Genomic DNA, 113368 nt, shown 5'->3' with positions numbered 1-113368 from the left:
GCGCGGCTCGGCATGCTCGTGATGATCATCGCCGGCATCGGCCTCATCTACACCGGTGACGTCCAGGGCAAGCTCATGTTCCAGCAGCAGCCGATGAAGATGGCGTCCGCGGAGTCCTTGTGCCACACGGAGACCGACCCCGACTTCTCGGTTCTCACGGTCGGCACCCACAACAACTGCGACAGCGTCAACCACGTGATCAAGGTCCCGTACGTGCTGCCGTGGCTCGCCGAGGGCAAGTTCAGCGGGGTGACGCTGCAGGGTGTCGAGGACCTGCAGGCGCAGTACGTCGACAAGTTCGGCCCCGGCAACTACCGCCCCAACCTCTTCGTCACGTACTGGTCCTTCCGCGCGATGATCGGCCTGGCGGCCGGTTCGCTGGCGCTGGCACTGGCCGGACTGTGGGTCACTCGCGGTGGTCGTGTCCCGGACCAGAAATGGTTCAAGTGGCTGTGCCTCATCGCGATTCCGACACCGTTCCTGGCCAACAGTGCGGGCTGGATCTTCACCGAGATGGGCCGCCAGCCGTGGGTGGTCGCACCGAACCCGACCGGCGTCGACATGATCCGGCTCACCGTCGACCAGGGTGTCTCGGATCATTCGGCCGGACTCGTCCTGACGTCGCTGATCGTGTTCACACTGCTGTACGGCGCTCTGGGTGTCGTGTGGTTCTACCTGATTCGCCGGTACGCGATCGAGGGGCCGTCGCCACACGATCTGCATCCGCCGGTCGCGGGCCCGAAACCGGGGGCTGGTGGTCCGGGCGAGCCGGGCGAACCGGAGCCCGAAGAGCAACTGTCGTTCGCGTACTAGGAGACCGTCATGGGACTGCAGGAATTCTGGTTCATCCTCATCGCGGTGCTCTTCACGGGCTACTTCGTGTTGGAGGGCTTCGACTTCGGCGTCGGAATGCTGATGCCGGTACTCGGTAAGACGGACAACCGACGTCGTGTCCTCCTCAACACGATCGGGCCGGTCTGGGATGGGAACGAGGTGTGGCTGATCACCGGTGGCGGTGCGTTGTTCGCGGCGTTCCCCGACTGGTACGCAACGCTGTTCTCCGGGTTCTACCTGCCGTTGCTGCTCATTCTGGTGGCGCTGATCCTGCGGATCGTCGCGATCGAATGGCGCGGCAAGATCGACGACGACAAGTGGCGCTGGCGGGCCGACCTGGGCATCATGATCGGCTCCTGGGTGCCGGCGGTGCTGTGGGGTGTCGCGTTCGCGAACATCGTCCGCGGCGTCGCGATCAACGCAGACAAGCAGGTGACGTCCAACTTCTTCGAGCTGCTCAACCCGTACGCGCTGCTCGGTGGCATCACGACCGCGCTCGTGTTCGCCCTGCACGGTGCGGTGTTCATCGCCCTCAAGACCGCCGACGACGTGCGGATCGACGCCGCGGACATCGCGAAGAAGCTCGCCATCCCGACCGTGCCCATCGCGGGCGGGTTCGTGCTGTGGACCCAGCTGGCCTACGGCAAGGGCTGGACGTGGATCCTGGTGGCGCTCGCGGCGATCGCGGTCATCGCGGTGGTGGTGCTCACCCGGGCCGAGCGTGAGGGCTGGGCGTTCGCGTTCACCACGCTCGCGGTCATGGCGACCACCGTGTTGCTGTTCGCCTCGCTGTACCCGAACGTGATGCCGTCGACGACCGATCCGGCGTTCAACCTCACGATCCAGAACGCGTCGTCGAGCCACTACACGCTGACGGTGATGAGTTGGGCGGCAGTGATACTCACACCGATCGTGCTGATCTACCAGGGCTGGACGTACTGGGTGTTCCGGAAGCGGATCTCCACGAAGCAGATCCCGCCGTCGATCGGCCTGCCTCGCAAGGCCGGATCCTCGAAGGTCGGATGAGTACAGCGACCGAACGCCCCGCCCGGGCTCGACGACGGGCGGGGCGCGCAGGACGATCCGGGGGCCCCGTCGACCCCCGTCTGTGGAAGTACTCGGCTTCGGCGCGGGGCTACCTGATCCTCACGGTGGTGCTGTCGGCGGTCAACGTCGCGATGGTGATCGCGTCGGCCGTCCTGATCGGCACGATCCTGGCCGGCGTCATCACCTCGGATCGGCGCAGCGTCGCGGACTGGCGGACCGAGCTGACGTGGCTCGCGGTCGCCGTGGCGGTGCGGGTGCTGGCGGTGTGGCTGCACGCGCGCTACGCGCACCGCTCGGCCAACCGCGTCGTCTCCGAACTCGAGGTCGAGGTCCTGCAGGCCGCGGTGCGGATGCCGCCCCGCACGCTGGATCCGCGCCGCGACGAGATCGCGACCGTGCTCACCCGGGGGGTGCGGGCGATCGCGCCCTACCTCACCGGTTACCTGCCGGCGCTGATCCTGGCGGCCACGCTCACGCCGGCGACGTTCCTGGTGATCGCCTTCCAGGACCTGACCGCGGCGATGATCGTCGTCGTCACGCTGCCGCTCATCCCGGTGTTCATGATCCTGATCGGGATGCTCACCAAGGGGAAGTCCGAGCAGACGCTCGCCGCCCTCACCCGGCTGTCGGGGCAGCTGCTGGACCTGATCGCCGGCCTGCCGACCCTGCGGGCCCTGGGCCGCGAACACGGCCCGGCCACGCGGGTCCGCGAACTCGGTGACGCACACCGCAAGACCACGATGTCGTCGCTGCGCGTGGCGTTCCTGTCGTCGATGGTGCTCGAGCTGCTCGCGACGCTGTCGGTGGCGCTCATCGCCGTCAGCATCGGCCTGCGCCTGGTGTTCGGCAACATGGAACTCGAGCCCGGCATCATCGCGCTCATCCTCGCGCCCGAGGTGTATCTGCCGCTGCGCATGGTCGGCACCCAGTTCCACGCGGCCGAGGACGGGCTCGCCGCCGCGAGCAAGGCCTTCGGAGTGCTCGACCAGGCGCCACGCCGTGACGCGTCCGGCACCGCAGAGGTCGTGGCGGACGGCGCCGTCGTCGAACTCGCCGGTGTGAGTGTGCGATCCCGGTCGGGGACGGCCCCTCACCGACTCGACGCGCGCTGTGTCCCCGGCGAGGTGACGGTGCTGACCGGTGCCAACGGATCGGGGAAGTCGACTGCGCTGCAGACAGTTCTGGGGCTGACCGCCCCCGACGACGGTTCGGTTTCCGTGGCCGGGGTCGACGTCGAGGACCTAGACCCGTCCGGTTGGTGGGCGCAGATCGCGTGGCTCCCGCAGCATCCGGTCATCGTTCCCGGGACGCTGGTGGAGAACCTCGCGCTCGCCGGCGACATCGACGTCGACTCCGACGAGGTCCGGCAGGCCTGCCGGGCAACCGGATTCGACGCCGTGCTGCAGGAGTTGCCGCACGGCTGGGGCAGCGTGGTCGGCGCCGGGGGACTGGGACTGTCGCTCGGCCAGCGCCAGCGGCTCGCTCTCACCCGCCTGCTCGTGTCGCCGCGGCCGGTGTTGCTGCTCGACGAACCGACCGCGCACCTCGACGACGACACCGAGCGGACGGTGTTGACGTCGTTGCGGGCACTCGCCCGCACCGGACGCACGGTCGTGGTGGTGGGGCACCGGCCGAGCGTGCTCGCCGTCGGTGACCGGGTGATCGAGGTCGAGGCCCGTCAGGAAGTCGGTGCGTCCCATGAATCGTGATCTGCTGCGGGCGCTTCGCCTCCTGGATCTGCAGCCGCGGCGGGTGCTGGCCGCGATCGCCGCGGGTGTGGCGACGCTCGGGAGCGCACTCGCGCTGGCGGCGCTTTCGGCGTGGCTGATCACCCGCGCGTGGCAGATGCCGCCGGTGCTGGACCTGTCGGTCGCGGTGGTCGCCGTGCGCGCCCTCGGTATCTCCCGCGGCATCTTCCGCTACCTCGAGCGCCTGGCGACGCACGACGCCGCGCTGCGCGGCACCACGTCGGCTCGGACGATGCTCTACCGCCGCCTCGCCGACGGCGATCCCGCGGCCGCGGCCGGTCTTCGTCGCGGAGACCTGTTGGCGCGCACCGGCGCCGACGTCGACGCGCTCGGCGACGTGGTGGTCCGGGCGATCATCCCGATCGCCGTCTCGGTGATCCTGGCCCTGTCCGCAGTGGTTCTGCTCGGGCTGATCTCGCCGGCCGCCGCGGCGGTGCTGGCAGTGGCGCTCGCCGTGTCGGGGGTGCTGGCGCCGTGGCTGTCGGCCCGGGCCGCGAGTCTGGCGGAGTCGGACAGTGCCGCGGCGACGGCACTGTTCAGCGAGACCGCGGTGACCGCGCTCGACCACGCCGCCGAGTTGCGGGTGGCCGGACGGTTGGACGACGTCCTCGCCGGTGCCGAGAACGCGAACCGGGACGCCGTGCGCGCCACCGACCGGGCGGCGATGCCGGCCGCGTTCGCGGCGGCCGCCACGCCGCTCGCGATCGGGGCGAGCGTGCTGGGGTCCCTGTTGATCGGCATCGCGCTCTATGGGCCGGACGGCGGGGCTCCCGGGGGCATGACGCCGATGTCGCTGGCGATCGTCGTCCTCGTTCCGCTCGCGGCGTTCGAGGCGACGGGAGCGCTGCCTGCGGCGGCGATCGCACTGACCCGGGCCCGGATCGCGTCGGGGCGGATTCTCGCCCTCGTCGACCGGGCCGGGGAACCGCAGCCCGCGGGGACCGAGGTGCCGGTCGGGCCCGGTCACATTCGGGCCCGGGATCTGCGATGCGGCTGGCCGGGCAGCGAACGCGTGACGGCGGCGCTCGATCTGGACATCGCGCCGGGCAGCCGCATCGCGATTGTCGGTGCGAGCGGCGCCGGGAAGACGACGCTGCTGATGACCCTGGCCGGCCTGCTGCCGCCGGTCGACGGGACGGTGTCGGCCGACGGCGTGCCGATCGAGCAGTATCGGCCGGACGATCTGCGCCACCGGATCGGCTTCTTCGCCGAGGACGCCCACGTGTTCGACACGTCGGTGCTCGAGAACCTGCGCGTCGCCCGCGGAGACCTCACCGAGGAGCAGGCCCTCGAAGCGCTGGCGACAGTGGGGCTGGGGGAGTGGGTGTCCCAGCTCCCGCGCGGGGTGCACACGCCGCTGGGCGGTGGTGCCCGGGCGATCTCGGGCGGGCAGCGTCGACGGCTGCTGTTGGCCCGCGCGCTGGTCTCGCCGGCGCAGGTGCTCCTGCTCGACGAGCCGACCGAACACCTCGACGCGACCGACGGAGCGGCGATGCTGTGCGCGCTACTCGACCGGGATTCCGTGCTCGTCGACGCGGACCGCACCGTGGTCCTCGTCACTCACCAGTTGCCACCGACGACGCACGCGGACCGGGTCGTGACGGTGGGCAACGGTCGGGGCGTCCCGGTGGATCGTGTCAGTGAACGTGCCGGGTTCGACTCGGCGCGCCACTCCTGACCACGGCTAACGGCTCAGCCCTCACGGATCCGTCATACTGTAACGCGTTCTACTTTCGGCCGATAATCGTAAAGGCCATGTCGACTGTTACATGTTTCGGTCCGTAAAATGTGCCGCTACCTGCTGTCCTGCATCTTTGGACGAACGTCCGGATTGGTGGCATCATGTGATCGCATTCACCGAAATGTGCACGGTATGCGCAGTTTGGCGAGTCGATATTGGAACGTGTTCTACACCATCCTGATTTCCCCCTCGTCAGGACGAACGAAGGAGATTGGTACATGTCTCGACCTCTGTCTCGCCGCGTCGCGGCCTCCGTTGCCGCCGCGGCCGTGCTCGCGGGAGGAATCGGACTCGGAGCGGGTACGGCCTTCGCCGCACCGGCAACCGGTTCGCTCGGATCGCTCGGTTCCTCCGGCAGCGCTGGTGAGAACGCGGGTGAATACCCCAGTTCGGCCACGAAGACGACTGACAACATCAAGGTCACCAAGGAGGTCGTCGGCGGCTCCGTCGCACCCGGTCAGAAGGTGACCTATCGGACGACGTTCTCGCTCACCGGCCACCCCGACCGGTACCTGGCCAAGGTCATCGACCACCATCCCGCCGGATTCACTTACGTCCAGGGCAGTGCCAAGGTCAATGCGTGGCACCTGATCGGCGGCCAGAAGACGGAGCCCGTCAGTGCGGTCGTCGACGCGGCCAACGGGACGGTCAGCGTCGAGAACGGCGCCGGCTGGGCGCTGTCGACGACGGGTAGCAAGACCGTGACCGTCGAACTCCAGTACCTCGTGCCGCAGGACGCCAAGGTCGGGGCCCACCTCGACAGCGGCGTCAGCTTCAACGTCAACCTCTTCGGCTCGACCCAGAAGTTCAACCCGATCGGCGCCTACACCACGATCCGCCCGCAGAACCCCGGCGAGACCGTGACCACCGGATCGGCGAACCTGGGCTTCGGATCTTCCGACGGTGCAGGCGGCACCACCGGGTCGGCCGGCTCGGCGATCATCGAGAACCCGGCCGGCTTCATCGGCGACATCATCAGCAACGTTCTCAAGAGCGCCAGCTAGTACCGCCGAACGGGAATTCACGACACGGTCCGACCGTGAAAACGTGCCGTGAACTCCCGTTCAGGGCATTGCAGCAAGGAATCGAGCCCCGTCCTGGAAGCGTCCAGGACGGGGCTCGTTCGTTTCGTGGGTCACTTCCACCGAAAAACCCGTTGCCGAGTGTTCGGGCCGGGCGTAGCTTCGGGCGTACACGAGGAAGGAGGTGGTCTGAAGTTGAATGACAAACGGACACGTGAGGTGGCTGTCAGCTAGCCACGATGCTCTCGGAATTCGCGCGAGCGGAGCCTGCGGAGCGAGCCATCGGCTCGCCTGCACCGCGGCTGGCGAATCCCAGGCAGCTACCCGACCCCCGAGTCGTCCGGTCGTGTCCAGACCGGAACTCCACGCACGACGCCCCGAGCGTCGCCAGTGGACGGCTCGGGGGTCGCTGCTGTTCGTGAGGCTAGTTCAGCCGATGTAGCGCGAGAGGCGCGCAGAGAACCGGGGCTCGAGGGGGCCGTCCGCGACGACACGCTCCTCGACGTAGGCCAGGTCGCCGCCCTCGACGATGCCGTAGAGGCGCTTGGCGCCACCGATCAGCTCGCCGGACTCGCTGCGGATCACGACGTCGGTCGCGAGTTCCCACGACGACTGCGTGAGTGCCTGGCCGTAGAACAGCTCGACGACGCCCGACGCATGCGTGAGGAGGAGTTCGATGACCTCTTCGTTGGTGCTGCCGGGGATGCCGTCGCCGGCGACACGCCAGTAGCCGCTCTCACGCTGATCGGGACCCACGTACGCGCCGTCGGCGTCGAGACGCCAGGAGCGGGACTCCCAGGTCAGATAGTTGCCGCCGTCGTGTGACACGACGATCTGCTGGCCGAACGGGTAGTCGCCGGTTTCCGGATCGTGGCCCTCGCCCTCGCCGCGCCACACGCCGACCAGCGGCAGTAGTGCGAGCATGCCGGGGTGCAGATCGGGCCCGAACCGCAGATTCGCGGTGTCGTCGGGCAGCGGCAGATCCGGCAGGTTCGCGATGTTGCGCCCCGCCGTCTCCTTGGCTCGCTCCTCGGCATTGGCAACCGCCCGGTCGCCGCTGCCTCGGACAACGTGCGACTGGGTGTCGTCAGGCTGCGCGGGCGTCGAATCGTTGCCCGCGTCGGGATCCTGGCTCACGGCTTGTCGGTGACCAACCGGTACACGACATACAGCGAGAACCAGGTGATCAGGATGGCGGCAAGGACAAGCATAACCTCGAAGAAAATGACCACGAGGGTCATCTTAGACCGGACCCCTGGATCGTCCGAAATCGGTGGTTCGCCCTGCCATCTCGGTCAATTCCGATCGATGCGCCCACCGCGGTAGTACGGTGCTTCGGAAACTGAACGAATCGCGAACTGTCACGCCTGCGGGGGTGAACACGTCGGAGGTGTCGATGGGTCGTCGGGGGATGGTGGCCGCGCTGGCCGGTGCGGTCGTGTCGTCGCTGTTCGTTTCGGCGGCGCCTTCCGCCGCCGAGAGCGCCGGTTCGTCCGGGTCCGGGTCGGGGTCGGGGTCGCAGAACGGTCCGGTGAAGAACGCCGACAACTACGGCGACGGCTGCCCCGACATCCTGGTGCTCGCGGTGTCCGGGGCCACGGACTCGACCGTCGACCGCGACCCCTTCGACGACAAGGAACGCGTGCCGTGGGCCAACTGGCTCTCGAACGTCACCGTTCCGCTGGGCGAGGCCAACCGGGACCAGCCGGGCACCGTCGGCTGGATGTACGTGCCGTATCCGTCGACGTACGGCGTGGGTGTCCTCGAGGACGTGCCCACCTATCAGGATTCGGTGGCGGCGGGCGTGGCATCGACCAACCGCATCCTCGACGAGAAGAAGGCGCAGTGCGGCGACGCCACCCGGTTCGTCCTGCTCGGGTACAGCGTCGGCGGCGAGGTCACCGAGCGGGTCGCCCGCGAACTCGGCCACCGCGACGCCTCGGCGACGGTGACCGCGGACGACATCGCGGGCGTAGCCCTCGTCGGCGATCCGTACCGGCCCGCGGGCACCCCGTCGCTGGGGGAGCCCGGGCCCGGCGGTGGCGGGTTCATGTCGTCGGAGCCGGCGGACTACGGCGCCCTCGAGGGCAAGATCCTCTACGACTGCCGCCCATACGACATCGCGTGTGATGCTCCGCCGGACATCGCCGTCCTCGAACTCGCCCTCGGGGTCCTCGGGCAGATGCGGTTCACCCTGCTGAACCCGGTGCAGACGTTCGCCGACTTCGGTCGGGTGGTCTCGCAGATGTCGGCCCGCGCGATCGCGCACATCGTCACGCGCGAGAACTGGTTCACGTCCGACGAGTCGCTGCTCGACGTGCTGCGGATGGTCGCCGACCAGACGTATCGGGACGACGCGGCGACGGCAGCGGCCACGCCGGAACGGATTGCGGCACTGGAGGCCTGGGCGCGCGGCCCGGGCGCCGACGTCGTTCGGGCCAAGCTGGCCGCCGAGGGCGCCGGGTTCGTCGAGGACAACCGCGGCATCGTCGACCTGATCCTCGGGCCGTATATCTTCCTGGGCGCGATCCAGCACCTGCTGTACTGGCTCCCTGGCCCCGCCCCCTTGTTCGGCGACAGCGAGAAGCTCGTCGACTGGATCAGCGGTCTGGCGCGTAACGACGTCTCGCAGACGCCGACCGGTTCGGCCGGCTCGGAAGCTTCGGCAGCCTCGACAGGTTCAGCGGGGTCGTCCGGCTGACGAAACGACGTGAGGCCCACTCCGTATCGGAGTGGGCCCCACGCAGATTCGGGTGTCGGCCTACTTGGCGACGGTCACGTCGACGTTGTGGACGCCGGCGCTCGACGGGTTGATCCGCACGTCGCCGTTGCCGGAGCTGGACAGTGCACGCACCTTCCAGTCGCCGGGGGCGGCGAAGAAGCGGAAGTCGCCCGTCGCGGACGCGACGACCTCGGCCGTGAACTCGTCGGTGCCGTCGAGCAGGCGCACGAACGCGCCGCCCACCGGCTGGCCGTCAGCGGCCAGGACGCGGCCGGTGATGACGGTTTCCTTCTCGACGTCGACGCCCGCGGGCAGGGTCTGGGTCTGAACAGGTGCTCCGCACATATCTCTTATGCTCCCAACTCGATCGGTGCGCCGACCAGCGAGCCGTACTCGACCCAGCTGCCGTCGTAGTTCTTCACGTTCTGCTTGCCGAGGATCTCCTGCAGCACGAACCAGGTGTGGCTCGAGCGCTCGCCGATGCGGCAGTAGGCGATGGTGTCCTTGGATTCGTCGAATCCCTTGTCCGCGTACAGCTTCGCGAGGTCCGCGTCGGACTTGAAGGTACCGTCCTCGTTCGCGGTGGTGCTCCACGGGATGTTGATGGCGCCCGGGACGTGACCGCGCTGCTGCGCCTGCTCCTGCGGCAGGTGCGCCGGCGCGAGGATCTTGCCGGAGTACTCGTCGGGGGAGCGCACGTCGACCAGGTTCGCGGAGCCGATCGCGGCGATCACGTCGTCGCGGAAGGCGCGGATCGAGGTGTCGGCCGCGGCGGCCTGGTACTCGGTGGCCGGGCGGGTGACGGTCTCCTTCGACAGCGGACGGCCGTCGAGCTCCCACTTCTTGCGCCCACCGTCGATCAGCTTGATGTCCTGGTGGCCGTACAGCTTGAAGTACCAGTAGGCGTAGGCCGCGAACCAGTTGTTGTTGCCGCCGTAGAGCACCACGGTGTCGTCGTTGGCGACGCCCTTCGCGGACAGCAGGGCGGAGAACTGCTCCTGGTTCAGGAAGTCGCGGCGGACGCCGTCCTGCAGATCCTTGCGCCAGTCGAGCTTGATCGCGCCCTCGATGTGGCCGCCGTCGTACGCGGCGGTGTCCTCGTCGACCTCGATGAAGACGGTCTTGGGGGCGTTGAGGTTCTGCTCTGCCCAGTCTGCGGAGACCAGGACGTCGGAGCGAGCCATGGGTTGTCCTTTCGGGTTCGGTACGGCGTGGAGACAAGCGTGGGAACGCTGCGCGGGTGCGAGACCCGTGCGGGTGGAAAAGCTGTGGTGCTGGTCAGGCCGGATGCGGCGTCGCGCCGCGGAGTCGCGAGACCAGCGGATAGAGCTGGCAGCCGAGGCAGATGCCGAACGCGGCGTTGAGCAGTGCCGCGAACAGTGCGAAACCGGTGGCGATTCCGCCGACCAGGCCCGCGCCCAGAAGGAACGCGGCGGTGCCGATTACCGCGAAGACCAGGCCCACCAGCTGCGCGAACCGCAGCGGCGGGACGGGCTCGCGTTCGACGGTCGGACCTAGCCGCGGCGCGACCAGGTGCGCGAACAGCTGCCCGTACGGGCTGCGCCGCGGTCCGGCGACGGCGCCGACGGCGAACACGACGGCCTGGACGGCCAGCAACAGCCCGGCCGCGAGGGTCGAGACCGTGGACAGGGCCAGCACGACGACCAGGACCGCGGTGGTGATCCACGCGGCGAACCGCGGGCCGCGCACGTCGACCTGCTGAGTCGAGAGAGTAGGTGTGGACATCGGAAGTGCTCCTGCGGGTTACCGAGTGCTGTGACATGCCGGCGTGACGGCGCGGCAAGAACCGGATTTCGGGATTTCACCGATCACGGGCGGGGACCGTCAGCGAGAACGCTGGAACAGAGAGGAGTCGACCGTCTGCGTGATCAACAGCAGGGACAGCAACAACCACCGAGGCGGCACAGGTCGACTGCGCGGCGACGGGTGAGCATCAGCTCGTGGTTGGCGTACACGTGGTGGAGCGTACCTGGTTTTTCAGGATTTGGGTTGTCCCGGTTCGAGAAGAGGCACGAGGGCCGACTCGAGGTCCGCGGCCGACGGCACTCCGGAGATTCGGAAGCGTTCGGTCAGCTCGCCGTCGAGGATGAACGTGGTCGGCAGCGACAGGACGCCGAGACTCTTTGCCAGGGACGGATTCTCGTCGATGTCGAGCTCGATCTCGGTGGCCGCCGGGTCGTCGGGGGTACCCGCCTCGAGCTTGCTGAGGACCTGTCCGATCACGCGCCGGACCGCGGCGCACGGGCCGCACCAGTCCGCGGAGAAATGGAGCACGATCGGTCGCCCGGTCGCGCCGACGCCGGCCTCCGCGAGACGCACGAGGCGCTCGTCGTCGACGGCCGCGGTCGGGACGGGGCCGGAGGCCCGGACCTTGCCCGAGCGGCTGCGCAACGCGAGCCCGACCGCGAGGGTGGCGACGACCGCGACAGCCAGGATCAGGAGGGCGGTCACAGCTTCGCCTGCAATTCGTCCAGATTGACGATCACATTGTCGCCGGTTCCCTCGATCACGATCTGCGAGCCTTCGGCGTACACGTCGGTGGGCCTGACACCGAACGGCAGTGCCTGCGGGTCGATCGTCTTGGTGAACAGGTCGAGCACGCCCTGTCGCAGCGGCGTCGGCACGGTGAATTTGGCCTCGCCCTCGGGACCGAAGTAGAAGTCGGTCGCGACGATCACCAACTGCTCACCGCGCAGCACCAGGTCGGCCTGGACGCTGACCGACTTCTGCAGCGGACCCACCGGCACGGTGCCGGTGAACACGATGCCCCCGGTGGTCGGGGAACCGGACCCGCCGGACCCGCCGGTGCCGTCGGACTTGTCCGCAGGCGGCGCGGAAACCTGCAGGTCGGGGATGCCGAGGAACTTGCCCAGGTCGGTTGCGTCGATCATCATCCGGCCCTCGAGGTGGTCCACCGGGACCTCGCGGACGGATCCGTCGAGCAGCGATGACGCCGGAACCGACACCCCGTTCAGTGTCGCCTCGATCGTCACGTCGCCGATCATCTCCTGCGGCACCTGGCGGGCGCGGACCTCGACGTTGTCGTACTTGCCGTTCCAGGCCTGGGTGAGGAACGGGAAGCCGTGGATGGTGACCTCGGGATCGGCGGGCAGGGAGCCGCCCTCGCGCAGGGCACGCGAGACGCGGTACTCGGAGTAGGCGGCGGCGCCGAAGTCGACGACGACGGCGAGTCCGACGAGGCACACCAGTCCGATGATCAGTTTCCGCACCACACCATTCTTACCGGCCCTGCCAGGTACCGGTGCGGCGGTAAGGTGCGATCTCGCGCTAATCTGTGCGCGAACGAGAACGTCGGTCCACTCGGTGTCGGCCCTTCGCCGGCATTCGCGGCGCAAGAGAGTGAGGTTGAGTGGAGCTGCTGCTTCTGACCTCCGACCCCAACCCGGAGACGGTGTTGCCGTCGTTGGCATTGCTGGCGCATTCCGTGCGCCCCGCGCCGACGGAAGTCTCATCCCTGCTCGAGGCCGGGTCCGCGGATGTGGCGCTGGTCGACGCGCGCACCGATCTCGCGGCCGCCCGCGGTCTCTGCAGGCTCCTCGGCAGCACCGGGTCCGCGGTGCCGGTCGTGGCGGTACTCACCGAGGGCGGACTGGTCGCGGTCAACTCCGACTGGGGCCTCGACGACATCCTGCTCCCGACGACGGGTCCAGCCGAACTCGATGCGCGACTGCGGTTGCTGGTCGGACGCAACGGGGGTGTTGCCAGTCCCGAAGCGGCAGGCAAGATCACGCTCGGTGAGCTGGTGATCGACGAGGGGACGTACACCGCACGACTGCGGGGTCGTCCCCTCGATCTGACTTACAAGGAGTTCGAGCTCCTCAAGTACCTGGCGCAGCACGCCGGACGGGTGTTCACTCGCGCGCAGCTGCTGCAGGAGGTGTGGGGCTACGACTTCTTCGGCGGCACCCGCACCGTCGACGTCCACGTCCGACGGCTGCGAGCGAAGCTCGGCTCGGAGTACGAGTCCCTCATCGGGACGGTCCGTAACGTCGGATACAAGGCGGTGCGCCCGGCCCGCTCGGCCGGCCGCGGCGGCGGCCCGTCCGAGCCCGACGAGACGGATTCAGACGACCCTGACCTGACCCCCACCAACGGATCGGCTTATTAGATGGACACGCAGCAGCTCGACTGGATCGATTCACCGCCGGTCGAGGCCGTGCGCGGCGTCATCGACCGCGCCGCGACGGCCGACGGGACGGCTCCGATCTCCGAGCAGGCCGTGCACGCGGTCGCCGGCACGGGCGCCGCACGCCACCTCGTGTGCACTGCAGACGGTTCCGTCGTCGGCTACGCCCAGCTCGAGCCCGGTCACGGCGACCACCCGGCGATGGCGGAGGTCGTCGTGGACCCGGCGGCGCGCGGGGCCGGGATCGGCACCCGGCTCGTGGCGGAGGCACTGCGGGCCGGCGGTCCGGGAACCCGGGTGTGGGCGCACGGCAATCTGCCGGCGGCGGTCGCCGTCGCCCACCGGCTGGGTCTCGCCGGGGCGCGTGAACTGCTGCAGCTGCGGCGATCACTGACGACCCCCGAACTGCCCGACGTCGTGGTGCCCGACGGGGTCACGTTGCGGACGTACCGGGGACCCGAGGACGACGCGGAACTGTTGCGTGTCAACGCCGCCGCGTTCGCGTGGCATCCGGAGCAGGGCTCGTGGACGCAGCACGAGATCGACGAGCGCCGCGCCGAGCCGTGGTTCGACGCGGAGGGGCTGTTCCTCGCGTTCCCGTCGGAGGGCGCGGCCGGCGACCCGGGTCACCTCCTCGGCTTCCACTGGACCAAGGTGCACGCGCCGGAGAACGGCAACCCCGCACTGGGGGAGGTGTACGTCGTCGGGATCGATCCCGACGCTCAGGGCCGCGGTCTCGGTCGCGTGCTGACCCTCGCGGGGCTGCACCATCTGCGCGACCGCGGTCTGGGGACCGTGCTGCTGTACGTCGAGGGCGACAACGTCGCGGCGCTGCACACCTACGAACGGCTCGGGTTCGAGCGGTTCCACGTCGACGTCGCGTACACCGCGGGGGCCTGAGCGGTCCCGGTTCCGCCGGTGTGAGTCATACCTCCGAAGATTTCTGCTGGGAGTTCATCTTCCGTTCACCGAACGGGGTCCAGATGGCTACCGGGTGCCCCTACCTTTCTGGCCTGGGTGGCAGAGCCACTCGGCGCAATCCACACGGAGCCGCGCCTCCCATGCCGCCCGACCACGGGCGAGACGCTAGAACAGCGGAGGACCCAGGGTGAACCTCAAGCGAAACGGCGCACTGCTCGGAGTGGTGGCCGTCGGTGCCGTCACGGCGATGTCTCTGACCGCCTGCGGCAGCGACAACAACGCCGCATCGGCCACCGTCGACACGTCGGCGTCGACGGCGTCGTGCGAGGGCAAGGACAAGCTCTCGGGCGCAGGTTCGTCCGCCCAGAAGAACGCGATGGACGAGTTCACCTCGGCCTACATCGCGGCCTGCCAGCAGAAGGGCAAGTCCGTCAACGTCGCGTACAACCCCAGCGGCTCGGGCGACGGGCGGACGCAGTTCATCGCGAACCAGATCGACTTCGCCGGCTCCGACTCGGCCATCAAGGGTGACCAGGCCGAGCAGGCCAAGCAGCGCTGCGCCGGCAGCGACGCGTGGAACCTGCCGCTCGTGTTCGGTCCGGTCGCGATCGCGTACAACCTGAACGGCGTCGACAACCTGGTTCTGAACGGCGAGACCATCGCGAAGATCTTCAACGGTGGCATCACCAAGTGGAACGACCCGGCCATCGCGGCGCTGAACTCCGGCGCCAAGCTGCCCGACGAGAAGATCAACCCGATCGTGCGTTCGGACTCGTCCGGCACCAGCGACAACTTCCAGCAGTACCTTCAGGCGTCGTCCAACGGTGCGTGGACTCAGGGTGCAGGTTCGGACTTCAAGGGTGGCGTCGGCGAGGGCGCGAAGGGCTCGGCCGGTGTCGCGCAGGCCGTCGCGACCGCGCCCAACTCCATCACGTACGTCGAGAAGTCGTTCGCCGATCAGCAGAAGCTGTCGGTCGCGCAGATCGACAACGGCTCCGGCCCGGTGAAGCTGTCGCAGGACTCGGCGTCCAAGGCCATCTCCAACGCGACGTTCAAGGGTGCCGGCACTGGTGACCTCACGCTCGACCTGCAGTCGATCTACGGCACCAAGGAGCCCGGCGCCTACCCGCTGGTCCTGGCCACCTACGAGATCGTGTGCTCCAAGGGCTACGACGCGGCCACCTCGGCTGCCGTGAAGTCGTTCCTGACCAGCGCCGCGAACGAGGGCCAGCAGTCGCTCGCCGCCCAGGGCTACGTGCCGCTGCCGGAGTCGTTCCGCGCCAAGATCAACGAGTCGATCGCGGCGATCGCCTGATCTGATCGATAGCCATCGGACCGCCCATCTATATTCAGACAGAGAATGTGAGCGCAGATGACTGACGCGAGCACACGGTCAACACCTCGCGCCTCCGGCTCCGCGGAAGGCGGGGCCGGGGTGGGCGGTCCGAACGGCATTCCGGAGGCCCCGATCACTTCCCCACAGGCAACGAAGAGCAAGACGGTCACTCGTCCCGCGGACCGGATCTTCGGGTCGCTGGCGTCGGGGTCCGCGGTCTTCATCACGCTGCTCGTCGCGGCGGTCGGCATCTTCCTCATCTGGCGCGCGGTCCCCGCGCTGCAGCGCAACGAGGCCAACTTCCTCACCAGTCGGGTGTGGAACACCACCGACATCAACGCGATGGCGTTCGGTGTGCTGGACCTGTTCATCACGACGGTGAAGGTCTCGGTGTTCGCGCTGATCCTCGCGATGCCGGTGGCTCTGGGCATCGCGATCTTCCTCACCGAGTACGCCCCCAAGAAGCTGGCCCGCCCGCTCGCGTACGTCATCGACCTGCTGGCGGCCGTGCCGTCGATCGTCTACGGCCTGTGGGGTCTGCTGGTGTTCGCGCCGGCCATCGCGCCGGTCGCGATGTGGCTCAACGAGCACCTCGGGTGGATCCCGTTCTTCGCGGACGGCACCGGCTCGATCCGGGGCGGCGGCACAGTCTTCACAGCCGGCATCGTGCTGGGCGTCATGATCCTGCCGGTCATCACCGCGGTCACCCGCGAGGTCTTCGCGCAGACCCCGAAGGCGCACATCGAGGCGGCCCTCGCGCTGGGCGCCACGCGCTGGGAAGTGGTTCGCACCACGGTCATTCCGTTCGGCAAGTCCGGCTACATCAGCGGTTCGATGCTGGGTCTCGGCCGCGCACTCGGCGAGACGATGGCGCTGTACATGATCCTGCGCACCACGTCGGCGTCCGCGTCGTGGCTCTCGCTCAACGACTCCGGTTCGACGATCGCGTCGAAGATCGCCCTCGGGTACGCGGAGTTCAACAACAACATTCAGGCGGGTGCCTACATCGCGGCCGGCCTGGTCCTGTTCGTTCTGACCTTCGTGGTCAACGCGGCCGCTCGTGCCGCGATCGCAGGAAAGCGGGCCTGACCGATGACCAGCGTTCTCGACAAGCCGATCAAGGCCCCCGCGTTCCAGGGCGTCGGGCTCCGTCGCCGAATCACCGACGTCACCGCGACGGTGCTGGTGACGCTGGCCGTTCTCGTCGCGCTCGTGCCGTTGGTGTGGGTGCTGTGGACCGTGATCGCGAAGGGTCTGCCGGCGATCACGTCGCAGACGTGGTTCACGCACTCGCTCAGCGGACTGTCCGCCTCGGCGGAGGGCGGTGGCGTCTACCACGCCCTCATCGGCACCCTCTTGCAGGGCGTGGTGTGCGCGCTTCTGGCGGTTCCGCTCGGCCTGTTCGTCGCCGTCTACCTCGTCGAGTACGCGGGCAGCTCGCGGCTCGGCAAGCTCACGACGTTCATGGTCGACATCCTCTCCGGCATCCCGTCGATCGTGGCGGCCCTGTTCATCTACGCGCTGTGGATCGCGACGTTCGGATTCCCCAAGTCGGCCTTCGCGGTGTCGCTCTCCCTGGTGCTGCTGATGGTCCCGGTCGTGGTCCGGAGCACCGAGGAGATGCTGCGGATCGTGCCGAACGATCTGCGTGAGGCGTCGTACGCGCTGGGCGTGCCGAAGTGGAAGACCATCGCGCGCATCGTCGTTCCCACCGCGCTGCCCGGCATCATCACCGGCGTCATGCTCGCCCTGGCTCGCGTGCTCGGTGAGACCGCACCGCTGCTGATCCTGGTGGGCTACGCGCCGTTCATCAACTTCAACCTCTTCGGTGGAGAGATGGGCACGCTGCCGGGCGTGATGGTCGCGGAGATGAACAACCCGACCGCGGCCGGCACCGATCGGGTCTGGGGCGCGGCTCTGACGCTCATCCTGTTGATCGCGATCCTCAACGTCCTCGCGAAGTTGATCGGTCACTTCACCTCGGTCCGCAACAAGTGAGCACCGAAAGCGCGGCGATCGACGCAATCACCGCACCCCACGAACCTCGTCAGCCGATACTCGAGCACACGCTCACACCAGTAGGGAGCCGTTGAATGGCCAAGCGTCTGGATCTCAAGGACGTCAACATCTACTACGGCAAGTTCCACGCCGTCGCCGATGTCGGGCTGTCGGTGCCCCCGCGCAGCGTCACCGCTTTCATCGGCCCCTCGGGCTGCGGTAAGTCGACGGTGCTGCGGTCGCTCAACCGCATGCACGAAGTGACGCCGGGTGCCCGCGTCGAGGGCTCGGTGCTGCTCGACGGCGAGGACATCTACGGCTCCAACGTCGACCCGGTCGGTGTCCGCAAGACCATCGGCATGGTGTTCCAGCGGCCCAACCCGTTCCCCACGATGTCGATCCGCGACAACGTCGTGGCCGGGCTCAAGCTGCAGGGCGTGCGTGACAGGAAGAAGCTCGACCAGATCGCCGAGCAGTCGCTGCAGGGCGCGAACCTGTGGAACGAGGTCAAGGATCGCCTCGACAAGCCCGGTGGTGGCCTGTCGGGTGGCCAGCAGCAGCGTCTGTGCATCGCCCGTGCGATCGCCGTCTCGCCCGACGTGCTGCTGATGGATGAGCCGTGCTCGGCGCTGGACCCCATCTCGACGCTCGCGATCGAGGACCTCATCACCGAGCTCAAGCAGGACTTCACGATCGTCATCGTCACGCACAACATGCAGCAGGCGGCGCGGGTGAGCGATCAGACCGCGTTCTTCAACCTCGAGGCCACCGGCAAGCCGGGCCGGCTCATCGAGATCGACGACACCGAGAAGATCTTCTCCAACCCCACGAAGAAGGCCACGGAGGACTACATCTCCGGCCGCTTCGGCTGATCCCGTCCCGGAACTCTCCGGCTACGCTGGCGGGACCAGCAAGGGGAGGGGTTGGACGGTGTCGTCGAGGAGCGGGGTCGGACAGGTCGCGGCACTCGTCTGCGCCGTCGTGATCGTGGGTGTCGTGGGTTTGGTCTGGTGGGCGCCGTGGCGCGGGGGTGCCATGGTCGGCACCGAACTACGGTCCTTCCCGACCGTGGACGGCTCCACCCTCGACCCCACGCAGGCGAGGATCGTCGACGTCGTGCGAACCGAGTTCGACGCGCAGCCGTCCGGCACGAAGTACTCCGAGGGCGCCGAGGAATCGTGGTGTGCCGACTTCGTCAGTTGGACGCTCCGCGAGGTCGGGGAGCCGTTGTCGAACCCGAATTCGGGGTCGTGGCGAATCCCCGGGGTCTACACGCTGCAGGAGTACTACGAATCGGTCGGTCGCTTCCGGCCCGTCGATTCCGGCTACGTCCCGAAGACCGGCGACGTCGCGCTGTACGCGCCGTCGAGCCCTTTCGGGCAGCACACCAACTTCGTGATCGACTACGACGCGGGCACCTTGACCACTGTCGGCGGTAACGAGGCCGACGCGATCAAGGCGCACCGCTTTGCAGTGGGGGACGTACCGGAGCTCCTCGGCTATGGGGTGCTCTGAGCAGCAACAGGATTCGTCAGACGGACGTCGACCACCAGACCGTGGTGGTCTGACCCGACGATGTCGATGCGCTCGAGGCTGGTCGCGACCGCTCCCTTGGTGATCATCCGGTCGATGCCGATCAACGGGGGGATCCGCCGATCGGCCGGCATCGTGGGCACCAGTCCGGCGCCCAACTGGTCCGCGACGTCGGCGTACCCGTCGGTGAGCAGCGCGCGGTACTGACGCTGGGTGTAGGTCGCGTTGAAGTCCCCGCTCACGACGACGTTGTCGCGCAGCGCATTCGACTCGAGTTCGGAGTGCAGCTCGCGTAGCTCCTTCGCCCACAGGGGCGCGGGGAACAGGTAGGCGGGCGCCGGATGGACGGCGAACAGGGCCAAGGGTTCTCGCAACCCGACGTCGAGGTCCGCGAATAGGTTGGCTGACAGGAAGCCGGCGAGATTGCGGGTGTTCGACAGCGGGTAGCGACTGTAGATCCCGCCGCCCTCCCCGCCTGGCCCGTGCGACACGACGAATCGGTGCGGCAGTAGGTCGTCGAGCCCGGCGGCGTGCAGTCCCGCGATCGACTCGTCGGTGAGTTCCTGGACGGTGAGGACGTCGACGTCCCGCTCGCGAACGGTACGCACCAGAGCAGACGGATCGGCTTGTCCCACTTTGATGTTGGCCTGCATGATGCGCACCGTCGGGCCCGTCGCGTTGCTGGGTAAGGCGCCAGGCGCGCCCGGAATGTAGAGCGGGCTCAGCATCCAGACGCCCAGTGCGCAGACGACGAGGCACGCGGCTTCGACGGTCCACCGCTCGGCGAACGCGGCGACGACCGCACCGAGCAACGCGATCACGAGCAGCAGCGGCGTCTGCGACGCCAGGAGCACGACGACGCGGTTCTCCACGTTCGCGATCGAGGCGACGAGGCCCACGGCGCCCAACCCGCCGCAGGTCGCGGCGAATACTCCGGCAGTCGTTCGGGCCGTCCGACGATCGATCACCACTCGATCATGCCGCTTCCGGACCGTGGAGCGTGGTCTCGTCGAGTAGCGAATTGACAGGCATCCAGGCGGATGTCAACCAGCTAATTGACAGATAGCCAGGCGGGTGTCAATCAGCGATTTCTTGCCCGGTCGGGCCGGTTTACCGGGAGTTTTGCCTGATTGTCGGAATCGCCCAAACATTGCTCAAAGTTTGATTACGCTCCATCTGCAAGTCGGACGGGAAGCCGGGCGATGCCGAGGGGGCATGTCTGTTGGGGGCGACCTGTCCGGAATGTGCAGGGCCTACCGAGAAGGACGTCACGTGAAACTGAAGAAACTTGCTCCGGCCATCGCCGCCCTCGCCGCTGTCGGCCTCGTGGCCTCGGGATGCAGTGACGACAGTTCCGCCGATCCGGCCAAGAACCCCGCCACCGGCGAACCGATCAAGGTCGGTCAGATCCTGTCGATCCAGGCCGGCGGCCTGTCGGTGGCGAATATGGGTGCCGGCATGACCGCGTCGATCGAGGCGTTCAACAACCGCGGTGGCGTCTCGGGGCGCCCGCTCGAGCTGATCCAGTGCGACACGATGGGCGACCCCAACAAGGAGGTCGACTGCGCCAACAAGATGGTCAGCGAGGGCGTGACCGCCACGCTCGCGGACTTCACCGTCGCCTCACCGGAGTCGGTGTCGCAGATCCTCGCGACGGCCGGCATCCCGCGAGTCGGCATGAACCCGATGAACATGGCCGACTTCACCTCACCCAACGTGTTCACCCCGTTCGCGGGCTCGCTGCTCACGCTGTTCGCCAACATCGACGCGCTGGTCGCCGAGGGCAAGACCAAGCTGTCGGTGATGCGTCCGGACTCCCCGGTCACCGCGATGCTGACCCAGATGCTCACCCCGGCCGTGCAGGCGAAGGGTGCCGAGATCGTCAACGAGGTGGCGGTGGGCCCCGGTGCCACCGACTACACCCAGTTCGTCGCCGCGGCCGAACGCAACGGTGCGCAGGGCGTGCTCATGGCGTTGACGGCCACCGAGTCCAACCAGATCGCGGACGCATTCGAACAGCTCGGCTCGAAGCTGGCCTTCGCCATGCCCGCCACCAATTTCACGCAGGCCGACCTGCAGAACCTGGGCACCTTCGCGACCTCGTCGATCTACACCAGCCCGGTCCCGGCGCCGTCGTCGAGCACCGACAAGTTCCCGGGTCTGGTTCCGTTCCTCGACGACATGTCCGCGTCGGGTAAGGACGATCTGGAACGCGAGAACCTCAACGGCACGGAGCTGTTCTCCTGGCTGTCGGTTCGCGCGTTCGGCGAGGTCGCCAAGACCCTCAGTGGCACCATCGACGCAGCATCGGTCATGCAGGGCTTCCAGAATGCCAAGGACATCGACATGGCCGGCCTGGTGCCCGCATGGACGCCGAACGCCGTGCAGCCGGTTGGCATGTTCCAGCGCGTGTCGAACTCGATGATGTACAAGATGACGTTCGACGGCGACGTCGTCGTGACCGATCCGAACATGTTCGATCTGCGCACCCAGTAGTAGTCCCGTCGGTGCGGGGTCCGGCTCCGTCAGCCGGACCCCGCTTCCGTCTCCCCGGAGGTTCGTATGACGGAACTACTACAGTTCGCCATCCTCGGTCTCGGCGCCGGATCGGCGTACGCGCTGCTCGCGCAGGGCGTCGTCCTCGTCTACCGAGGATCGGGCGTGGTCAACTTCGCACAGGGTGCGATCGCGATGGTCGCGGCCTACGTCTGCCTGGAAACCCTCCAGCACAAGCAGCATTGGTCGCTGTGGCCGGCGTTCGTGGTGGCGGTTCTGGTGGCCGCGGCGATCGGATTCTTGTTCCAGCAGCTCGTGTTGCGCTGGCTGGCGACGGCAGCGCCGATCGTCCGGCTCGCGGCCACGCTCGGTCTGCTGGTGATCCTGCAGGCCGGAGTCCAGCAGTACTACGGATCGAAATCGATTCGGGTGCGCGCCTTCCTGCCGAACAGCGCCTACCACTGGGGTGACATCGTGGTGCAGCAGGACCGGCTGATCCTGCTCGGCATCGCGGTGGCGACGACGGTGGCGCTGTGGGTGGCCACCCGGTTCACGCGGGTCGGCCTGGCGATCACCGCCACTGCCGAGAACGAACGCGCCACAGCGGCACTGGGCTGGTCGCCGCAGCGACTGGCGTCGCTGACGTGGACGGTCGGTGGCGGCCTCGCGGGCGCCGCGGGCGTGCTCGTCGCGCCGCTCACGGGCCTCACGCCCAACGCGTTCGTCGTCATCGTCACCGTCTCGTCGCTCGCGGCGGCGCTGCTCGGCGGCTTCCGCTCCTTCCCGCTCACCCTGCTCGGTGGACTTGTCCTGGGCGTGGGGGAGAGCGTGGTGGCGCTCTACCAGGACGACATCCGAGACCTGCTGGGGATGGAGACGCTCACCGGTGTCAACCGAGCGGTGCCCTTCCTGGTGATCCTGGTGGTGCTCGTCGTGCGCGGCAAGGGCTTGCCGCTGCGGAGCCACGTCGCCGACCGGCTTCCGCGGCTGGGCACCGGCCGCATCGACTGGCCGCTGGTGGTTGTCGCGGTGGTCGTGGTGAGCGTCGTCGTCATGGTCTCGAGCGGAGACTGGTTGCGGTCCCTGACATCGACGCTCGCGGCGGCCGTTTTCCTGCTCTCGATCGTGGTCCTGACCGGATTCGCGGGTCAGCTGTCGTTGGCGCAGTACACCGTCGGCGGACTCGGCGCGCTGGTCTCCGCCCGACTCATCGGGCAGGCCGGCTGGCCGTTGATCCCCGCCGCGCTCGTGAGCATCGTCGGCGTGACCCTGGTGGGTGTGCTGTTCGCGCTACCCGCGCTGCGCACCCGGGGCGTGAACCTGGCGGTCGTCACACTCGGTCTCGGATTCACCGTGCAGGAGATGGTGTTCAACAACCCCACCTTCACCGGCGACAAGGTGCAGGGCGCGGTGCGGATCGACGAGGTGAGCCTGCTCGGTTTCGATGTCTCGGCCACCAGCCACCCCGAACGCTGGGCCCTGGTGTGCCTCGTGGTGCTCGTCGTCTCCGCGTTGATGGTGGCCAACCTACGGCGGTCGCGTACCGGCCGGCGCCTGATCGCGGTGCGGACCAACGAGCGGGCGGCCGCATCGCTGGGCATCAGCGTGTTCGCGGTCAAGCTGTACGCCTTCGCTATCGCCGCCGGACTCGCGGCGGTTGCGGGAATCCTGTTGGGCCTGCGCAATATTGCGGTCACCTACTTCGAGTTCAACGTCTTCTCTTCGATCAACGCCGTCGTCCAGGCCGTCACGGGCGGTCTGGGATTCGTCATCGGCGCGGTGGTCGGTGCCCTGCTGGCACCCGGCGCACTGCTCAGCCGACTCGTGGAGAGCGGTGCGGCGACCGGGGTGATCTCGACGCTGATCGGCGGCGTCGTGCTGATCGTGATCCTGCTGACGAACCAGAACGGCCTCGCGGACATGCTGTCCCGGCTCCGTGGCGCGCTGGGGCGTCGCCTACGTCCGAACCGGCCGCACCGTCACCGCCGCGTGCACGAACTGTCCGAGGTCCGGGACTTCGACCTCGAACCGGTGCCCGCGCTCGCGCTGTCGGTGCGCGACCTGACCGTGCGGTTCGGCGGCGTGACGGCGGTGGACGGCGTGAGCCTGGACGTGGAACCCGGTCAGGTGGTGGGGCTCATCGGCCCCAACGGCGCCGGTAAGACAACCGTGATCGACGCCGTGACCGGGTTCGTCACCCCGGCGAGTGGTCAGGTGCTGCTGGGCGACGACGACGTCGTCGGATGGAGTGCAGCGCGACGGTCTCGGGCGGGCCTGCGGCGGTCGTTCCAGTCGCTCGAACTGTTCGAGGACATCACGGTCGCCGAGAACATCCACGCCGGCGCCGACGACGCGGGTTGGCGGACGTGGGTGACCGACCTGATCCGTCCGGGACGGCACCCGTTCTCGCCGACGGCGTCCGCCGCGGTGACCGACTTCGAGCTCGCCGCGGACCTCGATGCGTTCCCGAGCGAACTGTCCTACGGCAGAAGACGACTCGTCGGAATCGCCAGGACCGTCGCGTCGGGACCGTCGGTGGTGTTGCTGGACGAGCCCGCCGCGGGGCTGGACGAGGCGGAGAGTCGCGAGCTGGCGGACGGGATCCGGATGCTCGCGGACCGGCGTCGCGCGGCGGTCCTGCTGATCGAGCACGACATGGATCTGGTGATGTCCGCGTGCGATCGGGTCGTGGTCCTCGAGGCCGGCCGGGTCATCGCGGACGGGACGCCGCAGGAGGTGGCCGCCGACGAGCGCGTGCGCGCGGCCTATCTGGGAACGCACGCCGACAGTGCGAGGACGGAGGCGACGACGTGACGACGACCGCACAGACGGCGACCGAGAACCGGACGGCAGTCCTCGAATACGAAGGCGTGAGCGCCGGATACGGCGAGGTCGCGGTGTGCCGGGACCTGAACCTGACGGTGCGCGCGGGCGAGGTGGTGGCACTGATCGGCGCCAACGGTGCCGGGAAGTCCACGACGATGCTCACCGCGGCGGGTGAGCTGACCCCGATTGCGGGGAGTGTCCGCGTCCTCGATCAGCCGAAGCGGATGTCGTTGGCGCAGTTGTCGAAACGCGGTCTGAGCTACGTCACCGAGGAGCGTTCGGTGATCATGGGGCTCACGGCCGCGGAGAATCTGCGTCTGGCGGGGGTTTCCGCGGACGACGCGTGCGCAATCTTCCCGGAACTGCGGGCCCTGCTGCGCCGGCAGGCAGGTCTGCTCTCGGGTGGGGAGCAGCAGATGCTCACGCTGGCCCGTGCGTTGGCCCGGAAACCGAAACTGCTCCTGGCCGACGAGTTGTCGCTGGGTCTGGCGCCACAGATCGTCGCCCGGCTGCTCGCGGTCGTGCGGGACGCCGCGACCACCGACGGTGTCGGAGTGTTGTTGGTCGAGCAGCACGTTCGTCAGGTGCTCGAGGTGGCCGACCGGGTCTACGTCATGCGGCGTGGGCGCGTCATCCTCGAAGGTCCCGCGTCCGAGATCGCGGCCGACCTGGACGCCGTGCAGCGCGCGTACCTGTCCGGCGAGGAAGCCTGACACCCCACGAAGCGGGGCCTCGCCGGGGGCGCGTACGCCCCCGGCGAGCCGCTACAGCTCGGGGTAGGACGTCAGGTCGTCGGCGTCGTTGCGCGGGTCCTCGGGCATCTTGCCGGTGACGAGGAAGATGACCCGGCGCGCGACCTCGACGGTGTGGTCGGCGAATCGCTCGTAGAAGCGGCCCAGCAGGGTCACGTCGACGGCCGCGGCCACACCGTGCTGCCACTCCCGGTCCATGAGGACGCTGAACAGGTGCCGGTGCAGGTCGTCCATCGCGTCGTCTTCTTCGCGGAGCTTGGCGGCGCGCTCGGGGTCGCGGGTCTCGAGGACCTCCTTGGCGCCCGCGCCCAGCGAGACGGCGATGCGGCCCATCTCGGCGAAGTAGCCGTTGACCTCCTCGGGGAGGACATGGTTCGGGTGACGGCGGCGGGTGATCTTGGCGACGTGCAGCGCGAGCGCACCCATGCGGTCGATGTCGGAGACGATCTGGATGCCGCTGACGACGGAGCGCAGGTCGCCCGCGACCGGGGCCTGCAGCGCGAGCAACGCGAACGCCCGCTCCTCCGCCACGACGCTGAGCTCGGTGATCTTCTCGTGCTCCCCGATCACCTGCTCGGCCAGCTCGAGATCGGCATGCAGGAGGGACTGGGTGGCCTTCTCCATGGCCGCCCCGGCCAAGCCCGCCATCTCGCCGAGGAGATCCGCAAGCTCGGTCATCTGTTCGTTGTAAGCGACGCGCATGAGGTCACAGCCTACGGCGTGGCGGAAACCAAGTCACCACGGTCAGGTGAACGCCGGGTGAATGCCCGGCGCAGTTCAGGGCTTCGCGCAGGGATTGTCGGTCGCGTTCGTCACCGCGAGGTCCGCGGGCAGCTCGACCTCCTCGGGCGCACCGATCCGAGCGGAGCTGACGTCGAGCGACGAACCGGCCGCGGCGGGGGCCGTCAGAGTGCGGTCGAATGCGCTGCCGAGGACCACCTCGACGATGTTGCCGAGCCCCGAGGCCTGCTCGAGCACCGCCCCGGGAATCGACGACGCCACGGTCGCGGCCTCTGCCTCGAGGCCGGGGGAGAACCGTACGACGGTCTGGCTGCTGGTGCCGCTGTAGTTGCCGACGCTGTAGATCTGGAACCCGTACGCGGCCAATCGGTCGGCCGTGGTGGCGGCCAGCCCGGAGACGCCCGAGCCGTTGGACATCTGCACGCTCACCGACTCCGGGCTCACCGCGAGCTGGCTCGGTGCCGGGGGCGGGGCCGTCGTCGACGTGTCCTTCTTGTCGTCGGTCCGCTTCTCGCCCGGCAGGGGCTCGTCGTCGATGATCGCCCGGAAGATGTCCTTGATGTCGTCGAGGCGGGGGATCTCGTTGCCCCAGTCGTTGGTGCCGGCGGTGGGGACGGTGATGAACGTGACGGCGCCGGCGTCGACGTTGCGAAGCGACTGACCGAGGGTGATCAGCGACTTGGTGTCGATGTTCTCGACGAACGTGGACTTGGTGAACGCGTTGATGAAGCTGTTGAGCTTGCCCGGATCGAACAGCACCTTGCTCGACATCGCCTCGCGCAGCAGCGCCGACAGGAACAACTGCTGCCGTTTGATCCGGCCGTAGTCGCCGTTGCCCTCCGCCTCCACGTGGCGGGCGCGCACGTAGTCGAGTGCCTTCTTGCCGTCGAGGGTCTGGGTGCCGGCGGTCGGCAGGATCGTGCCGAGTTCGCCGTCGACCAGGGGCTGCGGGACGCACACTTCGACGCCACCCACGCCGTTGACCATGCTCTCGAAGCCGGCGAAGTCCATGCCGACGAAGTGGCGGATCTTCAGGCCCGACATCTTCTGGATGACCTTCACCAGACACTTCGGTCCGCCCAGCGCATAGGTGGCGTTGAGCTTGTCGCCCTCGGCCGCCGGATACGTCTCGTCGGTGTAGGTGCCGGTCTGGTTGTCCCAGCCCTGGCACTCGGGGCGCTCCACATCGAGGTCGCGCGGGAAGGAGACCGCGACGACGCGGCTGCGGTCGGCCGGGATGTGCACCAGCATGACGGTGTCCGAACGGGCGCCCTCGGCGTCATCGACGGTGCCCGCCCCGACCGCGCCGGACGCACCTGCACGCGTGTCGGTGCCCACGATCAGATACGTCTCGTCACCGGTCTGGCCGCCGGGATCGATGATGTCGCTGGAGTCGGTGTCGAGCGCGGCGATCTGCGCGAAGCGGCCCTCGGTCGTACGCAGGTAGCCCCACAGGCCGCCGGTCACGACCATCGCCATCACCGCGACGAACGCGACCGCCGACCGCCCGAACGCCAGCAGCTTGCGGCGCTTGCGGTCCTTGCTCGCGGCCAGTCGGGTCTGGCCGGGGGTGCCGACAGCCTGCGGTGACGCGGTGGTCGCCGCCTCTTCCACCCAGTTCGGGGTGTCGGGTTCGGAGTCGTAGTCGTCGTCGAAACGGTCGTCGGTGACGACCGGAATGATCTCGGTGGCGTCGTCCGGGCCGGTCGGGGGCGCGTGGAACGACTCGAACTCGTCGAACTCGTCGAACTCGGGCTCGTCCGAGCGGCCGCCCCGGCCGACGGCGGGTGGCACCGGCCGACCCATCTTCTGCATCAATTCGGCGACGGACAGGCGTTCGCTGGTGTCGAGGGGTTCGTGTTCGGATTCGTGGCGGCCCCGTCGGGCCTGCTCCTCGCGATAACGACGGTCGGCTAGCGGACGCTCCCAGGGGGCTCGGCCTTCCGGCGCGGCGTGACTGGGATTGTGCTCGTCACCCACCGATTCGCCCTGACCTCTCCGCCTCCAAATAAGTACCGTCGCTCGACGACGACGCCATGATACTTATCGACGCCCCTCAGCGGCATAAGTCTGCGTGTCGCAGAAGCGTTGTCCCACCTCACGCCGTGACGTGTCGCGGGTCACCGTGCGGCGTGCCACCGCTGTGGATCGCATTCCAGCGCGCCACGGTCCCAGTTCGCGTTGTCGGCCTCGGCCTCGTAGGTGGACTGCAGGAATCGCTGCAGGGTCGCGTCGGGATCGGCCGCGGTACGGACCGCCTCGTAGGGGAGCAGGAACTGCTTGAACTCGGCGCTGTAGAACGCCTGCTCGGGCTCGACCGGGTGGGTGGAGAAGCCGTCCGGCTCGGGATAGGCGTACGCGTAGAACGCGCCCTCCTCCCCGCCGCCGGGCCAGAACCCGCAGCTCGACAGCTCGTGCGAGTAGCCCTCGACCATCACCCAGCGGCCGCAGTGGGGGGCGCCGCCCGGGTGCTCGGGGGCCGGCCGTCCCGAGAAACGGGTGCAGGCCAGGTCGAACGACCCCCAGAAGAAGTGGACGGGGCTGACCTTGCCGAGGAATCGGGACCGGAACTCGTGCAGGCCACGGTCGGCCTGGACGAGTTGCTTCCAGAACAGGTTCGCGGCGGACGGGTCGTACGACGCGTGCACGGTGTCTTCGGCGAACGGGATCGCGGTGGGCACCTCGTTCGGCGTCGGCTGAACAAGCGTCTCGATGCCCAGTTCGTCGAGCGACTTCATGACCCGCTCGTAGAAGTCGGCGACCGGCATCGGCTCGAGCGGGAACTCACGATGGGCGCCGTTGCTGTCGCGGATCACCAGTTGGTGGCCGGAGAAGTCGAACTCGATGTCGAAGACGCGGGTGCGATACGGGATCGCCGACGTTGTCAGCCCGCGCGCGCTCACATAGAACGGCACCTGCCACCAGTGGTTGACCAGCGGCGCGTGGGCCAACCGCACCTTCCCGACGACCTGCGACCACATGTGCAGCGTGTCGCGGGTGGGTTCCCAATCGGCAACCCGCAGTGCGGGCCAGGCGTCCGAATCTGCTGGTGAAGCGGCCACGGCGTCTCCGTCCGGAAGCATCCTCGAGGAACTGCAGGCTCTTCGGAGTCTAGGCGTGGGTCGCTGCCGGTCGGGGCTATCCGCCGGAATGCATGATGTCGGCGCCCGCCGGGACGAGAGTGTCCTCGGGGTCGTCGAGCCAGCCGTCCGGCAACGCGACGGTGCCGGGCGAGCCCTGGCGACCGCGCGGGCCCTCCGCGTCCTTGGGGAACGGCACCGTCGGGTCGAGCTGGCCGAGGAAGCCCTCGAGTTCGGCGAGCGACGACACCCGGGCCATGCCGTTGCGCAGTTCGGAACCCGCCGGGAAGCCGCGCATGTACCACGCGATGTGCTTGCGCATCTCCCGCATGCCCTTGTCCTCGCCGTGGTGGTCGGCGAGCAGGCGTCCGTGCCGCATCATGATCGCGGCGACCTCGCCGAGGTTCGGCGGGACCGGCATCTCGGTGCCGTTGAGGGCGGCGCTGAGTTCGGCGAACAGCCACGGCCGGCCCAGGCAGCCGCGTCCGACGACGACGCCGTCGCAGCCGGTCTCGGACATCATCTTCTCGGCGTCCTCGGCGGCGAAGATGTCGCCGTTGCCGAGCACCGGGATGTCGGTGACGTGCTCCTTGAGGCGCGCGATCTCGGACCAGTCGGCCGTGCCCGAGTAGCGCTGGGAGGCCGTGCGACCGTGCAGCGCTACGGCAGCGGCGCCCTCGGCGGCGGCGATGCGTCCGGCGTCGAGGTGGGTGTGGTGGTCGGCGTCGATGCCGATGCGCATCTTCACGGTGACCGGGATGTTCGTGCCCTCGGTCGCCTTCACCGCGGCGGCGACGATCTGCCCGAACAGGCGGCGCTTGTACGGCAGCGCCGATCCGCCGCCCTTGCGGGTGACCTTGGGGACCGGGCAGCCGAAGTTCATGTCGATGTGGTCGGCGAGGTCCTCGTCGACGATCATCTTCGCCGCGGCGTACGTGACCTCGGGGTCGACGGTGTACAGCTGCAGCGAGCGCGGCGTCTCGGTTGGCCCGAAGGTGGTCATGTGCATCGTCACCGGATGCCGCTCGACCAGCGCGCGGGCCGTCACCATCTCGCACACGTACAGGCCCGCGGTGCTGCCGGCACGCTCGAGTTCGAGTTCGCGGCAGAGCGTGCGGAAGGCGACGTTCGTGATGCCTGCCATGGGGGCCAGCACGACGGGGCTGCCCAGCTCGAGCGAACCGATGCGAAGGGGTGACATGAAGACCTCGGGATAATTCTTCGGGAGAAAAGACTGTGCCCGGTACCGGATCCGGTACCGGGCACAGGATAGCTGCAACGGGGCAGGTGGCGACCCGTCAGGAGGCCTTCTCGGCGCGCGCGGCCTCGCGCGCGAGGGCGCGGTCGCGCATCTCCTCGAACTTGGTGGCCTGCTGCTCGAGGTTCTCGAGGAACGCCGCGAGCTCCTCGCGGGTGTCCTCGCCGCGGGCCGTGAAGTCCGTGCGGTCGAACACATTCCACTTGCGGAGCACCGGCTGCACGACCTCCTCGAGATGCTGGCGCAGGTCGTAGATGCCGTGCTTGGCCATCAGGACGCCGTTGCGTCGGAAGTTCGGCATGCCGGCGCCGGGCATCTCGAAGTTCTTGATGATGTCGGTCACGGCCTTGAGCGTCTGGTCGGGTGCGATGTCCATCGCGGCGCCGCAGATGTTCCGGTAGAAGATCATGTGCAGGTTCTCGTCGGCCGCGATGCGCTGCAGCATCCGGTCGGCGATCGGGTCCTGGCACGCCTTGCCGGTGTTGCGGTGCGAGACGCGGGTCGCGAGTTCCTGGAACGTCACGTACGACACGGAGTGCAGCAGTCCGACGCTGTCGCCGGCCGGCGAGCTGTAGCCGTTCGTCATGTGGATCATGCGGGCATTCTCGAGCTCGACCGGGTCGACGCCGCGGGTGACGACGAGGTAGTCGCGCATCACGATGCCGTGGCGGTTCTCCTCGGCCGTCCAGCGGCCCACCCAGGTGCCCCACGCGCCGTCACGGGAGAAGTTCTCGGCGATCTCGCGGTGGTACGACGGCAGGTTGTCCTCCGTGAGGAGGTTGGTGATCATCGCGGCCTTCGCGACCTCGCCGAGCTGGGACTGCTCGGGATCCCAGTCCTCGCCGCCCATCGCGGCGAAGTTGCGACCCTCGTCCCACGGGACGTAATCGTGCGGATGCCAATCCTTGGCCATGGAGAGATGCCGATTCACGTTCTCTTCCGCAACAGGCTGCAACTCCTGCAGCAGCTCGAGCTGAGTGAGATCCCTCGACATCGGTTTCTGCCTCCATGAAAGTCGGTGACGCTGAATGACGTTGACGTGCGCTTCAGACCTTGCTGCAAACCTACGCTACCGTAGGTTTGCAGATCGAGGGGAGGCTTCGACTGGCGATGCCGCCACAGCTCCCCCCAGTCCCCGCAGTCCGCGGGCTCGGCGGTTCGTGATGCGCATACCGCGCCGAGTGTGGCGGACGTTACACGTCGGTGACCTCAGTCGGAGCTGTTTCTCCAGGTTCGACTTCCTGTGAATCGGTTGTGAATCTCAGGAAGCGCTCCGCGGCGGCCGGCAACGCCCGGCCTCGCGCCCAGACCACACCGATGTCGCGCCCGGCGCCGTTCAGCGGGACGAGCGTGACGCCCTCGGGCCAGCTGTGCGGTTCCTGCCACGGCATCACCGCGACGCCCAGCGACGCGGACACCAGGCCGCCGATCGTGGCCAGTTCGCTGGACTCGAAGACGACGTTGGGCGCGAAGCCCGCCTCGGCGCACAGTTCGTCGAAGATCCGGCGCATCCCGTAGTCCTCGTGCATGACGATGAACGACTCGTTCGCGGCCGCGGCGAGATCGAGCGCCGCCACGTCGCCGAGGCGATGTCCGGCCGGCAGGGCCAGCGCGAGCCGCTGGTGCGTGATCGGCGCCCACCGCACCAGCGTGCTGCGGGGTCGCGGGGAGACGAACGCGAGGTCGTCGCGGCCGTCGACGACGCGATCGACGAGGGCCTGCGCGGCGTCCTGGTACAGCGTGAACGACACTCGGGGCCGCTGCTCGCGGTAGGCGCGCAGGACCCGCGGAATCAGCCAGGTCCCGAACGAGTGCAGGAAGCTCAGCCGCACCGTGCCGCGGTCGGGGCTGTCGAACGAGGCGATCTCGCGCTGCGCGGCGGACAGCTCCGCCGCCGCACGACGTGCATGTTCGAGGAGTACGCGACCGCGGTCGTTGAGTTCGAGGCGCCGGCCGTGCCGGTCGAACAGTTCGACGCCCAGGTCGCGTTCGAGTCTGGCCAGGCGTCGCGACAGCGTCGGCTGGGAGATGCGCAGCATGTCCGACGCCGCGGTGACCTGCCCGGTCTCCGCGAGCGCGATGAACCACCGCAGGCCGTCGATCAATTCCACGAGTACAGCTTATGCACAACATGCATCAACAGCTGTGCACAAATGCATTTCCTTTCCGTCGAGCGGCTCGCCAGGATGGCTCACGGACGCAGTGGAGGCAATGGCATGAATCGCACAGTCGCGGACCGCGGGAGTGACGCGCTCGACGGACGGACCACCCGGGGTTCGCGCGAGTACCGCGCCATCACCGTCGCGCTGTTCGCGGCGGGGCTCACGACGTTCGTCTCGATGTACTCGGCGCAGGCCCTGCTGCCGGCGCTGACGGAGACATTCGGGGTGGCGCCGGCGGTGGCGGCGCTCGCGGTGTCGGTGACGACCGGGATGGTGGCGATCGCGATCGTCCCGGCGAGCGTGCTGTCCGAACGGTTCGGCCGCACCCGCGTGATGGTGACCTCGGCGGCGGTGTCCAGCGTGCTCGGAATCTTGCTGCCGCTGAGTCCGAACATCGGCGTGCTGCTGGTGGGGCGGGCGCTGCAGGGGGTCGCGCTCGCGGGCATCCCGGCGGTCGCGATGGCCTACCTCGCCGAGGAGATCCACTCCCGCGACCTGGGATCCGCGATGGGCCGCTACGTCGCCGGCACGACGATCGGGGGACTGGTCGGCAGGCTCGTGCCGTCGGTGGTCCTCGACGTCGCCTCGTGGCGCTGGGCGATGGAGGCCGCGTCGGTGCTGGCGCTCGTCCTCGCGGTGCTCATGACCCGCACGCTGCCGCCGTCGCGCAACTTCCGCCCGCAGCGGGTGCACCCGCGCATCGTCGTCACGAATCTCCTCGGCCACCTGCGCAACCCGGCCCTCGCCACGCTGTTCGCGTTGGGGTTCCTGTTGATGGGCGGATTCGTCTCGGCCTACAACTTCCTCGGCTTCCGCCTCCTCGACGCCCCGTTCTCATTGCCCGAGGGGCTGGTGGGGCTGGTGTTCCTGATGTATCTCGCCGGGACGTACACCTCGGCGGCGGCGGGCGCGGCGGCGGACCGCTTCGGCCGGCCCGCGGTGCTCCTCGGTGCCGTCGTGACGATGGTGCTCGGGTTGGCGATCACGCTGGCCCAGCTGCTGCCACTCGTGCTACTCGGCATGCTGCTCTTCACCGGTGGGTTCTTCGCCGCTCACTCGGTCGCCAGCGGCTGGGTGGGTCGGCTCGCGACCGAGCACCGGGCCGAAGCGTCGTCGATGTACCTGTTCGCGTACTACCTCGGGTCGAGTGTCGCGGGCGCGTGCGCCGGTGTCGCCTACGCCACCGGTGGGTGGCCGGCGACGGTCGCGTTCATCGCCGTGCTGCTGTGCGTTGCGCTCATGTCGGCGTCATGGCTGTTCGGCAAGTCGCGCCGCCCGGATCGGATTCCGGCTCCGGCGCAGTAGAGACGCGACCGCGGCCACGAGCAGACATGACCCCGCTCCGGCACCGGTGACGGTGCTCGGCGCCACGTCTGTGGTGAGCCCGGCTATCAGTGCCACACCGGCGACGGCCGTGACACCCGCGGCGAGCGGAACGAGCCACAGGTCGGTGAAGAGGCCTGCGAGCGGCAGGAAGTGCACTCCGACGCCGGCGCACCCCAGGTTCGGCCATCGGCGTTCGTTCACCCCGGCTACGGATCGCGGTGACGATTCCCGCCGCGACGACGAGTGCCGCCGCGGCCTGTCCGAGATGCAGGATCCGGGCGAGCCACTGCGGCGCGTCGGCCGTGCCCCAACCGAACCATACGAGCGCGAAGAAACCCTCGATGACCGCGGTGATCCCCCGAGTTCGATTGTCGGTGGGGACCGGAGACCGGGTCATCGCGCAATTCGATCATCGAAGTTCACCATCGTCTCGCCGAAAGTCTTGCGGCGGTGGACGGCGGATGCACACAATCGCGCCATGGTCGCCAACATGAGTCGGTTGGAGCGGATCGTCGACGAACTGCCGGAAGCGCAGCGAGTCGACATCGAGGAATGGGGTGGGCACCCCAGTTTTCGAGTGCGCGGCAAGAACTTCGTGTTCTCGGATGCCGACGCGACCAGTCTGTCGTTCAAACTCACCAAGGACGAGGCGGCCGCCGTCATCGCAACCGAATCCGGCGCCGAGCCGGTCGGCTACGGGCTCGGCCGGCACGGTTGGGTATCGGTGAGGGTGCCACGCGACGGGACGGACGAATGGTGGGCGCAACTGCGTGAATGGGTGCGGACCTCGTACACCTTGATCGCGCCGAAAACCTTGGCACGTGTCGTCCTTGCAGAGGACGCAGTGTCGACGACGGGAGGACCAGCATGAGTAATGCTTCCACGCCGGCAGCCGGGAGCGCGCCCGCGTCACAGAAAGCGGGAATGCCGGTCTGGGCGAAGAAGGCGATCTGGGTCGCCGTGATCGTCGTGGTTCTCGTCGTCGTGTACTTCGTGCTCGCGGCGTTCCTGCCACGGTGGTGGTCGCAACGGGTGGGTTCGTTGTCGTCCGGCAGCTTCTCGCTCGGCATCACCTGGGGTCTGCTCTACGGCATCGTGGGCACGACGATTCCGTTGCTGCTGTTCTACTTTGCGTGGCGGTCGCGTCGGCGCGAGCACGCCAGGATCTGGGTGATCGGCAGTCTGGTCCTCGGTGTCATCGTCGCGATCCCGAATCTGCTGACGCTCACCGTGGTGCTCGGAGGCAACAGCGCTGCGCACGCGGGGGAGCGCACGATGGACGTCGACGCGCCCGGCTTCCGCGGCGCCTCGCTGTGGGGCGCGATCATCGGTGTGCTGTTGTTCGCCGCCGCGGTCTTCCTGCAGCGGCGGTACCGCAAGCGCGGCGAGGAAGTGACCAGGCTGCGCAACAACCTGCACCAGCGGGAGCCGCAGTCGCCGGGAGAGTCGCCGGCCCCCGAGATGTGACGTCGAGTCCGACGAGAGCGGAGCGAGGGGACCTTCGTCCCTCCTTTGCGGGTCCTTGCTCCTGACATCTCGTCAGACTCTTTCGCGCGCAGACGCGTTGTGGTGATCTGTTGGTGCCTCCTTGCGCGGGGGTGGGTCGTCGGTTCCGGGTGCTGCCGACGGTTCCGCTGGACGCCCCGTCAGTCTGGAGGCGGGGCGTCCGCCATATCGTCCGACCTTTCGTCGGTCCCTTCGGGGGAGGGCGACTGTCGGCGCACCGGTTTCACACCTCACCCCTCACCGGTGCGCCGACGGCCGGACATTCCCGCGGATCCTCGTCCGCGACCAGCGTTGTCGGGGGCGAGGTTTCCACGATCGTCTCGATCCCATTAGACTGCTGCCCGCACGCCCCTATAGCTCAGTTGGTAGAGCTACGGACTTTTAATCCGCAGGTCGTAGGTTCGAGCCCTACTGGGGGCACGCACACCCCCGTCGGGACCATTCGGTCCGGCGGGGGTTTCTTGTATGCCTGAGATCCGGCCGGCGGGAATGCGAGTGGGATCGACAGGCTTCGCGACAGCCACGACGTCCCGCGGCTTCGTGCGGTCGGCCTCCCACCTCGCGATCGATCCGGCCTTCACCCCGCGGCGTCAGCGAACTCGCGCTGATCCATTCCGGCCGTATGTTGCGCCTTTCGGACCTTGTCACCGAACGACCACACCGGGTAAACCATGCCGTCCTCGCGAACCTGAACTGTCATGGGGTCACTGCGCATGTGTCAAACCCATGCAATCCCCAGTAATGCATGCTCACGATGAATGGCATCCTGGGCATTCCCAAACGCAGCATTCTCGACTCCGCCACCCGGCGGGACACCCTCGATCTGCGTGCGGTGACGTCCTCGCATTGCTCGCGTCCTGATCCCCACGAAAAAGCCCGCCAGGTCTCGCACACCTGACGGGACTACCACGACCACACGAAATGCAGGTTCGACATGACAGATCAGGTAGGAGAGCGGTTCCAGCGGCAGAAGGACACCAATTGACCACCTCGAACGGGTGTCAACCCGCCGCCGTTCGCTGGCTAGCCTCAAGTGCGGCGACGCGGGCTTCGAGGTCGCCGATGATCAGCATGCTCCCGATGATCGCTGTTTGCATTGCCGCACTGAGATGGCCATCACCCCCGACATCAAGGGCGTCGAGGATTGTGGCCTGGAGTTCGCGGGTGCGGGCCGCCCCGCCGGGAAGGGTGATTCGGTCGAACCCGAACTGCTGATTGATGGCCATGAGGTGCTTCCTTCGTCGGCCGCTGATGCCTCCAGCGTAGGCGTGAAACCGGCTGTTGACGACGACGCTGCGTGGCGAGGCCGGACATGCAGCAGCACTCAGCCATCTCATGGGAGTGTCATTTTCCTCCGATCCGGAGGTCCGGGATGCTGCGCTATTTGCTGCCAGTCGGTCGTCGTTTGAAGTCCGCTTCGAACTGACCGAGAGCGCCAAAGATCCCCGCGAGTGCAGTGTGAATGACCTTGGTGTCCGGTTCTCCACGCACGATCATGTTGTTGATGTGCTCGACAAGCTCGCGAGTAATCCGGGCCTCTTCGGGAAGATAGTGCGGAATCTGCTCCACGATGCCTCTCCTTCGATTGATGGTTGTGGTGATTTCACCGTAGGAGATGGGCAGGCTGCCGAGGGCGAGATCTCGCCCTCGGCAGTCGAGCCGCCCGCCGATCTCGTCGAGTGCTTCGTCGGCCGGCACGATGGTGAGAGTGTGCAGCTCACGGTGCTATCCCGCGACACCGGTCCACGCCCTCGACACCACCAACTCCTGGCCCGACGAGTTCGCGACGGCGGAGCTCGCCGCCGCCGCGTGGACCGGTACAACGGAGGCGATCGTCGCGCTGCTCTTCGGGATCGCTGCATGATCGCGCCGACCAGCTCGTGGATGCTGTCGACACCGCGGTCGACGTGGAAGCGATGCAGCCTCAACGAGTTCCGTCAGCACACGCCGGGCGGCCGAGCTGACCGCGAGTGACCTTGTCGGCCGGGCATTCTGGCTCGATCTCGGTGAAGGCTCGTCCGCCCGCGCGGCAACGGATCCCGTCCGCCCGGCCAATACCCACCCGAGCTCGTCTTGCCGGGCGAACGCCGCAAGGCCGGATGGCAGATGCGCATCGGCACCGGGCAGGAGGCGATCCATGCATGAGCAGCGAACGGCCGGAGCCGTCGCCCTCGACGTCCACGGGGGAGTGCTCGACGCCGGCGTCCTCGTCGGCGCCCACCTCGCCGCGGGCCGCCGCTCCACCCGCCCTCTCTATGAACCCCACTGGGTAAACCGCCCCTACGCCAAGGCCTGGAGAAACCGATCAAAGACACCGCGCGACGCCCGTGCGCCGACCTGTTCCCGGGCGTTGCCGCAGGCTGCCGCCCGTTCGGGAGTTCGATCGGACCGGGCGGCTGGTCTTCAGTGCGCTGGCCGAGGCGCGGAGGGAGGTCCCTGACTTCCTCCGAACGGGTGTTTCCAGCTTCGGTCACCAACGGTGGCGTCGGTCGCGGCGGCGTGCCGGCCAGTACTCGGTGGCGTCTCTGTGTTTGCGAGGTCGTCGCGTTGTTGAGTCAAGGCGGCCTCGTTGCGGCGTGATTGTTTGAGCTCGGTTCGTGCTGCGCGTCCCCGCCGCGATGTACGCCTTGCGGCGACGAGGAGGAGGCTGAGTCCGAGTACGCCGACCGCGCCGACGACGATTCCGTAGAGGAACAGCGCGCCGGTGGATCCGGTGACGTGGTATCCGAACACGGTGAAGTCGTCGGTCAAGGCGTGCTCAGCGCCGGCGTTCGTGAGTACTCCCGCGACTCCGACGACGATTGCGGCGACCAAGAGGATTAGGCCTACGAGGATCATGGCTGCTTCCCGATCAGGCCGTGGAATGGATTTCGAGGGGGTTCACAGTTCACTCCGTCTCGCGCGGGTGATCTTCGGCCCGCTGCACACCAGCCTGGTATGCCGGTCCAACCCCTTCGCCGGTCTCGGTCGGTTTGTTTTCCCTGTTCGAGCTGCTCGTGTCACCGGAACTCGCGCTTCCAGCCGACTCGCCAGCCCTGGCCTCCTGCTCCTCGACGGATCTGGTTTTGTGGGTGCGACCCTCGTATGGCGGCACTTCGGCGTCGTCCGGATTTGGCTTCCGCCCGCCAGTCCGACTCCTTCCCGGCTCGCCACTCGAGATGACGCTTCGTCGTCGAACGAGCCGGAAGGCCTGTCGGTATCTCCGCCGCCCGGCTTGTCCGAGCCCGTGCCACGCGACCCACACGCGGACTGCGGTTCTTCGCTCGGTGTGTCGTCGTTGTTCTTCATGGTCAACGTTCATTGCTTCCTGTCGGCTGGGTCCGGCACGGAACCGAATACCCGCTCGAGTACGGAGCTACACCCGAGGGTGCGGTCACGATGGACGGCCATGGGGCGCGACACGGCCGAACGGTACCGCGCCTCTCGCCCTGCGCAGTGCCGTCCGCGCCCACGTTCTCGCAGACCAGCGCATGCGGCTGACCACGGGCATGCGGTCCGCCACCAAGGAGGTCTCATACTTGCGGCGTCCGAGCCCTACTGGGGGCACGCACCCCCCGTCAGGATCATCCTGGCGCGGGTCTCGTGTTTTTCAGCAGTAAGTCAGTGGCCGGAACGTCGAAGATCGCTTATCTCCACGAACCCGATACTCTCCTACCGACTGCGCTCGACAAGGTCGGACTCGCGAATGAATGGAGCGATGGTGGGCATTCAGGGAGGCAGCGAGAGCGGAACCCCCCATGGTGAAGAAGCAGCGCCGGCGAGCATTCCTGCGCCGCTGCTTCGGGATTACCGCCACGTCGGAGGAATCGAATCGATCGAGGTCGACGGCACTCGATACTTTTTCGGTTACGACTTCAGCGAAGATCTGGTCCTTTCCCCGCTGATCGACGACGTCGAACTCATGTCGGTCTTCGCGGAGACACATATGGAGCAACGCGACGGCCTTCACGATCGCGGGTACTGGCGCGATCTCGTTGATGGATCACGCGAATACTCGGAGTTGGCGCAGCCGGAATCTTGCTCCTTCGAGTCCGAACAACTGCGGTTGATCATTACCTCGCTGAGGAACATTGCAGAAACCGGAGTACCGGCGCCTGACTTCGACTACCCCTATCACCTCAGATTCCTGTTGTCCTCCGCCGGGCAATGGAAAGAGCAATTCAACGCGACTGCGGAGGGTGTGCGGGCCATCAAGGGTGCCGAGCGCCCAGCCGACAGGACCACGCTCGAGCAGATCGCTCGCGACATTCTCCGTGAGACTCGGAACGCGATGGATGCGGTTGAGGGAAACTGGGCAGAGGTCTTCGACGCACTGACCCAGTGACACCGCGCGGAGGGGAGTGCGCGACGAACCAGCGAAAGCGCCTTCGCGTCAAGTGGTTTCGGGAAACAGGTGGGCGTCGGTCCGGAGACGCGCACATCTTCCGGTCGGTGCCGGCCGACGGTTCGGCAGGTGCATCCCGCCGGTAGCGGTGGATGTAGGCCATGATCGGAGGCGTGAGTGAGACCGCACGGCAGGAAGGCGAAGGCGTCGATCGGCACGACCGGGAGGTGCAGGTGCACTGCGCGCACCGCAGCCGGCTCTATCGGGGTGGTGTCCTCACCGCGTCCGATCTTCCGCTCGTCGAACTCTCGGCGCATCGCGGCGAGCCCGACGCGCTGATCTGGGTGGACCTGCTGGCGCCGACGTCGGCCGATCTGCGCGCGCTCGCCCCGCTCGTCGGTGGGGAGGTGGAACTTCATCCGCTGGCGATCGAGAACGCCGCCGCGGGGAGCCAGCGACCGCGGCTGGTGCGCTACCGCGACCACAGCCTGCTGCATGCCCGCGCCGTCCACATCGATCCCCGCAGCGGAACGCTCGTGCCGACACGGGTGGCCGCCTTCATTCTCGACCGGGCACTGATCACGATCCGCTCGGACGACGGATTTCCGCTCGAGCCGCTCCTCGCCGAGTGGGACGACATCGGCGCGCTCACCGAACGCGGTGTCGGCTTCCTGGTCCACTCGCTGCTGGACCAACTGGTGGACGGCTACTTCGAGGTGCTCGACGACCTCGACGATCGGATCCAGTCGCTCGAGGACGAACTGCTCGAGGGATCGGGGCCGACCCGGGCCATCCAGCTGCAGAGCTTCGCGGTGCGCAAGGACGTCGTGCAGCTGTCGCGGGTGGTGCTGCCGATGAACGAGGCGCTCAGCGCACTGCTCCGGCCGGGTGTGCACGCGGCGTACGCCGAGATCGTGCCGTATTACCAGGACGTCTACGACCACGCTTTGCGGGCGACCGAGCGGATCGACGGACTGCGGGACACGATCGAGTCGATTCTGTCGACGAGTCTGGCCATGCAGGGCAACTCTCTGAACGAGATCATGAAGAAGCTCACCGCGTGGGCCGCGATCATCGCCATCCCGACCGGGGTGACCGGGTACTTCGGGCAGAACATTCCGTTTCCCGGCTACGCGGAACCGTGGGGTTTCTGGCTCAGTGCGCTGATGCTCGTGGGGCTCGCGACGGGGTTGTGGGTGAGCTTCAAGCGCCGCGGCTGGCTCTGACGGGACCGGAACGGCGGTGGCCCTGGAGGGCTTCAGGAGGGCTTCCGTAGCTCGCTGAAGCTCACCCGAAATGCGAAGGGCTCGGGTGCGCACCCCCTGCAGCACACCCGAGCGACGTAAATATACCACTTGGTGTGTTTTTGTTCAGCGGAGCGTCGAAGGCCGAGGTCGGGGCTTCGATGTTTCGGGTAGTGCGACAAGGGGACTAGTCTGGTTTTCGGGCGGGTGGCAGCTGGCCGAGTTGATCGGCGAGTGTTACGGCTTTCGGAGGCGACTAGCGCAATGGCACGTCAACAGGAGCGTGCGCGTCGGACCCGCGCTGCGATCGTGGAAGCGGCCGCAGTCGAGTTCGGTAAGCGCGGATATGCGGCAGCGTCGGTGAACGCGATCCTCGAGGGGTCGCACGCGACCAAGGGCGCGATGTACTTCCACTTCGAATCGAAGGAGGAGCTCGGGCGCGCGGTGCTCGCCGCGGCGCTCGAGAAGTTCAAAGAGGTGACGGATCGGTGGATGTCCCGGACCGACCTCGATCCGTTCGAAATTTTGCACGGACTCATCGACGACGTCGCCAGGATGTTCCTGTCCGACGCGATCGTCCAGGCCGAGTTCCGTCTGATCATCGAGCCGGAGTTCTACGCGGATGTCCAGAACGGCGGCGCGCGCGTGTGGGGCGGATCCGCGCGTGAGCTGATCCAGCGGGCGAGCCGTGAAGGTCTGGTGCGCGACGGCGTCGACACCGAGAAGTTCACCCGGGTGCTGGCCGCCAGTCTCGCCGGCCAGCGGTACATGTCCGACCTGACGGCTCAGCAGGTCGATCTGCGGGCCCGGTTCGAGGAGTCTCTCGAGGTTGTCCTCGCGGGTATGGCCTCGGACGAGTGGCTCGCGAAGTGGCGGCGCGAGGGATGGCCCGCGCCACCGGCGGTCGTCGAGCCCGAATGAGAGGGCGTTTATGAACTCTGATCAGGCGATTTGTGGTTTGTGAAATCGGTGACCTAAGCTATCCAAGCTCCCAACGGAACGCCGTTGAGGGTACTGGCCGGAGTGATTCGGCGGGCCCCCTTCGTCTAGCGGCCTAGGACGCCGCCCTTTCAAGGCGGTAGCGCGGGTTCGAATCCCGTAGGGGGTACGCTTCACTCGTTGAGGTGGCAGTACAGTTTAATAGCAGTAACAGCAAGGCCCTGTGGCGCAGTTGGTTAGCGCGCCGCCCTGTCACGGCGGAGGTCGCGGGTTCGAGTCCCGTCAGGGTCGCTCTGCTTCACCGGAAACGGTGGAGCGCGATAGGCATTCGGTTCGGGTGCCGCCCGGCCAGGTAGCTCAGTTGGTACGAGCGTCCGCCTGAAAAGCGGAAGGTCGCCGGTTCGATCCCGGCCCTGGCCACCACATGAAGTCGATTCGGCTTCTGTGAAAGCAGTACAGTTTGACATGCAGTAACAGCAAGGCCCTGTGGCGCAGTTGGTTAGCGCGCCGCCCTGTCACGGCGGAGGTCGCGGGTTCGAGTCCCGTCAGGGTCGCTCTATCGAGACGGAAACGTCTCGATGCGATAGGCATTCGGTTCGGGTGCCTTCCGGCCAGGTAGCTCAGTTGGTACGAGCGTCCGCCTGAAAAGCGGAAGGTCGCCGGTTCGATCCCGGCCCTGGCCACCATGGCCTTCGGGTCTTCCCCTCTTTCGCCGCCGCGGGTTCTACCCGTCGGCGGCATTTCTATTCGAGCCGCTCCGACATCATCCGGGTGACGCCCGCCAGCAACGGCAGCACCCTGCGCAACTGATCCGTGGGCACCCGGCCGCGGAGCGAGACGCAGCTCAGCTGAACCTGATCGCCCTCCCCGGAACGAACGGCCGCGGCCGCCGACGAGACGCCCCGCGCGTCCGTCTGCCACGTCCGGCCGCTGCGCGTGCGGATCTGCGCGAGCTGCCCGTGGAGATCGGTCATCGAATCGGCCGACAGGACGTCGCCGAACAGCACGTCGACGTGCTCCGGCGGGAGCAACGCGAGCATCGCCCTGCCCTCCGTCGTCAGGTCCGCGCGGCTGCGTCCGCCCACCCGGGTCGCGATGGTGTCGGCACACCGCCCACCGATCTTGTCCAACCACACGATGTCACGGCCGTCGAGGACGGCCAGGTGCGCGATCAGTCGGGTGCGGAGATGGAGTTGGTGCAGGTGAGGGGCTGCGACCGCGCGCAGTTCGTCGCGATCGGTGCTGCGTCCGAGTGCGATCGCGCGCCATCCGAGCCGGTACCCGAACCTGTTGTGGCGAAGCCAGTTCAGCTGGGTCAGTTGGTCGAGAATCCGGTGGGTGGTGGACCGGGGGATCCGCGTCAGCTGGACCAGGTCTTCCGCCGTGAGCTGGGTGCCGGCGCCGTCGAACTGGTCGAGGATCAGCGTTATCCGCTCGGCCATCGTCGGCGGCACGGCCGCGGCCGTGACGTCCATGTCGTTGTCGATGACGGTCACCGGCCGCTCCAATCCCCGGCGGAGTCGCTGCCGGTCCACTTCGGTTATACCCACCGAACCGCCGCCACAACAACCCCACGGGCGTTCGCGGGAGTTACCAGTCGGTACAAAGTGGCTTCGAAACATGCTTCGAGAAGGCGGCTTTCATCAAGAACGAGAATGCCGTTTCCATTTTACGGGACGACACACCGGAAGTGGGCGCCGGTGGCCCCGGGTATCGTGGGCGCGGTGCGAGCTGGTTGCGACACCCCGAAGGCGATCACGGACATGACCGCGGGTCAGCGGGAACGCCGTGCCGCGCTCACCGACGCGGTGATCGCGATGCTGCACGAGATGGAGCCCGATCGGATCCAGATGCGCGAGGTCTCCGATCGGTCCCGGGTCGCGCTCGGCACCCTGTATCGGTACTTCCCGACCAAGTTGCACCTGCTCGCCGCGTCGATGGTGGCGTGGAACGATCGCCTGTCGCGGAAGCTCGAGGCGGAGCGGTGTCGGGCGAGGGAAACCGGAGCGGTGGACGACCGGAGTGTCCGCGACCGCGTGCAGGCCCTGTACCGCCGGCAACTGAGGGCCTTCCAGCGAGGCCCGAACTTCGCGCGACTCGACCTCGAACTCGCCGCGTCGTCGGATCCCTACGTCCGCGAATCGATGCAATGCCGCGCCGAGGCGAATCATGCCGCGACGGTCGCCTTGATGGACGGTGTACCGGACGACGTCGTGCGCGTCGCGTTGCTGGCGATCGACGGAACGATGCTCGCGGCGCTCACCCAGTGGATCTCCGGGCGCCTCAGCTACGCCGGGGCAGTACGCAACGTCGAGGACGTCGTCGGGCTGGTTCTCGCCGACTACGCGTGAGGGCGAACGCGGACGGGTTGACCAATCTGTTGCGCTGGGCCGAAACGGGTGTCGAGACGCCGATGTACGCCGATCCTGCGCTCGCACGCCGAATCGGTCCGTGGTGTCGCCGACGTGCCGCCCGCGGCCGCCGAGGTGATGCGGCACTTCCGGAACTGCCCGATTGGGGATAACAAATAGAACAGATTCCACTCCGTTCCCGGACGGCGGTCCGGTGTCGGGTGCGGCTTCCGGCCCGACCGATCGATCGGCGGTTTACAGATGTCGGACCGCATATTCCAGGCCCTGGACGACGAGATGTCCCGCGGTGCGGTCGCTGCCGCAACTCCTTGACCATCGACAAAATCTGTACCCTGTTCTAATCTCGGCACGATCGAGATCCGTGTGGGATCGGGTGGGTACGGAATCGGCCGTGAGAGTTGCTCCTGGCTGGGATGGGGGCGTTCGATGGGCGACCGACGAGTGACGGAAGTGCTCGACGACGTCGCGAGCCTGCTGCCGGACGTGCGGAGTCGTGCGCGCGATGTCGAGGGCGCCCGGCAGGTGTCGGTCGAGACGATGCGGGCGCTCACCGAGGCCGGTCACTTCCGGTTGCTGCAGCCCCGGCGCTTCGGCGGATTCGAGGCGGACCCCGCCGACTTCTACTCTTCGGTGCGTCTGCTCGCGAGCGCCTGCGGGTCCACCGGGTGGGTCTCGTCGGTGGTGGGGGTTCACCCCTGGCACCTCGCGCTGTTCGACGTCCGCGCCCAGCAGGACGTCTGGGGCGACAACCCGGACACGTTGATCTCGTCGGCGTACGCGCCGATGGGTCGCGCCATCCCGTCGGACGGCGGCTACTTCTTCTCCGGGCGGTGGGGTTACTCGTCGGGTAGCGCGCACGCGGATTGGGTCTTCGTCGGGGGCTTCGTCCTCGACGACGCGGGTGATCCGATCGACTTCCGGACCTTCCTGGTGCCGGCCCGGGACTACCGCGTCGAGGACGTGTGGGACACGGTCGGCCTCCGCGGCACGGGCAGCAACGACATCGTGATCGAGGACGCGTTCGTCCCGGAGCACCGGACGCTGAGCTTCGCGGCGACGGTGCAGTGCCGGGGGCCGGGGCAGGACGTCAATACCGCTGCGCTGTACCGGCTTCCGTTCTCGGCGGTGTTCTCGACGGCGATCTCCGCACCCCTCGTCGGGATGGCGGACGGCGCGTACGCGGTCTTCACCGCGCACCAGGGCGAACGGCAGGAATCGGTGAGCGCGCTGCGGACGCCGGACGATCCGTTCATGCACGTCGCGATGGCCGAGTCCGCCCGCGACATCGAACTCGCCTGGACCCAGTTGAGCCGCAACCTGGCCGAACTGCTCGACCTCGCGGCGGAGGATCGGCGCATACCGGTGTCGCTGCGCGTCAAGACGCGCCGTGACCAGGTGAGTGCCTCGGGGATGGCGGTCGCGGCCATCGACCGCCTCTTCGATCACAGCGGTGGCGGCGCCTTGCGGAGTCGCGATCCGATCCAGCGCTTCTGGCGCGACGCGCACGCGGGACGCGCGCACGTCATCAACGACCCGCACCAGACTCTCGCCCTGTTCGGGCGCAACGAACTGGGCCACGACATCAGGGACGCCTGGGTGTAGTGCGTCCGCCCGCAATCCGATCGACGAGGAGATGAACACATGAAGTCGCACAACGGATCCGAGCACTGGGATGGTGAGGCCGACGTCGTGGTCGTCGGGTTCGGTGCGGCCGGTGCGAGCGCCGCCATCGAGGCTGCGGACCACGGCGCGCAGGTGCTGGTGGTCGAACGGTTCGACGGTGGTGGAGCCACGGCGATCAGCGGCGGCATCTACTACGCGGGCGGGGGGACGCCGCAGCAGAAGGAGGCCGGCTTCGACTACGACACCCCGTCCGCGATGTTCGACTATCTGAAGCTCGAGACGTCGGGTGTCGTGTCGGACGAACTGCTCGAGGACTTCTGCGATCGCAGTGTCGAGAACCTGCAGTGGCTCGAGGCGCTCGGTGTCCCGTTCGAGGGCAGCATGGCGCCGCGCAAGACGTCGTATCCGACGAACGACTACTACCTGTACTACTCCGGCAACGAACTGGCCGCGCCGTACAAGGACGCGGCGAGGCCGGCCCCGCGGGGGCATCGCACGAAGGGCCGCGGGACCTCGGGGAAGGTGTTCTTCACGGCCCTCGAGAAGGCGGTCCGCAAGCGTCGGATCGACGTCCGCCGGCAGACGATCGTGACGTCCCTGATCACCGACGACAGCGGCGCCGTCATCGGAATCGAGTGCCGTGAGGTGGATCCGCGCGCGACGGTCCGTCGTCGGGTGCACCGGGTGCTCGGGTCCCTGAACCGGAAGTGGAACCTGTACTACCGGCCGGTCGGCCGGCTCATGGACGGGCCGATCCGCCGGATCGAGGCCGGGCACTCGGTGGTGCGCCGGTACCGGGCGCGCAAGGGCGTGATCCTCGCGGCCGGCGGGTTCGTCTTCAACCGGGAGATGCTGCAGCAGCACGCGCCGCGGTACCTCAACGGAACGGGGCTCGGCACGATCGGCGACGACGGCAGCGGCATCCGTCTGGGGCAGTCCGTCGGCGGTGCGACCGACCGGATGGAGCGGGTGTCGGCGTGGCGGTTCTTCAACCCGCCGATCGCGATGACCGAGGGTGTGCTCGTCAACAAGGAGGGCGAGCGCATCTGCAACGAGACGCTGTACGGCGCCAAGATCGGTGAGCACATCGCCGATCAGACGGACGTGTCGGCGTACCTGATCGTCGACTCCCGGATGCTCGCCGACGCGAAGCGGCAGGTGCCCGAACAGACACTGTGGTTCCAGCGTCTGCAGACCACCTATCTGTTCAGCGTCGGCCACAAGAAGGGGGCGACGGCGGAGGAACTCGCGCGACGTACCCGCATCGACCCGGCGGGTCTCGCGCGCACGCTCGAGCGGTACAACGCGGACCGGCGGGCCGGTCTCCCCGACGCTATGGGCAAGGATCCCGCGCACGTGACCCCGCTGGTCGACGGCCCGTTCTATGCGATCGACTGCTCGATCCGCATCCAGGCCGGCTTCCCGTGCCCGGTGCTCACCCTCGGCGGGTTGACGGTCGACGAGCGGACGGGGGCCGTCACCGGCGAGGACGGGTCGCCGATCCCCGGCCTGTACGCGGCCGGCCGCAATGCGGTGGGCATCTGTTCCGAGTCGTACGTCAGCGGTCTGTCGATCTCGGACTGCGTGTACTCGGGGCGTCGAGCCGGGGCCGTCGTTTCACGGGACACGGGAGTCGCGTAGCCTCCGGACATGTGTCTGGCAATTACGAATCGACTCGCCGCCGTCTGACGAGCAAGCAGGCAGAGACCGTGTCTCGGCTCACCCGCTGCGCTGTCGAGGTATTACGTGAGAAGGGTTTCGCCGGGCTGACCGTCCGCTTGGTGGCGGCACAGGCGGGGGTCGCGCCGGCGACCGCGTACACGTACTTCTCGTCGAAGGAGCACCTCGTCGCAGAGGTGTTCTGGCGTCGGCTGTCGGCGATGCCGCACGGGGAGGAGTCGTCCGACGACCGCACCACCCGGGTGGTCGGGGTACTGCGCAGCGTCGCCCTGCTGGTGTCCGACGAGCCTGAACTCGCCGGTGCGGTCACCACGGCCCTGCTGGGCCGGGATCCCGACGTCGAGCATCTGCGGGCGCGGATCGGTCTCGAGATCCGGCGACGCCTCATGGAGGCCCTCGGCTCCGATTCGCCGGACCAGGACCTGCTCGAGTCCCTCGAGATGCTGTACGCGGGCGCGCTCCTGCGCGCCGGCATGGGCTACGACTCGTACGTCCACATCGCGGACCGGCTCGAGGGCGCCGCGCGGATGATCATGGCGTGACCTCGAGCCGGTGACGACTCAGACGGTGTAACCACCGTCGACGTTGAGCTTCTGGCCGGTGACGAAGCCGGCCTTGTCGCTCGCGAGGAAGCACACGGCTTCGGCGATGTCGACCGCGGTACCGAACTTCTGCAACGGAATCCGGCTCATCGTGACGTCGAGTGCACGCTGGTCGAGGTTCTGGGAGTCGATCAGCCGCTCGGCCATCCCGTCGGTGAGCATGCCCGGGCCGACGGCGTTGAAACGGACGCCGTATCGCCCCTCCTCGGCCGCAAACCCGCGCACGAGCGCCTCGACCGCTCCCTTGGTGCCCGCGGACAGGCCGTCGCGCACCGGGTAGCGGTCGGTGGCCGCCGTGGTGACCGCGACGACGGATCCCTTCGCGGCGCGCAGCGCCGGCAGGCACGCATGTACGACGGTGAAGAACGCGGTGGCCTCGTCGTTCAGATGCTGTGCGTACGTGGACGGTTCGACCCGAGAGAGGTGCACCATCGGGATGTGCGGGCCGGCGGCGTGCACCAGGACCGACAGATTGCCGAAATCGCGGGTGGTCGCCTCGACCAGCTCGGCGAGCCGGTCGGCGTCGCACAGGTCGACGGAGTGCGCGGCCGCGCGGACCCCGAGCGCCTCGGCCTCGGCGATCAGTTTCGCGGCGGCCTCGGAGTTCGACCGGTAGGTGAGGACTACGTCGTGGCCCTGCGCGGCGAGCTGGCGGACGATGGCCGCGCCGATGCCGCCGGTCCCGCCGGTGACGAGGGCGGTGGTGCGGGTCGGATTCTCGGGTGTGTCGCTCACGACGTGCTCCCTTGGGGTCGGTCCGGAGGTGGATGTGAGCCAACCTAGCACTTGCTTGGTACGACAAGCTGAGGTTCGGCCCACGCAGCGGGAAGAACGGTCGGATCGTTCAGATGGCGAGCGTGCGACGACTCTCGAATCGGCGCCGCACGCCGGTGAGGGGGTCGTCGAACTCGATGCTGCGCGCGAGGAGTTGCAGCGGCGTCGAATAGTCGTCGGGCGCGACGTCGTAGAACCGCGGATAGAAGTTGTCGCCCAGGATCGGGATGCCCAGCGAACTCATGTGCAGGCGCAGTTGGTGCGTCTTGCCGGTGCGCGGCAGGAGCCGGTACCGCCCGATGCCGTCGCTCACGTCGAGAAGTTCGATGCGGCTCTCCGCGTTCGGGGTCCCCGGAACCTCGCGTGCCTGTAAGACCCCGCGCTCCTTGATGATTCGGCTGCGGACGGTGCGGGGAAGGGCAAGTGCCGGGTCGTGCTGTGCGAGCGCCTCGTACTCCTTGGTGACCCGGCGCTCGTCGAACAGGGACTGGTATGCGCGACGGACCGGCTGCCGGACGGTGAAAACCAGGACGCCGGCGGTGATCCGGTCCAGCCGGTGCGCGGGAGTCAGTTCGGGCAGGTCGAGGTCGCGGCGCAGCCGCACCAGTGCCGACTCCACGACGTAGGCCCCGCGGGGTGTGCTGGCGAGGAAGTGCGGCTTGTCCACCACCAGGAGGTCCTCGTCGCGGTGCAGGACGTCGATCTCGAACGGCACCCGCGGCTCCACCGGCGGGTCGCGGTAGAGGTACAGGAAGCCGTTGGGGCGGTACGGCGTGGTGGCGGTGACCGGGGTGCCGTGTTCGTCGACCACTTCGCCCGTCGCGACCTTCTCGCGCAGGCGGGTGACGTCGGACGGGAAGCGCTCGAGGAGGAAGTCGAGGGCGGTCGGCCACGAACCCGTGTTCGGGAGCCGGAGTCGCGTCGGGTTGAGGCCGTCACGGACGGGCAGTGGAGCAGCGGGCACCTTCCGACGGTACCCGGCGTATTCCGGTCCCGGGTCGACCGCGAGGCGTTGACGTGGGAACACGCTTACCTTACCCTTCGGTAAGTTGCAGCGTCCACCGCCTTCGAGGGGTGGGTGGTGGACGCTGTCATGGTTTCAGGCAAATCGCCCACGCCACGTCAAGCTTCTGCGATCGGGCGTGTCGCCACGGCGGCCCTTCTCGATCGGTGTCCGGGGCCGTTCCGTGCTCCGGTGAGACGCCGTTTCGACGTCGAACACGATTCCCGACTGCTGTTGGTGCTGGTCCCGCCGTTGCCGCACCGACTCTGTCGAACTAGCACGGAAAAGACGCATCGGGTGAGACTCTCAGAGAACGCTCATAATTGATGATTTCGAGATATTTGACACACCTTTCTCTTGTTAACGGTCGGCCGGGATCCCGGGATGACATCGATGATCCATTTGACCGCCGAGTCGACCCGAATTCGATGAAGGAATTCTCCTGCGCTGGTGCGGTGGCTCGTATGAAGAAGGAAGTCTCGATGTATTTCTCTGGAGGGCGCCCGGGGGTTCGCCGGAACCCGGCGGCGACGGTCCTGGTGGCGGTGATCGCAGCGCTGATCGCATTGCTGACAGCTCCCGTCGCGTCCGCCGAGGCGGGGACCGCGGGGACCGCGCGTGCGGTTCCGCGGGGCGGCTACGACGAACTGTGGGTCCCGTCGTCGATGGGAAACATCAAGGTTCAGGTGCAATGGGCCGCGCGGGGCGGGAGTGCATCGCTGTACCTGCTCGACGGTTTGCGCGCTCGCGACGACTACAACGCGTGGAGTTTCGAGACGAATGCGATGGAGCAGTTCGCTCTCGACAACGTCACCCTGGTGATGCCGGTCGGTGGTGAGGCGAGTTTCTATTCGGACTGGTACAACCCCAGTAACTTCAATGCGCAGCCCATCACGTACAAATGGGAGACTTTCCTGACCCGGGAGCTTCCGGACTTTCTCTCGCAATTCGGAGTCGATCGGACGAATACCGGAGTGGTGGGACTGTCGATGGGCGGAACGGCGGCAATGACTCTCGCCGCCTATCATCGGGATCAATTCCGATTCGCGGGCTCCCTTTCCGGATACCTCAACACGACGGCTCCCGGAATGCGTGAGGCGATCCGCCTCGCGATGTACGACGCCGGACGCTACAACGCGGATTCGATGTGGGGCTTCCCGTGGGATCCGGCCTGGCTGCGCAACGATCCATTCGTGTCGGCTCCGCAGCTTCGCGGCCTGTCGCTGTATGTCTCGGCCGGCAACGGAATTCCCGGGGTGTACGACCGCCCGTCCGATCCGGTCGGGTACTGGAATACCGCGATGGGCATGGGACTCGAGTTCGTGTCGATGGTGACCACGCGAGCGTTCCAGGTGCGACTGAACACCCTCGGTGTGCCGGCGAACTTCCAGTTCCATGCCACCGGGACACATTCGTGGCCGTACTGGTCGGCTGAACTGTGGCAGGCGCGACCGCAGATCCTGAACGCGCTCAATGCATGGTGAAATGCGATCGCAGGCCCCACGAGATTCGCCCCGCCTTCCGTACGCTGTGACCATGACCACATGGACGGCAGGGGAAATCGTCGATCAGCAGGGCCGGACGTTCGTCGTGACCGGCGCGAACAGCGGCCTGGGGGCCGAAGCCGCCAAGGCGCTGGTGAACGCGGGCGCGACCGTGATTCTCGCGTGCCGGAACGTCGACAAGGGGCGCGCGGTGGCCGCGCGACTGGGGGAGCGCGCCGAGGTACGCAGACTCGACCTCGCGGACCTCGCGTCGGTGCGCGAGTTCGCCGACTCCGTCGACACGGTCGACGTCCTCGTCAACAACGCGGGAGTGATGGCGGTGCCGCTGAGCCGCACCGCGGACGGCTTCGAGATGCAGATCGGCACCAACCACCTGGGGCACTACGCGCTGACCGGGCAGCTGCTCGACAAGGTCACGGACCGTGTGGTGACGATGTCGAGCACGATGCACCAGCTCGGTTCGATCGATCTGGACGATCTGAACTGGGAGCGCCGGACCTACCGGCGCTGGCTCGCCTACGGTCAGTCGAAGCTGGCCAATCTCCTGTTCACCTACGAGCTGCAGCGCCGGCTCGCGGCATCCGGTTCGAAGGTGAAGGCGCTCGCGTCGCATCCCGGGTACGCGGCCACCAACCTGCAATCGCACACGGAGTCGATCTCGAGTCGGGTCATGGCCCTCGCCGGTCCGGTCATCGCGCAGTCGGCGCAGATGGGCGCCTTGCCGATGCTCTACGCCGCGACCGTGCCCGACGCGGCCAGTGGCAGCTATCTGGGCCCGTCGTCGATGTTCGAGACCCGCGGCTACCCCAAGGTCGTCGGGTCGAACCGGAAGTCGCACGACGAAAACGTTGCGCGACAATTGTGGTCATTGTCGGAACAACTCACCGGCATCAACTACAACTTCGGAGGCTGACCGCGTTGGCGATCGAGCGACTCAACCACGCCGTCCTGTTCGTGTCCGACCTGCAGCGCAGCCTGGCCTTCTACCAGGATGTGCTCGGGTTCAAGGCGCTGCCGGGCGGGTTCCCCGGCGCTGCCTTCCTGCAGGCCCCGGACTCGGTGAACGACCACGACCTGGGCCTGTTCCAGAGCCCGAACCCCAGCAGCGGGGTGACGCCGGGCAATGTCGGGCTGTATCACCTGGCATGGGAGGTCGACACCCTCGCGGGACTGGCCGACATGCGCGATCGCCTGCTCGCCGCCGGTGCGCTGACCGGTGCCAGCAACCACTGCTCCACCAAGGCGCTCTACGGGTCCGACCCCGACGGCATCGAGTTCGAGGTGTGCTGGCTGGTGCCCGACGCACTCGCGATCGACGAGCTGGTTCCTGCCCAGCCGCCGACGCGTCCGCTCGACATCGCCGCGGAGATCGCCCGCTACGGCGCCGACACCCATGGCGGCCCGCGCACCGACCGTCACCTGTGGGATCGGGTGCACGCCGCCCGCGCCCGCGGCTGATCAGCCCGCGATCGCCTCGACGTCGCGACGGGCCGCCCGGTTCGGCGTCCCGCGGTGCGGCCCGCCATGCGGTCCAGCCGCCGACGAGCGCCAGTGCGGCGAAGCTGAGCAGCAGCAGCTGCGCCGAGCGCATCGCGGACTGTCCGCCGAGATTCACCAGCACGCCGGCCAGGGCGGTGCCGAACGCATTGGCGATCAACTGCACGGTGTTGATCGCGGCGGACGCACGGGCCCCCTCGGCCGGTTCGGCCACCGCGCTCATGGCGCCGACCGCAAGATGCGGCCACGCGATGCCGATGCCCGCGCCGGCGATGATCAGTCCGGCCGCCCAGAGCGCGACGCGTCCGCTCCCGGCCTGCTCGGCCAGGACCACCGCCATGATCGCGAGCCCGGCCGCGGTGAGGATCGGTCCGGACAGCACGATCCGGCGGACCACCTGCGGTGCGGCGGCCGATGCGCTCGGAATCTCGCCCACCGTCCAGCCGAGTGCCAGTGCGGCACCGAGGAATCCGGCCACGACGGGGGCCAACCCCGCGAGTTGCTGCCCGAACAGCGGCACGAACGTCTCGACCGTCGACGCCATCGCGAGGACCGCGATGGTCAGGTAGACCCACTTCAGGGGCGACCGGGTGAACGTCGACGGTGGCAGCACCCCGTGCGGGCTGCGCCGGTCCGCCGCGACGAACCACACGACCAGCGCCACCGCGCCGGCGACGGCGACACCGGCGAGCGCGGCATCGGCCGACAGACCGGCGACGCTCACCAGCAAGGTTGCCGCCGTGAGGAGCGCCAGCGGGACGACCGGCACAGGCGCGACGACGCGGTCGCGTTCACCCGTGCGCGGTGGCAGGACTATCGGTACCAGGACGGTGACCGCGACGGTGCATGCGATCAGCGCGCCGAAGGCCCAGCGCCACGCGCCGAACTGCGCGAACACCCCGCCGACAGCGGGACCTACCAGCGTGCCGACACCCCACATGGTGGAGACGAGCGCGGTGGCGCGGGTCCAGAGGTGCCGGGGCAACGCGGAGTTGATCACCGCGTAGCCGAGACCGGCGAGCAGACCGCCGCCGAACCCCTGCACGGCGCGTCCGGCCAGTAGCAGTTCCATCGTCGGGCTCAGCGCACACACCGCGGTTCCTGACGCGAAGAGTGCGAGGCCGAGCAGGTAGGCGCCTCGGGGGCCGCGGGCGGCGAGCGACCGGCTCACGATCATCGAGGAGAACACCGATGCGATGAGGAAGACCGTCGACGTCCAGGCGTAGTAGCGGAGACCGCCGATGTCGGCGACAGCGGTGGGCAGCAGGCTGCTCGTCAGGTAGACGTTGGTCGCGTACAACGCCTCGCCTCCGGCCAAGACGGCGGCGACACCGAGATGTCGTCCGGTCAGCAGCTGACCCCAGGTACCGGAGGCCTCGGTTCGGGTGCTCATGAACCCGAACGTAGAAGCTCAAGCGCACTCGAGGTCAAGGCGAGGGTGCCGCTGCTGTGTCCGGTGTCACAGTGCTCGGCGTCGTGGCCGTCCTCGCTGGTGAATGCCGAGGTCAGGGCGTCGGGCGGGCTGCCAATGGCGGCGTCGGGGCCAGATCACGGCGCTATCTCGGAAAGAATCCTGGACGGTCGGGAATTGAATCTTCCACAGGCATGTTCCATGAGTCGATAAGACTCAACTTTGGAGGAGGCTGCGAATGCCAGCATTCTTCGGGCCCGAGGGGCCCGGGCGCATCGACATCACCCGTCTCATGAGCAGCGACACGCAGTTGCTCATGGCGGAGGCTGCGCAGTTCGCGGCCGGCCGGGGTGACGCGGGCCTCGATGCACTGCACATCCTGCACGTCGCCGCGGTCAAGGATCCGGTGCAAGACATGGTCAAGCGAGTGGGCGGGGACCCGGAGGCGATCTCCAAGGATGCGGAGGCGCACCTGCCCCGCGCCCGGGAAGCCGTCTCGACGTCACCGACAGTCACGGCCGCCGGTCGTCGGGCACTGCTCGACGCCCACCAGATCGCGCGTGCACTCGGTTCGACGTACATCGACCCCGAGCACATCTTCCTGTCGCTGGTCTCGAACGGTGACTCGACGACCGGGCGCATCCTCGCGTCCGCCGGCGTCACCCCCGAGTCGATGCAGTCGGCGGTGAACGCGAGTTCCGCGGAACCGCAGCAGGAGTCGGCCACGCCGACCCTCGACAAGTACGGCACGGACCTGACCGAACGCGCCCGCTCGGGTGGTGTCGACCCGGTCATCGGCCGCGGCGACGAGATCGAGCAGGCCATCGAGATCCTCGCCCGACGGACCAAGAACAACCCGGTCTTGGTCGGCGAGGCCGGTGTGGGCAAGACCGCCGTCGTCGAGGGCCTGGCGCAGCGCATCGTGGACGGCGACGTCCCGGAGGCGTTGGCGGACAAGAGGATCGTCCAGCTGGACCTGGCCGGGATGTTGTCCGGAACCCGGTACCGCGGTGACTTCGAGGAGCGGCTGACCAAGGCGGTCGACGAGATCGTCGCCCAGGACGGTCGCCTGATCGTCTTCATCGACGAGCTGCACACGATCGTCGGTGCGGGCGCCGGTGGCGAGGGTGCGATGGATGCCGGAAACATCCTCAAGCCCAAGCTGGCTCGCGGTGACCTGCGCGTCGTCGGCGCAACCACGCTGGACGAGTACCGCAAGCACATCGAGAAGGATCCGGCGCTCGAGCGGCGGTTCCAGCCGGTGACGGTGAACGAGCCGAGTCAGGACGACGCCAAGGAGATCCTGGCCGGGCTGCGCGAGCGGTACGAGGACCATCACCGTGTCCGGTACACCGACGAGGCGATCGCGGCTGCCGTCGAACTGTCGTCGCGCTACATCGCCGACCGGTACCTGCCGGACAAGGCGATCGACCTGCTCGACCAGGCCGGCGCGCGAAAGCGCCTGCAGCTCGGCGCATCCAACCCGGATGCCAAGGCGCTGCAGCAGCGGATCGCGCGGCTCGAGCAGTCCAAGGAAGATGCAGTAGCTGCGGAAGATTACGAGCGCGCGTCGCAGTTGCGCGACGAGATCTCCGGCGCGGAGCGGCGGCTCGACGAGGCTCGCGACGGTGAACCCTCGGCAGTCGAGACGCCGTCGGTGACCGCCGAGGACATCGCCGAGGTGGTCGCCAGGGCGACCGGTATCCCGGCCAGCCAGATGACGCAGAAGGAGAAGGAACGCCTGCGTCGTCTCGAGGATGAGCTGCACCAGCGGGTCGTCGGCCAGGAGGACGCGGTCAAGGCGATCTCGCGGGCGGTGCGGCGCAGCCGGACCGGCATGGGCGATCCGCGTCGGCCCGTCGGCAGCTTCCTGTTCCTGGGACCGACCGGTGTCGGCAAGACGGAGCTGGCAAAGGCGTTGGCGCAGTCGCTGTTCGGTGACGAGAGCAAGATGCTGCGGCTCGACATGAGCGAGTTCGGCGAGCGGCACACCGCGAGCCGGTTGGTCGGGGCGCCTCCGGGCTACGTCGGCTACGGCGAGGCCGGTCAGCTCACCGAGCAGGTGCGGCGGCACCCGTACTCGGTGATCCTGCTCGACGAGATCGAGAAGGCGCACCCGGACGTGTTCAACGTGCTGCTGCAGGTGCTCGACGACGGACGGCTGACCGACGGTCAGGGTCGGACGGTGGACTTCAAGAACACCGTCCTGATCATGACCAGCAACCTCGGCTCGGACATCATCTCGAGCAAGGGCGGTGCGCTGGGCTTCACGACCGGGGACGCCGCGGCAGTGGAGAAGCCGTTGCGTGACAGGGTGATGGGCCGATTGCGGGAGTCCTTCCGGCCGGAGTTCCTCAACCGGATCGACGAGATCGTGATCTTCCGCAAGCTCGAGGCCGATCAGCTGCACCGGATCACCGATCTGCTGCTGAGCGAGAGCCGTGACCGGCTGCGGGCCAAGGACATCGACATCGAGTTCACCCCCGATGCGGTGGACTGGATCGCCGAGCACGGGCACCAGCCCGAGTTCGGGGCGCGGCCGCTGCGCAGGACCATCGCGCGTGAGGTCGACGACCGGATCGCCGATCTGCTGCTCGACGACGTCCTGGACGCCGGCGGGCGGATCACCGTCAAGGTGACCGACGACGAATTGGATCTCGTCGTCAGCTGATCCGACGAGTACGAGAAGGGCGGGGCAGGCGAATTCGGTTCGCCTGCCCCGCCCTTCGTCGTGTCAGCGGCGTCAGCGCACGCGGAGCCCGTCGATGTAGATCGACGTGATCTCGTGCGCGAAATCGGCGTTGGACTTCTTCGGTGACGCGCGGAACCACCGACTGGTGAGCCACACCGAGTCTCGCATCAGCTGATAGAAGGTGGCGGCGTCGATGTCCGAGCGCAGTTCGCCGTCGGCCTGTGCCTCCGTGAGGCACTGCATCCATAAGCCGGCCGCGAAGTCGCCCTTGTCGCCCAGGCTGGCCTCGAGCATCTTGTCACGCATGTAGTCGGTCTCGACCTGCCAGATCGCGGTGGCATGGCGGTGGTTCTCGGCCGCGTCGATCGCCACGAGGACGAGGGCCTCGAGCCGCTCGATGGGCGGGAGCTGCCGGTCGATTACTTCGGTGCAGCGTTCGTAGAGCTCGTCCACATAGACCCGGATGATCTCGGTGACGATGGCGTCCTTGGACGGGAAGTAGTGGTACAGCGTGCCGGAGTACACCCCGCACGCATCGGCGATCTCGCGCACGGTTGTCGCCGAGATGCCCTTGGTCGCGAATATCTCGCCGGAACGATCGAGGATCTGACGCCGTCGTTCCTGCGGATCCATGTGGATTTCCCCCTGTACCTGGGTCGATTCTGTGGCGCCTCATGCTACCCGTGCCCGTTCGGCGGCCACCGGTCCCTGCGAGGCAATCCTACATTGATTGAGCGTTTGCTCAATCCGGTGTCTTGGATCACAATGGTCCCGTCTTGTGGCCGAGAGAGCGGGAGTCAGGAGCAGCAATGGGTGTACTCGAGGGCGACGTCGCGCTGGTGACGGGTGCCGGCCAGGGGATCGGACGTGGAATCGCCCTGGCGCTGGCGGCCGCGGGGGCGCGCGTCGCTGTGGTCGGGCGGACCTGTCGAAGGTCGTCGACACCGCCGACGAGATCGGCCGCCGGGGAGGCGAGGCCGTCGCACTCCGGTGCGACGTGACCGATCCCGGGCAGATCGACGGGGTGATCGCGGATGTGGTCGAGAAGTACGGAAGTCTGTCGATCCTCGTGAACAACGCGCAGACTCCGGCCCACGGCACTCTGCTGGACGTCAGCGAGGACGACTATCACGGCAGCATGAATTCGGGGCCGTTGGCGACGCTGCGTCTGATGCGCGCGTGCCACCCGCACCTGAAGGGGCGTGGGTCGATCGTCAACCTCGGATCCGCCGCCGGCATGAAGTGGGATCCGACGGGTACGGGTGCCTACGCGGCGGCCAAGGAGGCCGTGCGGGTGCTGACCCGGACGGCGGCGTGCGAGTGGGGCGGCGACGGCATCCGCGTCAATGCGATTCTGCCGCTGGCGTCGTCACCGTTGATGGACGAGTGGGCCGAACTCCATCCGGAGGCATACGACGAGTACCTGCGGAGCGTGCCGCTGGGGCGTCTGGGTGACGCCGAGACCGACATCGGGCCGGCCGTGGTGTTCCTGTGCAGTTCCGCCGCGCGGTACATAACCGGCCATTCACTTCCGGTCGACGGAGGACAGGCCTTCCTGAGGTAGTTGCGGTCGAATACTTTACCGCTCAACGGAAATCGACCAGAGAGAGCGCGCTCACTGCTCGTACGCTGGCCGGACACAGTTCCGAACGGAAGGATCGCGCAATGCAGCCGGTCGAATGCGGATCGTGCGGTAACCGCGTACTCGTCGAGAAGTACAGCTCGACACACACCAGCACCCAGTGGCTCGAGGACGCGGAGACGGCGTGCGCCGAGTTCCGTGAGGCCGCGGCCAACGGAACGCACAGCATGTATGTGCGGACGTGCAGTGCACTGAACAAGAGCATCGACGAAGCCGTCGCCGAGGGGCGCCTCGGCGAGTCGTACCGCACCGTGCCGGTCTCGGGGTCGACCGAGGAAGTCCGTCCCTACTCGTAAGCGACGGAACCAGTTTCTCTGCAGTTCCGGATTTTTCACGCGCTCCTCGCGCAAGGGCGGGAGCGCTCACTTTTTCGAAGGAGGCAAGATGACCGAGATTTCCGACGACGTCGAGGTCCGGGAGATCGTGGCGGGTAGCAACCCCGACCGCTTCGCGCGTGGCTGGCACTGCATCGGCCGTGCCCAGGACTTCCGCGACGGAAAGCCGCACCAGGTCAAGATCTTCGGCACCGACCTGGTCGTGTTCGAGGACAGCAAGGGCGAGCTGCAGGTCCTCGATGCGTTCTGCCGCCACATGGGTGGCAACCTCGCGATGGGCGAGATCAAGGGCGACACCATCGCCTGCCCGTTCCACGACTGGCGCTGGAACGGCAAGGGCAAGTGCACCGAGATCCCTTACGCGCGTCGTGTTCCTCCGGTCGCCAAGACCAAGTCGTGGGTCAAGCTCGAGCGCAACGGCCTGTTCTTCGTCTACAACGACCCGCAGGGCAACCCGCCGCCGGCCGACGTCACGATCCCGCAGATCGAGGGCTACGACGAGGGCGGCTGGAGCGACTGGAGTTGGAACACCTACGTAGTCGAGGGCTCGCACTGCCGCGAGATCGTCGACAACGTGGTGGACATGGCGCACTTCTTCTACGTGCACTTCCAGATCCCGACCTACTTCAAGAACATCTTCGAGGGTCACGTCGCGACCCAGGTGATGCGCTCGGGCGGCCGTGATGATATCCAGACCGGCGTTCAGCTGGGAATGGCTGAGGCCGAGACGATCTCGGACGCGTCGTACTTCGGTCCGTCCTTCATGCTCGACACCGTCTACACGGTTGCGGGCGACATCAAGGTCGAGACCAAGCTGGCCAACTGCCACTACCCGATCACGAACAACTCGTTCATCCTGCAGTGGGGCACCATCGTCAAGCGGACCGAGGGTCTGTCGGACGAGGACGCCAAGGCGATGGCCGAGCAGTTCACCGAGGGTGTCGAGCACCAGTTCAAGCAGGACATCGCGATCTGGAACCACAAGAGCCGCATCGAGAACCCGCTGCTGACCGAGGAAGACGGCCCGGTCTACCAGCTGCGTCGCTGGTACCAGCAGTTCTACGTGGACGTCGAGGACGTCACCGAGGACATGACCAAGCGCTTCGAGTTCGAGGTCGACACGACCCGCGCCCAGCAGAACTGGCGCGACGTGGTCGCGGACAACGTCGCGAACGGCGTCAAGCCCGTCGAGCTGGTCGCGGACGTCTAGGTCCGTCGACTGCAACGCCTGTGCCCCTGCCGACTTGTTCGGCAGGGGCACAGGCGTTTTCGGGTTCGGTGGGGGAGCCGTGACGATCTACGCCGGGGAGGGTGCGGGTCTCGCAGCCCGAGCAGTCTGGTTCACGTCCATCGCCCTCCTCGCCGCCACCGCCGCCACGAGCCGCACCAGGTCGGGTGCGGTCCCGACGTCCAGGCCGGTGAGTGCGGCGACCTTTCGCAGCCTGTAGGCCACCGTGTTCGGGTGCACGTGCAACGCAGCGGCCGCGGCGGCGCGGTCGCATCGGGCATCGAGGTACGACTCCAGGGTTTCGAGCACGACCGGGTGAGACCCCAACGGCGATAGAAGATCCGCCAGCAGCGGTGTCGCTGCGCTCGGCCGGGTGAGTTGATATTCGAGCGCGACGTCCTGGAGTCGCACGGTGCCGTTGCCGCGCCCGCTGCGCCGGGCGACGTCGAGGATCTCCCGAGCATGCTCGTACGCCTGTGGCACTTCCGGCGGCGCGGCCACCGACACTGCGGTCAGGACCGCGGCACCGATCGTCCGTTCCATGTCCCGCAGGTTCCGGCTGAGTAGCGCGTACTGGGGGCTGTCGTGCCAGTCGTCCACCCCAGGGTCGGGCTCGAGAATCGGGATCAGGACACCGCCGCCGCTACTGGTGAGCATGCTCAACGCGTTGTCGCGGCCCACGTTGTCCAACTCGCGCTGCAACCGGCGAACCTTCCGGCGTTCTGCCACCACTGTGTCGATGTCGGCGGACCGCTCGTCCGGGTGGGGTTCGACATGGAGCGACAGCACCCAGTACAAGCGCGGAAGGTCGATACCGAACCGCTCCGCCGTCCCCGTCGTGTTCGAGCCGGACGTCAACTCCAAGAACAAGTCTCGTCGCGCCGAGTCGTCCTGGCCATGAACCGCCGGATCCGAGCCGTAGCCTGCCAACACGGCGGTGGTGGCCGCCAGCAGGTGCTTGTGCAGCAGCGTCCCGGCCCGCGACAGGTCGGTGGTGTCCTCGGGTCCGGCGAGGTCACCGATCACTTTCCACCAGTGATCGACGGCGAGGTGATACGCGTGCAGCACCTCTGCGAGTGGAACCAGTTCCTCGGCCCGCCGCTGCGCCGACTCGCGGATCCGGATCAATCCCGCGTCGTCCGTCGTCCGCAACGACCGCAGGCTCGCGATGAGTACCTCGAAGTTGCACCGGATGATCGCCGTGACGTCGCTGCGGACTGCTTCTTCCGGCAGCGACCGATAGAACGGCACCTGTCTCCATACCAACTCGACCGTGTCCGCCACGATTGTGTGGGTGTGTTGCGCGAGCTGATCGGCCACCGGTCGGCCACCGATGACGATGGTTTTGTCCACAGGAACAACACTCCTCCGATAGTCGGTTCGCCCAGACAACGACGACCTGTCACTTTCCGGTGAGTATGTAATACGCATCACTCCGAAATCGACAAGTCCGACCGCATGGGGCCTGCCCGCCGGCCGAAGGAGGTGTCCGCCGTGCATTCCGTGATCCGAACCGTCTGCGCCGCAACTGTCGCGGCCTGTCTGCAGGTCGTCGCTGCCGGTACCTCCGTGGCTCACCCGGCGGAACCGCCACTCGCGTATGTCGCGCTGGGCGATTCGGCCGCCGCGGGACCGCTCATTCCGGACCAGGACCTCTCCAGTCCCGGCTGCCTCCGGTCGCACAACAACTATCCCGCGGTGGTCGCTGCTTCCCTCGGTGCCGATCTCACCGACGTCACGTGCTCGTCCGCGCGTAGCAGTCACGTCACCGCCACCCCGCAACACACTCTCGCCGGTCCGGTGCCGGTGCAGGTCGAGGCGCTGAGCGCCGACACCGACCTCGTCACCGTCACCATCGGCGCCAACGACATCAATCTGTTCACCACGGCACTCCGCTGCCTCAACCCGCTTCCGGAGCCGTTCGGCAACTCGTGTGCCGAGGCGTTCACCGCCGGTGGTGTAGACCAGCAGCGTGCGCTCATCGACCAGGTCGCCCCGCAATGGGGAATGGCGCTCGACGCGATCCGGGCACACGCGCCGAACGCCGAGATCGTCGTCGTCGGCTACGGCACCTACACGCCCCCGGGCGGATGCCCCGACCGGCAACCGATGTGGCCGCGCGACGCCGACTACCTGCAGGACGTCATCGATTCCGTCGACGACGCCATGGCAGCGCAGGCGCGTTCCCGTGCAATGGCATTCGTCGATATCCGAACGGTGACCTCCGGGCACGACATCTGCGCCGACGTGAGCCGGGCGCACTATGCCGGCGTCGTGCCCGCTGAATCCGCTGTACCACTTCACCCGACCGCATTGGGCATGCAGGCGATCGGCGCCTACGTCGCCGAACAGATCCGCTGATCCGCCCTTTCGGCCTGCACGCCACCCTTCCCCTTCGACACCGAGGACTCCCATGTCGCTGCCTAGAACCGTGACGGGCGCCCCTGCCCCTGACACCGGCCGCACCACAATTCTCAGCGGGGCGCTGGTCGCCCTGTTCCTCGCCAACCTCCTCAACTTCTTCGACCGGTCGATCCCCTCGGTCGTCGCCGAGCCGATCAAGCACGAATTCGCCCTCAGTGACCTGCAGTTGGGCCTGATCACGTCAGCCTTCACCGTTGTGTACGCGATCGCGGGACTGCCACTCGGGCGCCTTGCCGACCGCGGAAACCGCCCGGGGATCATCGGTGTCGGACTGCTTGTGTGGAGTGGCCTGACCGCAGCCACCGGGGCAGCGGGTAACTACATGCTGTTCATCCTCGTCCGGCTCGGCGTCGGTGTCGGAGAGGCCGCCTTCACTCCAGCCGCGAACTCGATGATCGGCGACCTCTACCAGGCCGATCGCCGTTCCCGTGCCGTCGGCATCTTCATGCTGGGACTCCCGATGGGGCTGATGCTCGCCTACTTCACGGTCGGCAGGATCGCCGAGGCCTTCGACTCGTGGCGGGCGCCGTTCTTCGTCGCCGCGGTCCCGGGCGTCATCCTCGCGCTCGTGATGCTGCGGATGCGCGATCCCGAACGCGGTGGTGCTGAGCAGGTTTCGATCGCCGAATCGGGTGCGGTCCGGCGCCCGATCCGCCTCCTGCTGTCGATCCCGACCCTGCGCTGGCTGATCCTCGCCGGCCTGACCTTCAACTTCGCGGCCTATGCGGTCAACTCCTTCACGGTCCCGCTGCTGATGCGGCAGTACGAACTGAAACTGACGTCCGCGGCCGTCGTCACCGGCGTCATCGTCGGGCTCACCGGGTTGTTCGGGCTGTTGCTCGGGGCTCGCTACGCCGACCGGGCCTCGGCAACCTCGCCGCGGTCTCGGCTGATGATCGGCGTCGTCGCCACCGCCGTCGCGGCGCCGCTCACCGCGTTGGCGCTGATGCAGAACGGCGGCAGCGTATTCCTGTTCGCCCTGCTGTTCTCGCTCGGCTGGCTGCTCGCCTACGGTTTCTACGTGAGCGTGTATCCCGCGATTCACGATGTTGTCGTTCCGCAGCTACGTGCCACCGCAACCGCGCTGTTCTTCGCCGCGATGTACCTACTCGGAGGATTTGCCGGACCGGTTGTGGTCGGCGGTATCTCCGACTGGTTCGCAGAACGTGCGGCACGCAGCGCAGGCGTGCAGGGCGTCGCGCAGTTCGCGGGCCAGGGGCTCAACTCCGCGCTCTACCTGGTGCCGTTGATGCTTGCGCTGACCGCAGCTTTCATCTACCTCGCTACCCGTCGGGTGGATGCGGACTCGATTCGTATGCGGTCCAGTCTCGCCGACTGACCGTGCCGATCAATTCGAAAGGTATTCCTTCATGCGAAAATCTCTCAAACTGTTCGCGAATGCTGCAGCGACGGTTGCGCTGTGCGCGACACTCGGGCTGACGGGCCCGGCCGGAACGGCGGCCGCCGAGACGCCCGGCATCCCGAGCGTCGGGCACAACTGGGCGGGCGCAGGGCCGTACACGCCGAACGTCTCGATCGGGCTGGTACATACTCTGTACTACCCGCGTGAGCTCGGCGCACACGGCGAGAAGCATCCCGTTGTGATCTGGGGGAACGGGACCGGCGTGCTCCCCGGTGCGTACACCTCGTTGTTGCGCCACTACGCCAGCCACGGATTCATCGTGGTCGCCGCCAATACCCCGGCGAGCAACTTCGCCGTCACCATGCGGTCGGGAATCGACCTCATCGCGGGCAAGGCGGCCGACCCATCGAGCGTCTTCTTCGGCAAAGTCGACCTGGAACACATCGGCGCGGTGGGGCACTCACAGGGCGGGTCTGCGGCGATCAATGCCGCGATCGACGACCGCGTCGACACCGCCGTCGCGATCCAGCCGGGCCCGCTCAACGATGTCGACCTCATCGACGAGCCCGTTCTCTATCTCGCCGGCGAGGCCGACGCAATCGTCTGGCCGACGATGGTGCGGGCGATGTATGAGGACGCCGACCACGTGCCCGCCGAGTATCTGGAACTGCGAGGCGCCACGCACTTCGGCACATCGATCACCGGCGGCGATATGCGCGGACCGAGCACGGCGTGGCTGCGGTACTGGCTACTCGACGATCCGAACGCCCGCACCGAGTTCTTCGGCGCGAGCTGCGGATACTGCACTGACACCCAGCAGTTCTCGGACTTCGACCGCAACGATCTGGCCCTGCAGATCCCGGGCTGACGGTCGAGTCCCGCGCTGGAGGCACTGTGTGCGCTGCGCATAGCGGATGTCCCCCCGTCGAAGGCCATGCCTTCGACGGGGGGACGAGCGCATCGATCAGGCAGCCATGGTCACCGGATGCCGCTCCACAATTGCCGCTGCGGTGCATGCGGATCCGTCTGCACGGCGGAGACGGTGTCGAAGCGCATAGTTGCTCGGTCACGAACGGTGTATGGCGCCCAGCCGGGATCGCCGTGAGTCGCGAATGCGATCCACGCGGCGTGCATGGTGTCGGCCAAGTCCTGCGGCGGGCGTGCTCCCACCACGTTCTCGAACCCCCCGATGCCGAGGTTGTCGAAGACGAACGGGATCTCGGCAGTATGGCAAGCGCCCAGCCGGCCGTCGAACGTCGGTGGTTGCCACGCGAATTCGTAGGCGTAGGTGCGTCCCCGGCCGTTGTCGGCATGCGCCTCTGCCAACCGGATGGCGGGTATCCGGTAGAACCAGTCGGTGCCGACGGCCGCGAGGAGGTCTCCGGGGCCGGCATTCGGATCGGCTTCTCGGTAGACCGGCAGCGCGACATCGGGGTCGAGCCCGTACGCGGCAACCGCGCCATGCGACAGCTCGGCTGTGACCGCGTCGATCGCGCCGACCGGAACCAGGAAGTAGCGGAATTCCTCTGTGTTGCATCCGATCAGCACGTCGACGTCGCCGCTCGCGCCGTCCGCTATCGCTTCGGGCGGCGCGACCGGGAGCACTTCGCCGTCCACCACGGGCTCGAACGGCATGAGGTTGCGTGTCACCTCACCCCACCGTTGCGGATTCGGGTCGGCCGACACCGCGGCCCGCAACTGTTGCTGGGCGGCCAGTACCCGGTCCGTGGGCACAGTGGCGAGGGCTTCCTGGGTTGGCGAAATCCCCAGCAGGGAGGCCAGTTCTTCCGAGATCCTCTCGGCGGTCTCGGGCCGTATCGTGTGATGGGCCGCGCCACTCTGCAGGATTGCGCGCCGGAACAAGCCCTCGGCTTGTGGGGAGGCGAGTAGCGCTCCGATGCTCATCGCGCCGGCGGATTCGCCGAATACCGTCACAGCCGCAGGGTCACCGCCGAAGGCTGCGATGTTGTCGCGAACCCAGCGCAACGCCGCGATCTGGTCGCGCAGGCCGAGATTCGTGCCCTGCCCGCGTAGATGTCCGAACCCGTCGACGCCGAGCCGGTAGTTGATGGTCACCAGCACGACACCGTCGCGGGCGAATGCGGTGCCGTCGTAGGCGGCGGTCGAACCGGAGCCGTTGGTGAACGCACCACCGTGGATCCATACCATCACCGGCGCCGTGCCGTTCGGGTCCGGTGTCCACACGTTGAGGTTGAGGTAGTCCTCGCCCGGGATGAACACTTCGGAGATCAGCGCATCATAAGGAGGTGCATACGGGGAGGCCGGTGCGGTGGGTCCGTACTCGCTCGCGTCTCGCACTCCGTCCCACCGGGGACATGGCTCGGGTGGAGCGAATCGGCGCGCACCGACCGGTGCAGCAGCGTAAGGAATTCCCTTGAAGGAGACCACACCCGTGGTCGGATCCGTCCGGCCGAGTACCGCTCCGTCGGTGGTGGTGACGACCACACTCTGCTCGGCGCGTGTCATCGCACTGCTCCTTCGTCCGCTCCGACGATACGAAGGGCGTAGTGGACGTAGTTGTCGGCCACCTCGTCCCGGGTGAACGGCTCATCCGGCCCGAACCACTGCGCCACCTGGATGGCCATCCCGCCGATGGCGACGGCGCCCAGGTGGAGATTCTCGACTCGGAAGACGCCATCGCGGACACCGAGTTCGAGTGTGTCGACCAGAAGTCGGCTGCACGACGCCCGCAATTCCAGTGCGGGTGCGGCAAGTTCGTCAGGTAGCGCGTGCAGCTCCGAGTTCGTCACCACGGCCAGAAGAGGGAAATCGGTGTGCAGCAGTACATGCGCGCGAACGAGCGCCGACAGCTGGGCCACCGCAGTGGGCTCGGCGGCGGCGAGTGCGTTCGTCAGCCGTGCATGCAGCTCGCGGTGTCCGGTCAGCACCAGCTCCGCCAGGATATGGTCCTTGGACCGATAGTGTGCGTACAGGCTCGCCGAGGTGATCCCGACTTCGTTCGCGATCTTGCGGATGGACACCGCGCTGTATCCGGATTCGGCGAAGAGCGCCAGTGCGGCTCGGAGTATCGCGCCCCGCGTTCCGGCAGGTGTCACGCCCTCGGGTAGTTCCACGGGTACGGCGGCCACTCGCCGCGGTTTCCACACCGACACATCCACCTCAGACTCCTTCGTTCGACTCCGATCGGGTCTTCCTACCGATCGATCGGTTGACAGCGTACGTGATACAGACCGATAGTTAGGTAATTCTCAATGGCAACCGATCGATCGGCAGGGAGATGAAGTGACGAATCTGGCAACCACACTGGTGGCCTCGGCTGGACGGCATCCAGACCGGATCGCGGTGATCTGCGGCGAGCAGCAACTCACCTACGCCGAATTGGAGACGGCCAGCGCCGCACTGGCGCTCGAACTGCGCGAGCGTGGGGTTCGGTCCGGCGATCGCGTCGCGATGATGTTGCCGAATGTCCCGATGTTTGCGATCGCCTATTACGCGATCCTGCGATGCGGCGCGATCGTGGTGCCGATGAACCCGCTGCTCAAACCCCGCGAAGTCGCCCACCAACTCGCCGACAGCACGGCAGCGCTGTTGCTCGCCTGGCACGAGGCCGTCGAGGCGACCCCCGGCGCGGCGCTCGCCGACGTCGAATGCCTGACGGTGCATCCAGATTCACTCGTGGACCGGGTGCCGGTGCAGGGCGGCGAGGGTGGCGTTGCGCTCCGAGAGCCCTCGGACACTGCGGTCATCCTCTACACCTCGGGTACCACCGGCAAGCCGAAAGGCGCTGAGCTCTCCCACCGCAACCTCATGTGCAATCAGCAGGTCACCAGCACGAGCCTGCTGGAGTTGACCGAGGACGACGTCGTATTCGGAGGCCTGCCACTGTTTCACGCGTTCGGGCAGACCGTCACCCTGACCTCGGCCATCGCCCACGGTGCACGCCTCACTCTCTTACCCCGTTTCGACGCCGCCGATGCACTGCAGGTCCTGGCCCGCGACCGTGTCACCGTCTTCGTCGCAGTGCCGACCATGTACGCCGCGCTGCTCGCGCATCCGGACCGTGCCGAATATGACCTGAGCGCGCTGCGGCTCTGCGTGTCCGGCGGTGCGGCACTGCCGGTGGAGACGTTGCACGCCTTCGAGAAGCAGTTCGACACAACGATCCTCGAAGGCTGGGGGTTGTCGGAGACTTCACCGGTGGCGTGCTTCAACCATCCGGATGCGCCGCGCAAGGCGGGCAGCATCGGCACACCGATCGACGGTGTCGGTATGCGCGTGCTCGGCGACGACGGGCGGGAACTGGGCGTCGGGGAGGTCGGAGAACTCGCGGTGCACGGCCATAACGTCATGAAGGGCTACTGGCGTCAGCCCGCGGCCACCGCGGCAGTGCTCTCGGATGGCTGGTTCCGGACAGGCGACCTCGGCCGGATCGACACCGACGGACATTACTGGATCATGGACCGGAAGAAGGACCTGATCATCCGCGGCGGATTCAATATCTACCCACGCGAGATCGAAGAAGTCCTCTACGAGCACCCCGATGTCGAAATGGCCGCCGTCATAGGCATTCCGGCACCTGCCTTGGGTGAGGAGATCGGTGCGGCCGTCGTGCTCCGGCCCGGCTCACGAACCACACCCGAGGACCTGCGGATCTTCGTCCGTGAACGCGTCGCACCCTACAAGTATCCGCGCCATGTCTGGCTGGTCGACGAACTGTCCAAGGGCGCCACCGGGAAGATCCTCAAACGCGCGATCGTCATACCCGACACCGTCGTCGTTGCTGTCTCGACGTAGGGGCGGCCACGCCGGCAGGGGTCAGGCGGGGATCGGTCGCAGCGTGCGGCTGTTGGTCATGTGCCGCCACGTCGCGAGGGCGGCCATCCGCACGGGCGCGACCAGTGCCGAGCTGTTCATCGCCCTGGTCGGTCCGCACACCGAGATCGCCCCGACGGTGTTCTTGCCGTCGCCGATCGCGGCCGCCACACATGACACTCCGACGGTCGTCTCGTCCCGGTCGTGGGCGATGCTCTGCTCGCGGATGCGGGCGAGTTCGACTCGCAGCCGGGCCGGGTCGCGGATCGAGTTCCGGGTGGGGCCCACAGTGGGTTCGGGGAGCACGGTCGCGGCGTCGACACGCGAGTGCGCGAGGAGGGCCTTGCCGATGGCGGTGCGGTACGCGGGCTGCCGTCCACCCACGCGGGAGGGAACCGAGAGCGTGAATCGGCCACCGAGCTTCTCGAGGTAGAGCACGTCGGTGCCGTCGAGCACGGCGAGGTGGACGACCAGGCCGGTTGCGTTGTGCAGCTCGTGCAGAACCGGGAGGGCCGCCTGGTGCACCCGGTCGTGGTGTTGGGCCAGGGACCCGAGTTCGAGCATCTTCATGCCGAGCTCGTACGCGTGCCCGTGGCGACGGATCCAGCCGATCCGGACCAGCTGCAGCAGCATCCGGTGCGTGGACGACCGGGGGAAGCCGGTGCGGCGCGACAGCTCCGACAGCGTGAGCCGCTCGGCCTCCCTGAACGCGTCCAGCAGGATCGCGACGCGGTCGATGACTGCGATCGGTGAGCTTGCCTCTGTCGTCGTCATGACCCTTCGAACCTCCATTGATGCGTCGTTCCGATCTGATTGAGCAAGCGTTCAATCAAGTGGTGAGACTGTATCAGCGCGCGCCGCGTCGCTCCAGCACCGGCGAGAACTCGTTTCGGAGGGGGGACGGCTGGGCCGGCTGGGCCGGACGGTCGCGGGCCCTCGGCGTGTCGGCCGGGTTGGGGATCGGTGCGGTGAACGTTCCCGGGCGAGGCTGCGCGGATCCGCGACTGGCGAACGGAGTCCGTGTGGTGCGCGTTACCTGGCGTGAGTCGCGGATTCGTGCAAGCGGATTCGGCCCAGCGGAACACGCCTGCAGGATTCCCGAAAAACACTTGCGGGCACGAAGTTTCCGGTCGGGTGGCGGCGCGCGGCATCGATCGGCGCCCGGCGAGGTGGGGGTGCGTCGTTCGGTTCGGAACGGTTTTCCGCTCACCGGGAAACGATGGAGGTGAGTCGCGTCTCACCTCCTAACGTGCTTGCGGTCACTGTTGGGCACACGACTGGAATGTAGGTAGGAAATGTCAGTCTCCGTCTCTCAGGGCGACGCGACCCCCGTCCGGGGCACCGGTGGTGACGCCGGCGGTTCGACCGGGTACTGGATCCGGGTCCTGCTGATCCTCGTTCTGCTCACCGAGCAGGCGGCACTGGCGTTCGCCCTCTTCACCCCGGCGTTGCCGAAGATCGCCGCGAAGTACGAGACGACGCAGGTCGTCTGGGTCATGACGGCACTGGTGCTCGCGGCCGCGATCGCGTCCCCGATCCTCGGCAAGCTGGCCGACGTCTACGGCAAGAAGCGGATCCTGGTGATCACCGCGGCCATCGCGAGCCTGGGCGCGCTCATCTCCGCGGTCGCGCCGACGTTCCCGATCCTGCTGGTCGGCCGGTTCCTGTCGGGCGTCGGCTTCGCCTTCACCGCCCTCGGATACTCGCTGATCCGCGACATCTTCCCGGCGCGCCTGCAGGCGATGTCGATCTCCATCGCCAACACCGGCGTCGGTGTGGTCACCGTGCTGGCACCGCTGATCTCCGGCTACATGCTCGACCACACGGGTGTCTCGTCGGTGTTCTGGTTCTCCTTCGCGCTGTGCGCCGTGGGCGGCCTGCTGACCCTGCTCTTCGTCCCCGAAACCCCGGTTCGTGCGCAGGTTTCGGTCGACTGGCTGGGAGCCTTCCTGCTCACCGTCGCGCTGTTCACCGTGATGCTCGCGCTGTCGCTGGGCGCCGGCTGGGGCTGGCTGAGCGGTAGGACCGTTGGCACGCTCGCCGTCACCGTGATCTTCGCCGTCGCCTGGGTCGTGTGGGAGCGCCGCTGCCCCGAGCCGCTGATCAGCATCGAGGTGCTGGCCAGCCGCAAGGTCGGCATCACATTGCTCGCCGGTGGTATCGCCTACGGCGCAACCACACTCACCGCGACGCTGATCCCGATGCTGCTGCAGACTCCGAAGGAGGCCGCCGACTACGGCTTCGGCCTGTCGGTCACCGACATGGCGCTGTGGATGCTGCCCGGTGGCATCCTGATCGTCCTCGGTGGTGTCTTCGTCGGTGCCACGTCGAAGCGAATCGGCTTCCGCCAGCACCTTATCGGTGGTTCCCTCCTGATCGCCGCCGGCGCCGCGATGCTGGCGACCACGCCCGACCAGGCATGGCAGGTCGTCTTCGCCTACGGCCTCATCGGCTTCGGCTCGATGATCTACGCCGCAATCCCGAACCTGGTGATGATGGCGCTGCCCGAGGACCAGCGCGCGATCGGCGCCAACTTCACCGGACTGTCGCAGTCGATGTTCGGCGGCATGCTGTCCTCGGTGGGATTCGCGCTGCTGGCGCAGCACGTGCTCACGGTGGGCCCGGCAGGCCCGGTCTACAGTTCGGACGGCTTCTTCGTCGGCTTCATGGTGGCCGCGGGTGCCGCTCTGGTCGGCGCGATCCTGGCCTTCGGCATCACCGTCGGACGCCGCGGCGAGGGTTAGTCCCCGCACACCTTCGACGCACTCGGGGCCTGCGCCGGATCACGGTGCAGGCCCCGAGGCGTTTCGAGTACTTGGGTGATGAGGTACCGGTCGCGACGGCAGCTACGGAACGTCGATGTCGGCGAAGATCGAAGTCGACGTCACCACATCACCGGCACGTCCGTCCGCATCGAGGACGAATCCACCCCGTTTGTGGGTTCGGAGGGTCACGAATGTGTCCGTGATCTCGACACCGGGGAGTTCGCGGGCCAATGCGGCCGCGAAGGCGGCGATGTCCGCGGTGGACCTGAGCCACATCGTCAGGAGGATGTTCGAACGGCCCGTGATGGCCTCGACGACACGACATTTCGGGAGACCGGCAAGGGATTCCCCGATCGTGTTCAGCTGGTCCGGCGGTGCGGAGATCATGAACGTCGTCGGTACGACCGGCCCGGTGACGGCGGGGGCGCCTTCGCAGCGCAGCGCGATACGGCCGGAGCCGATCATCCTCTCGACGCGACGACGCGCGGTCGGCCCGGTGGTTCCGCAGTGTTCGGAGAGGTCGGTCCAGGACCGTCGCCCGTCATCGACGAGGGCTTCGAGTAGCCGGCGGTCCAGGTCGTCGAGCGGAGGCACCGGTCGTCGCGGATTGACCGGGCGGGGCTTGCTCAGGCGAGCGGACTGGTGCAGGTCGAGGGCCTGCACCCGCCAGCGCGAGCCTTCTCTGAACGTTGCCAGCACGACCATTGCGGTCACGGAGACGATGCCCTCGATGGGATCGATTCGTTCGTCGAGCAGCCTGGTGAGTCCGTCGAGTGTGGGGACGAAGACATCGAGGAGGAAGTCCGCCTCACCCGACGTGCTCGACACCGAGACAATCGCCGGCTCGGCGACCAAGGCGGCAGCGACTGCCCGTTTGAGTTGCGGTCGGCACGTGACCGTCACGAAGGCCACACACCCGTAGCGGACGAAAGCAGGGCCCGGGACGAGCGCGATCCACGCCGAGCCGTCATCGGACAGGGCGCGCCAGCGCCGAGCCAAGGTTTTGGGGGTGTGCCGCAGCGTCTGCGCAAGAACGGCCCAGTCGGCGCGCGGATTCATCTGCAGTGCGTCGACGATCGCGATATCGAGCTCGGACCCGACCTGTGCGTTCATTTCAGGCATCCTGCCAATCAGTCATGTCAATTGTCGGTAATTTCCGAGCTCGGGTGATGTGGGCCACCCACAGTGGTGTGCGCGCTGCCGGCGCATCCTGGTCTCCAGGCCCCTTCCACTGTCGAGGTTCAATCATGTCGACACAATCACCGCCAGGCACGGACGTGGCCGATCGGCGGCGGCTGCCGATCACGGCGCTGCTGGGCTCGATGGCACTCGTCGAGCTGCTCAGCGGCGTCACCCAGGGGTACTTGACGCCCCTCCTGCCGTCGCTCGGCGAGGGCCTGCACATCACCCAAGCGGGGCAGACCCGGATCTACCTGCTCTCCCAGCTCGCCTTCGCCGTCTGGACGCCGCTGTTGGCGAAGCTCGGAGACTCGTACGGGTACCGGCGTTACCTGCGCATCTCCATCGCCCTCGTGGCTGTCGGCACCCTGTTGATGGCAGTCCGACCGAGTTCGCTCACCCTCTCCGTCGGTGTCGTCCTACAGGCCGCTGTCGTCGGTTTCATGCCGCTGCTCATCGGCATCCTGCGGCACCGCGCCCCGGAACACCGGCGATCCGGAGTGGGCATTCTGGTCGGAGTCTTGACCGCGGCGGTGGGCCTCGGTGGGGTCGTCTCGGGTTCGCTCAGTGAGCATTCGGCGACACTGGGACTGTGGGCGGCGGTACCGGTGGCGGTGCTGGCCGTTGTTGCGGGCCTGGTTCTTCCGGACGGCGCGCCCCACACCGGAGAGCGGTTTCCCGTGCTGCAATTCGTGCTGTTGGCCTCAGGGCTCGTCGGGGTCGTCACTGCGCTGTCGCTCGGTGGCGAGTGGGGGTGGACCTCCCTGCGCACGGTCGGCGCGCTGGTCGCGGGACTGGTCATGCTCGCGGCGTGGATCGCCACCGACGCTCGGTCGACGACGCCGCTGGTGAGCATGCGGATGCTGACGACTCCACCGGTCGCCATCGTTTCCGGCGTCACCTTCTGCCTGGCGTTCTCGACGATCGGGTTCTTCGGCGCCAACGCGATCTTCCTCGGCTCGTCACCAGCCCGGTCCGGCATCGGTCTGGCCTACGGTCCGCAAGCGATCGCGCTGGTCGCTCTGGCGCTGAACGTGTTCGCGCTGGGCAGCTCGCTGTCCACTGCAACGCTGCTCCGCAGGCTCGGCGAGCGCTACACGCTTGCGCTTTCCGGCGTCGTCATCGCGGCCGCGTTCCTGAGCCTTCTGGTGTGGCACGACACGCCCACGCAGTACCTCGTCGCGATCGCGCTGCTCGGACTCGGTTTCGGCGGATACCAGGCTTCGACTCGCGCGCTGTGCGTGGAATGCGTCGCGGAGACCGACACCGCCATGGCGGCGGGCATCAACGAGCTGGCACTGTCCTTCGGCGCAGCAATCGGAGCGTCGGTGGTGGGCGCGATCATCGCAGCACACCAGACCTCCGCCGGCGTGACGCTGCACGCCTACCTCTGGCTGTGGTCCGTGTGCGCCGTCGTCGCTCTGGTCGGCGCGGGACTGGGCCTCTGCTACCGGGCGCGGGAGGTGCAGCAGTGACCGCGGTACGAGACACCGAAGTGGACGACGTCGCGGCAGCGATCGAGGCGGCCGTGGCGCGCTGGTCCGACCGACTCCTCGAACTGAGCCACAGCCTGCACCGGGAACCGGAGATCGCCTTCGCGGAGTTCCGGTCGTGCGGAAAGATCACCGCCCTCGTCACCGCTGCCGGATTCACCGTCGAACGCGGTGTCGGCGGCCTGGACACCGCGTTCACCGCCACTTACGGCGCCGGCGAACTCACTGTCGGCTTCTGCGCGGAATACGATGCCCTGCCTGGGATCGGGCACGCCTGTGGTCACAACGTCAACGCTGCCGCGGCTGTCGGCGGCGCCCTCGCGCTCGCTGAGGTAGCCGATCAGCTCGGACTCCGGGTCAAGTTGGTCGGCACCCCGGCCGAAGAAGCCGGTGGGGGAAAGGCAATTCTCTTGCGGGAAGGCATCTTTGATGATGTCTCCGTCGCAATGATGGTGCATGCCGGCGCTCAGGACGAGGTTGCGGGCTCGTCGCTCGCGATGACCCAACTGACGGTGCGGTACGTGGGCAAGCCTGCCCACGCCGCAACTGCCCCCTGGGAAGGTGTGAACGCTCTCGACGCCATCTCGATCGCGTACCACGCCATCGGCCTACTGCGGCAGCAACTCGAACCGGGCGTGATCGTCTCGTTCATCGTCACCGAGGGCGGGCAGGCGCCGAACGTGATTCCGGCGCAAACCGCAGCCGCGGTGGAGATTCGCGCAAAGACGCTCGCCCAACTGCGCCGGACGCAGTCCAGGGTCCAGGCGTGCCTGCAGGCCGGTGCCATCGCCACCGGGACCAACCTCACGGTCGCCGCCACCGGCGAGGAGTTTGCAGATCTCCTACAGGACGACCATCTGACCGGCGCCTACGTGCGCGCACTCCGACGACTGGGACGAACTCCGATCTCCCGTGCCGGTGAGCACATCGCGTCCACCGATATGGGCAACATCTCGCAGGTGATTCCCTCGATTCACCCGACGATCGGCTACGACGTCGGTGACGCAGTGCACCACACCGCGGAGTTCGCCGAGCACGGTACGTCGCCCTCCGCCGACGCGGCCGTGCTTGACGGGGCGGCAGCGCTTGCGCTTGTCGGTGCGGAGATCGGGCTCGATCCCCGACAGCGGACCCGGCTCGTCAACGGCACATCGTCGCCACACAGGGAACAGTAGGGCGCGGTCCGTCCGCTCAGGCGACCACCGAGCGCTGCGGCACTCCGGTGTACTCGCTGAGCGGACGGATCAGTGCGTTGGACTCGCCCTGCTCGATGATGTGCGCGGTCCAACCCGTGATGCGGCTCATCACGAAGATAGGGGTGAAGACCTCGACATCGAAGCCCATGAGGTAGTACGCAGGGCCGGTGGGGAAGTCGAGGTTGGGCTTGATGCCCGTGGCGTCGTCCATGGTGCGCTCGAGGATCTCGTACATCTGGATCCACTTGTCGCCGCTGGTCTTCGCGGCGACGTCGAAGAACGCCTTGCGCATCGTCGGGACACGCGAGTCACCGTTCTTGTAGACGCGGTGGCCGAAGCCCATCACCTTCTCCTTGCGGGCCAGCTTGTCCCGCATCCAGGCCTCGGCGCGCTCGGGCTCGCCGATCTCGATCATGTCGTGCATGACGGCCTCGTTGGCGCCGCCGTGCAGCGGCCCCTTGAGGGTTCCGATCGCGGCAGTGACGGCGCTGTAGATGTCCGACAGCGTCGAGGTCACCACGCGGGCGGCGAAGGTCGAGGCGTTGAAGCTGTGCTCCGCGTAGAGGATCAGCGAGACTTCGAACGCCTTCACGATCTCCCGCTCGGGGATCTCGCCGAAGGACATGTTGAGGAAGTTCTCGGCGAAGCCGAGGTGGCTGTGCGGGGCGATCGGATCGAGACCGTGCCGACGGCGGTGATCGGCGGCGACGATGGTCGGCAGCACGGCCATCATGCGAAGTGCCTTCTCCCGATTGGCCTTCGGAGAGCTGTCCGCCTCCTCGGGGTCCTCGGCTCCCAGGTAGCTGATGGCCGTGCGGACGACATCCATGGGGTGACAGTTGTCCGGCATCTTCGCCACCAGCGACAGCAGTGACCGGTCGGCGCGACGGCTCGCCCGCTCGCGCTGGCAGAACAGCTCGAGCTGGGCGTCCGAGGGCAGCTCGCCGTTCCACAGGAGGTACGCGACCTGCTCGAAGCTGCAGTTCGCCGCCAGGTCCTGGACGGCGTAGCCGCGGTAGGTCAGCGAGTTGGTCTCGGGAACGACCTTGGAGATCGCGGTGGTGTCGACTACGACACCGGCGAGCCCCTTGTAGATCGTCGGGACTGCATTCGTCATTGGTTCCCTCCGAGCGTGAAGTTGAAGACTCCGGAATCGAACTCGTTGTAGCGCTCGTACTCGAGAAGCTCGTAGAGCCGGGAGCGAGTCTGCATCTGGTCGAGCTGACCCTCCTGGGTGCCAGTCGCGTGGATCTCGCGCAGCCCCCGTTCGATGGCGCCCATCGCGAGACGCAGCGTAGTAACCGGGTAGATCACCGCGTTGTAGCCGATGTCCCCGAGCGTCTGCGCGGGGATGAGCCTGGACTTGCCGAACTCGGTCATGTTCGCGAGCAACGGGATGTCCACTGCCGCGCGGAACTTCGCGAAGTCCGCCTCGGTGTGCAGGGCCTCGGTGAAGATCATGTCGGCGCCGGCGTCGGCGTAGGCCTTGGCCCGCTCGATCGCGGCATCGATGCCGTCGATCCCGGCGGCGTCGGTGCGGGCGCAGATCACGAAGTTCGCGTCACGTCGAGCCGCGACGGCGGCGCGCAGGCGACGGACCATGTCGTCGGTGGGGACAATGGCTTTGCCGTCGAGGTGGCCGCAGCGCTTGGGGTTGACCTGGTCCTCGAGGTGCAGGCCGGCGATGCCGGCGTCCTCGGCGGCGAGGACGGTGCGTGCCGCCGACATGGGCTCGCCGAAGCCGGTGTCGGCATCGATGAGCACGGGCAGGTCGGTGACGCCGGCGATCTGCCGGCTGTGCGCGACGACCTCGGTGAGCGTGGTCAGCCCGATGTCGGGCAGGCCGAGCCCGGCGGAGAACGCACCGCCCGAGACGTAGACGCCCTCGAACCCGATCTCCTGGATCAGCTTGGCGGTCAACGGATTGATCGCACCGGGCAGGCGCTGGATCTTCCCCGAGGACAGGCCGGCGCGCAGCGCGTGGCGCTTGTCGGCGGCCGTGGTGGTGGCAGCGATGAGGCCGGCCATGTCAGAACAGTCCCTTCGGCGACTTGGGCGAGCGGGCGAGGACGTCGCCGGTGACCGTGAACGTGAGCTGGTTCAGCTCGCCGGCCTTCAGCTTCGGGGTGCGCTGCGCGGCGTCGAGGAAGCGGTCCTGCTCGACCGGATCGACGACACCGTCGGCGAGGGTGCGGAACTTGGCGATGTACTGGTCGCGGGCGAACGGCCGGGCACCGAGCGGGTGCGCGTCGGCGATCGCCAGCTCGTCGACGATCACCTCGCCGCTGCGCAGCGTGACCTCGGCGCGGGCACCGAACGCCTTCTCGTCCGGGTCGGCCGAGTGATAACGCCGCGTCCACTCCGGATCCTCGGCGGTGGAGATCTTGTGCCACAGCTCGATCGTGTCGGGACGCTGCGCGCGCTCCGGTGCGTACGAACGCTCGTGGTGCCACGTGCCGTCCTGCAACGCGACCGCAAAGATGTACATCACCGAGTGGTCGAGGGTCTCGCGGCTGGCGGTCGGATCGAACTTCTGCGGATCGTTCGAGCCGGTGCCGATCACGACGTGGGTGTGGTGGCTGGTGTGCAGCACGATCGACGCGATCTGGTCGAGATCGCCGATGCGGTCGCGCATCCGGCGGGCCAGGTCGATGGGGGCCTGGCTCTGATACTCCGCCGAGTGCTCCTTGGTGTAGGTGTCGAGGATGGCGCGCTTGGCCTCGCCCGGACCGGGAAGCGGCACAGCGTATTCCGCGTTCGGACCGCCGAGCAGCCATGCGATGACGCCGTCCTCGCCCTCCCAGATGGGGGACGGAGCGCCCTCGCCGCGGATCGCGCGGTCCACGGCCTCGACGGCCATCTTGCCGGCGAAGGCCGGTGCGTACGCCTTCCAGCTGGAAATCTCGCCCTTGCGGGACTGCCGCGTCGCGGTCGTGGTGTGCAGCGCCTGACCCACGGCCTGGTACACGGTCTCGGTGTCGAGCCCGAGCAGGGTGCCGACGCCGGCCGCGGCGGACGGTCCGAGGTGGGCGACGTGGTCGATCTTGTGCTCGTGCAGGCAGATTGCGCGAACCAGGTCCACCTGGATCTCGTAGCCGGTGGCCAGGCCGCGGATCAGGTCCGTGCCGCCACGGCCGGTGTGCTGCGCGACCGCCAGGATCGAGGGGATGTTGTCGCCCGGATGCGAGTACTCCGCGGCCAGGAACGTGTCGTGGAAGTCGAGCTCACGCACCGCGACGCCGTTGGCCCACGCCGCCCACTCGGGCGAGTAGGTGCCACCGACACCGAAGACCGTCGAACCCGGGCCGTACGGGTGTGCCAGCGCCTGAGCGCGCGCGTTCGCCACCGGGCGACGGGTCACCGACGCCGCCGCGACGGCGGCGTTGTCGATGATCCGGTTGACGATCATGTCCGCGGTCTCGGCCGGAACCTCCACCGGATCGGTGGCCACCTCGGCGATCTTCCACGCGAGGTGCTCGGTCTTGGGGAACTCCTCCGCTGAGCGGTGGGTGTGAACGGAATGGGTCTTCAACGCGGTGTCCTTCGATGTCGTGATGTCGCTGGTTCTCGCAGCGTATGCACAACCGGATCCGGCGAGAAGTGCCTGAACATGCGTATTTTGGTGGTGTGTGTGGCCCGATTTTGCGAATGGTGCGAATGCGTGTCGGCATGGTTGAGTGGGGCCAACGGTCCAGAGTGTGGAAGGGCGCGAGATGCAGAAGATCTACGGCGGCCCGAGGCTGCGTCGGCTGCGCGAGGAACGCGGACTGACACAGCTGGCGCTCGCCCGGATCCTGGACCTGTCGGCGAGCTACGTCAACCAACTAGAGAACGACCAGCGGCCGCTGACCGTTCCGGTGCTCCTGAAACTCAATACGACGTTCGACCTCGATGCCCACTTCTTCGCGGCCGAGTCGGACGCGCGGTTGGCTGCGGACCTGCAGGACGTGCTGACCACGCTCGGGACGCCGTCGCCGTCACCGGCGACCATCGAGGAGTTCGTCGCCCGCATGCCCGAGATCGGACATGCGCTCGTCGGCGTTCATCGCAGACTGCAGGCCGTGACAGAACAACTGGAGCAGTTCAGTGCACACCTGGCCGCGCCCGTTTCCGGCGCAGGTGATGCGGTCCCGATGCCGTTCGAGGAGGTGCGAGACTTCTTCTACGACAGGCACAATCACATCGCCGAACTCGACGACGCCGCCGAGCGGCTGTTCGTCGAGAGCGGTCTGCGAATCGGTTCGCTCGACACGCAGCTGACGGCGCTGCTCGAGTCCGAGCACGACATCGTCGTCCGGCTGCGCACCGATCCGCCCGATCGTCCCGGTCCCAAACGCATTTACGACGCGACCAACCGCATCCTGACGCTGTCGAGACACCTGTCACCTGGGCAACGCGCCTTCCAGATCGCCACGCAGTTGGCCTTCCTCACACAATCCACGGTGATCGACCGGCAAGTGGACGCGGCGGCGACGCTCAGCGACAACGCCCGTGAGCTCGCGAAGATCGGGCTGGCGAACTACTTCGCGGGCGCACTGCTGTTGCCGTACAGCCAGTTTCTCGATGCCGCGGAGCAGTTGCACTACGACATCGAGATGCTCGCGTTGCAGTTCGAGGTGGGATTCGAGACCGTCTGCCACCGACTCTCGACGATGCAGCGGCCCACCCGTCGGGGAGTGCCGTTCTTCTTCGTCCGGACGGACAGGGCCGGGAACATCTCGAAGCGCCAGTCCGCCACCGCTTTCCACTTCTCACGTGTCGGTGGGAGCTGTCCGCTGTGGGTGGTGCACGACGCGTTCGCCGCACCGGGCCGCATCCTCACCCAGGTGGCCCAGATGCCGGACGGCCGCACCTACCTGTGGATCGCCCGCACCACGGACGACGGTGCCCGGCCGTACGGGACACCGGAACGGAGTTTCGCGGTGGGACTGGGCTGCGATATCACGCACGCCGATCGGCTGGTGTATTCGCGGGGTCTGCGACTGGACGAGCAGATGTCGCCGGTCCCGATCGGGGCCGGGTGCAAGATCTGCGAGCGGACGGACTGCGCGCAACGGGCGTTTCCGCAGATCGGCCGCCCGGTTCGCGTCGACGTCGACTTCAGCAGTCGACTGCCGTATCCGCCGGCGTCGTGAACGGACCTCATTTCCAGAATGTGAAGTGGTCGCGCCACGACACCATGAGGGTTCCGGCGGCATCCGACACGACCACCTCCCGGGGGTCCGCTCCCTCGGGAAGCGGCACGGACCACATGATCTTCCCGTCGCTCGCCCGGATGGCATGCGTGCCGGTGTAGTCGCTGAAGGCGAAGTACTGACCGTCGGTGGCTCCGCCCCGGATCCAGTACGCGTCCTCCCACGGGGTCTGCCACACTTGGCGACCCGATTCCAGGTCGAGCCCGGTGATCGTCCGGGTATCCGCCGACGTGAGCACAGCGGTGTGTCCGGCCACGGCCGACAGAGCCGAGCTCCTTTGCACGGAGCCCTCGTTCACGAGAGCAGGGTTTCGCCAGAGCTCCGCGCCGGTCTTCGGGTCGTACGCGCCGTCGCCGAGGAAGAGCGGTGCCGACGTCGACGGCTTGCCGGGGGGGGATCTTGTGGAACGTACACGGGGATGGGAACGGCGCGGATCACAGATCCGTCGGCCGCCAGGACGTTTTGCGTTCCCACGGTCCCGGATCGCCCGCCTGTGCTGGTCAGGAAGAGCCCCTCACCGACCTGCAGCAGCGAATCGCCCTCGAAGGCGAACCGCCGGTCGCCCGTCTCGAGGTCGTAGACCGTGTATATGTACGGAGGCTCACCTGAACGCCCGCGCTCGTAGGCGATGATCGTGCCGGTGTCCGGCGTCGCGTAGACCGCCCCGGCATCGCCGCGAACGTCGAAGGTGCGTCGGAAGTTCGCGGTGATGTCGGTGACGGTGCCACTGGTCAGTACCGACTCAGCGGATCCGCCGTCCGAAACGGAACCCGAGACGTACACCGTATCCCCGTCCACCCGAGCACCATTGAGGTCGAAGTCGGTTCCGATCTCGGACAGCAGGGTGCCGGACTCGATGTCGACGAAGGCGACACGTCGATTCTCCCAGCACGCGATGACGCGCTGTCCGACCTCCTGGGCGCACTGGCCGACGTTGCCGACCCGCACCTTCCACATCCTCGACCCGTCGGCCGGGTCGATCCCCATCAGCGTGACCGCGCCGGCGGGCCGGCCGGACTGCCCTTCGGCCGCCGGCAGGGGATAGGCGGTCGCCGCGATCAGGATGTCACCGGCATTGAAGAGTGAGCCGTAGCCGTAGTAGGTGTCGAGAGTCTGCGGCATGGCCAACAGCACGTCGCCGGGGTTGTGGGTGAGGCGGCCGATGTCCAGCGTCCATGCCGGTCGGGGGCGATCCTTCAGGCTCATGACGACGGAGTGCTGTTCCTGTGCCGAAGTCGGCGCGCTCGACCGGTCCGCGAGAACACTGACCATGATGGTCCCGACCGCCCCGATTAGCGCGATCCCGAGCGCCACGAGCTTCCAGTGTTCCTTCAGTCCACTCCCCACCGGTCGACGGTAGCCGACGAATCGGGACTATCCGGCAAGAATCGCAGTGGGGTTCCTGCCTGGCCCGTCGGCGTTACAGTGGGGCGAACCGTGTGACCGCGCTTTCGCCGCCGGAGGTTGCTGTGGACATCGGATTTCTGGGTATGGGCACGATGGGGCGCCCGATGGCGCGCAACCTCGCCCGAGCCGGCTACGACGTGACGGTGTGGAACCGCAGCCCCGGCAAGGCGGCAAGCGTCGTCGACTACGGCGCGTCCGAGGCACCCGACCTCTCCGATGTGCTGCAGAAGTCCGTCGTGTTCAGCTCGCTTGCCGACGATCGAGCTTTCGCGGATTCGGTGTTGTCGACGTCGTCGCTGCAGGCCGCGGAATCCGGATCGGTGCACGTCAATCTCGCCACCGTCAGCCCCGGGATGTCCGCCGAGGCGGAGTCCCGCCTGGCGGAGCGGGGCATCTTCTACGTGGCCGCTCCGGTGTTCGGGCGCGCGGAGGTGGCCGAGGCGGGTGAACTCACCGTCCTCGTGGCGGGCGACTCGCGCGCGATCGACGAGGTTGCGCCCCTGCTCGACGTGATCGGACGCCGCACGTGGCGCGTCGGAGACGATCCGAAGCAGGCGAACGTCGTGAAGATTCTCGGCAACTATCTGATCGCCACCGCGATCCAGTCGATGGCCGAGGCGACGACCGTCGCCGAGAAGGTCGGCGGCTCGCCCGAGCTGCTGATGAAGATCATGAACGACAGCCTCTTCCCCGGAGGGGTCTACGAGGGCTACGGCGCGATGATCGCGCAGCGTCGCTACGAGCCCGCCGGGTTCCGGCTCCCTCTGGGGCTCAAGGATGTTCGGCTCGCACTGTCGCAGGCCAACGACGTGAACATGGGCCTGCCCTTCGGTAGCGTGCTCGAGAACGTCTTCCTCGATGCGCTGGCTCACGGCCAGGCCGACCAGGACTGGTCCGCGATCACCGAGGCCACCCGACGTCGGGCCGGACTGGACGTGCGTCGTCCGTAGTCGCGCAGGGGGGCGAGAAACCGAGAACGGGCCTGCCGTGCGACGGATCGCGCGGCAGGCCCGTGGTTCTGGTCGGGAGTATTCCGTTCAGACCAGCAGGACCCCTACGAGCGCGATGAGCGCCACCCAGACCGTCGACGCGGCGGCGAGGACGAAGGGCCGGATGCCGACCTTCTTGATCGTCGCGATGCGGACACCGGCGCCCAGGGCGAACATCGCGGCCGTCAACAGTGCGGTCTGCAGCCAGCTCGCTAAGGAAAGGACACCTGCCGGAACGAATCCCATCGAGCGGATGACCACGAACCCGAGGAACGCGACGACGAAGAACGGAACCAGCGGCGGCCGGGTGGAGGTGGCGCTCTGCTCGACCGACCGCCGGCGCTGCATCACGCTCAGGACGGCCATCACGGGGGCCAGCATGAGGACCCGGGCCAGCTTGACGATCGTCGCCACGGTCAAGGCCGCGGTGCCGATGATCCCGCCGGCGGCGACGACCTGCGCGACCTCGTGGATCGATCCGCCTGCCCACAGTCCCGCCTGCATGTCGTCGAAGCCGAGCGCGTTCGAGAGCAGTGGGATGGTCGGAATCATCAACGTGCCGAAGATCACGACGAGCGCGACGGCGGTGAGGACCTCTTCCTCCTCCGCCTCCACGACACCGTCCGCAGCGGCCACGGCAGCGGCGCCGCAGATGGAGAAGCCACAGGCGATGAGCACCCGTTGGGTCCACGACAGGCCCAGCAGGCTGCCCACGAACATGGTGCCGACGATTCCGAGAACGACGATCGCGACGACCATCGCGATGACGCCCCATCCGAGTCCCAGGATGTCGCTCAGGACCAGCTGGAGGCCCAGCAGTGCGATCCCGACCCGCAGAAGCTTCTTGGACGAGAACGTGATTCCCGCACTGAAGCTTGCGGGCAGCACAACCAGATTGGCCACCAGGGCGCCCATCACGATCGCGATCAGGAGCGGGCTCAGTGTGGGGACGAAGTGCCTGATGCCCATTGCGATGGCGGCTGCCGCGGCCGACAGTGCAATGCCCGGTACGTAGGCACGGACTCCGTCCAGCCGAGAGACGGCGGCAGGGGAGGGGGGCGCGGCGACCAGTTCGTCTTGCTGCCCCAGTTCGGATTTCACAGGACAACGATCCTCCATCGGGCGTTTGTTCGGTAGAGCCCGATTGGGCAACACCTCATATCGAATTGATATGATCTTTCGGGCCGCCATACACTCGACGCATGTCTCCCCGGTCACTCGACTTCACTGCGCTCGAATTGTTGGTCAACGTCAGCGACTGTGGAAGTCTCAGTGCTGCAAGTCGACTCGTGGGAATGGCTCAGCCCAACGCGAGTCGCTGCATCAAGCAGTTGGAACGCCGGTTCGGAATGACGTTGCTGCGGCGCAGCACCACCGGATCGGTCCTCACGCCCAGCGGAACTGTGGTGGCCTACTGGGCTCGAAAGATCTTGGACGACACCGAGAAGCTGCTCGAAGTGGTCGACGGGCTGCGGGCGGAACGGTCACGCGGACTGCGCGTCAGTGCCAGCATGACCGTCGCCGAGCATCTGATGCCGTTGTGGTTGGGGCGCTTTCGCCAGTCGCATCCGGAGCTGACGATCCATCTCGAGGTGCACAACTCGCTGCGAGTGTTCGAGCAGATCTCCGACGGCTCCTGTGAGCTGGGCTTCGTCGAGTCGCCGACCATTCCGAAGCGGCTCAAAAGTACGCCCGTGGCCCGGGATCGCCTGGTGATCGTCGTCCACCCCGGGCATCCGTGGGCGACCCGAACCCGGCCCGTCACCCCGCCCGAGCTGGCGATGACACCGTTGATCGTGCGCGAGCCCGGTTCCGGCACGCGGACCACGCTCGACCTCGCGCTCGAACTCCACTCGCGTGCCGCTCCGCTCCTGGAACTCGGCAGCTCGGGCGCGATCCGGAGCAGCGTCCTGGCGGGGGTGGGGCCCGCGGTGTTGAGCACTCTCGCGGTCGCGGACGCCGTCGCGTCCGGTGATCTCGCGGTGGTCGAGGTCGAGGGACTGAAGCTCGATCGGACCCTGCGCGCCGTGTGGAGCGCGCAGGGGCCACTGCACACCGCCGCGGACGAGTTGGTGCGGATGGCACGCGATTTCGGAAGCGAACGTCCCGCGCGACGACGGGCGTGAGCGTGGTGCCCGGTGTCCCGGCCCCATGGGACCAGGACACCGGGGTCGGTCGTCTAGATCCCGGCCCGCACCAGGCGCGCGGCCTCGACGAGATTCCGGAGCGAGGCCTCCACCTCGACGTTGCCACGCGTCTTGAGGCCGCAGTCGGGGTTGACCCAGAGCCGTTCGGCGGGGACGGCCTTCAGTGCCGCCCGCAGCGACGCGGCGATCTCGTCGACCGACGGCACTCGCGGCGAGTGGATGTCGTAGACGCCGGGTCCCACGCCCAGGTCGAAGCCGACGGCATTGAGGTCGTCGAGAATCTCCATGTGGGACCGGGCCGCCTCGATGGACGTGACGTCGGCGTCCAGGCCCGCGATCGCCCCGATGACCTCACCGAACTCCGAATAGCACAGGTGGGTGTGGATCGCGGTCGTGTCGGCGATGCCCGACGTCGCAAGCCGGAAGGCGCCGACGGCCCAGTCCAGGTAGGCGGGCTGGTCGGCCGCCCGCAGCGGCAGCAGCTCCCGCAGCGCCGGCTCGTCCACCTGGATCACCCTCGCGCCGGACGCCTCGAGGTCGATCGTCTCGTCACGGATCGCGAGGGCAACCTGGTCGGCCGACTCGGCGAGCGACTGGTCGTCGCGCACGAACGACCACGCCAGGATCGTGACGGGACCGGTGAGCATGCCCTTGACCGGCTTGTCGGTGAGCGACTGTGCGTACGAGATCCAGTCGACCGTCATCGGCTTGGGGCGACGCACGTCGCCGAACAGGATCGGCGGGCGGACGCAGCGGCTGCCGTACGACTGCACCCAACCGTTCGCGGTGGCGAAGAACCCGTCGAGTTGTTCGGCGAAGTACTGGACCATGTCGTTGCGTTCGGGCTCGCCGTGGACGAGCACATCCAGACCCAGCTTCTCCTGCAGCGCAACCACATCGGCGATCTCGGCGCGCATGCGGCGCTCGTACTCGGCCCGATCGATGTCACCCTTGCGCAGGGCGGCGCGGGCCACGCGGATCGCGGTGGTCTGCGGGTACGAACCGATCGTGGTGGTCGGCAACTGCGGCAGGGGCAGTTCGGTCGCCTGGAGGGCGCGACGTTCCGCCGCCGGGATGCGCTTGCGGTCGGCGTCCGTCAGCGCGGCGAGGCGGTCGCGGATCGCGTCGTCGTGCAGGCGCGGATCGGCGGCCCGGGTCGCTGTCGCGGCGCGGGCGTCGGACAGTTCGTCGGCGATCGTGTCACGCCCGTGCCGTAGTGCGGTCGCGAGAGCGGCGACCTCGCCGATCTTCTCCGAGCCGAACGCCAGCCACGACCGCAGTGCGCGGTCGAGGCCGTCCTCGCCCTCGAGCGTGTAGGGGACGTGCAGCAGCGAGCACGACGTGGACACGGCCACGGAACCCGCACGCTCCCGGAGGGTTTCGAGGGCGTCCAGCGATCCGTCGAGCCCGTTGCGCCAGACGTTGCGGCCGTCGACGACACCCGCGACGACATGCTTGCGCTCGAGCCCCGGCGTCGAGGCGACCGACTCGAGCGAGCCCGCGACGAGGTCGACGGCGATGCCCTCGACCCCGGTCTCGACGAGTGTCGGCAACGCGTCCCCGAGGTCACCGAAGTACGACGCCACCAGGATTGCCGGGCGGTGGTCCACCGCGGCGAGGCGGCCGTGCACCGCCCGGGTCGCGGCCAGTTCGGCGCCGGTGCGGTCGGCGACCAGCGCCGGTTCGTCGATCTGGACCCACTCGACACCGGCGTCGGCGAGCCTGCCCAGCAGCTCCGCGTACAGCGGAACGATGTCGTCGAGGCGGTCCAGCGGCGCCTGGTTCTCGAACTTCGACAGCAGCAGGAAGGTGACCGGCCCGATCACCACCGGTCGGGCCGGAACGCCCAGCGCCCGGGCCTCCTCGACCTCGCCGAGCACCTTCGCGGGGTGGAGCGTGAACGTCGTCGCCGGGGTGATCTCGGGAACGAGGTAGTGGTAGTTGGTGTCGAACCACTTCGTCATCTCGAGCGGAGCGACGTCGGCGTTGCCGCGGGCGGCCGCGAAGTAGCGGTCCAGTTCGTCGGCGATCCCGGCGACCCGCTCGGGCAGCGCCCCCAGCATCGCGGCGGTGTCGAGCATCTGGTCGTAGTACGAGAAGACGTTGACCGGGACGGAGTCGATGCCCGTCTCGACCAGTTCGGTCCACGTCTGTCGGCGCAGTTCCTTGCCGACCGATTCGAGTGCGGAGGCATCGAGTTTCCCGGCCCAGTAGGACTCGACTGCCTTCTTGAGTTCGCGACGGGGTCCGATGCGCGGGGAGCCCAGTACGGTTGCGGTGAAAGCGGATGTCACGGTGTTCTCCAGTTGCTCACAGCGTGGATGGTCACCGCCGGCAGACGAGAAGAAGCGAGCCCCTGGTGCGCGCCCGCCAGCGGGCAGCACGAAGTGCAGCGCGTCGCCCATTCTCGCCTTTTCCTCGAGGCGGTGGACCGTCGAGCACGGCGTGCCCGACACAGTCGGCAGGTCTTCGGACTCGTGGGCGCTCGGGCGGTTGCGAAGCCGCCGAACCTACTGGCCGTCGCTTCCCAGACCTGTCGGTCCAGTGCATGTGACGGCGGTCGTTCCCACTCACCGCTGCGGGACAGTCCCGGACTTCCACCGGGTTCCCTCTCACACTCGTCGGTCTCACGACCGCGAATGCTTCGACGCCGGGGCGGTCTTCGGGGCTCCTCACGACCGCGCCAGGCGAACCAGCTGCACCGTCCAGCATAGGACGTCCACGGCGGACGTCTAGAGCCAGCCGTTGGCGTCCGCTATTCGCACGGCCTCGGTGCGGTTCTCCGCGCCGGTCTTGCCGATCGCGGACGACAGGTGGTTGCGGACCGTGCCGGCGGACAGGAACAACGTGGCCGCGATGGACGCGACGGATGCACCGTCGCGGGCGGCCAGGAGCACCTCGGTCTCGCGGTCGGTGAGCGGTGACTCCCCGCTGACGAGGCTGTCGGCGGCCAGCGCCGGATCGACGACACGCAACCCCGCGTGTACCCGTCGGACCGCGTCGGCCAACTGGCGTGCGGGTGTGTCCTTGACGACGAATCCCGATGCGCCGGCCAGCAATGCGCGTCTCAGATACCCGGGTCGGCCGAACGTCGTCACGATCAGGACCCGGGTGGTGGGCGCGGCCTCGCGCAGCGCGGCGGTGGCCGAGATTCCGTCCAGCCCTGGCATTTCCACGTCGAGCAGCGCGACGTCAGGGTGGTGCAGGGCGGCAGTCGCCACCACCTCGTCGCCGCGTCCCACCTCGGCGACGACGTCGAGGTCCGGCTCCAGATCCAGCAGGGCGGCGAGGGCGCCCCGGACCAGCGCCTGGTCGTCGGCGAGCAGCAGGCGAATCGTCACGGTGCCTCCTCGGCGACGACCTGGACGGAGAAACCTCGAGGCTGCGGATGCGTGACGATCACGCGGGCGTCGGCTGCTGCCGCGCGCTCCCGGAGTCCGGTGAGTCCGTTGCCCGCGAGCAGGGCGTCGGTGCCCACGCCGTCGTCGACCACCGCCACGTGGCGGTCGTCGATCGTCACGGTGCAGCGTCGAGCACCGCTGTGCCGCACGACATTCGTCACCGACTCTCGCACGGTCCAGGCGAACAGCTCCCGCAGCCGGGTGGGGACGGCGTCGGTGCTGTTGGGCAGGTCGGCCTCGATCCCGGCGGCACGCAACGCCTCACGGGCCCGGGCGATCTCGACGGGCAGTGAGACGCCGCGGAACCCCTCGACCGCCGATCGGACGTCGGCGAGTGCGTCCCGGGAGAGCCGCTCGAGGTCGTCGAGTTCGACACGGGCCCTGTCGGCATCGACGTCGAGGAGCCGGTTCGCGAGCTGTGCCTTGACGGTGATGACGGTGAGCGAGTGGCCCAGGATGTCGTGCAGATCCCGGGCCATGCGGGCGCGTTCCTCCTGCACTACGCGCAACTCGTCCTCGTCGCGCCTGTTGAGCAGCGCGATGTTCCGGTTCATCAGTGCGGTGACGCCCGCCATCGCGAACGCGGCCGCGCAGATCGCGAGCGGCAGGCTCGACACGTTCCAGCCGGCGCGCGTCGCCAGCAGCTCGACCACGCCGGCGACGCCGAGGGCGACGGCACCGCCGGCGATCGCGGGCAGCAGCGTCACCGCGGTCACCGCGAGGAACACCGTCGACGCCAGCCCCGCCTCGCCGAGCGTGACGGTCATGATCACCGCGAGAGCGACGAGCACTGTCATGTCGCCGATCGCCTGTGGGAGCGGGGGCCGCAATTCGCGACGCATCCGACCCCGACGTGCCGAGGAGAACACCGACAGGAAGACCACCGCGAAGAGGAGCGTGGCTGTGATGCCGATCCAGCCGCTCGCCAGATCGCGCCGATGCCATCCCGCTGCCAGTGGCTCGAACAGGAACACCAGCCAGACGGCGGCGAAGACGATGCCGAAACGGCCCCACCGCTGCACTGCGGCGGGGCGTTCGGTGCTGATCACGTCGAACACGCTATACGCGGGCGGTGTCGCGCTGGAACCGCCACACGGCTCCGCCGACGAAGATCGCGAGCCACACGACGACGTTGACGATCCACGTCCACTGGACGGCGTCGCCGGTGAGCGGGGCATGCACCAGGTTGCCGATGCCGAACATCGGCGTGAACTGCGCGATCGTCGCCCACACGGAGCCGTCCTGCAGCGGAATGAACAGGCCGCCGCCGAACGCCAGCAGCGCCAACCCGGGTCCGAGGATCTGCATGACGTTCTCGCTCGGCAGCAGGTATCCCATGAAGAGCCCGAAGGCCGCGAAGATCGACGATCCGAGCCACGCGATCACCGCCGTCGTCACCCACAGCGAGCCGTCCATGTCGGCGGAGGTGAACGCGCCGACGGCGTACACGACCGCCAGCGCGACCAGTCCCAGCGTCATCGCGACCACGAGCTTCACCGCGATGTACGCGACGGGGGACAACGGGGTCAGCCGCAGCTGCCGGCTCCAGCCCGAGGCCCGCTCCACCGACACCATGGCGCCGCCGCTGGTGGTCGCGATCATCGCGCCGTAGAGCGCCATGCTGATCATGATGTACGCGGTGACGTTGCCCCGGCCGGCGTTCTCCTCGCTGTAACCCTGGCCGAGGCCGAAGATCAGGAAGAACACGACCGGCATCACCAGTGTGAAGATGACGGTCCGGCGGTTGCGGAGCAGGCGGCGCAACTCGAGTCGCAGCAGGGTGGTGTTGAACCCGCCCCAGCGGACGGTCGGACGGGTGGCAGCGAGAGTGGTCATCGAACCGGTCCTTCGGTGTGGTCGGTGGTGAGGGCGATGAAGGCGTCTTCCAGTCCGCGCGAGACGATTTCGAGGTCGTGGGCCGCGGTGTGGAGGAGCAGATGGCGGGCCACCGCATCGGTGTCCGACGAGTGCACGACGAGCGTCTCGCCGCGCAGCTCGACGGCGTCGGCGTGCGGAATGGACTGCAGCAGTGCGGCGTCCGCGCCGGGCACCGTCGCGCGTAGGGTGCGGCCGGCGGCCATGGCCTTGACCTCGGCAGTGGTTCCGTCGGCCACGACTTGTCCGCGGCGCACCAGCACGATGCGATCCGCGTACGCGTCGGCCTCCTCGAGGTAGTGCGTCGCGAACACCACGGTGCGGCCGGCGTCGGCGTCGGCGCGGATCGCCGACCAGAACTCGCGCCGGCCCTCGACGTCCATTCCCGCCGTCGGCTCGTCGAGCAGGAGCAGCGACGGGTCGGGCAGCAGCGCCATCGCGAACCTCAGCCGTTGCTGCTGGCCACCGGAGCACTTTCGGACCGGCCGATCCGCGATGTCGAGGATGCCGGCGCGGCGCAGCACCTCGTCGACGGGTCGTGCGTCCGCGTAGAGGCTCGCGGTGAGCTGCACGGTCTCGCCGACGGTCAGCTCCGGCAGCAGCCCACCGGTCTGCATCACCGCCGACACCAGCCCCCGGGAGATGGCGTCCCGCGGAGACAGCCCGAACACCTCGACCGTCCCCGAACTCGGCTGGGAGAGACCGAGGATCATGTCGACCGTCGTGGTCTTGCCGGCTCCGTTGGGACCGAGGAAGGCCACCACCTCGCCGGGGCGGATCGTCAGATCCAGGCCGCGGACGGCGTGCACCTGACCGAAATGCTTGTGGACTCCGGTCAGGTGCACCGCGTCACTGCTGTGCGGGCCCCGGCGGAGTATGGGAGTCGGCTGCGCTGTGGTCATGCCTCGAATCTGCCCGCCCGCGGGCCGTCATCCCTCGCCCGTCCGTCACGACCTCGGCATGACAAATGTCAGGGCTGCGGGCGGCGGGCGGGTCTCACGTCGGCGCAGCCGACCCCGACCCGCTCCGATGTGATCGTCGTCTCCTTCGCGGGGGAGGTGGTGCGCACCGGGAAGAGACCCGTTACCCTGGACCGCGTGTCAGCGACCTATTTCTGGTTTAGCAGGCCGGCCCTGGGTGGGTCGGTCGGCGTAACCACGCGCTGACAATCTTCCACCCTAGAGCCGGATGACAGACCGGCTCGCTGGGATTCTTCAGTCTTCGAGGGTCGGCCTGAGAACAGGAAACCGAACCCCATGACCGTTATCGCCAACGACCAGCGCCTCGACGATCAGCGCACCGTCAGCATCAGCCCGCTCGTCGCGCCGTCCGTGGTGCGTGCCGAGCACACCCCCGACGACGTCGCCGCCGCGACCGTGCGCTCGGGCCGCGCCGACACCGTCAACATCCTCAACGGCGACGACGACCGCCTCGTCGTCGTGGTCGGCCCGTGCTCGGTGCACGACCCCGAGGCCGCGATGGACTACGCGCGCCGGCTGGCCGCGAAGGCCGAGGAACTGCGTGACGACCTGCAGATCGTCATGCGCGTCTACTTCGAGAAGCCGCGCACCACGCTGGGCTGGAAGGGCCTGCTCAACGATCCGCACCTGGACGGCACGTACGACATCAACACGGGTCTGCGGATGGGCCGCAAGCTGCTGCTCGACATCTCCCGCCTGGGCCTGCCGGTGGGCTGCGAGTTCCTCGACCCGATCATCCCGCAGTACATCGCCGACCTGGTCACCTACGGCGCGATCGGCGCCCGCACCGCCGCCAGCCAGGTGCACCGTCAGCTGTGCAGCGCGCTGTCGATGCCGGTCGGCATCAAGAACTCCACCGAGGGCGACATCCAGGTGGCGGTCGACGGCACCCGCGCCGCGGCGGCGAGCCACGTGTTCCCGGGGACCGATCTCGAGGGCCAGGCCGCGCTGATCCACACGGTCGGCAATCCGGACTGCCACGTCATCCTGCGCGGCGGCACCGACGGCCCGAACTACGACGCCGAGACCGTGGCCGACACGATGGCGCGGCTGCACAAGTCGGGTCTGCCAGAGCGTGTCGTCGTCGACGCCAGCCACGGCAACAGCCGCAAGGACCACAACAAGCAGGTCGACGTCGCGGCCGACATCGCCGAGCGGATCGCGGCCGGTGACAGGAACGTCGTCGGCATCATGCTCGAGAGCTTCATCGAGGCCGGTCGTCAGGACCTGACGCTGGGTCACGCCGACGAGCTCACCTACGGCCAGTCCATCACCGACGCGTGCATCGACTGGAACACCACCGCGGCAACGCTCGACCGTCTCGCCGCCGCGGTCGCCTCCCGTCGCAAGGGCGAGTGACTCGCAGGCTCTTTCGCGCTGCTCCGCGGCTGTGGCCGCGGAGCAGCGCCGTTTCCCGGGGCCTGTCGGTGCCCGGCAGTAGCGTCGGCGCATGGGATACGAAATTCAGATCACCGTCGACTCGAAGGACCCGCACCAGCAGGCCAAGTGGTGGGCGAACACGCTGGGCTGGCAGGTGGAACCCAGTGACGAGGAGTTCATCAGGGGCCTCGTCGCGGCCGGGCACGCACAGGAATCGGACACGACCGTGTTCGAGGGCGTGCTCGTCTGGCGGGAGGGAGCGGCCATCCGGGACCCCGAGCAGCCGCAACGCCCCCGGGTGCTGTTCCAGCTCGTGCCGGAGGGCAAGTCCGCCAAGAACCGGCTGCACTTCGACGTCCGGGTGGGGGATCGACGCGAGGACGTGGCCGCCGAACTGGTCGAGGCCGGAGCGTCGATCCTCCACCGCGGGCAGCAGGGGCCCAGCATCTGGATCACCATGACGGATCCGGAGGGCAACGAGTTCTGCGTGTCCTGACGGGAGTCAGTCGACGGCGCGGCGGGCGAACGACAGCCCGACGCGAAGCGCCCCCGCGGCCTCGAACAGCGCATCGGTTCCGGCGTGCCCGTAGCCGGTGAGGTTGACGAAGGCGTGGATGAGTCCGTGGTGGACTCGCAGTGTCGTCGGGACGTCGGCCGCGCGCAGGCGCTCGGCGTACTCGACGCCCTCGTCGCGGAGAACATCGAACCCCGCGAGCGCGATGTAGGTAGGAGGCAGTCCGCTCAGATCCTCGGTGAGGATGGGTGACGCCCACGGATCGGTGCGATCGCCCTCGGACGGCGTGTAGTGCTTTGTGTACCAGTCGATCTGGGCCTCGGTGAGAAAGTATCCGTCGCTGAACAGTTCGTACGACCGGCGCTTGGCGGTCAAGTCCAGCCACGGGAAGAACAGCATCTGGAACGCGGGACGAGGTCCGCTGTGGCGGGTGAGTTGGGCGACGACGGTGGCGAGATTGCCGCCGGCGCTGTCGCCGGCGACGGCCACGCGGTCGGGATCGATCCCGAGCGCGTCCGCGTTGTCGACGGCGAAACGGAACGCGGCGAGCGCGTCGTCGACGGCAGCGGGGAACGCGTGCTCGGGCGCGAGCCGGTAGTCGACGGCGAGCACCGCGACCTCCGCGTGCCGGGCGAGGAAGCGGCACAGGCTGTCATGGCTGTCGAGGCTGCCGAGCACGAACCCGCCGCCGTGGAAGTAGACGACCAGCGGTGCCGACGACGGCAGTCCCTCCGGTCGGAACATGCGGGCGGGGATCGGCCCCGCGGGACCCGGGATCGACAGTGCCTCGACTGACGACATCGGGAGGGGGCGGCCGCTCACGAGCCGCGACTCCATGTCGATCTGTGCGCGGGACTGCTCCAGAGGCAGCTGTTCGAAGTCGGAATCCGGCAGCAGCGCAAGCATCTTGAGCATCACCTGGATCTCGGTGTCCAATACCTGGCCGTCGCTGCGGATCGGCCTGCCTGCGAGCACGCGCTTGAGCGATGCGGGAAGCGATCCGGCGACGGTGGCCGCGGTGCGGACGACCGCCTCGAGCGCCGCGTCCAGTCCCTTGTTCCCCATGGTCATACGTCCTTTCACCGGTCGGCCTTCGCCTGCAGTGTGTCAACCGACCGACTTGGAAACAAGGGTGTATATCGTGGCCTGCCCACTCACTGAGTCGAATCCTGGCCTCGGACACGTTCCGGCACTACGCTGCCGATCGAGGCGTTACATACCAGCCATGCCTTCGGGGGACTGTTCGGGAAAGGTTGCGATGCCATACGTTTCGGTGCAACAGCGGCGTAGGGAGCTCATCGATGCCGCGATTCGGGTGACGGCGGACGTCGGGTTGGCCGCGGCGAGTACCCGCGCGATCTGTGCGGAGGCGGGCGTCCAGCAGAGCGTGTTCCACTACTGCTTCAGCTCCAAGGAGGAGCTGCTCCGGGAACTCACCCGCGAGGTGGTGGCGGGCATGGTGGAGACGGCGGTGGGGAACCTGACGCCGGGCGCCGACGTCGAGGAGTCACTGTTCAGAGGGCTGATGGGGCTGTGGGAGACGGTGAGCGTCCAGCCGGAGAAGCAGTTGGTGTTCTACGAACTCACCGTCGGGGCGCTGCGTGCGCCGGACCGGAGCGACATCGCGGAGTGGCAGTATCGCGAGTACTTCGCCTCCACCGGAACATTTCTCGTGCGTCTCGCGGACACGGCTGGAATCGAATGGACCGTGCCCGTTTCCATCCTCAGCCGTATGGTCACCACCGCCATCGACGGACTGATCCTCGGCTGGCTCGCCGACGGCCGGGCGGACGAGGTGGAGGCATCGATGGCGTCCTTCGCGAAGGTGTTCGCGGGTATGGCCACCGCCGTGCCCGTCGCCGTCGTGTAGCCGTTTCCGCGCGCCGGCGCCGTTTGTCGTCGTCGGCGATGAATTTCGCGCTCGACCCCGGTCTGTACCGATGGGCGCGGATTCCGCCGTGCCGCGGAACGGGGAGGAACGCGTAGCCATGAGTGTCGCTGCGGGTCATCGGGGAGTCGATCGCGGTACGGCGGTCGGCGCGCGTCGAACACGCCACGGGAACTGTGCCTTTCCCGTGGGGCGAGCCCGAAACGACGCGGCGGGGCGAGGATTGCCCTGCCGGATCGGCGACGATCCCGACCTGTGGTTCTCCGAGGCTCCGGCCGCACTCGAGCGTGCCAAGCAACTGTGCGGCGGATGCCCGATCCGATCGCGGTGTCTGAGCGATGCGCTCGATCGGGCCGAACCGTGGGGCGTGTGGGGCGGCGAGATCGTGCACCGCGGGGTCGTCATCGCCCGCAAGCGCGGTCGCGGCCGCCCCCGCACGGGTGCCGCGGCCTGCGGGGCGGGCAAACCCTGAACCGCGGTCGGCGGCGGGCGACGCGTCCTAGCGGTACGCGCCCGGGGTGGCGCCGGTCCACCGCTTGAACGCCCGACGGAACGCGCTGGGTTCGGAGAAGCCCAGCCGAGCCGACAACTCGTCCACCGGCTCGCCGCGCCGCAGCGCGGCGATCGCGGCGTCGCGCAGCACCTCCTCGCGCAGGTTGTTGAGCGACGTGCCCTCCTGCCTGAGCAGGCGGCGCAGGTGCGGCACGCTGATCGACAGCATCTCCGCGATCTCCTCCGCGGTGCAGGTGCGCCCGCGCAGACCCATCTCGAGGACCCGACGCACCTGCTGCGAGGCGGTGCTGTCGTAGTCACGCTCGGAGAGAAGCAGATTGGGTGACTCCCGCAGGTACTCGGCGAGGCTCCGTTCGTCCTGGATGATCGGCGCCCGCAGGATCGAGTTGTCGAACTCGAGCGACGCGGTCTGGGCGCCGAACGTCACCGGAACCCCGAAGATGGCGTCGTAGTGCTTCGCGAACCGCGGCCCCGGGTCCGGGTAGGGGATGAGCACCGACCGCAGTTTCACCCGTCGGCCCACGAGCCACGCCGCGAACCGGTGCAGCAGGATCAGCTCGAAGTCGGTGACCAGCCGGAAGGCCTCGTCGACGAACTCCGGCGCGTAGTTGTCGCCGCGCACGTCCACCCGCACCTCGAGGCGGGTGGAGTCGTCGCCGGGGACGAGCGTGAGCGGCGGGACCGGCAGCGCGCGCGTCACGTCCGCCATCCGTTCCAGTGCACTTCCGAGGTCCGGACGGTGGATGAGCGACAGGCAGATCAGCCGGAACGTCCCGCGGGGGACGGGCGCCGCACCGAGTCCGAACAGTTCGTCGTCCGTGAGATGCCAGGTGGCCTGGGTGAAGACGGTGACCTGTTCCGGCGTCAGCCGGGCCCGCGGGTCCTCCAGCACGCCGACGTCGATGTCCGACGCCTCGAAGGCCGTCGTCAGGTCGGCACCGGCGGTCTCGGCGAGGCGAAGGGCGCGACGGAGGAAGTCCGCCGGGATGGTCGCCAGGCTCACCCGGACACCTCCAGCCGGCGCAGCCGCTCGGCGGCCTCCGCCAGCACGTCGTCACGCTTGCAGAAGGCGAAGCGCACCAGGTGATTCCACTGATCGGGACGGTCGGTGAACACGCTGATCGGGACCGCGGCCACGCCGATGCGCTCGGGTAGCGTCCGGCAGAACTCGACGCCGTCGCGGGTGCCCAGCGCGGTGATGTCGGCGCACAGGAAGTAGGTTCCGCCGCCGGAGTACACGCCGAACCCGGCGTCGCGCAGGGCCGCGGCGAGCAGGTCGCGCTTGCGCTGCAGGCCGTTGCGCATCTCGACCACCCAGGCCTGCTCGTGCTCGAGCGCGTGCGCGACCGCCGGCTGGAACGGCCCACCCGCCACGAACGACATGAACTGCTTCGCCGCGCGGACGGCGTCGACCAGTTCGGCCGGCCCGCAGGCCCAGCCGGTCTTCCAGCCGGTGACGTTGAACGTCTTCGCGGCACTCGACACGGTGACCGTGCGTTCGTACATGCCGGGCAGCGAGGCCATCGGGGTGTGGGTGCGGCCGTCGAACACGAGGTGCTCGTACACCTCGTCGCTCAGCACCAGCAGGTCGCGCTCGCAGGCCAACTGGGCCACCGCGGTCAGCTCCGCGTCGGTGAGCACCGTCCCGGTCGGGTTGTGCGGCGAGTTGACCACGAGCATCCGGGTCTTCGGTGTGACCGCGGCACGCAGGGCGTCGAGGTCGAGCGCGAACCGGTCCCCGTCGCGCACCATCGGCACCGACCGCCGGGTCGCGCCCGCCAGCGCCACCGCCGCGGCGTACGAGTCGTAGTACGGCTCGACGAGCACCACCTCGTCACCCGGTTCGACCAGTCCGAGGATCGCGGCGCTGATGGCCTCCGTCGCCCCGACGGTGACGAGGACCTCCCGGTCCGGATCGTGGACGATTCCGTACCGCGCGGCGCGGTCGGCGGCGATCGCGTGGCGTAGGACCGGCATTCCCGGGCCCGGCGGGTACTGGTTGAGGCCGTCGGCGATGGCCTGCCGCGCGACATCGAGCATGGCCGCCGGACCGTCCGTGTCGGGGTATCCCTGCCCGAGGTTGATCGCGTCGTGCTCGGTGGCGAGTGCCGTCATCTCGGCGAAGATAGTGGATGCGAAGGGTTGCAGTCGCGAGACCGTACGGGAGCGAGGCGCTGCGGGCATTTGTCCAGCGTAGCGGGGGCGCGGGTGCCGCACGAACTCGGCCGTGTCACGTTCCGGGCCGCCGCCTCGTCCATGGAGTAGACGGCGCGCAAACGTCGCGCCGACCGAGAACGGAGGATGTCATGGCTCGAATTCGTGCGGTGACCCCGCAGGAGGCCGGCCCGCTGGTGAAGGCCGCGTACTGGTTCACGCGTCGACAGTTCGGCGAGGTCCCGGAGCCCTTCGCGGTGCTTGCCAACCATCGCAAGCTGTTCACCGTCTCGGCCCGCCACGAAATGGGAGCCCAGAAGGCGTCGACGGTGCTGCCGCCCAACGTCCGGGACATCGCCGTCTACCGGGTCGCGTGGACCGTCGGCTGCTCCTGGTGCGTCGACTTCGGCACCATGCTGCAGCGGCTCGAGGGGCTCGACGTGGAACGGCTGCAGCACATCGGCGAGTACGAGACGTCGCCGCTCTACAGCGACGACGAGCGGGCGGCGATCGCCTACGCCGACGCGATGACCCAGACCCCCACGACCGCGACCGACGAGCAGGTGGCCGACCTCGAGCGGCGCTTCGGACGCGACGGCGTCGTCGAACTGACCTATCAGGTCGGGCTCGAGAACATGCGCTCGCGGACCTACTCGGCGCTCGGCATCCACGAACAGGGCTTCAACTCGGGCGACGCGTGCCGGGTGCCGTGGGACACGGCTACGGAGGCCGAACGGAAAGCCTGATCCCACCCAGCTTTTCGGGATTCGCGATGTCGTAGGCCGCCCACACGCGGTCGTCGCGCACGGTGAACGCGGTGACCCGCCCCGGGTAACCGGGGTGGGTCGCGTCGCCGGGGGAGCCATGGCTGAGGAACCCGAGTCGGCCGTTGACGCGCACCGGGGTCGCCGCGAGGAATGTGTCCACGCCGTACTTGTGGGCGAGGCCGAGGAAGAACCGGGCCGAGTGGTCGGCGCCGGTGATGACGTTGACCGCGGTGCGAGTGGTGCCGTTCGCGTCGCCGATCGTGATCGCGTCCGGGTGCAGGGCTGCGATTACCGCGTCGAGGTCGCCGCTGGCCAGGGCCGTCACCAGTCGGGTGACGGCCTCGTCGTGTTCGGCCTCCGGGACCGGTGGCGGCGCGTCGGCGAGCGCGCGTCGGGCACGGGACGCGAGCTGACGCGCGCTCGCGACGCTGACCGACAGGAGGTCCGCGATCTCGCCGAACGGCACCGCGAAGCCGTCGTGCAGGACGAAGGCGACCCGCTGGTCGGGGGAGAGCGTGTCGAGGACGACCAGAGCCGCTATACGGTTGTCCTCTTGCTGGACAACCGATTCCAAAGGATCGGGTGCCCGCGACGGCGTCCGGTCCGTGACGATCGGCTCGGGGAGCCACTGCCCGATGTAGCGCTCGCGGCGGACGGTCGCGGACCGCAGCCGGTCGAGGCAGATGCGCCCGACGACCGTCGTCAGCCACGCGCGCAGGTCCCGGATGGCATCCGCATCGGTGTCGGCCAGGCGTAGCCAGGCCTCCTGCACGGCGTCCTCGGCGTCGCTGACGCTGCCGGTGAGCCGGTACGCGGCGGACATCAGGTGTCCGCGGTGCGCTTCGAACGAGTCCGCCAGTGTCGCGACGCCCATGGTGCGATCCTAGGACCGCCGGGGCCGCTCGTCGTGCGCGCCGCGCGCAGACCTCAGGGGCGCACGGTGAGGATCTGGTTCACCGTTCCGACCGGTCCGTGCACGTCGTGGATGACGCTGCTCGTCAGGCCGAGCCCGGTGGGTCCGAACGACACGGTGGTGTCGAAGCCGAGCCATTCCCCGTACGGCTCGGTGAACAGGTGCGCGGTGAGATCGATGTTGGGGAACGCGACGTCCCGCGGGTTCGCACGCGCGGCCATCCCGTTGGCGAAATCGAACATGCCTGTCGCCCGCGCCAGGGCACTGACTTGCTCGCCGTCGACGAGCGACCGCGGCGTGCGGATCCAGAACGCGGCCCGCCCCGGCTCGACCTGGACACGACGCACCTCGATGGTGGCGATGCAGCCCCCGGCCCAGACCTCGGTCGGGTCCCAGGGCTCCATCTCCTCGGGCCGCGGGATCCGGGAGAACGACGTTCCCTGCAGGCTGCCGGTGTCGCCCGGCTGCATCAGCCAGGCGCGCATCCGCACGGCCGGGCGTCCGCCGTGGGCAAGTGTGGCCTCCACCAGTTCGATGGTGCGGCCGGGTCGGACGACGTTCACCGACGTCTCGACCGTGTCCATCGGGAGCGTGCCGAGGATGTCGTAGGACAGTCGCCCGATCACGAGGCCGTCGTCGCGGCGCTGATCGCGGTCGCATTCGACCATGTGCGCCAGCAGGCCGATGGCGGGGGCGATGTGCTGCTCGTCCTCGTTCCAGGCGCCACTGACATGGCTGGTGGGGTGGAACGCGTGGGCGCTCTCCCTCTTGAAGTAGGCCATTTCGTCGCCTCCTGCTCGTCCCGGGGGCGTTCAGCCCACGTCCCGACGGGACCGTAACATGAAAATTCGACTGCTAGGACGCGAGATCGACCATAAATTTCAAAATTCGACCGATGGGTCGAACATCGGGGCGGCAGTCGTCGACGTGGAGATCGTGCCGGTCATCGGGTCTCCCATCCCGCGATCCGTGCCTCGCACAGTGCCCGCAGCGCCCGGTACTCGGCGCGCCACCGGTCGTGGTCGGCCGGCGAACCACGCCAGGATTCGGATCGTCGTTCGACCTCGGCATCGAGCTGGTCGATCGTGCGGTCACGCCAGCACCACACCGAGAGCTGGTGTCCGTCCCGGGTTCGGGTGAGGGTCGCGGTGGCGGACTCGGAACCGATGGGGTGGACGACCAGAATGTCCTGACCGTCGGTGACGACGGCCCCGCCGGACACCCACGCGTTGCCCGACACGTCCGCGTTGCCGGACACCTCCGCGTCGCCGAACACCCGTGCGTCGCCCGACACCTTCGCGTTGCCGGACACCTGTGCGTTGCCGGACACTTCGGTGTTTCCGGACACCTCCGCGTCGCCTGACACCCGTGCGTCGCCGGACACTCCCGCGTCGCCCGACACCTGTGCGTTGCCGGAGACTTCCGCGTCGTCGGACACCTGCGCGTTGCCGGACACTTCCGCGTCGTCGGACACCTTCGCGTTGCCGAACACCCACGCGTTGCCGGACACCCACGCATTGCCGGACAGGTTGTCGGCGGTCTCCACCCAGCCGCCGAGATCGCCTTCGACGACCCCGTGTCGCGGGAGGGCCGTCGTGGCCCGGATGCGGTGCAGGGTGCGCCCGACGTGGTCGTACGTTTCGTCGGTCAGCTCGAAATGTCTGTCGCTCATCGGGTCTCCTTCGGCGTGGCACAGCCGCGCCCGTTGGCGCACATCGCGCGGCCCTAGACGAACAGGCGGAGAGCGCAGGCGACGACGGCGGCGCGCACGTCCGCCATGTCGTCGGCGTGCGCGTCCGGGCGCATCCAGACCGACGACTGGTTCAGGATGCCGTGCAGGCACTGCATCGCGACATCGATGTCCGGGCAGGTGAATTCGCCGTCGGTGACGCCTCGCTCGACCACGCGGCGGAAGACGGCGTCGTGTCGACGCCGCATCTCCTTCATGGACTCCTGGAACGTCTGCGGCCAGGATCGGGGCCAGGAGAAGACGGTGGCGACCTCCGGGGCGGTCTCGGTGACGATGCGGACCTGCTCGTCGACGAGGGCGCCGAGCAGGACGGTGGCCGTCCCGTCCCCGACCTCCGCCGCGCGCTGCGCGAGTCGCGTCAGCACCTCCTCGGTCAGGACCTCGAGGGCCGCCGCGACGAGTTCGTCCTTGGAGCGGAAGTAGTGGTAGAGCGTGGCCTTGGCGATGTCCGTCTGCTCCGCGACGTCCTCCAGGTTCATGCCCTGGTAGCCGCCCACCGCGAGGATCCCGATCGCCGTCCTGACGATCTCCGTCTTCCGGCGGTCGCGCCGCCTGGCGACCCGGCTCGACCGCACCGGGGAATCCGAGTCCGAATCACTTTCCGCTGCAACGGCACCGGAGCTGCCGTCGCGCCCCCTGCCGGTCATGCGTCCTCCGTGCACGCCGTCGCAGCGTGTTTCGTCTCCCGTGCCGCCGCGGTCATCGGCGAGGCTGTCGTGCCAGCATAGCCAGCCCGGCGCGCGCGGCGGCCATCCGGACAAATGTCCACTTTGTAACCCCGGTCACATTGGTGTTACTCGCGGTTACGGCTAGCGGTACCGTGTTGCCCGGGTAACAGCAGGGCGGTTCTCGTGATCTCGCCGACATGCTTTTGGCGGCCATCGGGGAGGACTGTCGGCGATGAACAAGATGTCGAAGCTGGCTCAGTGGCAGATCGGCGCGTTCGTGGTGCTCGCGATCGTGAGCATCGTCTTCGTGGGTGGACGCTACGTGCGCCTCGACAACCTGATGGGGTTCGGCCAGTACTCGGTATTCGTCGATCTGCCGTCGTCGGGCGGCATCTTCACCAACGCCGAGGTCACCTATCGCGGTGTGCCGGTCGGGCGGGTCGGGGATCTGACACTGACCGCCGACGGTGTGCGCGTCGAACTGCTGCTCGACAACGGATCGCCGTCCGTGCCGGCGTCGGCGGCGGCCGTCGTCGCGAATCGGTCCGCGATCGGCGAGCAGTACGTCGATCTGCAGCCGAGCGGGGACGGCGGGCCGTACCTCGCCGACGGGTCGGTGATCACCCGCGACCACGCCACGGTCCCGACGCCGGTGGAGGACCTCGTCGCGTCGGTCGACACCTTCGCCCGATCCGTCCCGACGGACAGCCTGCACACCGCGGCCACCGAACTCGGCAGGGCATTCGACGGGCAGGGTGACAACCTGCGCGCGGTCGTCGACTCCCTGGGCGCGTTCACCCGGGAGGCCGCCGACGCCCTGCCGCAGACACTCGATCTGATCACCGACGGCCGCACCGTGCTCGACAGCCAGTCCGACCAGTCCTCGGCGATCCGCTCGTTCAGCACCGACCTCGCCGCCCTCGCCGCGCAACTGCGTTCGAGCGACCCCGACATCCGCAAGCTGATCGGAACCGGCACCGCCGCGAGCAACCGGGTGGGCGCGCTGGTCCACGACAGCGGCGCGGACCTGACGACGGTGCTGTCGAACGCTCGACAGATCACGTCCCTCGCCCCGGGGCGCGAGCCGTACCTGCGGGCGGCGCTGCAACTGCTGCCGGCGCTGCCGGTGGCCGCACGGGCCGTGGCGCCGGGTGACGGGACCATCCACTTCGGCCTCGTCCTCGAGACGAACAACCCCGCCCCGTGCACGGTCGGCTACGACAGCACTTACCGGACCCTCGACGAGATGAAGCAGCGCGACCCGGACTTCGACGACAGCCGCGACGACTTCCCCTTCTCCACCGACGTCCGCTGCCTCGTCCCGCAGGGCAACCCGACCGGCGTCCGCAGTGCGGAACGGGCGGCCCTCGCCGACCCCACCGTGCCGCAGCCGTGGGACGACAAGCCGAAGCAGGCGCCGGACACCTTGAACCTCAACCCGATCGCGACCCAACTCGCCACGATCATGGGTGTCACGCCGCCGAGATGAGGTGTCCGATCAGCGAAAACGACACAGCGGGCAATGCGGAACCGGTGGGGAACCGGGATGCGAAACCCGCCGAAGTGCGAGAGACTGGGGCGACCCCTAGCAGGAGGTCACCAGGAATGGAACTCCGAACGAACGGGTCGATCCCCCAGTCGATGTCCACCGGCATTCGGTCGAGTGGGTTGCAGGACTTGGATGTTGGTAGGTCGGGTTCCCTCTGGACCGTGCTGTGTTGGTCCACCCTGATACTCGTGGTCGCCGCGGTGCCGGGCTTCGCGGCACTCGCGCTGATGGGGTCGGTGCCCGTCGCGGTCATGACCGGCCTGATCACCATCGGTGGCATCGGCCTTGCGGCGCTGATGATCTGACGAAACCGTCGCCGCCGAGTCGGGCAACGACGAATCCCGTCAATGCAATTCGTCGGGCAACTCGGCCGGATCGAGCAGCACGAACTGCTTGTCCGACGTGCGTACCTTCTCCGACATCGAGATGTTCTTGCTCAGCAGTTGCCACTCGGCGTCGCCGATCTTCGCGGTCGCCTGCGTGATCACCTTGCTGTCGCGAGTGCCCCACGCGATCGGCATGACGCTGACCATCTGCCACGTGTCACTGTCGGAGCGGGAGGAGCGGTCGCCCAGCACCGACACCGACGGAATCTTGCTGCCCACCGAGTGTGTCTTGCCGGGCAGCGCCCGGACGGTGCGGGTGGTCAGCGCGTAGTGCGGCGCGGTGGCGCCCGGCTTCGCGACGTCCACCAGCGCGATCAGCGTGTAGCCGCGGGGGTGGACCTCCGCGACGACCGCCGGCACCAGGTTGCCCTTGGCGTACAGGTCCTCGATGCTGCCGACCTTCCGGGGCGTCCACACGACCATGAACAGCGACGTCAACGCGAACAGCGCCAGCACCACGCCGAGGATGTACGACCACGGCTGGGCCAGGTAGAACAGCCCGGCCGCGCCGGCACCGAGGATGACGGCCATCAACACCGCCGACACCTGCAGCCGTCGGATGTCGGAGAGCGTCTCGTTGACGGCCTTGGCGTGGAGCTTGTCGACCGGGAACTCGAAGGGTCGCACGGGTGTGAAGTCCTATCCGATGGTCGGGCCGAGGAGGTCGTCGGCGTCCGTGATGCGGTACGCGTAGCCCTGCTCGGCCAGGAAGCGTTGGCGGTGGGCGGCGTACTCGGCGTCGAGCGTGTCCCGAGCGACCACCGAGTAGAAGTGTGCCTGACCGCCGTCGTGCTTGGGACGCAGGAGTCGGCCCAGCCGCTGCGCCTCCTCCTGCCGGGACCCGAACGTGCCCGACACCTGCACCGCCACCGACGCCTCCGGCAGGTCGATCGAGAAGTTCGCGACCTTGCTCACCACCAGGGTCTGGATCTCGCCGGCGCGGAACTTGTCGAACAGCGCCTCGCGTTCCTTGTTTCGCGTGGAACCCTGGATGACGGGGGCGTCGAGGGCCGCGCCGAGTTCCTCGAGCTGGTCCAGGTACGCGCCGATGATGAGGGTCGGCGCGTCCGGATGCTTGTCGAGGATCGACTTCACGACGGCGATCTTGGTGTGCGCCGTCGAGCACAGCTTGTAGCGCTCGTCGGGCTCGGCCGTCGCGTACGACATTCGTTCGGCGTCGGTCATCGTCACCCGCACCTCGATGCACTCGGCGGGCGCGATCCAGCCCTGCGCCTCGATGTCCTTCCACGGTGCGTCGTAGCGCTTGGGGCCGATCAGCGAGAACACGTCGCCCTCGCGGCCGTCCTCGCGGACCAGCGTCGCGGTGAGCCCGAGGCGGCGACGGGACTGCAGGTCCGCCGTCATGCGGAACACCGGCGCGGGCAGCAGGTGCACCTCGTCGTAGATCACCAGGCCCCAGTCGCGGGAGTCGAACAGCTCGAGGTGCTTGTACTCGCCCTTCGACTTGCGGGTGATGACCTGGTAGGTCGCGATGGTGACCGGGCGGATCTCCTTCTTCTCGCCCGAGTACTCGCCGATCTCCTCCTCGGTGAGCGACGTGCGCGCGATCAGCTCGCGCTTCCACTGCCGTCCGGCGACGGTGTTGGTGACCAGGATCAGCGTCGTCGCCTTCGCCTTCGCCATCGCGGCGGCACCGACCATCGTCTTGCCCGCGCCGCACGGCAGCACCACGACACCGGAGCCGCCGGCCCAGAACGAGTCGGCCGCCATCTCCTGGTAGTCGCGCAGCTGCCAGTGGCCCTCCTCGAACGCGAGGTCGATCGGGTGCGCCTCGCCGTCGACGTACCCGGCGAGGTCCTCGGCCGGCCAGCCGACCTTCAGCAGCATCTGCTTGAGGTGGCCGCGCTCGCTGGGGTGCACGACGACGGTGTCGTCGTCGATCTTCGTGCCGAGCATGGGGGCGATCTTCTTGTGCCGCATCACCTCGGTGAGCACGGCGCGGTCGAGGCTGACGAGGGTCAGGCCGTGGACCGGGCTCTTCACCAGCTGCAGGCGGCCGTAGCGGGCCATGGTGTCGACGATGTCGACCAGCAGCGGCTGCGGGACCGCGAACCGGGAGAACGAGACGAGCGCGTCGACGACCTGTTCGGCGTCGTGGCCGGCCGCGCGCGCGTTCCACAGCGCGAGCGGGGTGATCCGGTACGTGTGGACGTGCTCGGGGGCGCGTTCGAGCTCGGCGAACGGCGCGATCGCCTGCCGTGCGTCGTTCGCACGCTCGTGCTCGACCTCGAGCAGCAGGGTCTTGTCGGACTGGACGATCAGCGGGCCGTCGGTCACGTGCGCCTCCTAGCAACGGTAACCAGACCATTGTCCAGACGAGGGCGACGTCCCGCCATGCGGCGTGCGCCGCGCCACGCGGGGAACGACCGTGGAGGGATTCCGCCGGCAACCACGGAATCCCTCCACGATCGGGTCAACGAGGGGCGATGGATTTCTTGGTTTCCATCACCTGCATGAGCGCCTCGGAAATTCCGGCGCGATAACCGACCTCTCTTTCGGTGAGGCCGGCGGTGGTGTCGAGTTCGTTTTCCAGTCTCGCCTGAATTCTGTCCAGGGCGAGCAGGGTCCGCTTCACGGTCGGGTCCTTGTCGTTTTCTGCGCGGGAATTTTCATGTGCCGGCGTCGATCGGAATTCCGGAATGCTGCGCGCGTTCGTCGAGGACGAAAATCTTCGCGGACGCGATCCCGGATCGGTAGCCGTCGCACCGGGGTTCCGGCAGGGTCGCGCCCGGCAGCAGGCGGTCCAGTTTGCGGTGCAGGCGGTCCAGGACGTCCGGGGTCGCGGGTGCGACCGACTCGCGGGTCATGGTGCGTCCGCTCAGTGGCGCTTCCGCTTCTTGATCAACTCGCCCGCCTCCGTGGCGCGCTCCCTTTTTTCCGCACGCTTTTCCTTGATCGACTGTGCGGACTTTTTCAGACTCTTGCCGGGTTTTCGGTCGGCCATTGTCGCTCCTGAATTCGAAGTGGCAATCACTCGTTCGAGACCATAGCCCATTTCCAGGAAAAAGCCAGTCGTGCAGTTCGCGGCGTTTTTGCCTGTGCGTTTGTCGCGGTCAGTCGACCAGTGCGACCGACGTGATCCGGTGCAATGTGAACCGCTTCACCTCGCCGGTCGCCGGGTCCAGGGCGTCGAGTTGCCCGCCGCCGACGCTGATCGGTTCGACGATGCGGTGCGACGCGATGCCCTGGGCGTCGACGTAGCCGATCGTGACGGCGCGCCGCACCTGCGCCGCGGTCTGCAGCAGCGTCATCGTCGCCGCGGTGGAGGCGCGGGTGCCGTCGCTGCGCAGGCCGACACCGCTCGACGCGGCCGCCCGGTCCCCGGCGCGCAGCGACCGCACCAGCGTCCCGAGCTGCTCGTCGGTGGGGACCGCCGGCACCCGCAACCGCGGCACCCGGGCCGCCGGCACGCGGGCCCCGCGCGGGCGCAGGTCGACGATCGCGCCGCTCGAGTCCTCGCCGGCCGGGGCGAACCCGGCGGCGCGCAGCTCGGTGAGGACCTCCTTGAGCGGGGCCTGCGAGATCACGACCGTCGGGGCGAGCGCGCGCAGCGCGAGCTGCTCGGCGACGGGGGAGGACAGGACCTCCGCGAGCAGGGCGGGGTCCTCGCAGCGGATGAACGACGCCGCGACCCCGGCGCGGAGCCGGCCGTGGCGGCGGGCGACGTCGTCGATGAGGTACGTCAGCGACTGCGGGACCGGGGTCTTGGACCGGGTCGCGAACAGCGTCTGCAGCTCGGACGCGGTGAGCCCGGCGTCGAGCGCCCGGCGGATGCTGGCCTCGCTGATCCGGTACATCGACGCCGCGCCGGCCGACTCGATGTCGGCGACGAGCGTGATCTGCTCGAGCAGGTCCGGGACGAGGGGGCCGGGCGCGACGACGGTGAGGTCGGCCTGCACGAGCACGTAGTCGATCGGCTCCGGCAGTGCCGCATCCATCTCGGCCTCGGGGTCGCCGCCGTGCAGCAGCGCCTTGCCCGGGGAACTGAGGGCGCCGTGCGCGACCAGCCCCAGCGCCCGCGACTCGTCGAGTGTTCGTTCGACGACGTGCGGACCCAGCCGCCCCGCCCAGCGGGGCCGCCGCCACGCGAGCAGGCGGCTCGCCTCGCCCACGGACACCGACTTCCCGCTGCCGGCCTCGGCGAGCAGCTCGAGCACCAGTCGGCGCTCCTGCGGTGCGCCCGGGGCCCGCACCTCCTCGGAGAGCGCCGAGATCGGCTTGTCGGTGGCGTCGCGGCTGCCGATGATCCACGGCCGGCGTGGCAGCGACAGCCACGCCCCGGCGAGCGTCGCCCAGCGCCGGGCGGTCCCCGAATTGAGCCAGCCGTCGACGGCGACCGTCGGCGCCCAGTAGTCGTCGATGTCGGTCAGCGGAGCGGGGTCCGGGGTCCCGCTGGCGACCAGCCCGGCACCGGCGAGCAGTTCGAGCAGCAGGCCGATGCGCGCCTCGTCGACCCCGACGCTCTTCGACAGCCGCCGCGACTCGCGGACACCGAGACCACCGGCCTTGAGCGCGGGGGCCGGGGCGTCGCCGAGCGCGGCGACGAGGTCCTCGCAGTGCCGGACCAGTTCCAGTGCCTCGCCGGCCGCGGCGGCGTTGACGTCGGCGATCTTCTGCTTGCGCCCGGACAGCGCCGGCGGCGTCGGGGACGCCGGATCGTGCACGGCCTCGCCGCGCAGCACCTGACCGACCTGGGCCGGCAGTTCGACCGTCTCGGCGTCGATCCAGCGGAGCAACCCGCGCGCGAGCAAACGTTGGACCGGGCGGTCGGGGGACGTGCCGGGCGCGGCGTCGCGGGTGCGGCCGATCGGCGACGACCGGGCCAGCGTCGTCAGCAGATCCCGCTCGCTGGGCTCGATCCCGTCGAGGGCGGCCCGGATCTCGTCCTCCGTCATCGCCTCCGCGTCGGCGTGGACGCGGCCGATGCGCCACGGGATCGCCTCGGACGCGGCGCGGACGATGCGGAGGCGCTCGTCGTCGCCCCACACGAGCGCGAGGCCCCGCAGGTGGGCCAGGGCCTTGTCGATCGTCTTGGTCGGCACGCGGTCGGCGAAGGCGTCGTCGAGGTGACGGCGGGGGACCGGCATCTGGTCGGCCTGCTCCAGCGCGAGGACCTCGAGCAGCCCGAACTCGAGCGTGTTCAGGGAGTCGGCGGCGCGCATCACCGACGCGCGCTGTTCGGCGCGTCCGGCCAGGACCGCGCACGTCGCCGGCGGCGGCACCGCCAGGTCGGGGCGCAGTCGCAACAGGCCGGTCAGTTCGGCGTCCTTGCGGTCGCCCAACCAGCCGGTCAGCGTCGGTGCTACCACAGGGTTCGCGGTTTCGGGGGCGCCCTCGGTGCCATGCGTGGAGGTCATCGTCTATGAGATTAGTGACCTGGGCTGTACCCCGGCGCGCGCTCCTGCCAAAATGGGCGCGTGGCTAACAATTCGAAGAAGCGCTATGTCGATCCAGGGTGGCCGGAAACTGCGGATGGAGATCACGCGGTAACCGAGTTGTCGTCCAGCCGTGCCGGGAACCTCTCGCCGTTCGGCGAGGAGACCGAGTTCCCGCTTCCGGTGGACTCCCTGCCCTACGTGCACCCGCACACCGTGATCAACCGCTGACGCGCATACGACGAAGAGGGCCCCTCGCCAATGGCGAGGGGCCCTCTTCCTTGTTCGGGGTGCGAGCGTGATCAGCTCTGCGCGAGGCTGCCGGCACCCGGGAACACGGGGGCGGCGATGTCCTGCAGGTTCAGCTTGGTGAAGTCGTAGGACTTGGCGGCGTGGAACGCGTCGAGGACGCCCTGGTCGATGACGACGCCGCTGGCCTTGGCCTGGGCGAGGAGCGCATCGACACCACCGACGACTGCCTGGACCTCCGGCGGGAGCGCGGGACCGGACGGGGTGGCGGCGGGGGCCTGGACGACGGGCGCCGGGGCCGGGGTGGCCGCCGGGGCGGTGCGCTGCGACGGGGCGCTGCTCAGGCCCAGCTGCGAGGAGCAGGACGGCCATGCGCCCCAGCCCTGCGCGGCGAGCACGCGCTCGGCGACGACGATCTGCTGCTCACGGGTGGCCTGGTTGGCGGTCGGGGCGTACTCGCCGCCGCCGAATCCGTTCCACGTGGAGGCCGAGAACTGCAGGCCACCGTGGTAGCCGTTGCCGGTGTTGATGCCCCAGTTGCCGCCGGCCTCGCACTGCGCGAGCTTGTCCCAGTCGGAATCGGGGGCCGCGGCGGCCGTGCCTGCGAAGGCAACGCCGCTCACGCCCATGATGGCGCCGGTGACGGCGACCTTGGCGACGGTGCGGCCGGTGGTAGTCGGCTTGCGATGGCGTCCGCTCATGTCGGTCGGTTCCTCTCCACACGCGCCTGCGAGGTCAGCTGTCGGGTTCGGGCTGAGAGGTCGCCCGGCCTCACCACTCATGGCTGGAGCGGGTCTGGCTTCACCCCCAGGGAGATTGCTCTCCCGATGCCTGCGGGGCGTCCCTGTCGGGACTTGCTTCCCCGGAGGACCTTGGGTCCCCCGTCCCCGTCCATGGATGGTTCGTGGGTGCGTCCGGATCCACTGGACGGGGTTTGGCGCGGTGGGTCCGGATGTGGCCGAGGTGCCGGCCGGTCACGACCGTACGACGTTCGGGCGCGGAACGTCACCAGTTGATAACGCGGCGCGTCTTGTGTTGTTCGAGAGCCGAATTCGATTGAGACGGCGTAGCCCCAGCTAGTCGCGCCGCGGGGGATTCGGTCTCGGTTCGACACCGCCCCGTTACCGGTGCGTTATGTGATAGAGATCACACGCTTGTGAGGCGTCCGTCCCACTTTTCGGAACGGGTTCAGGGTGCGGTCCACTGCGCCTCGTTGCGGCTGCCGACGTCCACGATCTCCTTGCCGAGCGGCATCAGCGTGACCGGGATGATCTTGAGGTTGGCGATCGCCAGCGGGATGCCGATGATGGTGATCGCCATCGCGATCGCCGACACGATGTGGCCGATCGCGAGCCAGATGCCGGCCAGAAGCAGCCAGATGATGTTGCCGATGAGCGACCCCACGCCCGCGGTGGGCTTGTCGATGACGGTCTTGCCAAACGGCCACAGCGCGTAGAGGCCGATGCGGAAGGACGCGATGCCGAACGGGATCGTGATGATGAGGATGCACATCACCACACCGGCGAGGAAGTACCCGAGTGCGAGCCACAGGCCGCCGAAGATCAGCCAGATGATGTTCAGCAGAATCCGCATGGTGGCCCCTTTCAGCGGCTCCGACGGCCGGAGCGGAGAGCGTAAGCGACGGCGAGGACGAATCCGAGCGGGCACGCGAGCGTGAGGATGTAGAGCGCCAGGCCGGGATCACCCTCGGACAGCGAGTGGACGAAGAAGATGGCGACGATCGCCACGATTCCGATCAGGAAGCTGACGACTGCCGCGTAGAACAGTCCCTTGCCGGGCTGCGTGGGGGCGCCGGCGTCGTTGCGGTTCGATTCGTTCGTCACAAGACAACGGTAGGCCACCCGGGACGGGGTGGTGCACGGCAGTTCCGATCCGGAGGTCCGTCCAATATTTCCAAATTGGACGCTTGCTCAGATTCGCTCCTCTAGGCTCCGCGCCATGACTGTTCGCACCCCCGTGGCCAGGGGACTCTCGTTCCCGGCCAAGATCCTGGGCGGCGTGCTGCTGGCCCTCTTCCTCGCGGCCGTCGCCGTGATCGCCGGCCCCGCTGTCGCGCGCGCCGACGCGCCCGCGCCGACCGTCGAGTACTCGTCCGACGGCGGCGCCACGTGGGGTGGCACGGAGAAGATCAACTGGAACGAGGGGGAGCTCGTCCCCGGGCGAGAACTGAAGACGACCTTCAAGGTGCGCAACGCGTCCGGTGGGGAGGGCTTCGTCGGGTTCGCGGTGGGCGAGTACACGCTGACGCCGCACATGATCGCCACCGCACGCGTGGACATCGACGGCAAGGCCGGAAACCCGGTGACGCTCACCGAGGCTCGTACGGTGGCGCCGGGTACGTCCATGGGGTTCGTGCATCTCGCCGCCGGCGGCGTCGCGACGATCGACCTCGTCGTTGGCATGCCCGCCGACGCTGGTAACCAGACGCAGAACGGTCAGGCGAACCCGATGTGGGCCGTGGGCTTCACCCCGGGCACGGTGACAGAGCCCGGTTGCGCCGGCACCGGATCGCTGGGCTCTCTCGGTTGCATGTTCGGTTCGCTCGGCACGGGAAGCCTCGCTTCCTGATCGGTCGATCCCGAACTAGCGAACGAACGGGCGGTTGTCGGGTCCGGCACTTGCCGGATGTTCCCGTCGCCGCCTGTTCGGCGTTGAAGGTGCGATGCGCCAAGTCGGTTCCGTTTTCTACTGGACGATTGACCAGTTTTGCCTCGGGGATGGGCAATCGGGTGGTAAACATCTCTTGACCCGTACCCGGTCAGGTCCCCGGCGGGGCGGCGCCTGATCGGTTCTGTTGCAGGAAGGCACACACCCTCATGTCTCGTCAGTTCGGCTCGCGTGCACGCGCGGCGTTAACGGGCAGCCGCCCCCGTGCCATCGCATCGCTCGGAATCGTGTTGGGTTTGGGCGCCATCGGGACCCTCGCTGCCTGGAGCGACACCGCGACCGCGACGTCGGGCGTCTTCTCGACGGGCTCGATCGACCTGCAGCTCAACGGGAATCAGGGCAACCCTGATGCCTACGCTTTCGCGACCCTGACGAAGACCAACATGCTGCCTGGTAACTCGGTCGCGGCAACGCTGCCGGTGCAGAACACAGGTACGACTCAGTTCAACTACACGATGGTGGCGAACGCGACGAGCTCGGCCCTGGCGCCGCAGTTGAAGGTGTTGATCTCCACCGGTACCTCGAACGGGACTACGTGCGCCGGTGGCACTGTGATCGCCAATAATCTCCCACTCGTGTCCGGCGGCCAGACGAACCTGATCCCGACGGCGCGCACGCTGGCCAACGGCACCAGCGAGACGCTGTGCTTCCAGGTGGCGCTGGACTCCGCAGCACCGACTTCCGTGCAAAACCAGACGGTGAACGTTTCGTTCAACTTCAACGCCACGACTGCCTGAGTGCCGCATGACGATTCATGACAACCCGGTAGGGTCCGGGCGCTCGCGAGGGCGCGAGATCGCCCTCAACGTCGGCGCCATCGCTGGACTGATCTGCGTGCTCGCCGCGGCCGCGTCCTTCCTCTTCGGTATCAAGCCGTTGATCTTCCGTTCGGGCTCGATGTCGCCCGAGATCCCCACGGGCGCACTCGCACTGTCGAAGACCACACCCGCGGGCAATCTCGAGGTCGGTGACGTGGTCAGCGTCGAGAACGACCAGGGCACCCGGATCACCCACCGCGTCCACGAGATCGTCTCCTCGGACGGCACCACGTCGGTGCTGATCCTCAAGGGTGACGCCAACCAGGACGCCGACATCTCGCCGTACACGGTGACCGAGGTCGATCGGGTGTTCTTCAGTGTGCCCGGTCTCGGCTACGCGGTGTCGTGGCTGTCGTCGCCGGCTGCGATCTTCCTCGGCGGCGCGCTCGTCGGTGGCGTGATGGTGCTGGCCTTCGGGCCGGGTTCGAAGCGCAAGGAC

The 113368-nt window shown here is 68.0% G+C and carries 108 protein-coding genes, 6 tRNA genes, 2 pseudogenes and 2 riboswitches (2 of these 118 only partly in view); of the genes and pseudogenes, 60 read left to right on the top strand and 56 right to left on the bottom strand.

Annotated elements, in window-relative coordinates:
* The 5 genes from ABI214_RS09430 to ABI214_RS09410 all read left to right on the top strand — a co-directional run.
* Positions 1 to 813: the 3' portion of a cytochrome ubiquinol oxidase subunit I gene (locus ABI214_RS09430; protein WP_348609200.1), read on the top strand. Its footprint begins 705 nt before the window's first position; only the last 813 of its 1518 coding nucleotides appear in the window; its start codon lies off the left edge, out of view; it ends in the stop codon at positions 811 to 813.
* Positions 814 to 822: 9 nt separating this feature from the next.
* Positions 823 to 1860, top strand: a complete 1038-nt coding sequence (cydB, locus tag ABI214_RS09425) for a cytochrome d ubiquinol oxidase subunit II (RefSeq protein WP_348609197.1) — start codon at positions 823 to 825, stop codon at positions 1858 to 1860.
* On the top strand, positions 1857 to 3590 hold the full coding sequence (gene cydD / locus ABI214_RS09420) for a thiol reductant ABC exporter subunit CydD (protein ID WP_348609195.1): 1734 nt from the start codon (positions 1857 to 1859) through the stop codon (positions 3588 to 3590). Before cydB ends, cydD begins: the two co-directional genes overlap by 4 nt.
* Positions 3580 to 5307, top strand: coding sequence for a thiol reductant ABC exporter subunit CydC (gene cydC / locus ABI214_RS09415; RefSeq protein ID WP_348609193.1), 1728 nt, complete (start codon positions 3580 to 3582; stop codon positions 5305 to 5307). The genes cydD and cydC overlap by 11 nt, the downstream gene beginning before the upstream one ends.
* A gap of 281 nt (positions 5308 to 5588) precedes the next feature.
* Complete coding sequence (locus tag ABI214_RS09410) at positions 5589 to 6374, top strand: hypothetical protein (protein ID WP_348609190.1); 786 nt, start codon at positions 5589 to 5591, stop codon at positions 6372 to 6374.
* Positions 6375 to 6821: 447 nt separating this feature from the next.
* On the opposite strand, the gene ABI214_RS09405 is transcribed toward ABI214_RS09410, so the two are convergent.
* Positions 6822 to 7529, bottom strand: coding sequence for an FABP family protein (locus ABI214_RS09405; protein WP_348609186.1), 708 nt, complete (start codon positions 7527 to 7529; stop codon positions 6822 to 6824).
* Between the two features lie 259 nt (positions 7530 to 7788).
* Here ABI214_RS09405 and ABI214_RS09400 point away from each other — a divergent pair, with 259 nt between their 5' ends.
* Entirely contained in the window at positions 7789 to 9093 is a 1305-nt protein-coding gene (locus ABI214_RS09400) for a cutinase family protein (protein WP_348609183.1), read from the top strand.
* Positions 9094 to 9153: 60 nt separating this feature from the next.
* On the opposite strand, the gene ABI214_RS09395 is transcribed toward ABI214_RS09400, so the two are convergent.
* The 6 genes from ABI214_RS09395 to ABI214_RS09375 form a co-directional block, all read right to left on the bottom strand.
* Positions 9154 to 9459 (bottom strand): DUF1416 domain-containing protein, encoded by a 306-nt coding sequence (locus tag ABI214_RS09395; RefSeq protein ID WP_348609180.1) that lies wholly within the window; start codon positions 9457 to 9459, stop codon positions 9154 to 9156.
* A 5-nt stretch (positions 9460 to 9464) separates the two neighbouring features.
* Entirely contained in the window at positions 9465 to 10298 is an 834-nt protein-coding gene (locus tag ABI214_RS09390) for a sulfurtransferase (RefSeq protein ID WP_348609176.1), read from the bottom strand.
* A 94-nt stretch (positions 10299 to 10392) separates the two neighbouring features.
* Positions 10393 to 10860, bottom strand: a complete 468-nt coding sequence (locus ABI214_RS09385; RefSeq protein ID WP_348609173.1) for a DUF4395 domain-containing protein — start codon at positions 10858 to 10860, stop codon at positions 10393 to 10395.
* A 143-nt stretch (positions 10861 to 11003) separates the two neighbouring features.
* Positions 11004 to 11090 carry a putative leader peptide gene (locus ABI214_RS25480; protein WP_350317252.1) on the bottom strand — a complete coding sequence of 29 codons (87 nt, stop codon included), beginning with the start codon at positions 11088 to 11090 and terminating at the stop codon, positions 11004 to 11006.
* Positions 11091 to 11112: 22 nt separating this feature from the next.
* On the bottom strand, positions 11113 to 11586 hold the full coding sequence (locus ABI214_RS09380) for a thioredoxin family protein (RefSeq protein ID WP_348609170.1): 474 nt from the start codon (positions 11584 to 11586) through the stop codon (positions 11113 to 11115).
* Positions 11583 to 12365: an LmeA family phospholipid-binding protein gene (locus ABI214_RS09375; protein WP_348609167.1), complete on the bottom strand. Its 783-nt coding sequence runs from the start codon at positions 12363 to 12365 to the stop codon at positions 11583 to 11585. The genes ABI214_RS09380 and ABI214_RS09375 overlap by 4 nt, the downstream gene beginning before the upstream one ends.
* 140 nt (positions 12366 to 12505) lie before the next feature.
* On the opposite strand from ABI214_RS09375, the gene ABI214_RS09370 reads away from it, so the two are divergent.
* The 7 genes from ABI214_RS09370 to ABI214_RS09340 all read left to right on the top strand — a co-directional run bounded on the left by ABI214_RS09370 (position 12506) and on the right by ABI214_RS09340 (position 19052).
* The gene (locus ABI214_RS09370) at positions 12506 to 13264 is read left to right on the top strand and encodes a winged helix-turn-helix transcriptional regulator (protein WP_348609164.1); all 759 of its coding nucleotides are present in this window, start codon (positions 12506 to 12508) and stop codon (positions 13262 to 13264) included.
* Entirely contained in the window at positions 13265 to 14182 is a 918-nt protein-coding gene (mshD, locus tag ABI214_RS09365) for a mycothiol synthase (RefSeq protein ID WP_348609161.1), read from the top strand.
* 208 nt (positions 14183 to 14390) lie between these two features.
* Positions 14391 to 15518, top strand: coding sequence for a phosphate ABC transporter substrate-binding protein PstS (gene pstS, locus ABI214_RS09360; RefSeq protein WP_348609158.1), 1128 nt, complete (start codon positions 14391 to 14393; stop codon positions 15516 to 15518).
* Positions 15519 to 15575: 57 nt separating this feature from the next.
* Positions 15576 to 16628: a phosphate ABC transporter permease subunit PstC gene (pstC, locus tag ABI214_RS09355; RefSeq protein ID WP_348609153.1), complete on the top strand. Its 1053-nt coding sequence runs from the start codon at positions 15576 to 15578 to the stop codon at positions 16626 to 16628.
* A gap of 3 nt (positions 16629 to 16631) precedes the next feature.
* Entirely contained in the window at positions 16632 to 17537 is a 906-nt protein-coding gene (pstA, locus tag ABI214_RS09350; protein WP_348609150.1) for a phosphate ABC transporter permease PstA, read from the top strand.
* Positions 17538 to 17632: 95 nt separating this feature from the next.
* On the top strand, positions 17633 to 18409 hold the full coding sequence (pstB, locus tag ABI214_RS09345) for a phosphate ABC transporter ATP-binding protein PstB (protein ID WP_348609147.1): 777 nt from the start codon (positions 17633 to 17635) through the stop codon (positions 18407 to 18409).
* 58 nt (positions 18410 to 18467) lie between these two features.
* Positions 18468 to 19052 carry a CHAP domain-containing protein gene (locus tag ABI214_RS09340; protein WP_348609140.1) on the top strand — a complete coding sequence of 195 codons (585 nt, stop codon included), beginning with the start codon at positions 18468 to 18470 and terminating at the stop codon, positions 19050 to 19052.
* On the opposite strand, the gene ABI214_RS09335 is transcribed toward ABI214_RS09340, so the two are convergent.
* Positions 19037 to 20038, bottom strand: a complete 1002-nt coding sequence (locus tag ABI214_RS09335; RefSeq protein ID WP_348609136.1) for an endonuclease/exonuclease/phosphatase family protein — start codon at positions 20036 to 20038, stop codon at positions 19037 to 19039. The genes ABI214_RS09340 and ABI214_RS09335 overlap by 16 nt on opposite strands.
* Positions 20039 to 20342: 304 nt before the next feature.
* On the opposite strand from ABI214_RS09335, the gene ABI214_RS09330 reads away from it, so the two are divergent.
* The 3 genes from ABI214_RS09330 (at position 20343) to ABI214_RS09320 (ending at position 25105) form a co-directional block, all read left to right on the top strand.
* Entirely contained in the window at positions 20343 to 21566 is a 1224-nt protein-coding gene (locus tag ABI214_RS09330; RefSeq protein WP_348609133.1) for an ABC transporter substrate-binding protein, read from the top strand.
* A 66-nt stretch (positions 21567 to 21632) separates the two neighbouring features.
* Entirely contained in the window at positions 21633 to 24380 is a 2748-nt protein-coding gene (locus ABI214_RS09325; RefSeq protein WP_348609130.1) for an ABC transporter permease subunit, read from the top strand.
* Positions 24377 to 25105 carry an ABC transporter ATP-binding protein gene (locus ABI214_RS09320; protein WP_348609127.1) on the top strand — a complete coding sequence of 243 codons (729 nt, stop codon included), beginning with the start codon at positions 24377 to 24379 and terminating at the stop codon, positions 25103 to 25105. Before ABI214_RS09325 ends, ABI214_RS09320 begins: the two co-directional genes overlap by 4 nt.
* Before the next feature lie 51 nt (positions 25106 to 25156).
* On the opposite strand, the gene phoU is transcribed toward ABI214_RS09320, so the two are convergent.
* From phoU to ABI214_RS09290, 6 genes are all read right to left on the bottom strand, one after another.
* The gene (phoU, locus tag ABI214_RS09315) at positions 25157 to 25846 is read right to left on the bottom strand and encodes a phosphate signaling complex protein PhoU (RefSeq protein WP_348609124.1); all 690 of its coding nucleotides are present in this window, start codon (positions 25844 to 25846) and stop codon (positions 25157 to 25159) included.
* Positions 25847 to 25921: 75 nt separating this feature from the next.
* A complete protein-coding gene (locus ABI214_RS09310) occupies positions 25922 to 27865 on the bottom strand; it encodes an LCP family protein (protein ID WP_348609120.1) in 1944 nt (647 codons plus the stop codon).
* 140 nt (positions 27866 to 28005) lie between these two features.
* Positions 28006 to 28947, bottom strand: a complete 942-nt coding sequence (locus ABI214_RS09305; RefSeq protein ID WP_348609116.1) for a DUF5996 family protein — start codon at positions 28945 to 28947, stop codon at positions 28006 to 28008.
* 76 nt (positions 28948 to 29023) lie between these two features.
* The gene (gene dusB, locus ABI214_RS09300; protein WP_348609113.1) at positions 29024 to 30166 is read right to left on the bottom strand and encodes a tRNA dihydrouridine synthase DusB; all 1143 of its coding nucleotides are present in this window, start codon (positions 30164 to 30166) and stop codon (positions 29024 to 29026) included.
* A gap of 97 nt (positions 30167 to 30263) precedes the next feature.
* A complete protein-coding gene (locus ABI214_RS09295) occupies positions 30264 to 31217 on the bottom strand; it encodes an acyl-ACP desaturase (protein WP_348609110.1) in 954 nt (317 codons plus the stop codon).
* Positions 31218 to 31416: 199 nt separating this feature from the next.
* The gene (locus ABI214_RS09290; RefSeq protein ID WP_348609105.1) at positions 31417 to 32334 is read right to left on the bottom strand and encodes a LysR family transcriptional regulator; all 918 of its coding nucleotides are present in this window, start codon (positions 32332 to 32334) and stop codon (positions 31417 to 31419) included.
* A 105-nt stretch (positions 32335 to 32439) separates the two neighbouring features.
* Between ABI214_RS09290 and ABI214_RS09285 the strand changes: the two genes are divergently transcribed.
* A complete protein-coding gene (locus ABI214_RS09285) occupies positions 32440 to 33690 on the top strand; it encodes an MFS transporter (protein WP_348609100.1) in 1251 nt (416 codons plus the stop codon).
* On the opposite strand, the gene ABI214_RS09280 is transcribed toward ABI214_RS09285, so the two are convergent.
* On the bottom strand, positions 33634 to 33912 hold the full coding sequence (locus ABI214_RS09280; RefSeq protein ID WP_348609094.1) for a hypothetical protein: 279 nt from the start codon (positions 33910 to 33912) through the stop codon (positions 33634 to 33636). The genes ABI214_RS09285 and ABI214_RS09280 overlap by 57 nt on opposite strands.
* A 277-nt stretch (positions 33913 to 34189) precedes the next feature.
* Here ABI214_RS09280 and ABI214_RS25475 point away from each other — a divergent pair, with 277 nt between their 5' ends.
* The 3 genes from ABI214_RS25475 to ABI214_RS09265 all read left to right on the top strand — a co-directional run bounded on the left by ABI214_RS25475 (position 34190) and on the right by ABI214_RS09265 (position 35637).
* A complete protein-coding gene (locus tag ABI214_RS25475; protein WP_408586117.1) occupies positions 34190 to 34582 on the top strand; it encodes an MmcQ/YjbR family DNA-binding protein in 393 nt (130 codons plus the stop codon).
* Positions 34579 to 35178 (top strand): hypothetical protein, encoded by a 600-nt coding sequence (locus ABI214_RS09270; RefSeq protein ID WP_348609088.1) that lies wholly within the window; start codon positions 34579 to 34581, stop codon positions 35176 to 35178. The genes ABI214_RS25475 and ABI214_RS09270 overlap by 4 nt, the downstream gene beginning before the upstream one ends.
* Before the next feature lie 386 nt (positions 35179 to 35564).
* Positions 35565 to 35637 (top strand) — tRNA-Lys (locus ABI214_RS09265).
* Between the two features lie 157 nt (positions 35638 to 35794).
* Here the strand turns inward: ABI214_RS09265 and ABI214_RS09260 are convergent.
* The 3 genes from ABI214_RS09260 to ABI214_RS09250 all read right to left on the bottom strand — a co-directional run bounded on the left by ABI214_RS09260 (position 35795) and on the right by ABI214_RS09250 (position 36915).
* Positions 35795 to 35917 (bottom strand): hypothetical protein, encoded by a 123-nt coding sequence (locus ABI214_RS09260; protein ID WP_348609084.1) that lies wholly within the window; start codon positions 35915 to 35917, stop codon positions 35795 to 35797.
* Positions 35918 to 36218: 301 nt separating this feature from the next.
* Positions 36219 to 36443 (bottom strand): hypothetical protein, encoded by a 225-nt coding sequence (locus tag ABI214_RS09255; RefSeq protein ID WP_348609080.1) that lies wholly within the window; start codon positions 36441 to 36443, stop codon positions 36219 to 36221.
* A gap of 154 nt (positions 36444 to 36597) precedes the next feature.
* Entirely contained in the window at positions 36598 to 36915 is a 318-nt protein-coding gene (locus ABI214_RS09250) for a hypothetical protein (RefSeq protein ID WP_348609076.1), read from the bottom strand.
* Positions 36916 to 36925: 10 nt separating this feature from the next.
* Here ABI214_RS09250 and ABI214_RS09245 point away from each other — a divergent pair, with 10 nt between their 5' ends.
* Positions 36926 to 37081 (top strand): hypothetical protein, encoded by a 156-nt coding sequence (locus tag ABI214_RS09245; RefSeq protein ID WP_348609072.1) that lies wholly within the window; start codon positions 36926 to 36928, stop codon positions 37079 to 37081.
* A gap of 539 nt (positions 37082 to 37620) precedes the next feature.
* On the opposite strand, the gene ABI214_RS09240 is transcribed toward ABI214_RS09245, so the two are convergent.
* A complete protein-coding gene (locus tag ABI214_RS09240; protein WP_348609069.1) occupies positions 37621 to 38055 on the bottom strand; it encodes a hypothetical protein in 435 nt (144 codons plus the stop codon).
* A gap of 859 nt (positions 38056 to 38914) precedes the next feature.
* On the opposite strand from ABI214_RS09240, the gene ABI214_RS09235 reads away from it, so the two are divergent.
* From ABI214_RS09235 to ABI214_RS09200, 8 genes are all read left to right on the top strand, one after another.
* Complete coding sequence (locus ABI214_RS09235) at positions 38915 to 39541, top strand: hypothetical protein (RefSeq protein ID WP_348609066.1); 627 nt, start codon at positions 38915 to 38917, stop codon at positions 39539 to 39541.
* 173 nt (positions 39542 to 39714) lie between these two features.
* The gene (locus tag ABI214_RS09230; RefSeq protein ID WP_348609063.1) at positions 39715 to 40767 is read left to right on the top strand and encodes a magnesium transporter CorA family protein; all 1053 of its coding nucleotides are present in this window, start codon (positions 39715 to 39717) and stop codon (positions 40765 to 40767) included.
* Positions 40768 to 41049: 282 nt separating this feature from the next.
* Positions 41050 to 41706: a TetR/AcrR family transcriptional regulator gene (locus tag ABI214_RS09225; protein WP_348609059.1), complete on the top strand. Its 657-nt coding sequence runs from the start codon at positions 41050 to 41052 to the stop codon at positions 41704 to 41706.
* A gap of 114 nt (positions 41707 to 41820) precedes the next feature.
* Positions 41821 to 41893: transfer RNA gene (locus tag ABI214_RS09220), tRNA-Glu, on the top strand.
* A 48-nt stretch (positions 41894 to 41941) separates the two neighbouring features.
* Positions 41942 to 42015, top strand: a tRNA-Asp gene (locus ABI214_RS09215).
* Between the two features lie 55 nt (positions 42016 to 42070).
* A tRNA-Phe gene (locus ABI214_RS09210) sits at positions 42071 to 42147 on the top strand.
* 57 nt (positions 42148 to 42204) lie between these two features.
* Positions 42205 to 42278 (top strand) — tRNA-Asp (locus tag ABI214_RS09205).
* 55 nt (positions 42279 to 42333) lie between these two features.
* Positions 42334 to 42410 (top strand) — tRNA-Phe (locus tag ABI214_RS09200).
* A gap of 57 nt (positions 42411 to 42467) precedes the next feature.
* On the opposite strand, the gene ABI214_RS09195 is transcribed toward ABI214_RS09200, so the two are convergent.
* On the bottom strand, positions 42468 to 43220 hold the full coding sequence (locus ABI214_RS09195) for an IclR family transcriptional regulator (RefSeq protein ID WP_348609056.1): 753 nt from the start codon (positions 43218 to 43220) through the stop codon (positions 42468 to 42470).
* Between the two features lie 267 nt (positions 43221 to 43487).
* Here ABI214_RS09195 and ABI214_RS09190 point away from each other — a divergent pair, with 267 nt between their 5' ends.
* The 4 genes from ABI214_RS09190 to ABI214_RS09175 all read left to right on the top strand — a co-directional run bounded on the left by ABI214_RS09190 (position 43488) and on the right by ABI214_RS09175 (position 47941).
* Positions 43488 to 44075 (top strand): TetR family transcriptional regulator, encoded by a 588-nt coding sequence (locus ABI214_RS09190; protein WP_348611450.1) that lies wholly within the window; start codon positions 43488 to 43490, stop codon positions 44073 to 44075.
* Positions 44076 to 44522: 447 nt separating this feature from the next.
* Positions 44523 to 45698 (top strand): 3-hydroxy-9,10-secoandrosta-1,3,5(10)-triene-9,17-dione monooxygenase oxygenase subunit, encoded by a 1176-nt coding sequence (hsaA, locus tag ABI214_RS09185; RefSeq protein ID WP_348609053.1) that lies wholly within the window; start codon positions 44523 to 44525, stop codon positions 45696 to 45698.
* A gap of 39 nt (positions 45699 to 45737) precedes the next feature.
* A complete protein-coding gene (locus tag ABI214_RS09180; protein ID WP_348609050.1) occupies positions 45738 to 47360 on the top strand; it encodes an FAD-binding protein in 1623 nt (540 codons plus the stop codon).
* 11 nt (positions 47361 to 47371) lie between these two features.
* The gene (locus tag ABI214_RS09175) at positions 47372 to 47941 is read left to right on the top strand and encodes a TetR/AcrR family transcriptional regulator (RefSeq protein WP_348609047.1); all 570 of its coding nucleotides are present in this window, start codon (positions 47372 to 47374) and stop codon (positions 47939 to 47941) included.
* A gap of 18 nt (positions 47942 to 47959) precedes the next feature.
* On the opposite strand, the gene ABI214_RS09170 is transcribed toward ABI214_RS09175, so the two are convergent.
* Positions 47960 to 48736 (bottom strand): SDR family NAD(P)-dependent oxidoreductase, encoded by a 777-nt coding sequence (locus ABI214_RS09170; RefSeq protein ID WP_348609044.1) that lies wholly within the window; start codon positions 48734 to 48736, stop codon positions 47960 to 47962.
* 109 nt (positions 48737 to 48845) lie between these two features.
* Complete coding sequence (locus ABI214_RS09165) at positions 48846 to 49739, bottom strand: pseudouridine synthase (RefSeq protein WP_348609041.1); 894 nt, start codon at positions 49737 to 49739, stop codon at positions 48846 to 48848.
* Positions 49740 to 50260: 521 nt separating this feature from the next.
* On the opposite strand from ABI214_RS09165, the gene ABI214_RS09160 reads away from it, so the two are divergent.
* The 3 genes from ABI214_RS09160 to ABI214_RS09150 are packed head-to-tail and all read left to right on the top strand — an operon-like array spanning position 50261 to position 52741.
* The gene (locus tag ABI214_RS09160; protein WP_408586119.1) at positions 50261 to 51262 is read left to right on the top strand and encodes an alpha/beta hydrolase; all 1002 of its coding nucleotides are present in this window, start codon (positions 50261 to 50263) and stop codon (positions 51260 to 51262) included.
* A gap of 52 nt (positions 51263 to 51314) precedes the next feature.
* Complete coding sequence (locus ABI214_RS09155) at positions 51315 to 52196, top strand: oxidoreductase (RefSeq protein WP_348609035.1); 882 nt, start codon at positions 51315 to 51317, stop codon at positions 52194 to 52196.
* 5 nt (positions 52197 to 52201) lie between these two features.
* Positions 52202 to 52741, top strand: coding sequence for a VOC family protein (locus ABI214_RS09150; RefSeq protein ID WP_348609032.1), 540 nt, complete (start codon positions 52202 to 52204; stop codon positions 52739 to 52741).
* Between the two features lie 43 nt (positions 52742 to 52784).
* Here the strand turns inward: ABI214_RS09150 and ABI214_RS09145 are convergent.
* Positions 52785 to 54173 (bottom strand): annotated as a pseudogene (locus tag ABI214_RS09145) (MFS transporter); the annotation flags it as partial.
* 256 nt (positions 54174 to 54429) lie between these two features.
* Between ABI214_RS09145 and ABI214_RS09140 the strand changes: the two are divergent.
* A complete protein-coding gene (locus tag ABI214_RS09140; protein WP_348609029.1) occupies positions 54430 to 56862 on the top strand; it encodes an ATP-dependent Clp protease ATP-binding subunit in 2433 nt (810 codons plus the stop codon).
* 72 nt (positions 56863 to 56934) lie between these two features.
* On the opposite strand, the gene ABI214_RS09135 is transcribed toward ABI214_RS09140, so the two are convergent.
* Positions 56935 to 57516: a TetR/AcrR family transcriptional regulator gene (locus tag ABI214_RS09135; RefSeq protein WP_280760089.1), complete on the bottom strand. Its 582-nt coding sequence runs from the start codon at positions 57514 to 57516 to the stop codon at positions 56935 to 56937.
* A gap of 176 nt (positions 57517 to 57692) precedes the next feature.
* Between ABI214_RS09135 and ABI214_RS09130 the strand changes: the two are divergent.
* The 3 genes and pseudogenes from ABI214_RS09130 (at position 57693) to ABI214_RS09120 (ending at position 60070) form a co-directional block, all read left to right on the top strand.
* Positions 57693 to 58447 (top strand): annotated as a pseudogene (locus tag ABI214_RS09130) (SDR family NAD(P)-dependent oxidoreductase).
* 101 nt (positions 58448 to 58548) lie between these two features.
* Entirely contained in the window at positions 58549 to 58821 is a 273-nt protein-coding gene (locus ABI214_RS09125; RefSeq protein ID WP_348609023.1) for a hypothetical protein, read from the top strand.
* An 88-nt stretch (positions 58822 to 58909) separates the two neighbouring features.
* Positions 58910 to 60070, top strand: coding sequence for a Rieske 2Fe-2S domain-containing protein (locus ABI214_RS09120; protein WP_348609021.1), 1161 nt, complete (start codon positions 58910 to 58912; stop codon positions 60068 to 60070).
* A gap of 87 nt (positions 60071 to 60157) precedes the next feature.
* On the opposite strand, the gene ABI214_RS09115 is transcribed toward ABI214_RS09120, so the two are convergent.
* Positions 60158 to 61441, bottom strand: coding sequence for a PucR family transcriptional regulator (locus ABI214_RS09115; protein ID WP_348609018.1), 1284 nt, complete (start codon positions 61439 to 61441; stop codon positions 60158 to 60160).
* Between the two features lie 141 nt (positions 61442 to 61582).
* Here ABI214_RS09115 and ABI214_RS09110 point away from each other — a divergent pair, with 141 nt between their 5' ends.
* From ABI214_RS09110 to ABI214_RS09100, 3 genes are read left to right on the top strand one after another with little or no spacing between them, the layout of a single operon-like run.
* Positions 61583 to 62449 carry an SGNH/GDSL hydrolase family protein gene (locus ABI214_RS09110; protein WP_348609015.1) on the top strand — a complete coding sequence of 289 codons (867 nt, stop codon included), beginning with the start codon at positions 61583 to 61585 and terminating at the stop codon, positions 62447 to 62449.
* Between the two features lie 52 nt (positions 62450 to 62501).
* The gene (locus tag ABI214_RS09105; RefSeq protein WP_348609012.1) at positions 62502 to 63851 is read left to right on the top strand and encodes a spinster family MFS transporter; all 1350 of its coding nucleotides are present in this window, start codon (positions 62502 to 62504) and stop codon (positions 63849 to 63851) included.
* Positions 63852 to 63882: 31 nt separating this feature from the next.
* The gene (locus ABI214_RS09100) at positions 63883 to 64743 is read left to right on the top strand and encodes an alpha/beta hydrolase family protein (RefSeq protein ID WP_348609009.1); all 861 of its coding nucleotides are present in this window, start codon (positions 63883 to 63885) and stop codon (positions 64741 to 64743) included.
* A 110-nt stretch (positions 64744 to 64853) separates the two neighbouring features.
* Here the strand turns inward: ABI214_RS09100 and ABI214_RS09095 are convergent, their stop codons facing one another.
* Together ABI214_RS09095 and ABI214_RS09090 are read right to left on the bottom strand one after the other, a co-directional pair.
* On the bottom strand, positions 64854 to 66362 hold the full coding sequence (locus ABI214_RS09095; protein WP_348609006.1) for a carboxylesterase/lipase family protein: 1509 nt from the start codon (positions 66360 to 66362) through the stop codon (positions 64854 to 64856).
* Complete coding sequence (locus ABI214_RS09090) at positions 66359 to 66985, bottom strand: TetR/AcrR family transcriptional regulator (protein ID WP_348609003.1); 627 nt, start codon at positions 66983 to 66985, stop codon at positions 66359 to 66361. Before ABI214_RS09090 ends, ABI214_RS09095 begins: the two co-directional genes overlap by 4 nt.
* A gap of 154 nt (positions 66986 to 67139) precedes the next feature.
* Between ABI214_RS09090 and ABI214_RS09085 the strand changes: the two genes are divergently transcribed.
* Positions 67140 to 68651: a long-chain-fatty-acid--CoA ligase gene (locus ABI214_RS09085; RefSeq protein ID WP_348609000.1), complete on the top strand. Its 1512-nt coding sequence runs from the start codon at positions 67140 to 67142 to the stop codon at positions 68649 to 68651.
* Between the two features lie 21 nt (positions 68652 to 68672).
* Here ABI214_RS09085 and ABI214_RS09080 read toward each other — a convergent pair whose 3' ends face one another.
* Positions 68673 to 69443 (bottom strand): IclR family transcriptional regulator, encoded by a 771-nt coding sequence (locus ABI214_RS09080; RefSeq protein ID WP_348608997.1) that lies wholly within the window; start codon positions 69441 to 69443, stop codon positions 68673 to 68675.
* Between the two features lie 521 nt (positions 69444 to 69964).
* On the opposite strand from ABI214_RS09080, the gene ABI214_RS09075 reads away from it, so the two are divergent.
* Positions 69965 to 71413, top strand: coding sequence for an MFS transporter (locus ABI214_RS09075; RefSeq protein WP_348608994.1), 1449 nt, complete (start codon positions 69965 to 69967; stop codon positions 71411 to 71413).
* A gap of 102 nt (positions 71414 to 71515) precedes the next feature.
* On the opposite strand, the gene ABI214_RS09070 is transcribed toward ABI214_RS09075, so the two are convergent.
* Complete coding sequence (locus ABI214_RS09070; protein WP_348608992.1) at positions 71516 to 72547, bottom strand: Lrp/AsnC family transcriptional regulator; 1032 nt, start codon at positions 72545 to 72547, stop codon at positions 71516 to 71518.
* A 134-nt stretch (positions 72548 to 72681) separates the two neighbouring features.
* On the opposite strand from ABI214_RS09070, the gene ABI214_RS09065 reads away from it, so the two are divergent.
* Positions 72682 to 74088: an MFS transporter gene (locus ABI214_RS09065; RefSeq protein ID WP_348608990.1), complete on the top strand. Its 1407-nt coding sequence runs from the start codon at positions 72682 to 72684 to the stop codon at positions 74086 to 74088.
* A complete protein-coding gene (locus tag ABI214_RS09060; RefSeq protein ID WP_348608987.1) occupies positions 74085 to 75281 on the top strand; it encodes an amidohydrolase in 1197 nt (398 codons plus the stop codon). Before ABI214_RS09065 ends, ABI214_RS09060 begins: the two co-directional genes overlap by 4 nt.
* Before the next feature lie 16 nt (positions 75282 to 75297).
* Here the strand turns inward: ABI214_RS09060 and ABI214_RS09055 are convergent, their stop codons facing one another.
* From ABI214_RS09055 to prpD, 3 genes are read right to left on the bottom strand one after another with little or no spacing between them, the layout of a single operon-like run.
* Positions 75298 to 76419 (bottom strand): bifunctional 2-methylcitrate synthase/citrate synthase, encoded by a 1122-nt coding sequence (locus ABI214_RS09055; protein ID WP_348608984.1) that lies wholly within the window; start codon positions 76417 to 76419, stop codon positions 75298 to 75300.
* Positions 76416 to 77330: a methylisocitrate lyase gene (prpB, locus tag ABI214_RS09050; protein ID WP_348608981.1), complete on the bottom strand. Its 915-nt coding sequence runs from the start codon at positions 77328 to 77330 to the stop codon at positions 76416 to 76418. Before prpB ends, ABI214_RS09055 begins: the two co-directional genes overlap by 4 nt.
* A gap of 1 nt (position 77331) precedes the next feature.
* The gene (gene prpD, locus ABI214_RS09045; RefSeq protein ID WP_348608978.1) at positions 77332 to 78834 is read right to left on the bottom strand and encodes a 2-methylcitrate dehydratase PrpD; all 1503 of its coding nucleotides are present in this window, start codon (positions 78832 to 78834) and stop codon (positions 77332 to 77334) included.
* Between the two features lie 181 nt (positions 78835 to 79015).
* On the opposite strand from prpD, the gene ABI214_RS09040 reads away from it, so the two are divergent.
* Positions 79016 to 80437 carry a short-chain fatty acyl-CoA regulator family protein gene (locus ABI214_RS09040; protein ID WP_348608974.1) on the top strand — a complete coding sequence of 474 codons (1422 nt, stop codon included), beginning with the start codon at positions 79016 to 79018 and terminating at the stop codon, positions 80435 to 80437.
* A gap of 7 nt (positions 80438 to 80444) precedes the next feature.
* Here ABI214_RS09040 and ABI214_RS09035 read toward each other — a convergent pair whose 3' ends face one another.
* Entirely contained in the window at positions 80445 to 80795 is a 351-nt protein-coding gene (locus ABI214_RS09035; protein ID WP_348608971.1) for a PQQ-binding-like beta-propeller repeat protein, read from the bottom strand.
* Positions 80792 to 81844, bottom strand: coding sequence for a hypothetical protein (locus ABI214_RS09030; protein WP_348608968.1), 1053 nt, complete (start codon positions 81842 to 81844; stop codon positions 80792 to 80794). The genes ABI214_RS09035 and ABI214_RS09030 overlap by 4 nt, the downstream gene beginning before the upstream one ends.
* A gap of 122 nt (positions 81845 to 81966) precedes the next feature.
* Here ABI214_RS09030 and ABI214_RS09025 point away from each other — a divergent pair, with 122 nt between their 5' ends.
* On the top strand, positions 81967 to 82854 hold the full coding sequence (locus ABI214_RS09025; RefSeq protein ID WP_348608965.1) for an NAD(P)-dependent oxidoreductase: 888 nt from the start codon (positions 81967 to 81969) through the stop codon (positions 82852 to 82854).
* Positions 82855 to 82941: 87 nt separating this feature from the next.
* Here ABI214_RS09025 and ABI214_RS09020 read toward each other — a convergent pair whose 3' ends face one another.
* Positions 82942 to 84012, bottom strand: coding sequence for a YeiH family protein (locus tag ABI214_RS09020; protein ID WP_348608962.1), 1071 nt, complete (start codon positions 84010 to 84012; stop codon positions 82942 to 82944).
* A gap of 83 nt (positions 84013 to 84095) precedes the next feature.
* Between ABI214_RS09020 and ABI214_RS09015 the strand changes: the two genes are divergently transcribed.
* Entirely contained in the window at positions 84096 to 85019 is a 924-nt protein-coding gene (locus tag ABI214_RS09015) for a LysR family transcriptional regulator (protein WP_348608959.1), read from the top strand.
* 53 nt (positions 85020 to 85072) lie between these two features.
* Here the strand turns inward: ABI214_RS09015 and metE are convergent, their stop codons facing one another.
* The 5 genes from metE to ABI214_RS08990 all read right to left on the bottom strand — a co-directional run bounded on the left by metE (position 85073) and on the right by ABI214_RS08990 (position 91218).
* Positions 85073 to 87334 (bottom strand): 5-methyltetrahydropteroyltriglutamate--homocysteine S-methyltransferase, encoded by a 2262-nt coding sequence (metE, locus tag ABI214_RS09010; protein WP_348608954.1) that lies wholly within the window; start codon positions 87332 to 87334, stop codon positions 85073 to 85075.
* 149 nt (positions 87335 to 87483) lie between these two features.
* Positions 87484 to 87695: riboswitch (cobalamin riboswitch) on the bottom strand.
* 77 nt (positions 87696 to 87772) lie between these two features.
* Positions 87773 to 88381 carry a response regulator transcription factor gene (locus ABI214_RS09005; protein WP_348608950.1) on the bottom strand — a complete coding sequence of 203 codons (609 nt, stop codon included), beginning with the start codon at positions 88379 to 88381 and terminating at the stop codon, positions 87773 to 87775.
* Positions 88378 to 89490 (bottom strand): sensor histidine kinase, encoded by a 1113-nt coding sequence (locus ABI214_RS09000; protein ID WP_348608945.1) that lies wholly within the window; start codon positions 89488 to 89490, stop codon positions 88378 to 88380. Before ABI214_RS09000 ends, ABI214_RS09005 begins: the two co-directional genes overlap by 4 nt.
* 10 nt (positions 89491 to 89500) lie before the next feature.
* Complete coding sequence (locus ABI214_RS08995; RefSeq protein WP_348608940.1) at positions 89501 to 90277, bottom strand: ABC transporter permease; 777 nt, start codon at positions 90275 to 90277, stop codon at positions 89501 to 89503.
* Positions 90274 to 91218: an ABC transporter ATP-binding protein gene (locus ABI214_RS08990; RefSeq protein WP_348608934.1), complete on the bottom strand. Its 945-nt coding sequence runs from the start codon at positions 91216 to 91218 to the stop codon at positions 90274 to 90276. Before ABI214_RS08990 ends, ABI214_RS08995 begins: the two co-directional genes overlap by 4 nt.
* Positions 91219 to 91572: 354 nt before the next feature.
* Between ABI214_RS08990 and ABI214_RS08985 the strand changes: the two genes are divergently transcribed.
* Both ABI214_RS08985 and ABI214_RS08980 read left to right on the top strand, forming a co-directional pair.
* Entirely contained in the window at positions 91573 to 92655 is a 1083-nt protein-coding gene (locus ABI214_RS08985; protein ID WP_348608930.1) for a 3-deoxy-7-phosphoheptulonate synthase, read from the top strand.
* Between the two features lie 91 nt (positions 92656 to 92746).
* The gene (locus ABI214_RS08980; RefSeq protein ID WP_348608925.1) at positions 92747 to 93172 is read left to right on the top strand and encodes a VOC family protein; all 426 of its coding nucleotides are present in this window, start codon (positions 92747 to 92749) and stop codon (positions 93170 to 93172) included.
* Between the two features lie 6 nt (positions 93173 to 93178).
* On the opposite strand, the gene ABI214_RS08975 is transcribed toward ABI214_RS08980, so the two are convergent.
* Positions 93179 to 94255: an alpha/beta hydrolase gene (locus ABI214_RS08975; protein ID WP_348608922.1), complete on the bottom strand. Its 1077-nt coding sequence runs from the start codon at positions 94253 to 94255 to the stop codon at positions 93179 to 93181.
* A 193-nt stretch (positions 94256 to 94448) separates the two neighbouring features.
* Between ABI214_RS08975 and ABI214_RS08970 the strand changes: the two genes are divergently transcribed.
* Both ABI214_RS08970 and ABI214_RS08965 read left to right on the top strand, forming a co-directional pair.
* Positions 94449 to 95060, top strand: coding sequence for a TetR/AcrR family transcriptional regulator (locus ABI214_RS08970; protein ID WP_348608917.1), 612 nt, complete (start codon positions 94449 to 94451; stop codon positions 95058 to 95060).
* A gap of 205 nt (positions 95061 to 95265) precedes the next feature.
* On the top strand, positions 95266 to 95550 hold the full coding sequence (locus ABI214_RS08965; RefSeq protein WP_348608912.1) for a WhiB family transcriptional regulator: 285 nt from the start codon (positions 95266 to 95268) through the stop codon (positions 95548 to 95550).
* Positions 95551 to 95577: 27 nt separating this feature from the next.
* Here ABI214_RS08965 and ABI214_RS08960 read toward each other — a convergent pair whose 3' ends face one another.
* Entirely contained in the window at positions 95578 to 96594 is a 1017-nt protein-coding gene (locus tag ABI214_RS08960) for an AraC family transcriptional regulator (RefSeq protein ID WP_348608907.1), read from the bottom strand.
* Entirely contained in the window at positions 96591 to 97775 is a 1185-nt protein-coding gene (locus tag ABI214_RS08955; protein ID WP_348608902.1) for a pyridoxal phosphate-dependent aminotransferase, read from the bottom strand. Before ABI214_RS08955 ends, ABI214_RS08960 begins: the two co-directional genes overlap by 4 nt.
* Positions 97776 to 97897: 122 nt before the next feature.
* Between ABI214_RS08955 and ABI214_RS08950 the strand changes: the two genes are divergently transcribed.
* Positions 97898 to 98491 (top strand): carboxymuconolactone decarboxylase family protein, encoded by a 594-nt coding sequence (locus ABI214_RS08950; RefSeq protein WP_348608897.1) that lies wholly within the window; start codon positions 97898 to 97900, stop codon positions 98489 to 98491.
* Here ABI214_RS08950 and ABI214_RS08945 read toward each other — a convergent pair.
* The 4 genes from ABI214_RS08945 to ABI214_RS08930 form a co-directional block, all read right to left on the bottom strand.
* Positions 98466 to 99386, bottom strand: a complete 921-nt coding sequence (locus tag ABI214_RS08945) for a sigma-70 family RNA polymerase sigma factor (RefSeq protein WP_348608891.1) — start codon at positions 99384 to 99386, stop codon at positions 98466 to 98468. The two genes, ABI214_RS08950 and ABI214_RS08945, sit on opposite strands and share 26 nt — an antisense overlap.
* 53 nt (positions 99387 to 99439) lie before the next feature.
* Entirely contained in the window at positions 99440 to 100207 is a 768-nt protein-coding gene (locus ABI214_RS08940; protein WP_348608888.1) for a thioesterase family protein, read from the bottom strand.
* Positions 100208 to 100368: 161 nt separating this feature from the next.
* Positions 100369 to 101097, bottom strand: coding sequence for a hypothetical protein (locus ABI214_RS08935; protein WP_348608885.1), 729 nt, complete (start codon positions 101095 to 101097; stop codon positions 100369 to 100371).
* Positions 101098 to 101150: 53 nt separating this feature from the next.
* Positions 101151 to 101822, bottom strand: coding sequence for a TetR/AcrR family transcriptional regulator (locus tag ABI214_RS08930; protein WP_348608882.1), 672 nt, complete (start codon positions 101820 to 101822; stop codon positions 101151 to 101153).
* A 253-nt stretch (positions 101823 to 102075) separates the two neighbouring features.
* On the opposite strand from ABI214_RS08930, the gene ABI214_RS08925 reads away from it, so the two are divergent.
* On the top strand, positions 102076 to 103332 hold the full coding sequence (locus ABI214_RS08925) for an MCE family protein (protein WP_348608879.1): 1257 nt from the start codon (positions 102076 to 102078) through the stop codon (positions 103330 to 103332).
* Between the two features lie 404 nt (positions 103333 to 103736).
* Here ABI214_RS08925 and ABI214_RS08920 read toward each other — a convergent pair whose 3' ends face one another.
* The 6 genes from ABI214_RS08920 to ABI214_RS08895 all read right to left on the bottom strand — a co-directional run bounded on the left by ABI214_RS08920 (position 103737) and on the right by ABI214_RS08895 (position 109156).
* Positions 103737 to 104405, bottom strand: coding sequence for a DUF3239 domain-containing protein (locus ABI214_RS08920; protein WP_348608876.1), 669 nt, complete (start codon positions 104403 to 104405; stop codon positions 103737 to 103739).
* Between the two features lie 12 nt (positions 104406 to 104417).
* Positions 104418 to 106076: a DNA repair helicase XPB gene (locus tag ABI214_RS08915; RefSeq protein ID WP_348608873.1), complete on the bottom strand. Its 1659-nt coding sequence runs from the start codon at positions 106074 to 106076 to the stop codon at positions 104418 to 104420.
* A 136-nt stretch (positions 106077 to 106212) separates the two neighbouring features.
* A complete protein-coding gene (locus tag ABI214_RS08910) occupies positions 106213 to 106374 on the bottom strand; it encodes a hypothetical protein (protein WP_280760151.1) in 162 nt (53 codons plus the stop codon).
* Between the two features lie 34 nt (positions 106375 to 106408).
* Positions 106409 to 106606 carry a hypothetical protein gene (locus tag ABI214_RS08905; protein WP_348608869.1) on the bottom strand — a complete coding sequence of 66 codons (198 nt, stop codon included), beginning with the start codon at positions 106604 to 106606 and terminating at the stop codon, positions 106409 to 106411.
* Positions 106607 to 106617: 11 nt separating this feature from the next.
* Positions 106618 to 106743: a hypothetical protein gene (locus tag ABI214_RS08900; RefSeq protein WP_348608866.1), complete on the bottom strand. Its 126-nt coding sequence runs from the start codon at positions 106741 to 106743 to the stop codon at positions 106618 to 106620.
* A 109-nt stretch (positions 106744 to 106852) separates the two neighbouring features.
* Positions 106853 to 109156: a helicase-associated domain-containing protein gene (locus ABI214_RS08895; RefSeq protein WP_348608863.1), complete on the bottom strand. Its 2304-nt coding sequence runs from the start codon at positions 109154 to 109156 to the stop codon at positions 106853 to 106855.
* Positions 109157 to 109216: 60 nt separating this feature from the next.
* On the opposite strand from ABI214_RS08895, the gene ABI214_RS08890 reads away from it, so the two are divergent.
* Complete coding sequence (locus ABI214_RS08890; protein WP_031937314.1) at positions 109217 to 109405, top strand: hypothetical protein; 189 nt, start codon at positions 109217 to 109219, stop codon at positions 109403 to 109405.
* Between the two features lie 71 nt (positions 109406 to 109476).
* On the opposite strand, the gene ABI214_RS08885 is transcribed toward ABI214_RS08890, so the two are convergent.
* The 3 genes from ABI214_RS08885 to ABI214_RS08875 form a co-directional block, all read right to left on the bottom strand.
* Positions 109477 to 110124, bottom strand: coding sequence for a resuscitation-promoting factor Rpf1 domain-containing protein (locus ABI214_RS08885; protein ID WP_348608858.1), 648 nt, complete (start codon positions 110122 to 110124; stop codon positions 109477 to 109479).
* Positions 110125 to 110131: 7 nt separating this feature from the next.
* Positions 110132 to 110274: riboswitch (cyclic di-AMP (ydaO/yuaA leader) on the bottom strand.
* A 337-nt stretch (positions 110275 to 110611) separates the two neighbouring features.
* Positions 110612 to 111016 (bottom strand): YccF domain-containing protein, encoded by a 405-nt coding sequence (locus tag ABI214_RS08880; RefSeq protein WP_348608855.1) that lies wholly within the window; start codon positions 111014 to 111016, stop codon positions 110612 to 110614.
* A gap of 11 nt (positions 111017 to 111027) precedes the next feature.
* A complete protein-coding gene (locus ABI214_RS08875) occupies positions 111028 to 111267 on the bottom strand; it encodes a hypothetical protein (protein ID WP_348608852.1) in 240 nt (79 codons plus the stop codon).
* Positions 111268 to 111382: 115 nt separating this feature from the next.
* Here ABI214_RS08875 and ABI214_RS08870 point away from each other — a divergent pair, with 115 nt between their 5' ends.
* From ABI214_RS08870 to ABI214_RS08860, 3 genes are all read left to right on the top strand, one after another.
* The gene (locus ABI214_RS08870; protein WP_348608849.1) at positions 111383 to 112012 is read left to right on the top strand and encodes a hypothetical protein; all 630 of its coding nucleotides are present in this window, start codon (positions 111383 to 111385) and stop codon (positions 112010 to 112012) included.
* Positions 112013 to 112260: 248 nt separating this feature from the next.
* On the top strand, positions 112261 to 112848 hold the full coding sequence (locus ABI214_RS08865; protein ID WP_348608846.1) for a SipW-dependent-type signal peptide-containing protein: 588 nt from the start codon (positions 112261 to 112263) through the stop codon (positions 112846 to 112848).
* 7 nt (positions 112849 to 112855) lie between these two features.
* On the top strand, positions 112856 to 113368 hold the beginning of the coding sequence (locus tag ABI214_RS08860) for a signal peptidase I (protein ID WP_348608843.1). Its footprint extends 1269 nt past the window's final position; 513 of the gene's 1782 nt are visible here — the first part of the coding sequence; its start codon is at positions 112856 to 112858; the stop codon falls past the right edge of the window.

This window comes from Prescottella soli (assembly GCF_040024445.1).
Taxonomy (GTDB): Bacteria; Actinomycetota; Actinomycetes; order Mycobacteriales; family Mycobacteriaceae; genus Prescottella; species Prescottella soli.
Note: the sequence above shows the minus strand (reverse complement) of the source record. Positions and strands in the feature narration are given on the sequence as shown.

Bases quoted from the DNA above. Each gene is read 5' to 3' on its own strand.
- cydB (WP_348609197.1), top strand. From the start codon at position 823: ATGGGACTGCAGGAATTCTGGTTCATCCTCATCGCGGTGCTCTTCACG.
- cydD (WP_348609195.1), top strand. From the start codon at position 1,857: ATGAGTACAGCGACCGAACGCCCCGCCCGGGCTCGACGACGGGCGGGG.
- cydC (WP_348609193.1), top strand. From the start codon at position 3,580: ATGAATCGTGATCTGCTGCGGGCGCTTCGCCTCCTGGATCTGCAGCCG.
- ABI214_RS09410 (WP_348609190.1), top strand. From the start codon at position 5,589: ATGTCTCGACCTCTGTCTCGCCGCGTCGCGGCCTCCGTTGCCGCCGCG.
- ABI214_RS09400 (WP_348609183.1), top strand. From the start codon at position 7,789: ATGGGTCGTCGGGGGATGGTGGCCGCGCTGGCCGGTGCGGTCGTGTCG.
- ABI214_RS09395 (WP_348609180.1), bottom strand. From the start codon at position 9,459: ATGTGCGGAGCACCTGTTCAGACCCAGACCCTGCCCGCGGGCGTCGAC.
- ABI214_RS09390 (WP_348609176.1), bottom strand. From the start codon at position 10,298: ATGGCTCGCTCCGACGTCCTGGTCTCCGCAGACTGGGCAGAGCAGAAC.
- ABI214_RS09385 (WP_348609173.1), bottom strand. From the start codon at position 10,860: ATGTCCACACCTACTCTCTCGACTCAGCAGGTCGACGTGCGCGGCCCG.
- mshD (WP_348609161.1), top strand. From the start codon at position 13,265: ATGGACACGCAGCAGCTCGACTGGATCGATTCACCGCCGGTCGAGGCC.
- pstC (WP_348609153.1), top strand. From the start codon at position 15,576: ATGACTGACGCGAGCACACGGTCAACACCTCGCGCCTCCGGCTCCGCG.
- pstA (WP_348609150.1), top strand. From the start codon at position 16,632: ATGACCAGCGTTCTCGACAAGCCGATCAAGGCCCCCGCGTTCCAGGGC.
- pstB (WP_348609147.1), top strand. From the start codon at position 17,633: ATGGCCAAGCGTCTGGATCTCAAGGACGTCAACATCTACTACGGCAAG.
- ABI214_RS09325 (WP_348609130.1), top strand. From the start codon at position 21,633: ATGACGGAACTACTACAGTTCGCCATCCTCGGTCTCGGCGCCGGATCG.
- phoU (WP_348609124.1), bottom strand. From the start codon at position 25,846: ATGCGCGTCGCTTACAACGAACAGATGACCGAGCTTGCGGATCTCCTC.
- dusB (WP_348609113.1), bottom strand. From the start codon at position 30,166: ATGTCACCCCTTCGCATCGGTTCGCTCGAGCTGGGCAGCCCCGTCGTG.
- ABI214_RS09295 (WP_348609110.1), bottom strand. From the start codon at position 31,217: ATGTCGAGGGATCTCACTCAGCTCGAGCTGCTGCAGGAGTTGCAGCCT.
- ABI214_RS09285 (WP_348609100.1), top strand. From the start codon at position 32,440: ATGAATCGCACAGTCGCGGACCGCGGGAGTGACGCGCTCGACGGACGG.
- ABI214_RS25475 (WP_408586117.1), top strand. From the start codon at position 34,190: ATGGTCGCCAACATGAGTCGGTTGGAGCGGATCGTCGACGAACTGCCG.
- ABI214_RS09270 (WP_348609088.1), top strand. From the start codon at position 34,579: ATGAGTAATGCTTCCACGCCGGCAGCCGGGAGCGCGCCCGCGTCACAG.
- ABI214_RS09260 (WP_348609084.1), bottom strand. From the start codon at position 35,917: ATGACAGTTCAGGTTCGCGAGGACGGCATGGTTTACCCGGTGTGGTCG.
- ABI214_RS09255 (WP_348609080.1), bottom strand. From the start codon at position 36,443: ATGGCCATCAATCAGCAGTTCGGGTTCGACCGAATCACCCTTCCCGGC.
- ABI214_RS09240 (WP_348609069.1), bottom strand. From the start codon at position 38,055: ATGATCCTCGTAGGCCTAATCCTCTTGGTCGCCGCAATCGTCGTCGGA.
- ABI214_RS09235 (WP_348609066.1), top strand. From the start codon at position 38,915: ATGGTGGGCATTCAGGGAGGCAGCGAGAGCGGAACCCCCCATGGTGAA.
- ABI214_RS09225 (WP_348609059.1), top strand. From the start codon at position 41,050: ATGGCACGTCAACAGGAGCGTGCGCGTCGGACCCGCGCTGCGATCGTG.
- ABI214_RS09190 (WP_348611450.1), top strand. From the start codon at position 43,488: ATGACCGCGGGTCAGCGGGAACGCCGTGCCGCGCTCACCGACGCGGTG.
- hsaA (WP_348609053.1), top strand. From the start codon at position 44,523: ATGGGCGACCGACGAGTGACGGAAGTGCTCGACGACGTCGCGAGCCTG.
- ABI214_RS09180 (WP_348609050.1), top strand. From the start codon at position 45,738: ATGAAGTCGCACAACGGATCCGAGCACTGGGATGGTGAGGCCGACGTC.
- ABI214_RS09160 (WP_408586119.1), top strand. From the start codon at position 50,261: ATGTATTTCTCTGGAGGGCGCCCGGGGGTTCGCCGGAACCCGGCGGCG.
- ABI214_RS09155 (WP_348609035.1), top strand. From the start codon at position 51,315: ATGACCACATGGACGGCAGGGGAAATCGTCGATCAGCAGGGCCGGACG.
- ABI214_RS09140 (WP_348609029.1), top strand. From the start codon at position 54,430: ATGCCAGCATTCTTCGGGCCCGAGGGGCCCGGGCGCATCGACATCACC.
- ABI214_RS09135 (WP_280760089.1), bottom strand. From the start codon at position 57,516: ATGGATCCGCAGGAACGACGGCGTCAGATCCTCGATCGTTCCGGCGAG.
- ABI214_RS09125 (WP_348609023.1), top strand. From the start codon at position 58,549: ATGCAGCCGGTCGAATGCGGATCGTGCGGTAACCGCGTACTCGTCGAG.
- ABI214_RS09120 (WP_348609021.1), top strand. From the start codon at position 58,910: ATGACCGAGATTTCCGACGACGTCGAGGTCCGGGAGATCGTGGCGGGT.
- ABI214_RS09105 (WP_348609012.1), top strand. From the start codon at position 62,502: ATGTCGCTGCCTAGAACCGTGACGGGCGCCCCTGCCCCTGACACCGGC.
- ABI214_RS09100 (WP_348609009.1), top strand. From the start codon at position 63,883: ATGCGAAAATCTCTCAAACTGTTCGCGAATGCTGCAGCGACGGTTGCG.
- ABI214_RS09095 (WP_348609006.1), bottom strand. From the start codon at position 66,362: ATGACACGCGCCGAGCAGAGTGTGGTCGTCACCACCACCGACGGAGCG.
- ABI214_RS09080 (WP_348608997.1), bottom strand. From the start codon at position 69,443: ATGACGACGACAGAGGCAAGCTCACCGATCGCAGTCATCGACCGCGTC.
- ABI214_RS09075 (WP_348608994.1), top strand. From the start codon at position 69,965: ATGTCAGTCTCCGTCTCTCAGGGCGACGCGACCCCCGTCCGGGGCACC.
- ABI214_RS09070 (WP_348608992.1), bottom strand. From the start codon at position 72,547: ATGAACGCACAGGTCGGGTCCGAGCTCGATATCGCGATCGTCGACGCA.
- ABI214_RS09065 (WP_348608990.1), top strand. From the start codon at position 72,682: ATGTCGACACAATCACCGCCAGGCACGGACGTGGCCGATCGGCGGCGG.
- ABI214_RS09055 (WP_348608984.1), bottom strand. From the start codon at position 76,419: ATGACGAATGCAGTCCCGACGATCTACAAGGGGCTCGCCGGTGTCGTA.
- prpB (WP_348608981.1), bottom strand. From the start codon at position 77,330: ATGGCCGGCCTCATCGCTGCCACCACCACGGCCGCCGACAAGCGCCAC.
- ABI214_RS09040 (WP_348608974.1), top strand. From the start codon at position 79,016: ATGCAGAAGATCTACGGCGGCCCGAGGCTGCGTCGGCTGCGCGAGGAA.
- ABI214_RS09020 (WP_348608962.1), bottom strand. From the start codon at position 84,012: ATGGAGGATCGTTGTCCTGTGAAATCCGAACTGGGGCAGCAAGACGAA.
- ABI214_RS09015 (WP_348608959.1), top strand. From the start codon at position 84,096: ATGTCTCCCCGGTCACTCGACTTCACTGCGCTCGAATTGTTGGTCAAC.
- ABI214_RS08995 (WP_348608940.1), bottom strand. From the start codon at position 90,277: ATGACCACTCTCGCTGCCACCCGTCCGACCGTCCGCTGGGGCGGGTTC.
- ABI214_RS08990 (WP_348608934.1), bottom strand. From the start codon at position 91,218: ATGACCACAGCGCAGCCGACTCCCATACTCCGCCGGGGCCCGCACAGC.
- ABI214_RS08985 (WP_348608930.1), top strand. From the start codon at position 91,573: ATGACCGTTATCGCCAACGACCAGCGCCTCGACGATCAGCGCACCGTC.
- ABI214_RS08980 (WP_348608925.1), top strand. From the start codon at position 92,747: ATGGGATACGAAATTCAGATCACCGTCGACTCGAAGGACCCGCACCAG.
- ABI214_RS08975 (WP_348608922.1), bottom strand. From the start codon at position 94,255: ATGGGGAACAAGGGACTGGACGCGGCGCTCGAGGCGGTCGTCCGCACC.
- ABI214_RS08970 (WP_348608917.1), top strand. From the start codon at position 94,449: ATGCCATACGTTTCGGTGCAACAGCGGCGTAGGGAGCTCATCGATGCC.
- ABI214_RS08955 (WP_348608902.1), bottom strand. From the start codon at position 97,775: ATGCCCGCAGCGCCTCGCTCCCGTACGGTCTCGCGACTGCAACCCTTC.
- ABI214_RS08950 (WP_348608897.1), top strand. From the start codon at position 97,898: ATGGCTCGAATTCGTGCGGTGACCCCGCAGGAGGCCGGCCCGCTGGTG.
- ABI214_RS08945 (WP_348608891.1), bottom strand. From the start codon at position 99,386: ATGGGCGTCGCGACACTGGCGGACTCGTTCGAAGCGCACCGCGGACAC.
- ABI214_RS08940 (WP_348608888.1), bottom strand. From the start codon at position 100,207: ATGGCCTACTTCAAGAGGGAGAGCGCCCACGCGTTCCACCCCACCAGC.
- ABI214_RS08935 (WP_348608885.1), bottom strand. From the start codon at position 101,097: ATGAGCGACAGACATTTCGAGCTGACCGACGAAACGTACGACCACGTC.
- ABI214_RS08930 (WP_348608882.1), bottom strand. From the start codon at position 101,822: ATGACCGGCAGGGGGCGCGACGGCAGCTCCGGTGCCGTTGCAGCGGAA.
- ABI214_RS08925 (WP_348608879.1), top strand. From the start codon at position 102,076: ATGAACAAGATGTCGAAGCTGGCTCAGTGGCAGATCGGCGCGTTCGTG.
- ABI214_RS08905 (WP_348608869.1), bottom strand. From the start codon at position 106,606: ATGACCCGCGAGTCGGTCGCACCCGCGACCCCGGACGTCCTGGACCGC.
- ABI214_RS08900 (WP_348608866.1), bottom strand. From the start codon at position 106,743: ATGGCCGACCGAAAACCCGGCAAGAGTCTGAAAAAGTCCGCACAGTCG.
- ABI214_RS08895 (WP_348608863.1), bottom strand. From the start codon at position 109,156: ATGACCTCCACGCATGGCACCGAGGGCGCCCCCGAAACCGCGAACCCT.
- ABI214_RS08885 (WP_348608858.1), bottom strand. From the start codon at position 110,124: ATGAGCGGACGCCATCGCAAGCCGACTACCACCGGCCGCACCGTCGCC.
- ABI214_RS08880 (WP_348608855.1), bottom strand. From the start codon at position 111,016: ATGCGGATTCTGCTGAACATCATCTGGCTGATCTTCGGCGGCCTGTGG.
- ABI214_RS08870 (WP_348608849.1), top strand. From the start codon at position 111,383: ATGACTGTTCGCACCCCCGTGGCCAGGGGACTCTCGTTCCCGGCCAAG.
- ABI214_RS08865 (WP_348608846.1), top strand. From the start codon at position 112,261: ATGTCTCGTCAGTTCGGCTCGCGTGCACGCGCGGCGTTAACGGGCAGC.